The sequence below is a fragment of the Aeromonas sp. sif2433 genome, assembly GCF_019218705.1.
GTDB classification, from domain to species: Bacteria; Pseudomonadota; Gammaproteobacteria; order Enterobacterales; family Aeromonadaceae; genus Aeromonas; species Aeromonas encheleia.
Genome location: NZ_JAHUXD010000005.1, coordinates 1 through 115343 on the forward strand (window position 1 = coordinate 1; position 115343 = coordinate 115343).

Consider the following 115343-nt stretch of genomic DNA (forward strand, 5'->3'; position numbering starts at 1 on the left):
GAATACAAATAGTTGGTTGCGGGGGCCAGATTTGAACTGACGACCTTCGGGTTATGAGCCCGACGAGCTACCGAGCTGCTCCACCCCGCGTCCGAATTGTTTGTCCGTTACCGGACCTATCCCGCAGAGTACCGAGCAGGGGTACCTTGCGTCTTCGTCTCACCGCAGCGACCGAAGCCGTGCCATGAGGACAAATAGTTGGTTGCGGGGGCCAGATTTGAACTGACGACCTTCGGGTTATGAGCCCGACGAGCTACCGAGCTGCTCCACCCCGCGTCCGTATTTCTTCAAACAGGCCGAGCAGTAGCCAATTTGCTTTCTTCAGTAAAACGCCTTCATCTACAACCACTTAACTCGTGCTTTCGATGTCGACTCTCAGATGGTTGCGGGGGCCAGATTTGAACTGACGACCTTCGGGTTATGAGCCCGACGAGCTACCGAGCTGCTCCACCCCGCGTCTGAGGTCGCCAATAATAGGCGCCAGCGCTGAGATTGCAAGTAATTATCCTAAAAAAAGTGCATTAGGGGATGAAACCGCCATATGTTGTGTTCTTTTGCAACAAACCGTAGTTTTTTCAGTCAGCTAGCTGATGCCCTGCCCCGCAGGAAGCTCTGCCCCCTCTCTATATCTGACAGCCGATCCACGCCGGCGGTGCGCCTTTCCCATGAAAAAGCCCGCGCCTATGGGACGGCGCGGGCTTCTCTATTCTTCATGACGCGTTGCGGTAGGCTCAGACCAGCTGATGCAACACGCTGGTCGCCGCCAGCTGGGCGATGATCAGGCCACAGAGGGTGGTCGAGACCACCACAGGCGCCGTCTCCTGCTGTCGATAGAGCGGGCTGAACCAGAGCAGCAGGGCGGCGATCAGCAGCCCGGCCTGGGTCAGCACCCCGGGGATCAGGGCATCGAGGCTAGCGCCATGACCCTGCCACCCCACCAGCACCGCCAGCCAGATCAGGCTCAGGATGGCGGCGACAAGCCCCGCCATGGGCAGCAGGGTATTGAACGCCTGCAGCCTGTGACGGGCACGCAGCAGCATCAGGTGGGCGAAGGCCGATCCCAGCAGCATCATCTGCAACGCCCCGCTCAGCCAGCCCTGGATCTGCAGCAGGCCCAGCCCGTACAGGGCGAGCGGCATGGCCGGCAGCCACAGCAGGCTGGACGGGATGGCGCGCTTGCCCTCCAGGCGGGACTGGGCCAGGGAGAGGACTATCCCCAGGATCATGGCGGCACCCCCGCACCAGATCAGCCAGCCTTTCATCCCGGCCTCCATCGCCAGCATCAGGGAAAGCCCGGTGATCACCCAGATGGAGAAGAGCTGCGTCGTGATCCGCGAGCGCTGGCCCGGGCAGAGATCGCCGCGCCACAGCACCAGCCCGAGTGCGATCAGGGCACCCAGCGCCATCAGGCCGGTCAGGGGAAAGAGCCAAAAAGGAAGTTGGACGAACATAGGGTCTCCGGCAGCAAACGGATGACGGGGCCAAAGGGGCGCCCGGCAGTAAAAAAGAGAGGGGCGAGTATACCCAAACCCGCCCCCATCCCCAACGGCGATATCCGGATCTAGCCCTGGCCGCGCGCCAGGGCCACCACCCTGGCGAACATCTGCCGGATCATCGGCGGGATGCGCTCGCCGCCGAGCCGCTCCGCCTCCTCCACCACCGCCAGCGCCAGGCCGGGCTTGCTGCGATGATGGATAGCCTTGGCGATGATGCGCCCGGGGTTGAGGGTCGAGCGACCGCCGACGCCGGCCTCGCGCCGAAACACCCCCTCGAACCCGTTCTGATAGAGATAGTGCTCGATGTCGGCCGCCGGCAGCTGGGTCAGTCGATCCCGCTCCCGCTCGCCCTTGAGCAGGGAGCGGGCCGAGCTGGCGTACTTGATCCCGGCCTCGTCGCCGTCGGTAAGCAGGTGCCACTCGATGCCAAAGTCCCGCGCCACCTTGATGAGCGGCGCCTGGCCGCACTGGGCGAATTCGATGATGCGCACCCCTTCCGCCCGCAGACTGTAGCCGCAGATCTGGGCCAGCTCGGAGAGCAGCCAGATCTCGGTCTCCCCTTCCACCAGCAGCCAGCAGCGGGCGAACATCGACATGGGTCTGTTGATCCGCACATGGAAGGCGATTTTGCGCAAGTCGTCGCTGCTGTAGCGTTCGCCCCCCAGCTGATGGCAGACGATGTCCTGCTGACGGCGCACCAGCCGGCGCACCTGGTTGAGCGGCAGGGAGGAGAGCAGATCCCCCGAGTTGGTGGTGAGCAGCTTCTGGCCGGGCAGTTGCTCGAGCAGGCCCCAGGCCAGCGCCAGCATGGTGGGGTGCAGGCGGCTCTCAGGATCTTCCAGGATCATGATGGGCCTGGCCCCCTCCTCCAGCTCGCGGTTGCCGCGGGCGTTGAGCAGCATGGCCGCCATGCCCGCCATCGCCAGCTGCAAGGCCCGGTTGTCGGCGTTGCGCAGCAGCATCTGCAGGTTGCCGGGGTTGCGCAACGTCATGGGGCGATTGACGATCTCCCGCTGGCTGCGCGGCTTGTGCTTGATGGGGGCCAGGGCGCTGAAGTAGTGCTCCATCAACTGGCGCACCGCCAGCAACGCCTCCTTCAGTTCGGGCTCACCGATGCGCTGGGGCTCATCCGTCAGCTTGCCGGACAGCTCGCCGAGGCGCTGCTCGGACAGATCCCCCCAGGGCAGCGCCTCGACCCCATCGCGGATCGTGCGCGCATCGCGCAGGCGGAACACCGGGTTCATGGTGATGAGCAACTGCACCAGCTCATCGTTGTCGTCGATGGCCAGGGTCTTGCCGATACCGTCGAGAAAGTCATGGGTGGTCAGCACGCTGCCGTCATCCTGCAGCTCGGCGCTGGCGCGATAATGGACGCGGTGAAACTTGTCCCGGTGCGGGATCCAGGCCTCGCCGAGGCGCGCAAGCCGGCGTGAGTGCTGGCACATCTGGGGCCGGTACTCGCTGAAGGTGAGCACCAGTTGCAGGTTGCGCGACGACGCCAGCTCCGGGTCTTCCGGTTGGTGGAAATCATCGCGGGTGAACTGATAGGGGCCGGCATCCCCCAGCAGGCACCAGAGGGCGCGCAGCAGGCTGGACTTGCCCCAGGCGTTTTCGCCGATGAGCACCGTGGTGTGATCCAGCCCGAGCGAGAGTCGATTTATCCCGCGAAAACCTTTGACTTCAATACGTTCCAGAAACATGAGGCCATACCCAAGTCCATGCTGATGGCGTCATAGTGGCAAAGTTGCCAGGAAAATCCTATCGGGTCGTGGCGACTTTCAGCGGGAACTGTGAGGAATGAGAGGTTCGGGGGCGGGAGGGACACAGAGCCGAGTCTTGGGGCCATTCCAATGGCTGAACCAGAGATGGCGGGTACGGATCTGACGCTTGCGATGCTTCAATGGACACTCCTTGGTGATAGAGGGCAGCCAGGCTGCCGTTACCCAACGAGTCTGCCGCCTATCCGTGACAATGGGATGACAACTGGCTGCGCCACTGCCCGGGACTGAGGCCGAAGGCCTCCCGGAAGCGGTTGCCGAGATGGGCCTGGGAGGAGAAGCCGCACTGGGCGGCGATGCTGGCCAGGGGATCGGGTCCTGCCAGCAGTTGCTTGGCCCGCTTCAGCCGCAATCCCTGCAGGTAGCGATGGGGCGGGCAACCCAGGCTCTGGCCGAACATGCGGGCGAAGTGATATTCGCTGAGGCCCGCCTCCTGGGCCAGCTCGCTCAGGGTGACGGGCTCGGCCAGGTGCGCCAGCAGATACTCCTGCACCCGCCGGATCACCACGGGGGCAAGGCCGCCGCGCACCTCGGGCAGGCTGGGCGCCTCCCGGGTGTGGTGGCGATAGGCGTGCAACATCAGCATCCAGGCGCCGTGGGAGAGCGCCATGCGATCGACCCCGTGCTGCCAGTCCAGCTTCATCAGCTGGGCCTGCACCAGCGCCGCGGCCTGGGGATCATCGATGAAGGTCTTGTCTTCCAGCACCAGATGACGGCCCTCCTTGTCACAGGCCTGCTCGGCGATGCGAGCGAGGTGATCGGGGCTGAAATAGAGGTGGAAGAAGCGAAACTCCTCGCGCACCAGCCACTCGGATCTGTGGTGATCCGGCATGATGCACACCTTGCCGGTGCCACCGTGGCCGCCGGGCCCGTCCAGCCGCTCGGTCTGCTCGCCCCCCTGCAGGTAGACGCTGACAGTATGATGGCCAGGTTTGTGGTAGCGGGTCTGATCGTAACAGTTGCGCCAGCTGGCGACCCCGAGCCCGGGCTCCAGCCAGCAGGAATCCTCCAGCCTTGCCCCCGTGCTGACCAGTGCATCGAATACTCCCGCCTGTCTCATCTGCTGCAACCCGCCTGTGCCTTGCGCCTCATCCTGCCCCATCTTACCCCTCCCCCTTGCCGCGCACAGCGGTCACGCCAAAAAAACCGCAAGATGCTGTAAGCCAGCGCACGCCGTCCGGCCCATGCTGATCCCCATGTCGTTTCCCTTTTCTGACCGGATCCCCTATGAACCTACTGCTGTATATTTCCACCGTCCTCATCTGGGGCAGCACCTGGATCGCCATCGCCTGGCAGTTGGGGCCCATCCCCATCGAGGTCTCGGTGCTCTATCGCTTCGCGCTGGCGGCCCTGGCGCTGTTTGCCCTGCTCACCCTCAGTGGCAAGTTCCCGCGCCTGCCCTGGCAGGGCCAGCGTTACGCCGCCCTGCTCGGCGCCCTGCTGTTCTCCACCAATTTCCTCTGCTTCTACCATGCCACCCTCTACATTCCGAGCGGCCTGTCGGCGGTGATCTTCGCCAGCGCCAGCATCTTCAACGGCCTCAACCTCTGGCTGTTCGAGGGTAAAAAGCCGAGTCTGCGCTGGCTGCAGGGCTCCCTGCTGGGGCTACTCGGCACCCTGTTGCTGTTCTGGCCTGTGCTGGCGGATGCGCAACTGGGTGCAAACGGCTGGAAGGGACTGCTGTTCGCCTCTGCGGGGACGCTCTGCTTCTCCCTGGGCAATCTGGTCTCGGCCCGCGGTCAGCGCCAGGGCTACCAGGTGCTGCAGATGGTACCCTGGGGCATGGTGTACGGGGTGGCACTGCTGCTGGGCTGGGTCCTGCTGCTCGGACAGTCGCTGACCCTGCCGACCGAGCCCCGCTACCTCGCGGCCATGGTCTATCTGGCCATCTTCGGCTCCGTCATCGCCTTCACCGCCTACCTCACCCTGGTGGGGCGCATCGGCGCCAGCAAGGCCGCCTACGCCACAGTGCTGTTCCCCCTGGTGGCGCTCAGCCTCTCCACCCTGTATGAGGGCTTCGTCTGGCAGACGGTGTCCGTGGTGGGGGTGGTGATCAGCCTGCTCGGCAACCTGGTGATCTTCGCCCCGCCCCTGAAGTCCTGGCGCTGGCCGCATCCCAAGGCGGCAGACGGCACTTGCCCCTGAGTCCACCAGCCCCTAAGGTAACCCCTTCCAACAGGTAGGATGGGAGGGGATATGTTACTGGAAGGGCTGGAGACACTCAGCTTGCTGGCGAGCGAGGGCACCATGGCCAAGGTGGCCAGCCGCCTCTACATCAGCCAGTCGGCGGTGAGCAAGCGCATCAATCAGCTGGAGTCGCGCCTCGGCAAGAAGCTGATCGAGCCGGATGGCCGCCAGATCCGGCTCACCCCCCAGGCCCTGGAGCTGCTCGCCCGGCTGGCTCCCAGCCTGGCGGAGATGAAGGGGGTACTGGCGGACAGCCAGACCCTCACCGACAGTACTCCCCTGCCCGTCGCCTGCTCCGAGACCCTGCTGGCGGGCTACCTCGCCCGCTTTATGCACGACTACCTCAGCCAGGATCCCTGCCTCGCCCTCTCCACCCACCACACCCCGGTCATACTGGCGCGGGTGCGCGGGGGCGATGCCCTGCTCGGCATCTGTGCCGGTCGGCTGCCCCCCGGTCACGGCCTGTGCGCCGAGCTGCTGCTGGAGGAGCCCTTCTATCTGGTGGGGGACGCGGATCAAGGGGCGCGGCTATCTCATGATCAGGGGCGCCCCATCCTGACCATGGATCTGGATAATCCCTCCAACCGCTACCTGCGCGAGCCGCTGGCCGCACTCGGGCTGGTGCCCAGCATGGAGCTGGACTCCTATCTCGCGCTGATCGAGCTGGCCAAGGCGGGCATAGGACCGGTGCTGCTGCCGGCAGGCCTGCTGGCCCTGGTGGGTGAGCAGGGGGAGCGGGCGCGTCCCCTGCCGGGGCTGGGGCGGCCGCTGCACCTGGTCTATCGCCAGAGCAGCCTGAAGCGGGCCCGCATCGGCCGGCTGGTCGAGGGGATCAGGGCCCACTTCGCCCGGCCAAGTTGAGCCCGAGGGTAACTGAAATGACAAGGCCGCGATCACGCGGCCTTGTCATCTGCAACGAAAGAGGTCTTTTAGCTGATCCAGCTAAACAGCTCGGGGTACTGGCTCCACACCAGCTTGGCCGACATCAGCAGGGAGACGGTGACCAGCAGCGGCTTGATGAGCTTCACCCCCTTCTTCAATACCAGCTTGGAGCCGAAGCGGGCGCCGATGAACTGGCCGAGGGCCATGCAGAAACCGACGCTCCACACCACCTTGCCGCCGAGGGCGAAGAACAGCAGGGAGGCGATGTTGGAGGTGAAGTTGAGCAGCTTGGTGTGGGCCGTGGCCCGCGCCATGCCAAAGCCCGCCAGCGCCACGAAGCCGATGGCGAAGAAGGACCCGGTGCCCGGCCCGAAGAAGCCGTCATAGAAGCCGACCCCGCCACCCACCAGCAGGGCGAACAGCATGGGAGTGAGACGGCGAGCGCTCTCGGCATCGCTCACCCTGGGGGAGAAGAAGAAGTAGCAGGCAAAGGCCATCAGCAGGAAGGGCAGCAGCCGCTCCAGGATGGCGGCGTCTATGGTCTGCACCGCCAGGGTGCCGATGGCCGCGCCGATGAAGGTGCAGATCACCGCGGGCCAGATCATGGCCCACTCCAGCAGCCCCTTGCGGGCATAGAACCAGGTGGCGGAGAAGGAGCCGAAGCTGCTCTGCAGCTTGTTGGTGCCGAGCACCAGCGCCGGCGGCATGCCGGTCGCCAGCAGGGCTGGCACCGTCAACAGGCCGCCGCCCCCGGCGATGGCGTCGATAAAGCCGGCGATAAGGGCGACCCCGAACAGGGCGACCAGGGTGAGCAGTTCCAATTCCATCCATAGACCTCGTGTGATTGTGGTGCCCCGCGGCGACGCCAGGCGGGCACAGATGAGTAACGCTGGTCGCTATCCTAGCGGGCGCAGGCTCATGAGGCTAACGAAACAATGGCAGTCAATTGATTCCTGGTTTTCATCAATAGACGATCCCAGGCACAGACTCGTACAGCGAGCGAAACAGGGGCAGACGGTGGATCCGCTCCCCTATGTTCGTTGATCACCTGCGCAGCGGTTCAGGCGATCAGCCTGGCCGGCGCTGTCTCTCCCCTGCCCTTTATCGCGGGCCATTCTTGCCCCGAAGACTTCATCTTCGCCATGCAACAGCTGAGCTGACGGTTACACCAGAGTGGCAACGCTTGTCTCGCCCGTCTCCACGGCAGGCTCGGCGACTCCCCCATTGATCTCGTCAAGGGCCTGCAACAGCGGTGACTCGTCCTCGCCGGGAGCCCGGCTCACTCTGCCGGCCATATAGCGGCTGCTGAACAGATTAAACCAGAGCTGCAAGGCCTGACCCGCCGCCAGCTCGCCGGCCACCTCCAGCACGCAGGCCGCCACCTCGGCGGTGCAGAGGTGTTCGTCACAATTGGCCACCCGCATGCCATAGGTGGAGAGCGCATCCGGCCGCACCGACAGCACGGGGAAGCCATCCAGATAGGGGCTCATGTTGAACATCTTGCGCGCCTCGGGCCAGGTGCCGTCCAGCAGGATGAAGAGCGGCTTCTTGCCAGGGGCCAGGGCCACCCGCTCGGTCACCCGCGCCGGGTTCTTCTCGCAGGCGGGGAACACCACATAGGGCTGCCAGACGGGATCCGCCAGCAGGGCCAGCAAGTCGGGGTGGGGCTCGGTGCGCTTCCAGAGGAAGGCCCAGGTCGTGTCCGGCAAGACGTCGGCGATGAGGCGGCCGGTGTTGGAGGGCTTCATCGGCTCGCTGTCGTACATCAGCAGGCAGAAACCGGCCTCGGCCTTGAGCTCGGGCCGCCATTCGCAGGCACACCAGGCATGGCGCAGCTGGCAGGCTTCACAGCGGGGCACGCTGCCGCCGCGGGCGAGAAAGGGTCGGGTCGAGATGCTCTTGCGCCAGATGCGCAGGCGGTTGACGGCGTGATCGGGGATTGGCTTCATGGCGGGCTCGGCGGCACAGTCTGGGGTGCGGTTTGCAGTACAAAAGGGGGGCAGATTGTAGCGAGCGGGTCTGCGGGCCGCAAGCTGCGCGGCCCTCCCCGGTCAGACTCGCGAGCCCAATGAGTCGCTCTATACTTGGTCGTCACCCCATCATCCCACACCCGGGAAGGTAGATGGGACACAGGAGGAGAAGATGGCAGAACAAGACATGGCCAGGGAGCACGCCCTGGCCGAAGGCAAGACCTTCACCTGGCACGAGCTCTATGTGCCCGATGGCGAGGCCGGGGTCCGCTTCTACACCGAGGTGCTCGGCTGGCAGACTGAGCTCATGGAGATGGAGGGCGGCAACTACCCCATGCTGGTCGCCAATGGCCGACCGGTGGCCGGGGTGCAGGCCACCCGCGACAATCCGCAGATGGCCGGCGTGCCGCCCCACTGGGCGACCTACATAGCGGTGGATGACGTCGATGCCAGGCTGGCCAAGGTGACGGCCCATGGCGGCAGCGTGGTGGTGCCCGCCATGGACATCCCCACCGTCGGGCGCATGGCCCTGATCGCCGATCCCCAGGGCGCCCACATCTGGCTGTTCACCTCGGCACCTATGTGAGTTGTCGCGCCGCATATGACAGAGGGGCCGACAGGCCCCTCTTCATTTCACCACTGACGCCTCTCAGGCGGGCTTGCGCAGGATCTGCTCGAGGAAGTGAGCGAAGCTGTGACCGTGATGCTCCAGCAGTTTCGGGAACATGGAGATGGAGGTCATGCCGGGGAAGGTGTTGATCTCGTTGAGCAGTATCTCCCCCTCCTCGGTCAGGAAGAAGTCGATACGCGACAGATGGGTCAACTTCAGCTGACGGAATGCCTTGAGGGCATAGGCCTGGATGGCATCAGACTGAGCCAGGGTCAAACCTTCCGCATGCAGGGCGGTCTCGGTGTGGCTGGCGCTGCTGTATTTCTCTTCGTAGGTGTAGAACTTGTCGGTCGGCACGCAGATCTCGCCCGGATAGGTCGCCACCAGCTCGTCACCGTATTGGTAGACCGCCACTTCCAGCTCGCGCGGCTTGACAGCCTTCTCGATCAGCACCTGCTCGGAGTAACCGAAGGCGTCCTTGATGCCCTGCACCAGCTCGGCTTCGTTGCTGGCGGAGTAGCAGCCAACGGAGGAGCCCTGAGAGGCGGCCTTGATGAACACCTTGCCCCACTTGGCGAGGGCGGCTTTCGCCTCGGCGATCCCCGCCTCATCCTGCTCGGTCAGGAACAGATAGGGGGTGTTGGGGATACCGAGGGCGGAGAACCACAGCTTGGTGCTGATCTTGTTGAAGCAGATCTTGCTCGCCTCGGCGTCGCAACCCAGATAAGGCAGGCCCGCCAGCTCGAGGAAGGATTGCAGATCGCCGGTCTCGCCAGGATAGCCGTGGATGCAGGGCACCACGTAATCCACCGGGCGGGCCACGCTGTCGAAGGAGAGCAGCTTGTCCAGCCCCAGCTTGCACTCGCGGCCGTCGGCACTGAGCCAGCGATCGGCAAACATCTCGACCCGGGTCACTTCGACATTGGGCAGGAGGGCGAGTTGTTGCTCGAGGAAATTGGCACTACGCAGAGAGACTTCGTGTTCGGCGCCACCGCCGCCGCACAGCAGCAAAACATGCATGTTCTTCATTAGATATGATCCCTTGGGAGAAGCGGCTTCGTCATGATCCGTGATGAACCACCGCACGAAAAAAAACCGGACGAAGCCAGATACGAACATTGAGTGCGGCCAGTGTAGCAAGGGAGGCAAAGCCTTGTCAGCCGATGGAAGCCCTCTTCCCCCGCTTGGGGCCACAAAGGCCTCGATTGTGGCAACCCCTGTGTCAGAAAAGGTCTCGCGGTTTCAATCAGCGAGACGGATCGACCCGGCCGACGCCGTTGCCGTTGACCCTGAACCAGCCGGCGATGCTGTAACGCTCCTGGCTCGCTGGCAACACCTCGTGGGGAAACTCCTCGGACAGGAACAGCACCAACCGTCCCCCCTTGGGTGAGACATCCATCAGAAACTGCTCGTCGTTGTCGTAGACGCGCAGCACTCCGCCCGCCTCCGGTTGCCAGCCGTTGTTGAGGTAGAACACCGAGGTGAGGCGGCGATTGGAGCGACCGGCGAAGGCGTCCCTGTGGGTGGCATAGAAGTCACCGCTGCGATAACGGGCGAAGTGCGCCTCGTAGTCGAACAGCCCCAGCATCAGGCTGCGATTGGCGGCCAGGCGCAGGGACTCCATGCGCGCAAGGTAATCCACCACAGGCGCACCGAGATCAGCCTCGAGCCAGTGGATCTGATCACGGCGGATATCGGGGTTGCCCTGATGCAGCGCTTCCCGCCCGATCCCTGCCGGTTGCCAGTCCCCCGGCAGGCAGGCACGCAGCGCCTCCACCTCGGCGGCGGTTAAAAAATCATCCACTATCACCCATCCTCGGGTGTAAATGGCATCCATGGCGGCTTGATAGTCCAAGATGGGCTCGCAACGAGTGGAGAGAGTGCGCTTTGTAGCGACTTAGTCCCCCTGGCACAAACCGGATTGCTTCTCCTGAGAAGTCCCACCATCAATACGCACAAGGGCGCAGGCGCCCGCCCCCGATTTCCCCTTGCCCCACCGCCCCTAGCCAGCTAACGTGCCCATAGAGCCCGATAGTGGCCTCAACCTTTGACCCTGTTCACCCCTTCAGGAGCCCGCCATGTCCCTTCCCTCCCTCACTCTGCAACGGCTCGATGGCAGCGACTTTCCCCTGGACGCCCTGCAGGGCCAGGTCATTCTGGTGGTCAACGTGGCCAGTCGCTGCGGTTTCACCCCCCAATACCAGGGGCTGGAGGCGCTCCATCGCCAATTTGGCCCGACCGGGCTGGTGATCCTGGGCTTCCCCTGCGATCAGTTCGGCCATCAGGAACCCGGCGATGCCGAGGAGATAGCCCGCTTCTGCTCGGTGGATTACCCGGTCAGCTTCCCGCTCATGGCCAAGTGCGAGGTCAACGGCGAGCAGGCCCACCCCTTCTACCGCTGGCTCAAGCAGCAGAAGCCGGGTCTGCTCGGGAGCGAGGCCATCAAGTGGAACTTCACCAAGTTCCTGATCGACCGCGAGGGCCGGGTGGTGGACAGAGCCGCCCCCCAGACCAAGCCCGAGGAGCTGACCGACAAGATCCGGGCGCTGCTGCCAGCCTGAAGAGGCTGCGCCGCAGCCTTCCCCAGGCCGGGATCGCCCTCTCCCCTTGGCGAGCGCGGCAGGATGAGGAGCTTGCGGCGCGAGGCCCGGCCCCGTAAAGCACTCGTTGCCCACAGGATTACTGCGTGCTCGCCGCAGTTCTGCTATATTACGCGCCCATAATCTTTTCCATGTCGTGACGGGCCCTCTGGCTGCCGTCACCCGTTGAGCCCAAGGCTCGGAGTTTCTCTCGAACATGTCATTCAATGAACTGGGTCTGTCACCGCACATACTGCGGGCCGTCAAGGAGTTGGGTTACGAACAGCCAACCCCCATCCAGCAGCAAGCCATCCCGGCCATTCTGGCAGGACAGGACGTGCTGGGCGGCGCCCAGACAGGCACAGGCAAGACGGCCGGTTTCACCCTGCCCATGTTGCATCGTCTGATGGCCAACCACGGCCGCGGCGGCCGTCGCCAGGTCCGCGCCCTGGTGCTGACCCCGACTCGCGAGCTGGCCGCCCAGGTGGGTGAAAGCATCATCAAATACGCCCACCACCTGCCGTTCCGCACCCTGATCGCCTACGGCGGCGTCAGCATCAAGCCGAACCTGGACGCCATCAAACTCGGGGTCGACATCCTGGTCGCCACCCCGGGCCGCCTGCTGGATCTGCTGACCCAGCGCGCCCTCACCCTGACCGAGCTGGAAGTGCTGGTGCTGGATGAAGCGGATCGCATGCTCGACATGGGCTTCATCACCGACATTCGCCGCATCATGAAGGCGCTGCCGGAAGAGCGGCAGACCCTGCTGTTCTCCGCCACCTTCTCGGACGAGATCAAGGCACTGGCCGACGATCTGCTGAAAAATCCGGCCCTCATCGAGGTGAGCCCGAGCAACAGCACCGCCGAGCAGGTCAACCAGCGCATCATCAAGGTCGATCGCGAGCGCAAGCGCGAGCTGCTCTCCCACATGATCGGCCGCCAGAACTGGCAGCGGGTGCTGGTGTTCGTGCGCACCAAGCAGATCGCCGACCGCCTCGCTCACCAGATGGTGAAAGATGGCCTGGATACCGTCGCCATTCACGGCGACAAGACCCAGGGGGCCCGCAACCGGGCGCTGGCCGACTTCCGGGAAGGCAAGGTCCGGGTGCTGGTCGCCACCGACATCGCCGCCCGCGGTCTGGACATCGATCATCTGCCACACGTGATCAACTTCGAGCTGCCCCAGGTGGCCGAGGATTATATCCACCGTATCGGCCGTACCGGCCGGGCCGGCCGTGGCGGTGAGGCCATCTCCCTGGTCAGCCTGGATGAACAGGATCAGCTCAAGGCCATCGAAGCGCTGATCGGTCTGAGCATTCCGAGCGAGATCATGGAAGGCTACGAGCCGAGCGGCAAGCCGACCCGTCAGACCCTGCCGGGCAGCAAGCCGGTGCAGAACCCGCCGCGCGACCGTGGTCACGCCAACGCCAAGCACAATGCCAAGTCCGCCAGCGACAAGGCCGGCGCCAAGGGCAAAGGCAAGCCAGTGGCCAGGGGCGATGCCGCCAGGAAGCCAGCCCCGGCGCGCAAGCGCGAGGTCGTGGGTGAAGACATCGGCTTCACCCCCATGCGCCGTCTGCCCAAGACCCAGCGTGACAGCTATCAGGACGACTCCGCCGAGGAGTAAGACGCCGTGCCTGAAGCCAGGTGCCCGCAATGAAAAAACCGCCCTCGGGCGGTTTTTTGTTTTTCGATGGCCTCAACCGGCGGCGAGCACCATGTGCAGCAACGGATAGGGCTTGCCCTGGCCATCCAGCGGCGAGCGCCCCGTCACTACAAAGCCCATGCGCCGATAGAAGCCGAGCGCCTGCTCGTTCTGTTCGTTGACGTCCACCCGGGTCGCACCCTGCCGGCTGATGGCATCGGCCACCAGCAGGCTGCCGACCCCGCGCCCTCGCGCCCTGGGGTCGACGAACAGCATCTCGATGTTGCCATCATGCACCCCGCAAAAGCCGGCGATCCCCTGCTCGTCCCGAGCATGGGTCAGCGTCACGGCGGCAAAGTAGTGCTCCAGAATGAGCGGCCTGAGGACAACAATCTCTTCCTCCGGCAAGAAGTGATGAGTGGCGCGCACCGACGCCTCCCAGATGGCGATCAGGGTCTGATAATCCCCGGGTTGCGCTTGTTCAATTTTCATTCTTTGTTGACTCTGTCTATTGATTGGCGGGCTTAATGCCCTTCAGGGTCGGGCCTGCCAGCACCTCGGCATCGACCCGCCTGATGACAACCAAGCCGATGCCCGACCATCCGTACAATCGGCGGGTGGCCTTGTGCCCTCCCCGGTGTCTGGCCCTAGGCCTGACGCGGCGCAAACATGATGATGGCCATGCCAAGCAGGGCTACCCCGGCACCGACCAGATCCCAGAGCGTGGGCCTGATGCCATCCACGGCCCAGAGCCAGAGAATGGCCACGAAGATATAGACGCCGCCATAGGCGGCATAGACCCGGCCAGCCGCGGTGGGGTGCAGCGACAACAGCCAGGCAAACAGCATGAGGCTTAAGGCCGCGGGCAGCAGCAACCAGGCGCTCTTGCCCTGGGTCAGCCACAGATAGGGCAGATAGCAGCCCAGGATCTCGGCGACCGCCGTCACCAGAAACAGGGCCATGGTTTTGAGTTCAATCATGTGAGGTGCAGTGATCCTTGCCGATGAGGGCGCTTCTTTTGGCAAATCATACTGTTATATCGGCGCGCTTCAATCCGCTTCTCATGCTGTTCATGGGAAGGTGGCAGGATCACGGCAGCCCCTTGAGGAGGCGCAAGCAATGCGGGGATGGCTGCGAGGCACAAATAACAGGCCCTCCCCCAGGAATGGGGAGGGCCGAGGGGATCAGCGGGTCTTGACCGCCTGCAGCAAAGCCGAGACGTCCGGGCCGAAGGTGCGACGACGAATGGCGTCCTGGATGTCGAGCTCGCCGTAGCGGCTGGCCGGGTAGACCACCACGCAGGAGGTGTCGCCGGGTCTGAGGAAGTGAGTCTCGCCGAAGGGGGTGTAGCGGGTGGCGCCTATGCTGATCAGCGCATGGGCCGGGCGGCCCGCCTGGGCCAGCAGCCCCTGGATATGCTCGGCCGGGCCCTCGTCCTGCTGATGGTTGAACTTGTCGATGGCCCAGGCCAGCAACTGCTGATGGAAATAGCTGTAATCCACCGCCGCGCTGTCGACCCCGTAGCCATGCAGCTCGCCATCGCGCTCCAGGTAGCAGGCGATGCGATAGTCATCGAGCTCGCAACCGGCGGAAAACCCGCTGAGCGGCAACAGGTTCTCGGCCAAGCCCTTGCTCTCGGGGCCCCAGTTCTTCTTCTCGCTGATCTTCCTGGCGTTGGGGCGACGGATGGAGCAGTCGTTGTAGGCGCCGAAGGCGCGGGGATGGATGGCCACCACCTGCTCCCCCGCGTACTCCAGCTCGCACCAGAGCGCCACCTCAGGCTCGATCTGCACCTTCTCATCGCCGCTCACCGCCGCCTCTGGCAGGAAGATGGCATCGCCGCTGAGCGGGAAGACACCGAGCTGGCCCGGATGGGACGGCACATAGAAGGGGAACAGCGCCTTGGGGGCGACCTTGTCCGTGACCTTGACGGCGACAAAATCGGCCGCCTCACCCGCCTGCTCCAGGTGGCCCGCGAAGTTGCCCGCCACCCCCAATCCGATAAAGTTGCTCAATTGCGTGATCTGCATCTATGGCTCCACTCGCGTCGGCCCATTCACCGCCGCTGTCGTTGTTCATGGGCGGCACCCTACCGCCAAAGAGGGAGCTTATTAGAGCACAGCCCCGCCACGGCGCCCAGTCACCCTGCCACGGGCTGTGCGCCAGCCCGACTTTTCAGGTGCTGACTGCGCACAAAGACGGCGATCGATCCCAAGCTGTGATCCAGGCGCTTGGGCAAGCCCCGCACTTTTGCTAGTCTGCACTATTCATTTGCCGTTTGAGCGCCAAGTGCACCTCATGAGTACACATTTTCAGGGTCGTTTCGAGGTGGAATTCAAATACCGCCTGACGGATCGCGCCGCCTTCCTCACCGCCCTCAAAGCCCTCAATCCCGAGGTGATGGTGGAGGATAATCATGAGCGGGACTGCTACTTCGACACGCCGCAGCGGCTCCTGGCCGAGCAGGGCAAGAGCCTGGTGATCCGCACCATGCAGCCCTCCGGCATCCGGCTCTGGATCGTCAAGGGACCGGGAGCCGATCGCTGCGAGGCCGTAAACATCACCGATGCCGACAAGGCCATCAGCATGCTGCACAACCTGGGTTATCAGCAGGTGCTGACCCTCACCAAGCGGCGCAGCATCTATTTCGTCGGCCCCTTTCACCTGACCCTGGATCATCTGGACGGGCTCGGCGACTTTGCCGAGCTGGCCATCATGACCGACGAGGAGGCCAAGCTGCCCGGCTATCGCCAGCAGTTGCAGGGGCTGGCGGCGCAACTCGCGCTCTCGGCCGACCGGCTGGAGACCCGCTCCTATCGCACCCTGTGCGAGCAGCAGAGCGCATTTTGACAAGAGGAACTTGCCCCATGATCGATAAACTCGCCTGGCTGAGCTTCAAGGATGGGCAACTGCTGTGTGCCCGCTCCCACGGCAAGGCCATCTACTACATTCCCGGCGGCAAGCGCGAGCCGGGTGAGAGCGACGAGGCCGCGCTGCGGCGGGAGATTGAGGAGGAGCTGGCCGTCGCCCTGCTGCCTGAGACGCTGCGCTTTGCCTGCGAATTCAGCGCCCAGGCCGATGGCAAGCCACAAGGGGTACTGGTCAACTTGCGCTGCTACACCGGCGAGGCCAGCGGCACCCCCGTGGCCTCGGCGGAGATCGCCGAGCTGCGCTGGCTGGACAGCCGCCATCTGGACCAGGTGTCCCCGGTCTCCCGCCTGCTGTTTCACTGGTTGGCCGAGCAAGAGCTGATCCGTTAATACCCGATGTGAGTAGCAAGAGAGATGAGTCATAGACGATGAGGAGTTTCAATGGAGATCATTGAGGTCGATAGCACCAGAGGCATCAAACCGGCGCTGATCACCCTGTTGCAGGACTGCGTGGCCAGTGGCGCCTCGGTGGGCTTCCTGCCACCACTGCCAGAAGAGCTGGGGCTGGAATACTGGCAGGGTATAGAAGCGGATCTGGCCGACGGGGTACGCAGGCTCTGGGTGGCCTTCGATCAGCACCACCTGGTCGGGGCGCTGCAACTGGCGCTCTGCACCAAGGCGAACGGCGGTCATAGAGCCGAGGTGGAGAAGCTGATGGTACACAGCGAGGCCCGCGGCAAGGGGGTCGGTCGCGCCCTGATGAACGCCATGGAGCAAGGCGCCCGCGACGCCAAACGCACCCTGCTGGTGCTGGACTCCCGGGTCGGCGACGTGGCCTCCACCCTCTATCGCCAGCTGGGTTATCAGGAGGCGGGCCAGATCCCGGACTTCGCTCGCAATGGCGACGGCTCCCTGGCGGCGACCCAGTTCTTCTACAAGCAGCTCTAAGCAGCTCTGAATCAGAGGCGGCGTGCGGCCAGGCGCCTGACGCTTGCAACGACAAGGCCAGCCTCGCGGCTGGCCTTGTTTATTGGCTCATTCATTGCTGAAATGGCCCCTCCATGGAGACAGGCAAGGAGCCAGCATGATATTGGAAGTCGCCCCACTGCAGATCATCCCGGGTCAGAGCGCCGCCTTCGAGCTGGCCTTCGCCCAGGCCCAGCACATCATCAGCGCCATGCCCGGCTATGGCGGCCACCAGCTGCAGCGTTCATTGACCGATCCCCATCGCTACCTGCTGCTGGTCAACTGGCGGCGACTCGAGGATCACACCCGGGGTTTTCGGGGCTCCCCCCAGTACCAGCAGTGGAAGGCGCTGCTGCATCACTTCTACGACCCCTTCCCCACCGTCGAGCATTTTCAGGCCGTCACCGCGGGCGGAGCGGCGGTCAGCTGATCAACCGCCGACAAGGCTAGCTGATCACGCCATCCCTTCAGGCCAGCCGCTCTGCGCGGTGTTCAACCCGCGGCTCGGCGAAGTCGGCCTGCGCCGCGATCAGCTGCAACTCGTAGGCATCCGCCTGCCAGGTGCGTAGCAGCACCGCATCCACCGCCGCATTGGTGCGCTCGAAGGCCGCCACGGCATCAAAGCCGGCCTGCAGGTTCGCCAGCATCAGGGCGCTGATGAGATCCCCCACCCCGACCGGTTGGCGGGCAAATTCGTAGAGCGGCCGGGCGATCAGGTAATCCCCCTCGGCCGTGGCCAGCAGCATCTCGAAACGGCCAGGCTGGCTGGCGGCGCGGCCCAGGTGCTTGACCAGCACCATCTTGACGCCCTTGGCCAACAGCCGATGAGCGGCGGCGCGGGTCTGACTCAGATCGGCCAGGTGGGTGTCGCACAGGGTCTCCAGCTCCAGCAGGTTAGGCGCCATGATGTCGGCCACCGGCAGCGCCTGTTCGGTCAGGAAGCGGGTCACGCCGGGGGCGACGATGCAGCCCTTCTCCGGGTGACCCATCACCGGATCGCAGAAATAGATGGCCTCGGGGTTGGCCGCCTTGACAGCCGCGACCACCGCCAGGATCTCGTCCCCCTGCTCGGCCGAGCCCAGATAGCCGCTCAGCACCGCATCGCACTGCCCCAGCACCTCGATCTCCATCAGCCCCTTGCAGAGGGCGCCGATGTGACCGGCCGGCATCGCCATCCCCTGCCATCCCGCCTCGTACTGGGTATGGTTGGAGAACTGCACCGTGTTGATGGGCCACACTTCCATGCCGAGACGGCGCATGGGGAACACGGCGGCGCTGTTACCGGCACAACCAAAAACCACGTGGGACTGGATAGAGAGAATGCGTTTCATCGAAACCACCACAGAAGAAGCATGAGGAAAGCAGGCAATATATCGGATGAAGAGCGGGCTCTTCCAGCGATTCGCGGCACTTGTCGCCATTTGAGCCGAAAAACTGCGGCCCCATGTTGGATTTTCCGCCCTGCTTCCCGCGCAGCTGACCCCTCTGCCTTGCCTCTTGGCCGAGCGCACCTCGTCTGCTGGGGGTCTTATGGTGTCTCAATTGTCTTGTTTGATGGCATATGAGAACGATATTTCAACACCCAGGCCGGATTGGGCATTGATGCAAGGAGGAACAGACGAGGAGAAAAGACAGGGGCTGCCAGCGAGGGAATGCGGCAGCCCGTGTTGAAGGCTTAGTTCGAAGGCTCAATCCCGGGCGAAGTGATAGACCCAGCCTTCGTCCAGCGGGAAATCGGCGGGAGCCGAGACCAGCGGCGGCAGAGCCGCGATGCCTCCCCTGGCGGCATACTGCAGCGCCATCAGGGCGCAGAGGGCGGCATCATAGCGATCCGTCCCCGCCATGACATCCGGTGGCAGGCTAGAAGCAATCTCCGTCCTGGCCAGGGAGGCTCTGCCACCGACCTTGGCCAGCGCCGGATAGACCTCCAGCACGGCGCGATTGGCCAGTGGCACCTGCCTTGGCACCGGTTGCAGGTCCGCTAGGCGCGGCAGCATGGCGATCGCCAGGGTGGCGTTGTTGCCCAACCTGTCGAAGGTGGCCGAAAGCGGCTTCTTGCCATATTGCCGGTGTAGCCAGCGCTCGCAGTCGCGGTAGGCGTAAGGGTTGTCTATCTCCCGCTGCGGCACGGCGCACTCGCCTCCCCTGCCTGCCAGCAGCTCGGCGAACGCCCGCGGGAAGGCGAGCGGCGCATCTATCCCCAGGGCCAACTGCGGACAGGCCAGCACCTGCATCAGGCTCATCTCGTCTTGCAACGCCGGGCGCAGCAATGCGTCAAGATCCGGGGCAACCCGGGAGCTCAGTCGAAACAGGGGGGAGACGCCAAACCAGTGCAGCCGCTGTTCGCGGGCCTGCCAGCCCACCACGGCCACCGCCTGGGCGTTGCCCTGCCAGCCTCTCACATCCCAGCCGATGCCGATGGCATCCATATGCTCAGTTGTCATCTCAAGATCACTTCTCTGCACAGTCGATGCTGCACAGGGTAATGGTTGCCTTCGCTAATGCAAGGCTGGGCCGCGCCTTAGAAGGATTTCTTGAAGTTGATGAGTGGCAAGATGGGGAAGATGCCGTTCTCGGCGTAGTTCGCCAGGCCGATCTGCAAGCCATCCAGATGCCTGGTGGCATTGACGAAGCCAATCTGGAAAGTGGTACGTTCGGCATAGTTGACGAAGCCGACGTTGGCCAGGGCGTTGCCCTGGGCGATGTTGACCGCGCCCCAGTTCAGCCCCCGCACGTTGTTGGTCAGGTTGACGAAGCCCAGGTTGAGCCCGGTGTCCTGCCCGCCATGCCAGTTGACGGCGTTGATGGCGACCCCGCCAAACTGGTGACGCACCCGAGCCGCACCGAAGAAGATGCCGAGCTGCAAGCCGGTGAACTGATCCACGTCGGAGAGGGCGAAGACGGGCAAGTCGATTCCCTTCACCTGCCCGGTCCGGCCGTACAGGAAGGAGGCGCGCGCCCCCTCGACCTGATGGGACGCCGGCAGGTTGATACCGGGCAGCGAGATCTGGACCGGAGTACTGGCCTGGGCGGCGCCACAGAGGGCCAGCGTGCCGCTGCCAAGCAGCAGGGTAAGGGATTTCATCGGGGATTCCTTGAGGATCTGAGCATCGGGGCAGCCTACCAGTGCCCGACCCGGGGTTCGAGGCCGCACCGGCGGCGCTGCGTCACAGCTCGTCTGAATCCACTCTCACCAAAGACAGCCAATAAATACAGATGAAATTAAAATTCAAACTGAAATTAACATTTCTGTTATTTACATCAAACCACATCTTGTAACAATATAGTTAAACGTGTGTTTGAACAGAGCAAGCAACACGTGACCATGGATGATAAGTTGTACCCACTCAGGGCCAGTTGGCTCATAACAATACAGTTCTGCCGAAATGGAGACGCATGATGAATATGGACATACTCAAGAGCTTTACCGAGCAGATGCAAGGCTTTGCCTCCCCCCTCACCCGCTACAACCAGTTGCTGGCCAGCAATATTGAACAGCTGACCCGACTGCAACTGGCGTCCGCCAACGCCTATGCCGAGCTGGGCCTGAACCAGTTGCAGGCGGCGGGCAAGGTGCAGGATGCCCAGAGCCTGGCCGCCCTCGGCACTGTGCAGCTGGAAACCGCCAGCCAACTCTCCCGCCAGATGCTGGATGACATCCAGAAGCTCAACGCGCTCGGTCAGCAGTTCAAGGAAGAACTGGACGTGCTGACCGCTGATGGCATCAAGAAGACCACGGGCAAGGCCTGATAACCCTGGCTGCCCGTTCGGGCAGCCACATCTCCCCATGACTCGATATGACGGGCTAGTCCCGCCACGAGCGTGGGTGAAGGAGAGAACATGAGCCAATCATCGTACGGCCCGCTGTTCGAGGCCCTGTCCCACTATAACGACAAGCTGCTGACCATGGCCAAGGCCCAGACCGAGCGCACGGCACAGGCCTTGCTGCAGACCAATCTGGACGATCTGGGCAAGGTGCTTGAGCAGACCAGCCAGCAGCCAGGGCAGCTGATCCATGCCCAGATGAACTGGTGGCAGGATCAGCTCAAACTGGTGCAGCACACCCTGCTCAAGAGTGCGGGTCAGGAGAGCGAACCGGTGATCCAGCCGGAACAAGGGGATCGCCGCTTCAAGGCCGAGGCCTGGAGCGAGCAGCCCATCTACGACTATCTCAAACAATCCTATCTGCTGACGGCCAAACACCTGCTGGCGTCGGTCGATGCGCTGGAAGGCGTGCCCCAGAAGAGCCGGGAGCGGCTGCGTTTCTTCACCCGCCAATATCTCAATGCCATGGCCCCCAGTAACTTCCTGGCGACCAACCCTGAGCTGCTCAAGCTGACCCTGGAGTCCGACGGCCAGAACCTGGTGCGCGGGCTGGCGCTCTTGGCCGAGGATCTGGAGCGCAGCGCCGATCAGCTCAACATTCGACTGACCGATGAGGCGGCCTTCGAGCTGGGGCGGGATCTGGCCCTGACGCCGGGTCGGGTGGTGCAGCGCACCGAGCTCTACGAGCTGATCCAGTACAGCCCGAGCACTGAGACCGTGGCCAAGACCCCGGTGCTGATCGTGCCCCCCTTCATCAACAAGTACTACATCATGGACATGCGTCCCCAGAACTCGCTGGTCGCCTGGCTGGTCGCCCAGGGGCAGACGGTGTTCATGATCTCCTGGCGCAACCCGGGTCCGGCCCAGGCCAACATCGATCTCGACGACTATGTGGTCGACGGCGTGCTGGCCGCCATGGATGGGGTGGAGGCGGCGACCGGTGAACGGGAGGTGCACGGCATCGGCTACTGCATCGGTGGCACCGCCCTGTCGCTGGCCATGGGCTGGCTGGCGGCGCGCCGTCAGAAGCAACGGGTGCGCACCGCCACCCTGTTCACCACCCTGCTGGACTTCTCGCAGCCGGGCGAGCTCGGCATCTTCATCCACGAGCCCATCATAGCGGCGCTGGAGGCCCAAAATGAGGCCAAGGGCATCATGGATGGGCGGCAACTGGCGGTCTCGTTCAGCCTGCTGCGCGAGAACAACCTCTACTGGAACTACTACATCGACAGCTACCTCAAGGGCAAGAGCCCGGTCGCCTTCGATCTGCTGCACTGGAACGGCGACAGCACCAACGTGGCGGGCAAGACCCACAACAGCCTGCTGCGCCGTCTCTACCTCGAGAATCAGCTGGTGAAGGGGGAACTCAAGATCCGCCAGACCCGGATCGATCTCTCCAAGGTGAAGACACCGGTGCTGCTGGTGTCGGCCATCGACGACCACATCGCGCTCTGGCAAGGCACCTGGCAGGGCATGAGGCTGTTCGGTGGCGAGCAGCGCTTCATCCTGGCCGAGTCGGGCCACATCGCCGGTATCATCAACCCACCGGCCGCCAACAAGTACGGCTTCTGGCAAAACGATGCCCCTTGCGAGAGCCCGGAGGCCTGGCACGCAGGTGCGACCCATCAAGGCGGCTCCTGGTGGCCCGAGATGACCGCCTTCATCAAGGCGCGGGACGAAGCGTCAGAGCCCATCCCCGCGCGCGAGCCCGGCGAAGGCCTGGCGGCGGCCCCCGGCAGCTACGTCAAGGAGCGCCTCAACCCCATCTTTACCAAGGCAGCAGAAGAGGTAACAACATGAGTGCAGCAACAACCCCCCTGTTCGTCGGCCAGAAGGCCAGCCTGAGCAAGCGGTTCGGGCCGGCAGAGGTCGGTGCCTTCGCCGGCTTGTCGGAGGATTTCAATCCGCTGCACCTGGACCCGGTGTTTGCCGCCAGCACCCCGTTCGAGCGCCCCATAGTGCACGGTATGTTGCTGGCCAGCCTGTTCTCCGGGCTGTTGGGCCAGCAGTTACCGGGGAAAGGGAGCGTCTACCTGGGGCAGACCCTCTCCTTCAAGCAGCCGGTATTTGTCGGGGAGGAGGTGCTGGCGGAGGTCGAAGTGATCGCCATTCGCGATGACAAACCCATCGTCACCCTGGCCACCCGCATCTTCACCCAGAGCGGCGCCCTCGCCGTGACGGGAGAAGCCGTGGTTAAGTTCGGCTGAGATAGGCTCGACATCACGTAATAATTCAGCCCGGCCCTCGCCGGGCTGAATTTTTTGCCTTGCGCCGAATGTTCCCTTTTTCTGCCCAATCCAGACCTAACCCTTTCCCTGCCGGCCCTAACTGCCTAAAATGGCCGCCCTGCCACGTCAGGCATTCATTTAAGCAAGAGGATTTTCCATGGAGACGTTTCTGCTCGAAGGCCACCCCTTCGTTGCCTTGTGTGACCTGATCAAGCATCAGGGTTGGGCCGATTGCGGCGGCGCGGCCAAGGCACTGGTCGCCGAGGGACTGGTGGAAGTGGATGGTCAGATCGAGACCCGCAAGCGCTGCAAAATCGTCGCCGAGCAGGTGGTCAACTTCAACGGCATGAAGGTCGTGGTAAAGGAAGGAATAAGCCCGGAGATCCTCTGAGCCCTGCTTGAATAAGGGCGCCGACGCGCCCGTTAGCATTCAGCTGGCCTTGATCGACAGGGTCAGCACGAAGCGCGCCATCGCCTCATCCCCGTTGAGCGACGGACAGGTGGCCACCACCTGGATGGGGCGGTTGATGCGCTGCCCCGTCGCCAGCGATTCGTCGATCATGGCATCGATCGCTTCCCCCGCGGCGCAGTCAAACTGCACATCCGCCTCGGGTCGCTTCAGAAACTCCCCCTGCACATCCTTGAAGGCGAAGTGCACCTTCTTGCGCCTCGTCCGCCCCTTCTCCATCACCAGCAGGCCCCCCACCAGATCGGCGCCGGTCGCCAACGCGCCGAAATACATGCTGCCGAGGTGGTTGCGGGTACGCCAGCCGAGCGGAATGCGAATGCGCAGCGCCTTGGCATCCATGCTCTCGATGACGGGGGAACAGAATCCGATGACGGGAATATAGCGCCAGGCAAACAGGCGCAGCGCCAGATTGGCTTTGAAGCGTTGCAAGTCCATATGCAAACTGATCCGATGAGTGAGTGTGACGGAAATGTTGCCAGCATCACACCCCATAGGCAAGCACCCTTTTCACACCCTGCGCCTCCCGTCAGGTGGTTTTCGAGCCAGAGGGGCGCCCGTTACCCCGCCCTGGACATCATCAATGAGCAAAAGGCAGCCCCGATATCTGCGTACTCGCGCACCCAGCCACCATGGGCAAGCAGCACTGTTCCATTCTCGCCAAGGTACTTTTTCCCAGATGAAGGAGGGATCTCATCTATGTGGAAAATCGTAAAACGGGGCGCCATGGCCCCGATGGCGAGCATGGTCAGCCCCTCTCTTCCCTTATTTTTAAAGCTTGGCGCCACTGTGTCAGCCAGATGACAACCCTAGCCGAATGAAAGCTAAGGACTAATCCTGCCCTCGCCGGCGCTAGTCGGCGCCCCCCAGGTCGCCACTGACATAAGTCACAGTAACTATCCGTCTCATCCCTCACTAGGCTGTTCTGGCCCGCGAATGGCCGTACGGCAACGGGCCACCTTTTCACACAGCACAAGGATAAAGAGATGGGTAACAATCAACAGTTGTTCAACGGCGGCGAAAGTGCCGGCACCTTCCAGCTCAATTTCAACAACAACCGCGCTTATGAGCTGTTTGGCCGGGAGTACCTCAAGTGCTACGCCAACCTGGCGGTCAAGGGCAAGATGAGCAAGCCGCTGCCCTCAGGCCAGCTCAGCTACGCCGTCGACTTCGCCATGGATTGCGGTTGCAGCTCGGTGCTGATCGATTTCAATCTCGCCTACAAGAAGACCTTCGGCAACCAGACACAGGCCCCTCTGTGGCGCGAGTCCGATTACGAGGCCGAGATAGTGCTCTGCCACCTGGTGCGCGAAGCCCCCGCCAGCCGTCTGAACAACCGGGATCAGTTCGCCGAAGCCGAGGCCTTCTTCAACGACGTCAACCTGCCCACCACCGCCAGGAATGTGGCAAACGATCCCTATGCCGACAAGGATGGCCTGGTGGAGTTCATCGTGGCCAACGAGCTGCTCGATGATCCCGCCGTGATGGCCAGACTGGCCGAGCAGAAAGCCTATCTCATCGCCATCACCTCCGTGGTCACCGCCTATATCAACCGCTATGCCGAAGCCTATGGCGAGCAGTACAAGACGGATGCGGATCTCTGGGCCAGGGCCCTCGCCAAGATCCCCCTGATGGGGCCGAGCAAGATCGATCAGCAGAGCTACAGCCGCCACATCAAGGGGCTCAGCATCGCCACCGACTTCATCAACTTCATCATGGACGTGGTGGTGAGCCAGGGCACCACGGCGCTGGCCAGCTTCAACAAGTTCCTGCAAAAGCAGGGGGATGCCATTCGCTTCGGGGTGGAGAACAACAAGGACTTCTACAAGACCATCACGGTGGGTATCACGGTCGAGGTGTTCAAGGTGGGCAGCGAGCTGGTCTATGTGCCCAAGATCAAGCAGTACCGCATCAACTTCGACCGCCAGAACAGCAAGTTCACCTCCGCCTGCGCCAGCGCCGAATTTGTCGACATCTACTTCAACTACCTCTATGCCGCCAACGTGTTCGACTACGAGGCGTTGAAGGATCCGGAGATCAAGCGCGACTTCGACAACTTCATCCAGAAGCAGCGCAAGGCGCAGATTGACGAGGCGGACACCTTCTTCAACGACGACTTCCCGCCCCTGCAACCCAAGCAGATCGCACGGGGCAAGGCCACGGTCTGATCCTCCCACACAACAGAGACAACACAGCCGGCATCTGCCGGCTGTTTTTTTATGGGGAGCGGGCTCAGGCCCGCTTCTCCTCCAGCCAGGCGCCCTGGCTCTGCATCTCGAACAGCTGGGCGTAGTGGCCCCCCAGCGCCATGAGCTCGGCGTGGGTGCCGCGCTCGTTCACCTGACCGCGGGAGAGCAGCAGGATCTCGTCGGCATCGACTATGGTCGAGAGCCGGTGGGCGATGGCGATGGTGGTGCGGCCACGGCGGGCCGCCGAGAGCGCCTGGGAGAGCGCGAACTCGGTCTGGGAGTCCACGCTGGCGGTGGCCTCATCCAGGATGAGGATGCGCGGATCCCCGACCAGCGCCCGGGCAAACGAGAGCAGCTGGCGCTGACCGGCGGAGAGGTTCTTGCCCCCCTCCTCCATCAGGGTGTCCAGCCCGTCCGGCAGGCTCTGCACGAACTCGGCCAGCTGCACCTCGGTCAGTGCCTGCCACAGCTGCGCCTCGTCGATGCCGGCGCGGCCGAGGCGCAAGTTCTCGGCCAGGGTGCCGACGAAGATGAAGGGATCCTGCTGCACCAGGCCGATGCTGCGCCGCACCGCCGCCAGGGAGAGTTCCCCCAGGGGGTGATCGTCGAAGCGGATCTGCCCGCTCGCCAGCGGATAGAAGCCCATCAGCAGGCTGATGATGGTGGACTTGCCGCTGCCGGTGTGGCCCACCAGCGCCAGCATCTGGCCGGGACGGGCGTTGAAGCTCACCTCCCGCAGCACGGGTTGCTGACCATCGTAGGAGAAGCTCACCCGATCGAAGCTGACCCGCCCCTGCAATGCGGGGCTCTCCCCCCCGGTGCTCTCGCGGGTCTCGTCGAGCAGGGCAAACACCCGCTCCCCCGCCACCATGGCCTGTTGCAGCTGGTTGAGCTGGTTGGTCATCTCGATGAGCGGCTCTATCATCCGTCCCAGATAGCTGATGAAGGCGTAGAGCACCCCCACCTGGATGGCGCCATTGGCGCTCAGCCCTTCCTGGGCAAAGAGCGCAAGCAGGCCGATGAGCACCATCATGTAGAACAGATCGATGAGCGGACGCAGCAGTATGCCGTTGATCTTGAGGCTCTTGAGCCGCGCCGACCAGTGCTGCTGGTTGATGTCGGCGAAAGCGTTGGCGAAATGGCGCTCCTGCACCATGGCCTGGATCACCGGCATGCCCTGCAGCGACTCGTTGAGCCGGCTGTTGATATCAGACAGCAGGCTGCGGGTCGTCCGCACCACAGGCACGCTCAGGCGCTGGTAGAGCCACATCACGGCGCCCACCGCCGGCAACAGGGTCGCGCACACCAGCATCAGCCGCAGATCCAGCAGCGCCATGGAGATGAGGATGCCGCACAAGAGCACCACCTTCTGCACCAGCAGCCCTATCACCTGCACATAGAGGTTCATGATCGCCTCGGTGTCGTTGGTGATGCGGGAGATGAGGGAGCCCGAGCGATGCTTGTCGAAATAGCGGGCCGGCAGCCGGATGGCGGTGGCAAACACCTGCTCGCGCAGGGTCTGCACCACCGCCTGGGCGATGCGGTTGAAGCGCAGGGACTGCAGGTAGAAACCGGCGGCCGACAGCAGTTGCAGACCGAGATAACCCGCCCCGAGCGCCGCGATGGCCGGCCACACCAGCTGGCGCGGTGCCAGGTAGTCATCGATGAACAGCTTGATCAGCAGCGGTCCCGCTACCTCGGCGCCGGTGGCCAGCAGCAGACAGATGCCCGCCTGGATCAGCCAGTGGGGGTAGCGAGCGCAATAGGCCAGCAGGCGTTTGATGGTTGGATTCACAGACTCGCCTCCAGCACAGCGTTCCCAAGGAATTGACTCTCTTTGCTCCCTTCTCCCCTCGCGGGAGAAGGGTTGGGGATGAGGGGGGCCACTCGTCTTATCATCAAACTCACAGGCTCTCCTCCACGTCTTGCTCCAGGCGCTGATAGCGAACCATGTCGGCGTACCAGCCGTTGTGGGCCATCAGGGCGCCGTGGCGACCCCGCTCACTGACGCGGCCCTGCTCCAGCACCAGGATCTCGTCCGCCTGCTCCACCGCCGTCATGCGGTGGCTGATCAGGATCAGGGTGCGTCTATGGGCCTTGAGCGCCTGCAGGATCTGTTGCTCGGTATGGGCATCCACCGCCGACAGGGCATCGTCCAGCACCAGGATAGGGGCCGGCAGCAGCAGGGCCCGGGCGATGGCGAGGCGCTGTTTCTGGCCGCCGGAGAGGGTCACCCCCTTCTCGCCCACCTCGGTGGCATAGCCCATGGGGAAGCGGCTGATGTCATCGTGCACGCAGGCGATGCGAGCCACCCGCTCGATCTCCTCCTGGCTGGCCTCGGGCCGGCCGAGGGCGATGTTGGCGGCTATGGTGGTGGAGAACAGGAACGGCTCCTGGGGCACATAGGCAAACTGGCTGCGCAGATCGGCCAGCGCCAGCTGCTGGATGGGCACGCCGCCCATGGTGATCTGGCCGGCGCTGGGGTTGGCCAGCCGCATCAGCAGCTTGAGCAGCGAGCTCTTGCCCGCCCCCGTGCGCCCCACCACCCCGAGCATGCCGCCTTGCTGCAGGCTGAAATCTATCCCCTGCAGCAGGCTGCGTTGCTCCAACCGGTAATCCACCCCCTTCATGCAGAGGGGGAAGCTGGCCGTGAGGGGCTGCGGTGCCTCGGGATCCTGAATGTCGCTACGCTCGGCCAGCAGACTCTCGATGCGGGAATAGGCGGCGCTGCCGCGCTCTATGATGTTGAACAGCCAGGCGATGGCGAACATGGGCCAGATGAGCTGCCCCAGGTACATGGTGAAGCTGGTGAGCTCCCCCAGGGTCAGCTTGTCTTGCAGCACCAGGGCGCTGCCGCCCGCCACCGCCAGGAAATAGGAGCAACCTATGCAGAGGTAGATCACGGGATCGAACTTGGCATCGATGCGGGCCACCGCCATGTTGCACTCCCCCGCCTGCCGGGTCAGTTCGGCAAAGCCCTGATCCTCGAGGGATTCGACCGCATAGGACTTGAGCACCCGCACCCCGGAGAGGGCCTCCTGGGTCTTGTTGTTGAGCCTGGAGAAGGCTCCCTGCGCCGCCTTGAACTCCTTGTAGATCTGGGTCCCGAAGCGGTTCATGAAGAACGCCATCACCGGCAACGGCAACAGAGAGAGCAGGGTCAGCTGCCAGGAGTACTGGCTGCACATGATGGAGAGCACCAGGATCCCGACGATGAAGGAGTCCACCAGGGTCAACACCCCCTCGCCGGCCGTCATCTCCACCGCCTGGATGTCGTTGGTGGCGTGGGCCATCAGATCGCCGGTACGATGACGCTGGTAAAAGTCGGGGCTCATGCGGGTGAAGTGGTGGAACAGCCGGTTGCGCAGCACATAGGCGAGCCGATAGGAGGCGCCAAACAGCATGACCCGCCACACGTAACGCAGCAGGTAGATGAGCAGGCCAAGGCCAAACAGCCCCGCCAGATAGCCCATCAGGGTGCCATGATCGAGCTCGCCCTTGGCGACCCCGTCCACCACCCAGCCCACCACCTTGGGCGGGATCACGGTCAGCAGCGCCACCATCATCAGCAAGGCGATGGCGGTCAGATAACGCCGCCACTGCTCCTTGAAAAACCAGCCAAGCCGTAGAAATACGCTCACATCAACATCCTTTCTCGCGGCGCCCAGGGGGCCGCCGTTGGTCATAAGAGAAGCTCAATACAATCGCCCCCGAGGCGGGGGCGATGCAAATGGGGCCATCATAGCCTGAAAGCGGCCAGCTTGAGAACGATGGCTATCCGCCCCGCGTCACAGCCGCTCATCCCGCGGCTCGAACAGTATGCCGGCAGACTCCTGCTGCTCGCCGGTCAGCAGGAAATGGGACACCTGCTCCCGGGTCTGATTGAAGACTTGCTGCAACTGGATAAGCTCGCTCTCGCCCAGCTCCTCTTTCAGCCGCAACCGCCATTCCAGCTCACCGGCCAGCAGTTGCAGGCGGGAGGCGGAGATGTTGGCCGACACCCCCTTCAGGGTGTGCAGCAGGCGGCAAGCCACCTCGGGTTGCTGACGGCGCAGGGCGGAGCGGATCTCCCAGAGATCGTCCTTGTGCTCGGACAGGAACAGTTTGAACAGGATCTGCAACGCCTCCCTGTCCTGCTCCAGCCGGCGCAGCGCATCCTCCAGATCCAGCACTCCCATCAGAGCCGGCGGCTTCACTTCGAGCGGTGCCCGTCGCTCGCCGTTGGCGTTCTTCACCCACTGCAGCAGGTTGTTGTAGAGATCCAGCTTGCTGACCGGCTTGGTGACATAGCCGTTCATGCCGACGCCGAGGCAGCGCTCCTTGTCCCCCGGCATGGCGCTGGCGGTCAGCGCTATGATGGGCACATCGTGTTTGTCCACCATCTTGCGGATCTGGCGCGTTGCATCCAGGCCATCGAGCACCGGCATCTGCAGGTCCATCAAAATAACATCGAAGGGCTGCTCCGCCACCTGCTCCACCGCCTCGCGGCCATTGTCGACCACGGTGACCACCGCCTCCACCCGGCGCAGGTACTCCATGATGAGCTGCTGGTTGACCCTGTTGTCTTCCGCCAGCAGTACCCGGGTGCCGTGCAGCAGATCGCGAAAGTGCTGCTGATCGCCCTGCGCCTCGGCCTGACGCACGTTGCGATCGTGGGAGCTGCCGTTGAGCAACTCATCCACCTTGGCCAGCAGCGCATTCTCGGTCATCGGCTTGGCCAGGAAGTGGGTCAGCCCCATGCTCTCCATGCGCCCGTGCAGCCCCTCCCTGGCCCAGGCGCTGGTCATCAGGACCGGCAGCCGCCGCCACTGGCTGTGCTGGTACATCTCGAGGGCGAGATCCAGGCCATCCTCCTGACCCATGCGCCAGTCGAGGATCGCCAGCCGGATATGGTGGCCCTCCTCCCGCAGCACCTGGCGGGCGCGGGAGATGCTGTTCACCGTCATCACGGTGGCGCCGGCCCGGCTCAGGATGTCCTTGGCCAGCTCCAGCACCAGCTCGTTATCGTCCATCATCAGGATCAGGGGCTGCTGCTCGAAGAAGACCCGCCGCCCGGAGACCCCATAGACGGCCTGGGACAGGGGGATCTCGAACTGGAAGGTCGAGCCCACCCCGGGTTTGCTCTGCACGCCGATCTCGCCCCCCATCAAGCCCACCAGCCGCTGTGAGATGTTGAGGCCGAGGCCGGAGCCGCCGTATTTGCGGGTGTTGCCCGCCTCCAGCTGGGTGAACGGCTGGAACAACTGCGCCTGCTTCTCTGGCGCTATGCCGATGCCGGTGTCGCGCACGCTGAAGCGCACCCGCATCGGATGTTGGTTGACCAGGGTGATGGCCACCTCCACCTCCCCCCGCTCGGTGAACTTGATGGCGTTGTTGACCAGGTTGACCAGCACCTGGCCGAGCCGGAGCGGATCGCCGCGCAGGAAGTCGGGCACTGCCGGTGACTTGTTGATGATCACCTCGATCTGCTTGCGCTCGGCCAGATCGGCGAACATGGCCGCCAGCGAGTCGAGCTGCTCACTCAGGTCGAAGTCGATCTCCTCCAGGGTCAGCTTGCCGGACTCCACCTTGGTCAAGTCCAGGATGTCGTTGATGAGCAGCAGCAGGGTGTCCGACGAGGATTTGATCTTGTTGAGATAGTCCCGCTGCTGCTGACTGAGATCCGTCTGCAGCGCCAGGGCGCTGAAGCCGATGATCGCATTCATGGGGGTGCGGATCTCGTGGCTCATGTTGGCCAGAAAGTCGCTCTTGGCCTGGGCCAGCAGCCCGGTATGACGGGACAGCTCGCTCAGCTTCTGGTTGCGGCGCCACAGGGTGATGGCCACCAGCGAGAAGCTGAGCAGGGCGCCACCCAGCACCATCAGGTAGAACCGGCTCTTGAGGGAGGAGGCCAGATCCAGCTTGCTCTGCTTCCACAGCGGCAGCGAGTTCAACTCTTTCATCTCGATGATCTGGTTGCGCAGGCGGTGATACTCCATCACCTGGCGATTGAGCTCCTGGCTGAGCTGATTGATCGCCATGACCTGGGGCTGCTGCCCATAGCTCTCCTTGATGCGCTGCTGCAGTTGTTGCAGCTGACGCTGATCACTCATGTCCCAGCTGCGTCTGAGATAGTGGCTGAGCCTGACCAGATCGGTGAGATCGTTGTGCAGCGCCGTCTCCCGCGGCAGGGCCGCCGTCAACGACTTGAGCTGACTCTGGAAGCGGGGCTCCAGGTATTCGATGGTCATCTCCATGGTATAGAGCTTGGCCAGATCCAGCAGATAGCCATCGATGTCACGCTGCAACGCCTGGGACTTGGGATCATCGGCCGAGTCCGGATCCTCGCGCACCCGGCTCACGAAGTTGTCGAGGCTGCTGGACAGCTGGCTGAGCCGCAGCTGCACGCTGCCATCGCTGGCCTTCTCGCGGCCCAGCAGATAGACGGTGTCGGTGTTGATGCGGTTCAAGACCAGCTCCGCGGCCACACTCAGCTCGGAGGCGCGTTGTTGCTGGCTGAGCAGTTGCCAGCAATAGGTCGAAAACGCCAGCAGCGATATGATGATAAGGCTCAGGACAACGCGATTGACGCGTGCAACACTCTTCATCCCGTCTCGATTCTCATGTCATGGCCGGCCACCCGGTGACGGATGCCACCGCAGAAAGCCAACTGTGAAAAATAACTGACGGCTATGTTACCGTTAGTCAGTTCTATATATGCAATAAAGATGTTGCCGGGCCTTATGGAGGAATCAATTATGTCACTTATCACCACCTATTGTAGCCACTGCTTTACCCGCAACCGCCTGCCCAGCGATAAATTGGATTCAAATGCTAACTGTGGTCGCTGCCGCGCCGCGCTGTTCGGCATCACCCCCCTGGTGGGGCGCACGGCGCAGTTCGACATCCTGATCGGCTCCGACATCCCGGTCGTGGTCGATTTCTGGGCCAGCTGGTGCGGCCCCTGCCTGCAGTTTTCCCCTGTCTTTCAACAAGTTGCCAAGGAGCTCGAGCCGCGTATCCGCTTCGTGAAGGTCGACACCGAACAGGAGACGGCCATCGCCAGCCGCTATGCCATTCGCAGCATTCCCACCCTGATGGTCTTCAAGCGAGGCGAGATCCTGGCCCAGCGCAGCGGCTCCCTGCCCCCCAACCTGTTGCGGGAGTGGCTGCTCTCCCTGACCAATAGGGACGAATGATAAATAATTGTTTAATTTATGTTTACGACTAGATCCATTTTCACTTGACTCTGTGAGTCGCGACATGGTTTGACGACTTCCCCCTGTTTCAAACGGGGGGATAAATGTAACCTCGGCAACACAACAACAACCATAAATTAACCGAGAGAACAACATGCATACCTCTGCAGTCCCTTCCGCCCCCTCACGCTGGCTGGACATCAAGGCCGGGATCGTCATTCTCGACGTCCTGCTGCTCTGTGCCATGCTCGCCTGGCTCCCCTTTGACCCCATGGTCAACAAGGGGCTCGGCATCCTGATCTTCATCGCCATCCTCTGGCTGACCGAGGCGGTGAACATCACCATCACCGCCCTCGCCATCCCGGTACTCGCCACCCTGCTCGGGGTGTTCGACATGAGCAAGTCGCTGACCGACTTCGCCAACCCTGTCCTGTTCCTCTTCTTCGGCGGCTTCGCACTGGCCGCCGCCCTATCCAAGCAGGGGCTCGATACCCAGATCGCCGCCAAGGTGATGCAGCTCGCCAAGGGCCACCTCGGCTGGGGCGCCATCGTGCTCTTCACCATCACGGCCGCGCTCTCCATGTGGATCAGCAACACCGCCACCGCGGCCATGATGATGCCGCTCGCCCTCGGCATGCTCAAGGGTCTCGATATCCACAAGGAGCGCCGCACCCTGGTCTTCGTCCTGTTGGGTGTGGCCTACAGCGCCAGCATAGGCGGGATTGGCACCCTGGTCGGCAGCCCCCCCAATGCCATCGCCGCCGCCCAGATGGGTCTCGGCTTCACCGACTGGCTGAAGTTCGGCATCCCGGTGGTGCTGATCTTCATGCCGGTGGGCATAGGTCTGCTCTATTGGGTGACGCGCCCCAACCTCTCCCACCGCGTCAGCACCGAGCAGGTCACCATCCAGTGGACCGGCCAGCGCAAGGTGACCCTGCTCATCTTCCTGGCAACCGTGCTGCTGTGGATTGGCTCCCAACCCATCGCCGCGGCGCTGGGCGGCATTCCCCAGTTTGATACCCTGATCGCCATGGCCGCCATCCTGGCCATCGCCGTCAGCCGGGTGGCCAACTGGGACGACATCAACCAGAACACCGACTGGGGTGTGCTGTTGCTGTTCGGGGGTGGCCTGACCCTGAGCTCCATCCTCAAGCAGACCGGTGCCAATGCCTTCCTGGCGGAACACCTGTCCAGTGCCCTCTCCACCATGCCGATCTTCATCATCCTGTTGTGCCTCGCCGCCTTCGTGGTGTTCCTGACCGAGCTGGTGTCCAACACCGCCACCGCCGCCCTGCTGGTGCCCCTGTTTGCCGGTGTGGCCGAGGCGCTGGGGGTCTCTCCCATAGTGGTGTCGGTGCTGATCGCCGTCGGCGCCTCCTGTGCCTTCATGCTGCCGGTGGCCACGCCGCCGAATGCCATCGTCTTCGCCAGCGGCCACATCCAGCAGCGCGAGATGATGCGGGCCGGCCTGGTGCTGAACCTGGTGTTCACCGTCATCCTGACCCTGCTGGCCTATTTCTTCGGCGATATCCTGCACTGAGAGGAGAAAATACCCTCCCGCTCGACAAGGCCCCTGACGGGGCCTTTTTTATCTCTGCTATTTCCTGCCTGCCCCCCTCTGCCCCATAGACCGCCTTCCACTCAAGCCCGCCTTCACTCGCCATGGGGGGAGCTGGTGCGCTCGGTCGCGTCAACGCAACCTGTGTTACCGGTCTGGCCTCTCCTGCCCATGACCCTGCCTCCGCTTGCCGCCTTCGACTCAAAACCGCCGCCAGCGGCCATGGCGGGGAGCACACTAGTTTGCGTTCGGTGCGCAACGGGCACAAAAAAACCCCGCGATGCGGGGTTCTTTCATATCGGGGATTTATCAGCCCACGTTGCAGCTCTGCAGGCTCCAGATCTTGTCCACGTAATCCTGGATGGAGCGGTCGGAGTTGAACTTGCCCATGGTGGCCGAGTTGATGATCGCCTTCCTGGCCCAGAGCGCCGGATCCCGGTACCAGGTATCGATCAGCTTGTGCGCGTCCGAGTAGGCGGCAAAATCGGCCAGGGTCAGGTAGGGATCCCCCCCTTCCAGCAAGGAGCGCTTGATGGCGGAGAGCTCGCCCGGACGACCCGGCGTGAAGTAATCGGTATCGAACCAGTCCAGCACGGCCTTGAGCTCGGAGTTGGCATAGTAGAAGTCGTACGGGTTATAACCGCGCGCCTTCAACGCCTTCACCTCGTCCACGTTCAGGCCGAAGATGGCGCAGTTCTCGACCCCCGCCTCCTCCGCGATCTCGATGTTGGCCCCGTCCAGGGTGCCTATGGTGATGGCGCCGTTCAGTGCCATCTTCATGTTGCCGGTACCGGATGCCTCGTAACCGGCTGTGGAGATCTGCTCTGAGACATCGGCGGCCGGGATCAGCTTCTCGGCCAGGCTGACGCGGTAGTTCGGCATGAACACCACCTTCAGCTTGCCCTGGATGCGGGCGTCGTTGTTGACCCGCTCGGCCAGCTTGTTGATGGCGTAGATGATGTCCTTGGCCAGCTTGTAACCGGGCGCCGCCTTGGAGCCGAAGATGAACACCCGCGGGTGCATGTCATAGTCGGGGTTCGCCAGCAGGCGACGGTAAAGCGCCATGATGTGGATGAGGTTCAGCTGCTGGCGCTTGTACTCGTGCAGGCGCTTGATCTGCACGTCAAAGATCGCCTCTGCGCTGACATCGATGCCGGTCTCGGCCTTGATGACCTTGACCAGCTTCTCCTTGTTGTGGCGCTTGATGCGCATGAACTGCTGCTGGAATGCCTGATCGTCGGCAAACTTGGTGACGGCACGCAGCTTGTCCAGCTGCAACGGCCACTCCTTGCCCACCACTTCGTTGTACAACTCTGCCAACTCGGGGTTGCAGGCCAGCAGCCAGCGCCGGGGGGTCACGCCGTTGGTGACGTTGCACATCTTCTGGGGCCACAGCTCGGCATACTCGGGGAAGAGATCCTCCTTCACCAGCTTGGAGTGGATCTCGGCCACGCCGTTGACCTTGGAGGAGCCGATCACACACAGGTTGCCCATGCGCACCTTGCGCACGTCCCCTTCCTCGATGATGGAGAGCTTGGCCTTGATGGCATCGTTGCCCGGCCACTTGGGCTCGACCAGCTCATCCAGGAAGCGGGCGTTGATCTCGTAGATGATCTCGAGATGACGGGGCAACACCTTCTCGAACAGGCTGACGCTCCACTTCTCCAGCGCCTCCGGCAGCAGGGTGTGGTTGGTATAGGAGAAGACCTGGTAGCAGATGCCCCAGGCGGTATCCCAGTTCAGGTCTTCTTCGTCCACCAGCACCCGCATCAGCTCGGGGATCGCCACGGTCGGATGGGTGTCGTTGAGCTGAATGGCGATCTGGGCGGCAAAGTTGTCGAAGTTGCTGCCATGGGCCCGCTTGTAGCGGCGCATGATGTCCTTGATGGAGCAAGCGCAGAAGAAGTACTGCTGGATCAGACGCAGCTCCTTGCCCGCATCTGTCTCGTCATTCGGATAGAGCACCTTGGAGATGGTCTCGGCCTGGGCCTTCTCCGCCTGGGAGTCGATATAGCCGCCGGCGTTGAACACATCCCAATCGAAGAACTCGGAGGCGCGGGACTCCCACAGGCGTAGTATGTTGACGGTGTGACCACCAAAGCCCACCACCGGGATATCCCAGGGCACCCCTTTGATCTTGCGCCCGGCGTGCCACACCTTCTTCAGGCCGCCGTTGTCACCAAACACCGTCTCGACGTAGCCGTACAGCGGGATCTCCTGCACGGATTCCGGGCGGCAGATCTCCCAGGGGTTGCCATATTCGCGCCAGGAGTCCGGGCGCTCGATCTGGCGGCCATCCTGGATCTCCTGGCGGAACAGGCCGTGTTCGTAATGAATGCCATAGCCCACCGCCGGGTAGTTCAGGGTGGCCAGGGAATCGATGAAGCAGGCGGCCAGGCGACCCAGGCCACCGTTGCCGAGCGCCATGTCGGGCTCTTGTTCACACAGGTCGGTCAGTTCCAGACCGAGTTCACCAAGGGCCTCTTCGCAAATTTTGTACAGGGAGAGGTTATGCAGGTTGTTGGAGGTCAGGCGCCCCATCAGGAATTCAGCAGAGAGATAGTGAATGGCACGAGTATCTTTCTTGAAGTGAGTCTGCTGAGTACGGGTCAGGCGCTCGTACACCTGTTCGTTGACGGCGGCCGCGGTCGCTTTCCACCACGCTTCTGGCGAGGCTTTCTGTTCGCTTGTCCCCAAGGTAGAACGCAAGTGACGCACGATACTCGCCTTGAGCTGATCTTTATCCAGTTGGAGATCCTGGTCTGTCTTCTTCTTGGTAGCCATAAACCATTTTCCTTCGTTACAAATAAAAAAATGTTATCCCATTCGGGACCGGCGCTGTTGTTATCTCAGAATATGTTCCGGCGTGGGCATACTAGCTAAAGCCGATGGTTCAAACGTTAACATGAGTCACACTTTAACGCATGAAAATGACAGTTCAAGCATGAAAACCCTTTCCTTAAACCTACCTGAATGAAATAAAAATAACGATAAAAATCATCAAGTTGCTTATTAATGAAAAATATACATCCATGAATAGGTTTTCAATGATTGCCAGTGGCTGAAAATACGTGAAAATAACCCCAAGGACGGCGCTCGTTGAAACCGGTTTCAATAATCGACGGGGCCATGCATCAATTAAGAGAAGGTGCCCCGGTTGGGACACCCTCCGTGACCGAATTAGCCATGAGCCTTGAACTGATTGCTCATGGGATCATAGTGATAGCCAATCTGCTGCAGGCGCGTGGCCAACTGATCCTCTGTCATGTCGTAGTAGGCCAACAACTCTTCCAGACCATCGCACTCCAGCCGCAGCTTCTCGTTGATGATCCCGAGCAGAATATTGGCGTCCAGCCGTTGCAAGGTGCTGACATCCATCTTGGTCTCTCCTCTTCCCATACATACTGTATAACCATGGGCGCCTGCCCTGGCTTTGTCCATAGCGCAAAAAACACCCAATTCGGTTTGAATGTAAATTTCCTTTTTATTCAATTAACTAGCTCATCGCGTTGTTAATCCGCTCACATTTTTGACCATAAATGACTTGTCACTGGCACGAGTTACAACTACTGTATGCACATACAGCATGGTTATTCATACAGGACAAACATATGAGCCAGCCCCTGAGTCACCGCCCCCTCGTTTCTACCGTCGGCCTGATCACCCCCTGGCCCACCCGCCATCAGGGCAAGGGAGAGCACGATCACCGGCTGGCGACCCATGCTCATGAAACCCAGCTGCTCGACGAACTGGGGCGACTGAGTCAGGACAAGGGTGGCTGGATCCTGCTCATAGCCCCGCCGGGCTTACCCGCCGCCGAGCAGTTGCAGGCACAGGGGATCGATCCCGCCCGGGTGCTGGTGGTGCACGGCGCCAAGATTAAGAACTGGCAACGCATGCTGGAGCAGAGCCTGGGCAACGGCCACTGCGCCGCCGTGCTGACCTGGTTGCCCGAGCAGATCGCCCTGGATCGCGCCAGATTGAACAAACTGGGGCAACGCTTCGGGGTGCTGACCCGCTTCTTCGAACCCAGGGGTGCCCTGCCCGCCCAGAGCGGCCCCCTCTGCTACGGCGGGCAGGATATCTACCTCAACCATTGAGCGTCGACAGAGCGCGATGGGCGACGTCTAGGGACTGGTTATCCCGCCCTTCCTCACATTCTGCGGACACGAAAAAGGCGACCCTGGGGTCGCCTCTTGTCACATCGGTTTTTATCACAGCGGGGCTTGCCACGAGGCGTGCACCCGCACAGGGTCATCACCGAGCGGACGACCCTCGCCATGCCGGATCAGGAGAGCTTGACATCCAGCTCGGCGATCCTGGCCGACCAGTAGGCCGGGCCGGTTTCATGGATGTTGTTGCCCTGGGAGTCGACGGCCACTGTCACCGGCATGTCCTCCACCTCGAACTCGTAGATGGCCTCCATGCCCAGATCGGCGAAGGCCACGACCCGTGCCTTCTTGATAGCTTTCGCCACCAGGTAAGCGGCGCCACCGACGGCCATCAGGTAGACGGCCTGGTGCTCCTTGATGCTCTGCACCGTCTTGGGGCCCCGCTCGGACTTGCCGATCATGCCGATGAGGCCGGTCTCGCCCAGCATCATGTCGGTGAACTTGTCCATTCGGGTCGAGGTGGTGGGGCCTGCCGGGCCGACCACCTCGTCACGCACCGCATCGACCGGGCCCACGTAATAGATGAAGCGGTTGGTGAAGTCGACCCCTTCTGGCAGCCCCTCACCCTTCTTGAGCATGTCGGCGATGCGTTTGTGGGCCGCGTCGCGACCGGTCAGGATCTTGCCGGAGAGCAGCACTGTATCGCCGCTCTTCCAGCTGGCGAGCTCGGCCTTGGTGATGCCATCGACGTTGACCCGGCGCACATTGCCACCCGCTTCGCGGGTGATCTCCGGCCAATCGCTCAGCTTCGGCGGCGTCAGCTCGGCCGGGCCAGAACCATCCAGCTCGAAGTGGACGTGGCGGGTGGCGGCGCAGTTGGGGATCATCACCACCGGCTTGGAGGCGGCGTGGGTCGGGGCAGACTTGACCTTCACGTCCAGCACTGTGGTGAGGCCTCCCAGCCCCTGGGCACCGATCCCCAGCTTGTTGACCTTGTCGTAGAGCTCGACCCGCAGCTTCTCTTCGGTGGTCTCGGGACCACGGGCGATCAGCTCCTGAATGTCGATGTGCTCCATCAGGGCTTCCTTGGCGAGCACCGCGGCCTTCTCGGCGGTACCGCCGATGCCGATGCCCAGCATGCCGGGCGGGCACCAGCCGGCCCCCATGGTCGGCACCGTCTTCAGCACCCACTCGACCACGTCATCGGAGGGGTTGAGCATCACCATCTTGGATTTGTTCTCGGAGCCGCCGCCCTTGGCCGCGATGCTCACCTCCACCTTGTTGCCTTGGATCATGTCGATGTGCACCACGGCCGGGGCGTTGTCCTTGGTGTTCTTACGGCTGCCGGCCGGATCGGCAAGCACGCTGGCACGCAGGGGGTTGTCCGGATTGGTGTAGGCGCGGCGCGTTCCCTCATCCACCATCTCCTGCACCGTCATGTCACTGTCCCACTGCACCTGCATGCCGATCTTGACGAAGCAGGTGACGATGCCGGTGTCCTGACACAGGGGACGGTGCCCTTCGGCTGACATGCGGGAGTTGATCAGGATCTGGGCCAGGGCATCCTTGGCGGCCGGGTTGATCTCGCGGTCATAGGCGGCCTTGGCGGCCTGGACGAAGTCGAGGGGGTGGTAGAAGGAGATGTACTGCAGGGCGTCGGCAATGGAATCGATAAAGTCCTGTTTTCTAATGATGCTCATATCATCCTCACTGGTCCTTGTCTTCGCAAACGCGAGCAAGGGCTTCCATATGAGCCGGGCTCTCGGCCTGCGAAAAGCGTCGCGGGGCCGAGAGACAACGGCGTGTTTTTTCTAAAAATTCCGGCGGCTATGATACGCTTGAGCTCCCGTACCGGCTAGGGAGCTGGGTGCAAACTGTTGCCTGTGTAACAAAAAATGAAACCAAGACTGCATATCCACCATTTCGACCCGCAAAGATCGCTCCACGAGCTGTTTGGCCGGTTGCAACCGCAACCCTGGGCCATCTTGCTGGAGTCAGCCGGTGCCCAGGGCGCCGACAACCGCTTCGACATCCTCAGCGCCGATCCCCTCGCCACCCTGGAAACCCGCGGTGCCAGCACCTGTCTGCGCCGTGGCAACACCGTCGAGCATCATGATGGCGATCCCCTCAGCCTGCTCGCCAGCACCCAGCGCGCCTTGCTGGGGGAGCTGACGCAGGAGGCCTGTACACTGCCCTTTATCGGCGGTGCCCTCGGGCTCTTTGGCTATGATCTGGGGCGGCGGTTCGAACGTCTGCCAACGCTGGCCCACGCCGACATCCGAGTGCCGGACATGGCGGTGGGGATCTACGACTGGGCACTGCTGCGGGAGGTGGCGACCGGCGCCTGGCAGCTGGTGCATTGGGGGGACGAGGCGGGGCTCGCCAGCCGGCTGCAATGGCTAGAGGCGCAGCTGGCGCAAACGGTCCCTTCCTGTACCTCGCAAGAGGCCTTCTCCTTGCAGGGGTCCTGGCAGAGCAACATGAGCCGGGCCGAATACGGTGAGAAATTCGCCCGCATCCAGGCCTACCTGGCGGCGGGGGATTGCTATCAGATCAACCTCACCCAGCGCTTCAGCGCCCCCTATCGAGGGGATGAGTGGTCCGCCTATCTCAGCCTCAGCGCGGCCAATAGGGCCCCCTTCTCGGCCTTCATCCGGCTGCCAGAGAGTGCCATATTGAGCCTGTCGCCGGAGCGCTTCCTGCTGCTCGACGGCCGCCATATCGAGACCAAGCCCATCAAGGGGACCCGCCCACGACTTGCCGATCCGCAGCAAGATCAGGCCAGCGCCCTCGAGCTGGCCAGCGCCGACAAGGACAGATCGGAGAACCTGATGATCGTGGATCTGCTGCGCAACGACATCGGCAGAGTGAGCCGCCCCGGCAGCGTCAGCGTGCCGCACCTGTTTGCGGTAGAGTCCTTCCCCGCCGTGCATCACCTGGTCTCCACCATTCATGGCGAACTGGATGCCCGCTGGCAGGGGGTGGATCTGCTGCGCGCCTGCTTCCCCGGCGGCTCCATCACGGGGGCGCCCAAGATCCGGGCGATGGAGATCATCGAGGAGCTGGAGCCCCAGCGGCGCAATGCCTATTGCGGCAGCATCGGCTACCTGAGCCAGCACGGCCGGATGGACACCAGCATCTGCATCCGCACCCTGATCGCCGAGGCCGGACGGCTCCATTGCTGGGCGGGGGGTGGCATCATCGCCGACTCGGATGCGGACAGCGAGTATCAGGAGACCTACGACAAGGTCGCCCGCATCTTGCCGCTGCTGGCTGCCCTGCGCCAGTGACGGCCCCTTGCACCGCCCACAGGGAGGGAAACACCAAGATGGACAGTGCCGAACTGCTGACCCGGTTTCTGCTGCAGCGCCCTGCCCCTGCACATCGGCTGATGCTGACCGGGCTCAAGCCGGCGGCCGTGCTGCTCCCCCTGGTGGAGCGCCCCACCGGGCTGCAGTTGCTGCTAACCCGTCGCAGCGCGCAGCTGCGCCACCACCCGGGGCAAATCAGCTTCCCCGGTGGGCGCCAGGATCCGGAGGACGAGAGCCTGATCCACACAGCCCTGCGAGAAACCCGGGAGGAGCTGGGGATCCCCTCATCCAAGATCCACGTCATCGGCAGCCTCACCCCGCTCAACACCATCTCCCTCTACGACGTGTTGCCGGTGCTGGCCATGGTCGACGCCGATTACCAGCTCACGCTGAGCCCCGATGAGGTGGAGCAGGCTTTCGAGGTGCCGCTCAACCATGTGCTGGATCTGGCGCACCACATCGCCCTGACCATCCCCAGGGCCGGCAAGCACCACACCATCTACTGGATCCCCTGGCAGCAATCTTTCATCTGGGGGGCGACCGCCAGCATGATCCGCCAGCTCTCCGCGCACCTGTCAAAATAACATTCCGATAACCTCGCCGGATGAAAAATTATCCAATTAACACTCAACTAACATTGAATATGATAAAGAGATTTTGATTTTTTATTCTTTTGATCACATTTTTATAAGAAAGTACGGGGTTGCGCCTCATAAAGGTGAATCTGATCAACATTTTTGATTAAAAAAAAAGTATTCTTGCGCCGACTCAATCAAAACTACACATTCGGGGTAAGACACATGTCTAATACTGTCACCGGCGCACAAGACGTCGCGGCCACACAGGAGCAAGGTACCCGCTCCCTGCAATCTCGCAGTTGGAACAAGCAGGACACCACTTGGGTGATCAGCCTGTTCGGTACCGCCGTCGGGGCCGGTATCCTGTTCCTGCCCATCAACGCCGGCATGGGTGGCTTCTGGCCACTGGTGGTGATGGCCCTGCTGGTGGGTCCCATGACCTACCTCGCCCACCGTGGGCTGGCCCGCTTCGTGCTCTCCTCCAAGAACCCCAATGCCGACATCACCCAAGTGGTGGAAGAGCATTTCGGCGTTGGTGCTGGTAAATTAATCACCCTGCTCTACTTCTTCGCCATCTACCCGATCGTGCTGATCTACGGGGTGGGCATCACCAACACGGTGGAAAGCTTCTTGGTCAACCAGCTGCAGATGACGGCGCCTCCGCGCTGGATCCTCTCCATCGTGCTGATCATGGGGATGATGTCGGTCATGCTGGCCGGTGAGAAACTGATGCTGAAGGTCACCGAGATGCTGGTGTACCCGCTCATCGCCATCCTGGCGGGCATCTCCCTCTACCTGATCCCGGACTGGACCGGCGCCGCCCTGGCCCAGGTGCCTTCCACCAAGGACTTCGCGACCACCCTGTGGCTGACCATCCCGGTGCTGGTGTTCTCCTTCAACCACAGCCCGGCCATCTCCAGCTTCGCCCTGGCCCAGCGCCGCGACTACGGTGACAATGCCGTCGCCAAGTCCGATGCCATCCTCAAGCGTACCGCGGCCATCCTGCTGGGCTTCGTGATGTTCTTCGTCTTCTCCTGCGTGATGAGCCTGACCCCGGCCCAGCTGGCGGAAGCCAAGTCCCAGAACATCGCCGTGCTCTCCTACCTGGCTAACCAGCACTCGAGCCCGATCATCTCCTACTTCGGTCCGCTGGTCGCCTTCGTTGCCATCGTCTCCTCCTTCTTCGGCCACTATCTGGGTGCCCGTGAAGGTCTGCGCGGCATGATCAACCAGCAGATGCGCAGCGCCGGCAAGACGGGTACAACCTCCAAGAAGGTTGAGCTGTTCATCATCGCCTTCTTCATCCTGACCCTGTGGGGCGTGGCCGTGATCAACCCCTCCATCCTCGGCATGATCGAGTCACTGGGCGGCCCCATCATCGCCACCATCCTGTTCCTCATGCCGATGTACGCCATCAAGCGTGTGCCGGCCATGGCGAAGTATCAGGGTCATATCAGCAACCTGTTCGTCACCATCATGGGGCTGATTGCCATCTCCGCCATCCTGTATCAGCTGTTCGGCTAATCCTCTCGGCCTAGCCAACAAGCAAATGCCCGCCAGTGATGGCGGGCATTTTTTATTGCCTGTCTTAGCACCATGGCCTGCGTGCTCTGGATTGGCGATCGTTCCCTGATCGCGACACTCCTACGCCCCCCGCTCTGCTATTGGGATCCTGGCAGCCCCTCTTTAAGCGCCAGTCGCCGAACCCTGGCCCCATACCCTAAAGCACCCGACATCCGAGAGGGACAAGGGAAGTCATCAAGGACATGGAAAGGGCGGGGCGCTTGGCACCATAAGTGACAGAAGAGCCATATCCTCTCCCCCACAGCCAGCGCCCCTAAGACCTGTCGTATCCCATCTCCATGCGCAGTGCTGGTGCGAGTCCCCGGCTCGAAACCCATAGAGCCCCAGTCGAGATGGGATGTCAGCGGGGCACTCGTGCCACTGAGCCGCTTGCGGTTAGCTGCCCCCAAGACCCCAGCTGGTGGCATCTAGGCCCACCTAAGTGACGGGTTCAAGGCAAGGCGAACAACGAACAACGAACAACCACCGGCTAGCCTGCAAGGGCAAATCCCCCATCCCCTCGCCCTCTTTTGCGGCCATAAAAAAACGCCCTCCGGAGAGGGCGTTTCTGGCGGTTTGACGCGCGGTTATCAGGCTTCGCGACGAGAGAGAGGCGCTGCATCCAGCAGGGTCTCATCCTCGGCCATACAGGCGGCTGCGGTGAACAGCACGTCGGTGGAGCTGTTGAGCGCAGTCTCGGCAGAATCCTGCAGCACCCCGATGATGAAGCCGACGGCCACGACCTGCATGGCGATGTCATTGCTGATGCCAAACAGGCTGCACGCCAGCGGGATCAGCAGCAGGGAGCCACCGGCCACGCCGGAGGCACCGCAGGCACTGATGGTCGCGACCACTGAGAGCAGCACGGCGGTTGCCAGATCCACTTCCATCCCCAGGGTGTGCACCGCCGCCATGGAGAGCACAGTGATGGTGATGGCGGCACCGGCCATGTTGATGGTCGCCCCCAGCGGAATGGAGACCGCATAGGTATCTTCCGGCAGACGCAGTTTTTCACACAGCGCCATGTTGACCGGAATGTTGGCGGCAGAGCTGCGGGTGAAGAAGGCGGTCACACCGCTCTCTTTCAGGCAGGTTAGCACCAGCGGATAGGGGTTGCGCTTGATCTTCCAGAACACGATGAGCGGGTTGACCACCAAGGCGATGAACAGCATGCAGCCAATCAGCACCACCAGCAGCTGGGCATAGCCGAGCAGGGCACCGAAACCGGTCTCGGCCAGGGTGGATGCCACCAGACCCAGGATACCGAGCGGCGCGCAGCGGATCACCGCCCTGACGATGGTGGAGACCCCGTGGGACAGATCGGAGATCAGTGCCTTGGTGCTCTCGTTGGCGTGACGCATGGCGATGCCCAGGCCGATGGCCCAGGCCAGGATGCCGATGTAGTTGGCGTCCATCAGCGCCTTCACCGGGTTGGTGACCACGTTGAACAGCAGGGTCTGCAGCACTTCGGTGATGCCACCCGGCGGGGTGATATCGGCGCTGTTGGCGACCAGATGCAGGTTGGAGGGGAACAGGAAGCTGGCAACCACGGCCACCACGGCGGCGGCGAAGGTGCCAAACAGATAGAGGGCGAGCAGCGGGCGAATACTGGTCTTCTGACCCTGTTTGTGGCCGAGGATCGCCGCCATCACCAGCACGAAGACCAGCAGCGGGGCGACCGCCTTCAGGGCACCGACGAACAGGCTGCCAAGCAGACCCGCCGCCTTGGCCCATTCCGGCATGAACATAGCAAGTAGGATACCGAGTACCAGACCGACCAGGATCTGGCTAACCAGACTGGTGCTGTTGACCAGTCGTATGAGGGGGTGTTGTTGTGTCATCAAATAGTCCCTGTGCACTCAAGGTGCGTGAATCAATAGTCCTGTTGGCAACCTGCCACACGCCGGGATGCCGGCACACTGACGGCGATCCCTCTTGGCAGATCTTCTTCTGGATCCGTCCAAATACGCGCGGGGCTGCGGACAAGGAATATCCCATCTGCCACCGTTTTTTTCCACATAATCACTGAAAAATATCAGGGTCACCTCACAAAAAATCTACAACAAGGTGATAACACAATATCAACCACGGTCAAATAATAGCCATCCCAGTCCGTTCATCGGCCGAGCCGACGCCAACGTGCTATCATGCCGCTCTTTGTGCTGGAGCCCTGCCATGATCCCCACCCTGTTGACCCGACACTTCGGCTTCGATCAATTGCGACCCGGCCAGGAAGAGGTGATCAGCCGCCTGCTGGCCGGCAAGAGTGCGGCGGCCATCTTCCCCACCGGCTCCGGCAAGTCCCTCTGCTATCAGCTGCCGGCACTGGCATTGCCTCATCTGACCCTGGTCATCTCCCCGCTGATCGCACTGATGCATGATCAGCTCGCCTTCTTGCGCGGCAAGGGCATTGCCGCCGCGACCCTGGACTCCAGCCAGACCGTGGAGGAGAGCCGCCGCGTGATGCAGCAGGCCAGTGACGGTCAGCTCAAGATCCTGATGATCTCGGTGGAGCGGCTCAAGAACGAGCGCTTTCGCCGCTTCATCGCCCAGGTGCCACTCTCCTTGCTGGTGGTGGACGAGGCGCACTGTATCTCCGAGTGGGGCCACAATTTTCGCCCCGACTACCTGAAGCTGCCGGATCATCGCCGCGAGCTGAATATTCCTCAGGTGTTGCTGCTCACCGCCACCGCCACCCCGGCGGTCATGGCAGACATGCAGGCCAAGTTCGCCATCGAGGAAGAGGATCTGGTGGTGACAGGTTTCTATCGCGCCAACCTGGATCTCGCCGTCATCCCCCTGGCTGGCCCGGCGCGCGATGGCTGGTTGCGCGACGAACTGCAACGAGACCCCAAGTCCCCCACCATCGTCTACGTCACCCTGCAACACAGCGCGCAGCAGTGTGCCGAGCAGCTGCAGGCCATCGGCATCCGCGCCAGCGCCTATCACGCCGGGCTGGATCCTGCCATTCGCAGCCAGATCCAGCATGACTTCATGGCGGGTCGACTGGATTGCATCGTCGCCACCATCGCCTTTGGCATGGGCATCGACAAGGCCGATATCCGCCGGGTCATCCACTACGACTTGCCCAAGTCCATCGAGAACTACAGCCAGGAGATCGGCCGTGCCGGACGGGATGGTCACCCCTCCCGCTGCACCGTGCTGGCCAGCCGTGCCCAGTTGCCGGTGCTGGAGAACTTCGTCTACGGGGATACCCCGGACAGGACCGCCATCCTGGCCTTGCTCGAGATCCTGCGCGAGAGCGGCAGCGAGTGGGAATTTGGCCTGCTGCGCCTCTCCAACGAGACCAATATCCGCCAGTTGCCGCTCAAGACCCTGCTGGTCTACCTGGAGATGGCGGGGATCATTGCCCCGGCCTACAGCTATTTCGCCGAGTATCGCTTCAAGTTCGTGCTGGAAAAACAGGAAATCCTGGCCCGCTTCAACCCGGATCGACGCCATTTCCTGGAGCAGCTGTTTGCCTGCGCCCCCCAGGCGCGCAGCTGGTGCACCATGGATTTCGATGCGCTCTGGCAGGGTTATCAGGGGGAGCGGCAGCGCGGTGCCGCCGCGCTGGATTATTTGCAGCAGCAGGGCTGGATCGAGCTGGAGAGCAAGCAGATGACGGATGTCTATCGGGTATTGCGCCAGGAGCTGGACATAGCGCCGCTGGCCGATCAGCTGCATGCCCTGTTCGAGCAGAAGGAGCGAAGTGAGCTGGCGAGGCTGCAGGCCCTGCTGGCCTTCTTTACCTCGACCCGTTGCCTGAGCCATGAACTGGCCCACTACTTTGCCGATGAGCAGGCGCCGAGCCACTGCGGCCACTGCTCCGTTTGCCGGGGCGAGATTGCCATCCTGCCCCAGCTGCCGACCCTGGGCTTGCCCAACGAGTCCGGCTTGCGCGCCTGGTGCGATCCCCTGGTGGCCCTGTGCCAAACCCGAGATCCCCGGGTCCTGACCCGCTTCCTGTGCGGCATCGCTACCCCGCTGACCACCAAGGCCAAGGCAAAAAGTCTGGCCGGTTTCGGCCGGTTGGCCGCGCATCCCTTCGCCGAGGTGCTGACGGCGGTCTCCCGCCTGTACCCCGCCGTGCCTTGATGGCGCAAGTTTGCCGGACGCCGAAAAAATAAGACCCTCGCGGATGCGAGGGTCAAGCCAACGGAAACGTGCTTAAACAGAGCTTAGTATCTGCACAGCCACCCACTCTCTTGCTAAAGCGATGACTGCTCGACACAGGGCCAATCTAGTGCAGCCAGAATGTAGCGTCAATGTAAAAATTAGAGCTTGAACACAAAACAACACGCATTACGTTAACGTAAACGTAAATAAAATATCTCTGCTTCCCCCGCTAGCCTTGTCCCGCCTGACATTCCGTAAATTAAGAAGCGAACGCCACCGCTTTCCCTGCCTGCCACACAAACATTTATTTTTTATGTCTTTGACATTTACATCACTGTCGTGGCAAAAATAATTTAACAGTCAGTAACATAGGTATGTCATTGACTGCACCTTCCCGCACAAGGATCGGGAAGCCCCGTGCAAACTTAAACCAATGATGGCGATGGATTACTGGGGGCTGTTGACTAGGCTTAAGAGGAAAACAGAACAAAAGTAGTGATCCACTCTTTTTCAGGGTAAGCGACTATAACGAGGGCTAAGTTATGGGCATCTTCGAGCACTATCAACAGCGGTATGAGAAAGCCAGAGAGGAGGAGTACAGCATCCAGGAGTTCCTGGACATGTGCAAACAGGATAAATCCTGCTACGCCTCCGCCGCCGAGCGTCTGCTGGTTGCCATCGGCGAACCGGAAATGGTCGATACCTCGGTCAATCCGCGCCTCAGCCGCCTTTTCTCCAACCGCGTCGTCGCACGCTATCCCGCTTTCAAAGACTTCTATGGCATGGAGGAGGCCATCGAGCAGATCGTCTCCTACCTCAAACACTCCGCCCAGGGGCTGGAAGAGAAGAAACAGATCCTCTACCTGCTGGGGCCCGTCGGCGGCGGCAAGTCATCGCTGGCCGAAAAACTCAAATCCCTGATGCAGAAGGTGCCTATCTATCGCATCAAGGGTTCACCGGTCAACGATCACCCCTTCTGCCTGTTCGACATCGAGGAAGATGGCGAGATCCTGGAGAAAGAGTACGGCATCCCGCACCGCTACCTGCGCCCCATCATGTCGCCCTGGGCCGCCAAGCGGCTGCACGAATTCGGCGGTGACATTTCCAAGTTCAAGGTGGAGAAGGTCAACCCCTCCATCCTGGATCAGATCGCCATCGCCAAGACCGAACCCGGCGATGACAACAACCAGGACATCTCCTCTCTGGTTGGCAAGGTCGATATCCGCATGCTGGAGCACTATGCCCAGGATGACGCCGATGCTTATTCCTACTCAGGCGCGTTGTGCAAGGCGAACCAGGGGATGATGGAGTTCGTGGAGATGTTCAAGGCCCCCATCAAGGTGCTGCACCCCTTGCTGACCGCGACTCAGGAGGGGAACTACAACGGCACCGAGGGGCTCTCCGCCCTGCCCTTCGACGGCATCCTGCTGGCTCACTCCAACGAGTCTGAATGGCAGCAGTTCCGCAACAACAAGAACAACGAGGCCTTCCTCGACCGGGTGTACATCGTCAAGGTGCCCTACTGCCTGCGCGTCTCGGAAGAGGTGAAGATCTACGAAAAACTGCTGATCAACAGCGAACTGACCGATGCCAAGTGTGCCCCTGGCACCCTGGAGCTGCTGGGTCAGTTCTCCGTGCTCTCCCGCCTGAAGGAGCCGGAAAACTCCAGCCTCTACTCCAAGATGCGGGTCTATGACGGCGAGAGCCTGAAAGACACGGATCCCAAGGCCAAGAGCTATCAGGAGTATCGCGACTATGCCGGCGTGGATGAGGGCATGAACGGCCTGTCGACCCGCTTCGCGTTCAAGATCCTCTCCCGGGTATTCAACTTCGATCACGCGGAAGTGGCCGCCAACCCGGTGCACCTCTTCTACGTACTGGAGCAGCAGATCGAGCGGGAACAGTTCGCGCAAGAGCTGCACGATCGCTACCTGGAGTTCATCAAGGGCTACCTGACCCCGCGCTACGTGGAGTTCATCGGCAAGGAGATCCAGACCGCATACCTCGAGTCCTATTCGGAGTACGGTCAGAACATCTTCGATCGTTACGTCACCTATGCCGATTTCTGGATCCAGGATCAGGAATACCGCGACCCGGAGACCGGCCAGCTGTTTGATCGGTCGTCGCTGAACAGCGAGCTGGAGAAGATCGAAAAACCGGCGGGGATCAGCAATCCGAAAGATTTCCGCAACGAAATCGTCAACTTCGTGCTGCGTGCACGGGCCAACAATGCAGGTCGTAACCCCAACTGGACCAGTTACGAGAAGCTGCGCACCGTGATCGAGAAGAAGATGTTCTCCAACACGGAAGAGCTGCTGCCGGTTATCTCCTTCAACAGCAAAACCTCGGCCGAGGAGCAGAAGAAGCACGATAACTTTGTCGAACGGATGATGGAGAAGGGCTACACCCGCAAACAGGTGCGCCTGCTCTCCGAATGGTATCTCAGGGTACGCAAGTCATCCTGACCCTGATCGGTTCAAGGGGGAGTTATGGCGCATTTTATCGACCGCAGGCTCAACGGCAAAAACAAAAGCGCTGTCAATCGGCAGCGCTTCATCCGCCGTTACAAGAAGCAGATCAAACAAGCGGTCTCGGATGCTGTCTCCAAACGCAGCATTCAGGACGTGGACAAGGGCGAGAGCATCAGCATCCCGACCAAGGACATCGGTGAGCCCCATTTCCATCAGGGGCAAGGCGGTAAGCGGGAGATGGTGCATCCCGGCAACGACCAGTTCGTCTCCGGCGACAAGATTGACCGGCCCAAGGGAGGGGGCAGTGGTCAGGGTGGCGGAGAAGGCCAGGCCTCGGATCAGGGCGAAGGGGCGGATGACTTCGTGTTCCAGATCTCCAAGGACGAGTATCTGGATCTGCTGTTTGAAGACCTGGAGCTGCCCCGCCTGCAGAAAACCCAGCTCAACCAGCTGATGGAGATGAAAACCTATCGGGCGGGCTACACCTCCAACGGGGTGCCGGCCAACATCAACGTGGTGCGCTCCCTGCAAAACTCACTGGCGCGGCGCATGGCGCTGCAGGCGGGCAAGAAACGCCAACTGCGCGAACTGGAGGAGAGACTCGCACAGCTCACCAGCGCCCCCAACGATCACTTTGCCGAAATTACCCAGCTCGAGAAGGAGATCCGGGAGCTGAAACGGCGGATCGAGGCCGTGCCCTTCATCGATACCTTCGACCTCAAGTTCAACAACTTCGTCAAACGCCCGGTGCCGTCCAGCCAGGCGGTAATGTTCTGTCTGATGGACGTCTCGGGCTCCATGGATCAGGCGACCAAGGAGATGGCCAAGCGCTTCTACATCCTGCTCTACCTGTTCCTTAGCCGGACTTACAAGAATGTGGAGGTGGTCTACATCCGCCACCACACCCAGGCCAAGGAGGTGGACGAGCACGAGTTCTTCTACTCCCAGGAGACCGGCGGCACCATAGTCTCCAGCGCCCTCAAGATGATGAACGACATCATCAACGAGCGTTATCCCGCCAATCAGTGGAACATCTATGCGGCGCAGGCATCGGATGGGGACAACTGGGCGGATGACTCGCCCCAGTGCCGGGAGATCCTGATGCGCGACATCATGCCGCGGGTGCGTTATTACTCCTACATCGAGATCACCACCCGTGCCCACCAGACCCTGTGGCACGAATACGAATCTGTGGCTGGCCAATTCCCCCACTTCGCGATGGAGCACATCCGCAAGGTGGAGGACATCTATCCGGTCTTCCGTGAGCTGTTCAAGAAGCAAGCGGCTTGAGGGACGTCATATGGTAGAAACCGCGAGAAAAATAGCGCCGCTGGACGATGGTCCTGACTGGAACTTTGATTTGCTGGAGATCTATCACCAGGAGATTGCCCGGGTCGCCAGGTTTTATCGGCTGGATACTTATCCCAACCAGATCGAGGTGATCACCGCCGAACAGATGATGGATGCCTACTCCAGTGTGGGCATGCCCATCGGCTACCAGCACTGGTCGTTTGGCAAGCGCTTCATTCACACCGAGCGCAACTACAAGCGCGGCCAGATGGGGCTGGCGTATGAGATCGTCATCAACTCGGATCCCTGCATCGCCTACCTGATGGAGGAGAACACCATGCCGATGCAGGCACTGGTGATGGCCCATGCCTGCTATGGCCACAACTCTTTCTTCAAGAACAATTACCTGTTCAAGGCCTGGAGCGATGCCTCCTCCATCATCGATTACCTGCTGTTTGCCAAGAACTACATCACCGAGTGCGAGGAGAAGCACGGCATCGATGCCGTCGAGCGCTTGCTCGACTCCTGCCATGCCCTGATGAACTTCGGGGTGGATCGCTACAAGCGCCCCCAGAAGATCTCTCTGGCCGAAGAGAAGCGGCGCCAGAAGGCGCGGGAAGATTACCTGCAGACCCAGGTCAACGAGCTCTGGCGTACCCTGCCCAAGCAGCACAAGGCCTCCGGCGTCGAGGACAGGCGCTACCCGCCCGAGCCGCAGGAGAACATCCTCTATTTCATCGAGAAGAATGCCCCCCTGCTGGAACCCTGGCAGCGCGAGATAGTGCGGATAGTGCGCAAGATCAGCCAGTACTTCTATCCGCAGAAACAGACCCAGGTGATGAACGAGGGCTGGGCCACCTTCTGGCACTACAGCATCCTCAACCATCTGTATGACGAGAGGAAGATCAGCGATCGCTTCATGATAGAGGTGCTGCACAGCCACACCAACGTGGTCTATCAGCCCCCCTACAACAGCCGTTACTATTCCGGCATCAACCCCTATGCCCTGGGCTTTGCCATGTTCACCGATCTGCGCCGCATCTGTGAACACCCCACCGAGGAGGACAGATACTGGTTCCCCGACTACGCCGGCACCGACTGGGTCGAGACCCTGCACTTCGCCATGCAGAACTTCAAGGACGAGAGCTTCATCAGCCAGTTCCTGAGCCCCAAGGTGATGCGCGACATGAAGTTGTTCGCCATCGACGATGACGATCTGAAGAACTACCTCAAGGTGTCCGCCATCCACAACGAGGAGGGCTATCGCCTGGTGCGTAATACCCTGTCAGCCCAATACAACCTGAGCAACCTGGAGCCCAACATTCAGGTCTACAACGTGGCGGTGAAGGGCGATCGCTCGCTCACCCTGCGCTATGTGCCCCACAACCGGATCCCCCTCGGCGAGTCGCGCCACGAGGTGCTCAGGCATCTGCATCAGCTGTGGGGGTTTGATGTGGTGCTGGAGCAAGATAACGGGGAACTGCCCGCCGACATCATAGGACGTTGCCCGGAACGCAAGGGCGTCACCTGACATCTAGGCAAGAAAAAACGCGCCAATTGGCGCGTTTTTTCTTGCTGGATACGGATCAGTTATCGCACAGGTTGCTCGGCATATCCTGGCGAAGACGAGTCCACAGCTTGCCGGACTCGATGCCGTACTGGCGCACCGTCATGAACACGGCCTCGTGATTCTTGGTCTCGGCCAACCCCAGCAGGGTCTTGTAATAGGCGTCCGCCGTCTCACGCGCCTGCTTGTCGGAGAAGTAATAACGCCCGACGCGGCTGTACAACCCTTTGAAGCCATTGAGGATCAAGGCGTAGATAGGGTTGCCGGAAGCAAATGAGAGCTGATGGTGCATACGGTAGTCAAACTCGGCATACGCCTCAGGGGAGTTGTCAACCCCATCGGCGCCACGCAAGATCTCGGCCGCCTGCTCGGGATTATTCCGGATGGCGCCACGAATGAAGATGGTGCAGATGTTGGTGCGGGCCGACAGCAACTGGGCCACCAGGTCCGGTACCTTGTCCTGATCCAGCCGAGCCAGAGTCTCCAGGATGTTCAGACCTGAGGTCTCCCAGAAGTTGTTGACCTTGGTGGGTTTACCATGCTGGATGGTGAGCCAGCCATCACGGGCAAGACGCTGCAGCACTTCACGCAAGGTTGTGCGAGTCACACCTATCAATTCGGACAGCTCGCGCTCCGCCGGCAGAATGGATCCTGGAGGAAAGCGATTGTTCCAGATGGACTCGATGATGTATTCCTCGGCAAACCCTGCGGGGCTCTGCGCTTTTATGACCATGTAGTGACTCTTGTAGTGCGTAAAAAGGCTCACGAATAATAGCAAAGCCGGACATGCTGGCAAGCAGAAGGTCGGTCCTCTGCTCACATTAACCCGATCTTTTTGTTAAAAAGATGTATGTGGAATCCGGATGGGTGCCAGTCAACACCAAAGGGGGGCGATAAACCGGCAACGCGTCTGGGCAAGCGCCACCCCGTTATTTATAGTTAGCGCTCCTTTGATTAAAATCATGTGCAATTAATTTGATAAAGGTGAATATCCGGAAGCTCGACTGCATTGACGCAGATACCAATCAACAGAACAGAGAACCATCATTATGCCAATCAGCCTAGGGCGCGCGTTTGCAAAGAATTTTTTGGGCAATGCCCCCCGGTGGTACAAACTTGCCATCGTCTCATTCCTGCTGATCAATCCTATCGTCTTCCACTATGATCCCTTCCTGGCAGGCTGGTTGCTGGTCGTCGAGTTCATCTTCACCCTGGCCATGGCGCTCAAGTGCTACCCGCTGCAGCCAGGCGGCCTGCTGGCCATAGAGGCGGTGCTGATCGGCATGACCTCGGCCAACCAGGTCAAGCACGAGCTGGTTGCCAATATCGAGGTGCTGCTGCTGCTGGTGTTCATGGTAGCCGGCATCTACTTCATGAAGCAGCTGCTGCTCTATGTCTTCACCAAGATGCTGATCCGCATCCACTCCAAGACGCTCCTCTCCCTCGCGTTCTGCCTGGTATCGGCCTTCCTGTCCGCCTTCCTCGATGCCCTGACCGTGATCGCCGTGGTGATCAGCGTCGCCACCGGTTTCTACGCCATCTACCACAAGGTGTCATCGAGTGATGAGTCTGGCAACTTGCACAATGACGAGGGGATCGACGAGCTGACCCGCCAGCATCTGAATGAGTTTCGCGGCTTCCTGCGCAGCCTGATGATGCATGCCGCCATCGGGACGGCTCTCGGGGGTGTCTGCACCCTGGTGGGCGAGCCACAGAACCTCATCATAGGGGAACAGGCGGGCTGGCATTTTGGCGAGTTCGCCATTCGCATGGCCCCGGTGACCATCCCGGTCTTCCTCTGTGGCCTGCTCACCTGCATCCTGGTGGAGAAGTGCCGCTGGTTTGGCTATGGCACCAAGCTGCCCGAACCCGTGCGCCGCATCATGGAAGCCTACGGGCGTGACGAAGATGCCCAGCGCTCCCCGCAAGAGAAGGCCAAGCTGGTCGTCCAGGCCCTGATCGCGCTCTGGCTGATCACCGGGCTGGCCCTGCACCTGGCCGCCGTCGGCCTGATCGGCCTGACCGTCATCGTCCTGGCCACCTCCTTCACCGGCGTCACCGAGGAACATGCCCTCGGCAAGGCCTTCCATGAGGCACTGCCCTTCACCGCCCTGCTCACCGTCTTCTTCAGCGTGGTGGCGGTGATCATCGATCAGCAGCTGTTCAAGCCGGTGATCCAGTGGGTGCTGGCCGCCAAGCCGGAGGATCAGCTGGCCCTCTTCTATCTGGCTAACGGCCTTCTCTCCATGGTGAGTGACAACGTCTTCGTCGGCACCGTCTATATCAACGAGGTGAAGACGGCGTTGCTCAATGGCGCCATCAGCCGCGAACATTTCGATCTGCTGGCGGTCGCCATCAACACCGGCACCAACCTGCCTTCCGTCGCCACCCCCAACGGCCAGGCCGCCTTCCTGTTCATGCTGACCTCGGCCATTGCCCCCTTGCTGCGACTCTCTTACGGTCGCATGGTCTGGATGGCGCTGCCCTACACCATTGTGCTGGGGCTGGTGGGGTTCTTCGCGGTGGAGCAGCTGCTCGCACCGGCCACCGAATGGTTCTACCAGGCCGGCTGGCTGACGCAGGGCGCCGCCATGCCGGCCCTGGCACCGGCGTCACATTGATGATGGAAGGGCCCATGGGGGCCCTTTCCTTTTAGGGCCTGCTCTGCTCTAATTCAGCCACTATTTTTATCAGTGAGATCAATCAGATGATCGAATTTCTGCGTCGTATTGCCAGCCATCGTCTGGCCTGGGGGTTGCTGGCCGCCTCCGCCCTCAGCTTCGAGCTGTGCGCCCTCTTCTTCCAGCATGTGCTGGGTCTGCACCCTTGCGTCATGTGTATCTATGAGCGGATCGCCATTCTCGGGGTGTTCGCGGCCGGCCTGCTCGGCATGGTGGCGCCAGAGAAGTGGTATCTGCGCTGGAGCGCCCTCTTGTTGTGGGGCTATAGCGCCTTCTGGGGCCTGAAACTGGCACTCAAGCATGTGGATTACCAGATAAACCCCTCCCCCTTCAATGTATGCGAAGGCTTTGTTGACTTTCCAAGCTGGGCCCCGCTCGATCAGTGGATTCCCTGGCTGTTCTTCCCGGATGGCGACTGCAGCGAGATCACCTGGCAGTTCCTCAGCTTCTCCATGCCTCAGTGGCTGGTCGTCATCTTCGCCGCCTACCTGCTGGTGTTCGTGGTGGTGGCGGTCGGCAATCTGGTCAAGGGCCGCTGCTGCAGCTGAATCCTACACCGCCATACAAGAAAGGGAGCCACTGGCTCCCTTTTTACATTTCACATGATGGTCGACAGCGATCTCAGCCCTTAGCAGACGCAAGAGCCAGCCTCTCCATGCCGCTCCTCATCGGGCTGGTTGCCATCCTCACCGCCCATCTGCGGGTGTTCCTGATGGTGGCGGTTGGCAACCTGGTCAAGGGCCGCTGCTGCGGCTGAGTCACACGCCGCAATATAAAAAGGGGAGCCAGTGGCTCCCCTTTTTCATGCTTGATGATCGGCTCAGGAGGCGGTCTTGCCCCTGCTGCGCCTCGCCTTCACCATGCCGACGATCATCGGCAGCAGCGAGACGGCTATGATGCCGAAGATGAGCAGGGTGAAGTTATGGCGCACCACCGGCAGGTTGCCGAAGAAGTGGCCCGCATAGACGAAGGAGAGGACCCACAGCAGGCCGCCCACCAGGTTGAATGCCAGGAAGCGCGGGTAGGTCATGGCCCCCATCCCGGCCACGAAGGGCGCGAAGGTGCGCACTATGGGCAGGAAGCGGGTGATGATGATGGTCTTGCCACCATGCTTGGCATAGAAGGCGTGGGTCTTGTCCAGATAGTCACGGCGGAAGATCTTCGAGTCCGGATTGCGAAACAGCTGCTCCCCGAAGAAGTGGCCTATGGTGTAGTTCACCACGTTGCCGAGCACCGCGGCCACGATCAGCACGGCCGCCAGGGTGTGCACATCCAGCACGCTGCCGACGGTGAGTGCACCAGCGGCAAACAGCAGAGAGTCCCCGGGCAGGAAGGGAGTCACCACCAGGCCGGTCTCACAGAAGATGATGAGGAACAGGATGGCGTAAACCCAGACGCCATAGTGCTCAAAAAGCTCTTTCAGATGCACGTCGACGTGCAGAATAAAATCAATCGCAAACAGGATCAGATCCATTTTTTCCATACCCATGAAGTGAACGGCGTGGAGTCTACGCCAATGGCTTGCGCGCCACAATCAGCGGCGCCGGTCGCCCTAGGGGAAAGCCCATTTCCCGGTAATGGTGACGTCATTTCCCGCCATCGGCAGAGGCATCCGGGTGACAAGGCGCGCCTATTCCAGGGCATCCAGCCCCTGCCTGACCGCCGCCGGCAGGCAGGACTCCCAGCCCCAGAGCAGCAACAGCAGCAGACTGATGTCATCGAACCAGCCAAAGATCGGCACCAGGTCCGGGATGAGATCCACCGGACTGATGCCATAGAGCAGGATCAGGATCACCAGCCCCTTGGCCCACCAGGGGGTCGCGGGGTGGCGAAAACCGAAGTAGAGGCGGCGCAGACGCCGCCAGAGGAGCCAGCGCTTGCCGCTCGGCTTTTTGCCAAACCCGGCACTCAACTCTCGATCAACTCACTGCGCAGCCGCTGGATCTGATCCCGCATGGCGGCCGCCTGCTCGAACTCCAGATCCCGCGCATGCTGGAACATCTGCTCCTCCATCCGCTTGATCTCTTTGGCGATCTCGCTGGCGGAGCGGGCATGGTACTCCCCTTGCGGCTCGGCCGCCTTGCGACCGCCCCTGCCCGCCTTGCCGGCCGTGCGGCTGCCGCCCATGTCCATCGCATCCCCCACCGACTTGTTGAGGCCCCTGGGGGTGATGCCGTGTGCAAGGTTGTGGGCATGCTGCAGGGCGCGGCGTCGATCCGTCTCTTCGATGGCGACCCTCATGGAGTTGGTGATGGTATCGCCGTACAGGATCACCCTGCCGTTGAGGTTGCGGGCGGCGCGGCCTATGGTCTGGATGAGGGAGCGGGTGGAGCGCAGGAAGCCCTCCTTGTCCGCATCCAGGATGGCCACCAGGGAGACCTCCGGCATGTCGAGCCCTTCCCGCAGCAGGTTGATGCCCACCAGCACATCGAACTTGCCGAGCCGCAGATCGCGGATGATCTCCACCCGCTCCACGGTGTCGATGTCCGAGTGCAGGTAGCGCACCCGCACGTCGTGATCCGCCAGATATTCGGTCAAGTCTTCCGCCATCCGCTTGGTGAGGGTGGTGACCAGCACCCGCTCCTCCACCGCGACCCGCAACCGGATCTCGGACAGCAGATCGTCCACCTGAGTGGTGACCGGGCGCACCTCGATCTGTGGATCGAGCAGGCCGGTGGGGCGCACCACCTGCTGCACCACATCCTCACCGGACTTCTCCAGCTCGTAGGGGCCTGGGGTAGCCGAGACGAACACTGTCTGCGGCATCAGCGCCTCGAATTCGTCGAACTTCAGCGGTCTGTTGTCCAGCGCCGAGGGCAGACGGAAGCCGTACTCCACCAGCGTCTCCTTGCGGGATCTGTCCCCTTTGAACATGGCGCCGATCTGCGGCACGGTGACGTGGGACTCGTCGATGATGAGCAGGCCATCCCCCGGCAGGTAGTCGAACAGGGTGGGCGGCGGCTCGCCGGGAGCGCGCCCCGACAGATAGCGGCTGTAGTTTTCGATGCCCGAGCAGTAACCCAGCTCCTGCATCATCTCGATGTCGAACTGGGTGCGCTGGCTGATCCTTTGCTCCTCCACCAGCTTGCCCAGGATCAGCAGCTGCTCACGGCGCCCCTTGAGCTCCTCCTTGATGTGGTCGATGGCACCCAGGATGGTTTCGCGCGGCGTGGCGTAGTGGGTCTTGGGATAGATGGTGTAGCGCACCACCGTCTGCTCTATGGCCCCGGTCAGGGGATCGAACTGGGAGAGTCGCTCCACCTCCTCGTCGAACAGCTCCACCCGCAGCGCCAGCTTGTCCGATTCGGCGGGGTAGATGTCGATCACCTCCCCGCGCACCCGGAAGGTGCCGCGGCCAAACGCCACGTCGTTGCGGGTGTATTGCAGCTCGGCGAGGCGGCGCAGTATGTCCCGCTGGTTGATGATGTCCCCCACCTTGAGGTGCAGCATCATGCTGAGGTAGGCCTGGGGATCCCCCAGACCATAGATGGCGGAGACGGAGGCGACGATCACCACGTCGCGCCGCTCCAGCAGCGCCTTGGTGGCCGACAGCCGCATCTGCTCTATGTGATCGTTGATGGAGGCATCCTTCTCGATGAAGGTGTCCGTGGTCGGCACATAGGCTTCCGGCTGGTAATAGTCGTAGTAGGAGACGAAATACTCCACCGAGTTCTCGGGGAAGAACTCCTTCATCTCGCCATAGAGCTGGGCCGCCAGGGTCTTGTTCGGCGCCAATATCATGGTGGGCCTGTTGAGGGTGGCGATCACGTTGGCCATGGTGAAGGTCTTGCCCGAGCCGGTCACCCCGAGCAGGGTCTGGTGGGCAAGCCCGGACTCGATGCCATCGAGCAGCCGGGCGATCGCCTCTGGCTGATCCCCCGCGGGTTGAAACTGGCTGGCCAGCTTGAAAGGCTTATTCATGGCGACTCCGGACAAAAAACAGCAAGAGAGAAGTGTACTCCGACTTGGGGTGGCCTGGGTATCCACTCTATATGGCCAAGCGGCTATTGACCCCGAAAAGCGAGCTCTGTATAGTGCGTCTCCTTGCCTGATGTTCCCCCGTAGTTCAGTCGGTAGAACGGCGGACTGTTAATCCGTATGTCACTGGTTCAAGTCCAGTCGGGGGAGCCAATTCCTCACCATCTCGGTGCAAGTTATCCACTTTAGTGCTTTCCTCTGCCGATTTTAATGCACAAGCCGCCCCTCGCGGTGACACTCCCATTTGATCCCCTCCCCCCGACCAGCAGCGTTTTGTTCTGCTGCGTATAACTATATGATTTTTATAGAAACATTTTTCTTCCGGTATTTTTTGAACAGTGCTTGCATCCCAGTATTGGCGCGGCCTGCAGGCTGATCGCCAAGTTTCATGAACAGGGTTATCCACAGTTTCTGTGGGTAAGTCGACCAAAGCCAGTCGCGGCCTAGGTTGGCAGCCAGTCCCGCCGACCGGGCACCGGTTGCGCCCCTCGTCCCCATTTTCTGCTGTTTTTGCCACCCCCCCTAAATGGGTCGAATGCTGACATTCCGGCCTATTGGTCCTGTGCTTTTTTCGCCATGCCTCATGGCATGGGTCACCATCCGGGTCATGGCAGGGAACGGTGTCGGACAGCCCCCGGCTCCCCTCAGTCAAATATGCTGAAAAGCGTGCTCAGATGTGCCACTTGCAGCAGGTAATAAATTGTCCACAGGGGCCAAGCTCTCTCCCCCGCCGATAGCAGAAATCACTAATTGACAACGGGATCGGCAGTGCGAAAGAGAGGGTTTTCGCCCCTGCCGCCTCCCGCTCCGCTCCCCTGGCGGGTAGGGGGCCACTTAACTGTCTATTAATCCGCTTTGGCGCTTCTTTCTTGGTGAGGGATACGGCACAATATCGGCCCCACTTTTTTTCCTCGGTTTTTCCGGGCATGACCATAGATTTCGTGACTCTGCTACACCAAAGCGACTCCCTGCTGCTGTTCGTGGTACTGGCCTTCGGCCTGCTGCTGGGCAAGGTACGTCTCGGCAACTTCCAGATTGGCAACACCATAGGCGTATTGTTCACCGCCCTGCTGTTTGGCCAGATGGGGTTCCAGTTCTCCACCTCGACCGAGAACGTCGGCTTCATGCTGTTCATCTTCTGCGTCGGCATAGAGGCTGGTCCCCACTTCTTCAGCGTCTTCCTGCGCGACGGCATCCACTACATCACCCTCACCCTGGTGATCCTGCTGACGGCCCTGCTGCTGACGGTGGGGCTGGCCAAGTTCTTCAACCTGGGGCCCGGCATGGCGGCCGGGATCCTGGCAGGCTCGCTCACCTCGACCCCGGCGCTGGTCGGGGCCCAGGATGCCCTGCGCAGCGGCCTGCTCAACCTGCCCCATCAGACCGACATGCAGTCCGTGCTCGACAACATGGGGATCGGCTATGCGCTGACCTACCTGGTGGGTCTGGTGGGGCTGATGCTGGTGGTGCGCTACCTGCCGTCCCTGGCCCGGCTGGATCTGAACACCGAGGCCCAGAAGATCGCCCGCGAGCGGGGGCTGTCCGACAACGAGAGCCGCAAGACCTATCTGCCCATCATCCGCGCCTATAGAGTCGGCCCCGAGCTCGCGGCCTGGATCGGCGGTCGCACCCTGCGAGAGACCGGCATCTATCCCCACACCGGCTGCTATGTGGAGCGGATCCGCCGCAACGGCATACTGGCGAGCCCGGATGGCGACGCCGTCATTCAGGAGGGGGACGAGATCGCCCTGGTCGGCTATCCGGAGAGCCACGAGAAGCTGGACGTCAACTACCGCAACGGCAAGGAGGTGTTCGACCGCAACCTGCTGGATCTGCAGATCGTCACCGAGGAGATAGTGGTGAAGAACGATGCGGTGGTGGGTCGCCATCTGGTGGAGCTCAACCTCACCGAGAAGGGCTGCTTCCTCAACCGGGTGGTGCGCTCCCAGATCGAGATGCCGTTCGATCGCAACATCATGCTGCAGAAGGGTGACGTGCTGCAGATCAGCGGTGAGAAGCAGCGGGTCAAGCTGCTGGCCAACAAGATAGGCTTCATCAGCATCCACAGCCAGACCACGGATCTGGTGGCCTTCACCACCTTCTTCGTGCTGGGCCTGCTGATCGGCTCCGTCTCCCTGGTGTTCGGCCAGATCGAGTTCGGCCTCGGCAACGCCGTCGGCCTGCTGCTGGCGGGGATACTGATGGGCTACCTGCGGGCCAACCACCCCACCGTCGGCTATGTGCCGCCCGGCGCCCTGCGCCTGGCCAAGGATCTGGGTCTGGCGGTGTTCATGGTGAGCACCGGCCTCAAGGCCGGTGGCGGCATCCTGGATCATCTCAGCGAGGTGGGGGTGGTGGTGCTGTTCTCCGGCATGCTGGTCACCACCCTGCCGGTGCTGGTGGGCTACCTGTTCGGGGTCTGGGTGCTGAAGATGAACCCGGCGCTGCTGCTGGGGGCCATCACGGGGGCCCGGACCTGCGCCCCGGCCATGGACGTGGTGAACGAGGCAGCCAACAGCTCCATCCCGGCGCTCGGCTATGCGGGTACCTATGCGGTGGCCAACGTCATGCTGACCCTGGCGGGCTCCTTCATCATCGGCTTCTGGTTCTAACCCGGAATATACATCTCCATATCAAACAGAGGGAGCCTGCGGGCTCCCTCTTCATTCTTGTGGCTGCACTTCGCCCCTCTCCTCCTGTCAGCCGACCCACTTCTCTTGGATAGTGAGAATCGTGCTATCGGCTTCTCGCGATCAAACCCAATGAGCTAAAGCGCCCTTGGCCCGCCGCTTACACTCAATGAAATGAGTGAGGTGATCGTCATGAAATACTTATGGATTGTCATGATCTGGGTACTGGGTTCCCTGACGCCGGCCTGGAGTGCCGACGCCGACAAGACAACGACCAAGGAGAATGAGGAAGAAGATCGCAGCGCCCTGATCTTCGCCAGCGAGGATCTGGCCAAACCCATGCTGGGGGATCTCGATGCCATGCTGGAACGACGCACCATCAGGGTGCTGACCACCTACAACAAGACCGGCTACTTCATCCACAAGGGGGTGCAACGGGGGATCACCTACGACGCCTTCATGCAGGTGGAGAAACGCTTCAACGAGCAGTTGCGCAAGGACAAGGCCATCAAGCGCCACCTCAAGCTGAACTTCGTCTTCATCCCGGTCGCCCGCGAGGCCCTGCTCCAGGCTCTCATAGAGGGCAAGGGTGACATCGCCGCCGCCAACCTCACCATCACGGACAAACGCAGGCAACAGGGGGTGGAATTCACCGCCCCCCTGCTGGAGAACGTGCGCGAGCTGCTGATCTCGGGGCCGGACTCCCCCAAGGTGGAGAGCGCCGCCGATCTCGGGGGCAAGAGCGTCTATGTCAGGCCCTCCTCCAGCTACTTCGAGAGCCTGGTCGCCTATAACCAGGCGCGCAAGGAGGCGGGCGAACCGCTCATCGACATCCAGCCGGCCTCGGAGGTGCTGGAGGATGAAGATCTGGTGGAGATGGTCAACGCGGGCTTGCTGCCCTTCATCGTCATGGATGAACACAAGGCCCGCTTCTGGCAGAAGATCTTCCCGGCTATCCAGATCCACGAAGAACCGGTGTTCCGCGACGGCGGCATCATCGCCTGGGCGGTGCGCAAGGAGAGCCCCCAGCTGCTCGCCATGCTCAACGAGCAGATAGCCGCGCTGCGGGGCAAGTCGACGGGAGAAGCCCTCCTGGCCCGCTATCTCAAACAGAACAAGTTCATCAAGAGCGCCGCCGCCGAGGCCGAGCGCAAGAAATTCCTGCAGGTGGTGGAGCTGTTTCGCCAGTATGGGGAGCGCTTCGACGTGGACTGGCTGCTGATCGCGGCCCAGGGCTATCAGGAGTCGGCGCTCAACCAGAAGGCCCGCAGCCGGGTCGGCGCCATCGGCATCATGCAGATCATGCCCGCCACCGGGAAGGGGCTGAAGGTGGGTGACATCCGCCAGCTCGAGCCGAATATCCACGGCGGCGTCAAATACATGCGCTGGATGATCGATCACTACTATGCGGACGAGCCCATGACCGCCCTCGACAAGGCCTTGTTCTCGTTTGCCTCTTACAACGCCGGCCCCGCCCGGGTGGCACGGCTGCGCGCCGAGGCCAAGAAGCGGGGGCTGGATCCCAACGTCTGGTTCCATAACGTCGAGTACGTGGCGGCGGAGAAGATAGGCCCCGAGACCGTGACCTATGTGGGCAACATCTACAAGTACTACATCGCCTACAAACTGGTGATGGAGCAGGTCACCCTCAAGCAGAAAGCCACCGACGCCATCAAGCAGCAGGAAGCGGCGGGCAAGCCGGTCTCAGGGGCGGAGAAATCCTAGCCAGGACCCAGTGACGCCAGGCCGGGCTCTCCCCTGTTCAAGAGGAGAGCCCGGCTCCGTTAAGGATGGACAGCGGCTCGCGCCGAGCCGGTCAATGGCAGCAAGCAAACCAGTGCAGGCAGGAAGCGTCCTTGCAACCCGAGCCTCATGCCTCCTTGTCACCTCGCAGCAGGTCCAGCAGCAGGCTGCCGTCGCGCAGGGCCTTGTGCACCTGCACCGAGGTGGGCTTGGTGGGGTCTTCGTAGAAGTGGGTGGACTCGATCTGCAGGCGCACCAGGTACTCGGCCGGCAGCTGGCTGGCGAGCGACTGATGCAACATGGGGAACAGCAGCCGATCGGCGCGGGTGATCTCCCCCCCCAGCAGCAGCTTGCCCGGGTTGAGCAGGCAGATGAGGTTGGAGAGTACCCGGGAGAGGCGGCCGGCGGCCTGATGCAAGATGTCCTGGCACAGGCTGTTGCCCGCCAGCGCCAGCTCGCACAGCTCGCGGATATTGACGCTCGCCGGCAGATCGTGCTCCTGCATGCGCTCGCGCAGATCCCGGTATTGCGCCTCCAGTGCCTGATTGGTCACCAGGGTGCAGGCACAGCCGAAGCCGCCGCAATAGCAGCGCTGGCCGTAGGGTTCGAGCTGCAGATGGCTGAGATCGCCGAGCAGGGCCGACTCGCTCTCGATGAGCTGGCCGTTGACCACCATGCCGACCCCGATGTCGTTGTGCACAAACACCAGCACCGCATCGGCGCAGTTCTTGGCGGCGCCCCATTCGCGCTCGGCCTGGATCCAGGTGCGCACGTCGCCGCTCACCAGCACCGGCACCTCGAATGCCTGCTGCAGGGTGGGGCCCAGGGGCCAGTTGCGCAGATCGTAGAAGGGGAAGTGCTTCACCATGCCGGAGTGGCGCTCCACCTGCCCCGGCAGGCAGAGGGCGATGCAGGCCAGCCGCAGGGACTTCTTCGGCAGGAAACCGTCGATGGCCCGCACCAGGCTGGCCAGCAGCTCGGCGCGCTCCGCCTCGCTGAACAGGTGGCGATGGCGCGCCAGGGAGCGGCCAGCCAGATCGAACAGGGCCATGTCCACATAGCCACGGCCGAGGCGCATGGAGAGAAACTGGAAGCGGCGCTCATTTATGCGCAGCAGGGTCTGGCGCCGGCCACGGCCCACCGAGCTCTCGCCACAGGTCACCACCAGGCCGCCATCGAGCAGCTCACGGGTGATCTTGGTGATACTGGCCGGCGAGAGGCCAGTCAAACGGGACAGATCGGTACGGGACAGCTCCTTGTGCTCCTCCAGGCTGGCATAGACCAGGCCATAGTTGAGCTGACGGATCAAATCGATACTGCCTTTCACGATCTCATTCATAGGGTATGGGTTAACGAAAAGAGCGGATGCCCAGATTTTCCCACATTCTGCGCCGATCCCCAAATTTGCCGGCGGGAAATCCCCACCAGACGACAAAAACGTGACGGCTAACAAGAGGGGGAGCCAGGCCGGCGCAATTTATCGCCCATGCCGGCCAAGTCGCCCCGTGGCCGGGCGGTCAGGCCGGCAGACCGGCGCTGAGCGCTGGCCGAGCGGGGGCCCCTTTCGCTACAATCCCGTCCTCCTCACCATTGACCCTACGAGCTGACTCATGAGCACCTGTCCCTGCGGTTCTTCCCTCTCACTCGAGCTGTGCTGCGGCCCACTCCATGACGGTCAGCCGGCCGCCAGCGCCGAGCAGCTGATGCGCTCGCGCTACAGCGCCTTCGTGCTGGGGCTCGGCGACTATCTGGTACACAGCTGGCACCCTGATCACCTCGGTGGTCTGACGGCGGATCAGCTCTCCCACACCGACACCCGATGGGATGGGCTGGAGATCCTCGCCGCCCGGGGTGGCCCCGCGGACGACACCGGCATGGTGGAGTTCAGGGCCTGGTTCAAGGAGGAGGATGAGCGTCACTGCCTGCATGAGCGCTCCCGCTTCGTACGCCATCAGGGGCGCTGGGTCTACGCCGATGGAGAGCAGGATCCGGCGCCGCTCAAGACCGGCCGCAACGACCCCTGCCCCTGTGGCAGCGGCAAGAAGCACAAGAAGTGCTGCGGCTAAGCCACGCACCATGTGACGAGGGGCCCCAGGGCCCCTCTCTTGTTGGGCTGTCAGGTGTTGGCCTGTTAGGCTGATGTGACAAAAGTCACAATTTGCTCATTCACCCGCCTTCTGTGAGCGTTTGCGAACATTAACTTGGCCCATATCAAACATTTTTACCAAAGGAGGCGCCACACTGGCCCCATCTGGACGAGATGAGACGGGCAAGAATGAAAAGAATAACCACAGAGGTCGTCATCATAGGCGGCGGCGCCACCGGCGCCGGCATCATGCGCGACTGTGCGCTGCGCGGCATCGACTGCATCCTGCTGGAGCGGGATGACATCGCCGCCGGCACCACCGGCCGCAACCACGGTCTGCTCCACTCGGGTGCCCGCTACGCGGTGACGGATCCGGAATCCGCCCGCGAGTGCATTGCGGAGAACCGCATCCTCAAGCGGATCGCCAGCCACTGCGTCGAGGACACCGGCGGCCTCTTCGTCACCCTGCCGGAAGATGACATCCACTTTCAAACCACCTTCATGGCCGCCTGCGCCCAGGCGGGCATCGACACCCGCCAGCTGGATCCCCGCGAGGCGCTGCGCCTCGAGCCGAATGTGAACCCGGCCCTGATCGGTGCCATTCAGGTGCCGGACGGTACCGTCGATCCCTTCCGCCTCGCCGCCGCCAACGTGCTGGATGCGAAGGAGCACGGCGCCCGCATCTTCACCCACAGCAAGGTGCTGGGGCTGTTGCGCCAGCAGGACAGGGTCAATGGGGTCAGGGCCATCAACACCCGCACCGGCGAGGCGTTCGAGGTGGAGTGTCAGGAGGTGATCAACGCCGCCGGCATCTGGGGCCAGCAGATCTGCGAGTACGCGGATCTCGGCATCCGCATGTTCCCGGCCAAGGGCTCCCTGCTCATCATGGATTACCGCATCAACCAGCTGGTGCTCAACCGCGCCCGCAAGCCGGCGGATGCGGACATCCTGGTGCCGGGCGATACCATCTCCCTCATCGGCACCACCTCGAGCCGCATCGACTACCACAAGATCGACCAGCTCAGCGTGGATCCGCAGGAGGTGGAGGTACTGCTGCGCGAGGGGATCAAGCTCGCTCCCATCATGGCCCGCACCCGCTTGCTGCGCGCCTACGCCGGGGTGCGCCCGCTGGTGGCGGTGGACGGTGACGAGACCGGCCGCAACATCAGCCGCGGCATAGTGCTGCTCGATCACGGCGAGCGCGACGGCCTGCGGGGCTTCAACACCATCACCGGCGGCAAGCTGATGACCTACCGGCTGATGGCGGAGATGGCCACCGACCTCATCGCCAACAAGATCGGCAACAAGGCACCGTGCCTCACCGCCGAGCTCAGCCTGCCCGGCTCGCGGGAGCCGGAGAAGGTCTCGGCCCCCGGCCTGTCGGCCCCGGTCGAGGGCTCGGCCCAGTATCGCCACGGCGAGCGGGTCATCGCCTTCTTCCGCGACAACCCCAAGGCCAACGCCCTCATCTGCGAGTGCGAGATGGTGACCGCCGGCGAGATCGAATACGCCCTGCGCGAGCTGGACGTGGACAACCTGGTGGATCTGCGTCGCCGCACCCGCCTCGGCATGGGCCCCTGCCAGGGTGAGCTGTGCGCCTATCGCGCCGCCGGCCTGATGCAGGAGTACGGCAAGGCCGATGGCCGCCAGGCCTGCGTCATGCTGCGCCAGTTCCTGGAGGAGCGCTACAAGGGCACCCGCCCCGTGCTCTGGGGGGACGCCCTGCGGGAGGCGGAATTTACCTACTGGATCTACGAAGGGCTGTTTGGCCTGGGAGAGTGGACGGCGCCCCATCTGGTGGCCGAGCCCCCCTTCCCGCTCGACACGGCGGCCAAGAGTGCCAAAGAGGACGCTAGCCAGGCCTTATCGACTCAAGGAGAGCCATCATGAAATTCGACAGTATCGTTATCGGCGGCGGCATGGCGGGCCTGTCGGCGGCGCTGCGCCTGGCCGAAGCGGGTCAGAAGACGCTGCTGATGGCCTCCGGCCAGAGCGCCCTGCACTTCTCCTCCGGCTCCATCGATCTGCTGGAGAGCGACGGGGATCCCCGCGCCGCCCTGCCCGCCTTCCTGGCCGCGCACCCCGAGCACCCCTACGGCAAGGTCGGGCTCGCCAACATAGAGGCGAGCCTCGCGGATCTGCAGCGCCACTGCGCGGAAGAGGGCCTGCCGCTGTTTCGCCAGGAGCGCAACCACCAGCGGCTGACTCCCATCGGCACCCTCAAGTCCACCTGGATCTCGCCCGCGACCTGCGCCTGCCTGACCGATGCCCCGGCCCCCGCGGCCATCCTGCTGGCCACCATGGCCGGCTTTCGCGACTTCCACCCGGCGCTGGCGGCGGCCAATCTCGCGGCCCAGCCGCGTTTCGCCCATTGCCGCATCCTGACCGGGGAAATTCACTTGCCCCAGCTCGCCACCTTCAGCCGCAATCCCCACGAGTTTCGCTCCGCCGACATAGCGCGGCTGTTCGATAAACAGCAGCACGACCAGCAGGATCTGCTGGCGGATCTGGCCCGCGAGATCGGGCGCCTCCTGGATGAGCAAGTGCTCGAATGCGGCGAACCGGGCTGCCGTCATATCGTGCTGCCCGCCTGCCTCTCCCTCGGACTGGTCGGCCCGCGCCTGGCGGAGCTGGAGCAGCGCACCGGCTGCACCATCAAGGAGGTGGCCACCATGCCGCCCTCCCTCATCGGCATGCGGATGCAGGAGGCACTCAAGCGCCGCTTCCAGAGCTTGGGCGGCACCTTCCTCACCAGCGAGCGGGTGCTGGGTGCCCGCGTCGACGACGACAGGGTGATCGGGGTTCATAGCCAGAACGGCGACGATCAGCTGTTCGAGGCGGACCACTTCGTGCTCGCCTCCGGCAGTTTCTTCAGCCGCGGCCTGGAGTCCCGCCTCGGCGGCATTCGCGAGCCCATCTTCGACGCCGACGTGCTGAGCCTCCCCGAGCGCGACGCCTGGGCCGGCCGCCGCCTGTTCGACCATCACCCCTTCATGGGCTTCGGGGTCAAGACGGACGCGCAACTGCGGGTGCTGCGCGGCGGCAAGCCCCTCGTCAACCTCTATGGCGCCGGCAGCGTGCTGGCCCATTACGACCCCGTGCGAGAGGGGTCAGGATCCGGGGTCGCCGTCGCCACCGGCTGGCAGGCCGCCGGCCATATTCTGGCAGGGGTGTGAGATGCCCACCCTGCATTTCCTGACTGCGGGCAGCCCGCTGCCTGCTCGACAATCCCATTGCCGCGTCCCTTGCGCTTTCAATCCGGCCCGGGAGGAGTAAATCATGCTACTGGATCACGCCAATCAAACCTTCGATCAGTGCATCAAATGCACCGTCTGCACCGCCTACTGCCCGGTGGCCAAGGCCAATCCCGCTTACCCGGGCCCGAAACAGGCCGGTCCCGACGGGGAGCGACTGCGCATCAAGAGCCCTGAGCTGTTCGACAGCGCCCTCAAGCACTGCACCAACTGCAAACGCTGTGAGGTGGCCTGCCCGAGCGGGGTGCGCATCGGCGACATCATCGCCAAGGCCAAGGACAAGTACAGCGGCTTCAAGCCGGGGATCCGCGAGTTCGTGCTCTCCCACACCGATCTGATGGGCGGCATGTCCACCCTGATGGCGCCGGTGGTCAACTTCACCACCGGCCTCAAGCCCATGAAGCTGGTGCTGGACAAGGCGCTCGGCGTCTCCTCCCACCGCGATCTGCCCAAGTACTCCCAGGGCACCTTCCGTGGCTGGTACAAGAAGCAGAAGGCTACCCAGGCCAGCTACAGGCGCCAGATAGCCTACTTCCACGGCTGCTACGTCAACTACAACCACCCGCAGCTCGGCAAGGAGCTGGTGCAGGTGCTCAACGCCATGAACATAGGCGTGCAACTTCTGGATCGGGAGAAGTGCTGCGGCGTGCCGCTGATTGCCAACGGTTTCATGGACAAGGCCAAGCGCCAGGCCGCCTTCAACATCCAGCAGCTGGAGAACACCCTGCTCGGCAACGAGATGCCGCTGTTGGCCACCTCCTCCACCTGCGGCTTCACCCTGCGGGACGAATACCCCCACCTGCTGGAGCAGGACAACCACAAGGTGCGGGATCGCATCTCCCTGGTGACCCGCTTCCTGTGGAACGAGTTTTACCAGGGCAACAAGCCGGCCATGAAGCCGCTCAATCTGCACATCGCTTACCACACCCCCTGCCACATGGAGAAGATGGGCGGCGTCATCTACACCCTCGAGCTGCTGCGGGCCATCCCTGGGGTCAAGGTGACGGTACTGGAGTCCCAGTGCTGCGGCATCGCCGGCACCTACGGCTTCAAGTCGGAGAACTACCAGACCAGCCAGGCCATAGGCGAAGGGCTCTTCGATCAGATAAACCGCCTCAAGCCTGATCTCGTCATCACCGACTGCGAGACCTGCAAGTGGCAGATCGAAATGAGCACACCGTTCCCCTGTGAACACCCAATCCACCTGCTGGCCCAGGCGTTGGCCTGACCGACCCGGGTGCCCGACTGATAACAAGAAACAATCCACGCAGAGATCCGGTTACGCGGTGATCAACCCGCAGTAACAAACAAGCTGTGATAAAAAAAGAGCCGGCAAGTGCCGGCTCTTTTCATACTCGCTGACGCATCAGGGATGCTGGATGATCAGGCTGTGGTTATCCAGCATGGACTGCAGGATGTCGTGGGAGGAGGAACCGCTCAGGTTCCAGCTGTTGAGATCCACATCCTTCAGGGTGATCTGCTGGGTCACCTGGCCATCCCCCGCCGGCGAGACCGACAGGCTCACGTCGCTCAGCCCGCCACTGCCGGTGGCCACGCTGGCGGAGAGGTGATTGAGCAAGCCATCCACGCTGTTGTCGGTCACCCCCTGCAGCAGATCCGCCAGGTCGATCTTGTCCCCCTCTTCCGGGTGGAAGTCGGTGATGGTGTCGATGGCCGGTTGCCCCGTCGTCCCCTCATCACCACTGCCCCACACGAAGAGATCGCTGCCGGCGCCGCCGGTCAGGATATCGTTGCCATGGCCGCCCCTGAGCACGTCATCCCCCAGGCCGCCCAGAATCCGATCGTCGCCGCTGGAGCCAAACAGCCAGTCATTCTGATCCGAGCCCAGCAGATCGTGACCGCTCTGGCTGTGGACCGTGACCGTATCCGGCGTCGAGCTGAGGGTCGAGCCACCCGCGATCGACTCGGCACTCAGGGTCAGGGCGTGATCCCCCATCGGCAGATCCTTGAGATAGATAGGCACGGACTGATCCATCGGCAGCAACCAGTCACCGTTGCTGTCGGCATGACCCACGCTCTGGCCATGCTCGTCCACCACCTGGGCACCGCCCAGATTCTGGATCCGCACCGAGAGCTCGCCCGGCGCCGGGTTGACCACGCTGGCGCTCAGGTTGAGCGGCACCCAGGCCCCCTGCAGGGCGTGGATATCGTGGGTACCCAGGCTAAGGTGCGGAGCGTCCGCCTCGGCGGTCACTGTGATGCCGACCTGGGTGCTGTCGGTCAGCGCCCCACCCGACCCACTGTTGCCCTGATCCGAGGTGGTGATGGTCAGGTTGTCCTGTCCCCAGAAGTCCTTGGCCGGCTCGTAATGCAGGCTGCCGTTGATCAAGCTGTTCAGGTCGGTCAGTGAGCCCACCAGGGTGATCTCGCCGGTGCCCGCCCCCTGCACCGAGACGGCGCCCGCCGCCCCCAGCAGGGTCAGCACGCCGTGCTCGACCCGCAGCACCATGGAGAGCGGTGCACTGCCCGCGTCCACGTCCTTCACGCTGATGCCGGACAGGGACAGCGAACCATCCTCCTTCACCGACATGGCCGCCGGTACCTGGTTGATCGGCGCATCGTTGACCGGTTGCACCTCGATGGGCAGCACGTCGCTGTCGCCGAGGGCGCCACCGCTGCCGGTGTTGCCCAGATCGTCGGTGACCATGGTGAGCGCGTCCTGGCCATTGAAGTCCTGCTCACCCTGATAGGTCACGCCACCCGCCAGCAGGGCGTTGATCTCCGCCTGGGAGCCGCTCAACACCAGGGTGTCGCTGCCGCTACCCGTCACCGTCACCCCGCTACCCGCCGGCAGCTCCAGGATACCGTGCATGACCGACAGGGTCACCTTGATGGGGCTGCCGCCCGCATCCACGTCGTTCACCTGCAGTCCCTGGATGCGGAAAGGCGTGTCCTCCTGCGCTATCTGGGGTTCGGTGGGCAACAGGTTGACCGGGGCGTCGTTGACCGGTTGCACCTCGATGGGCAGCACGTCGCTGTCGCTCAGGGCGCCGCCGCTACCGGTGTTGCCCAGATCGTTGGTGGTCATGGTCAGGGCATCGTCGCCATGGAAGTTGGCGCTGCCCTTATAGTCGATGCCGCCATTGAGCAGGGCATTGATCTGGGCCAGGGTGCCGTTGAGCACCAGGGAACCGCTGCCGTCGCCGCTCACCGCCACCCCGGCGGCATTGAGCACGGTCAGGGTGCCATGATTCACCGAGAGGCGTACCTCTATGTTGCCGCTGCCCGCATCCACGTCCTTGACCTGCAGACCCTGGATGGTGAAGGGCTTGTCCTCCTGCGCCACCTGGGGATCGCTGGGCAGCAGGTTGATGGGCGCATCGTTGACCGCGCTCACCTCCACCTGGATGTGGCCATTGACCTCGGGGCCGAGGGCGCCGTTGTCCAGGCTCTGGGCCGTCACCTTGAGGTCCAGCACCCCGTTGGCATCCTTGGTCACCAGTTCGATGGCGTCCAGCTTGCCGCCATCCGTGGTGATCTGCCAGCGGCCGCCGCCGAGATCCACGACGCTGCCGTCCACCCCGCTGGGCAGACGGATCTCGGCGCCGTCGGGTACCCCTTCCAGGGTGACTCGCACCTGTTCGGGGCCATTCTCATGGACATTGCCGGCACTGCCGCCGGTGGCCTGGGTATCCCGGGTCTCCAGCCCAAGGTTCAGGGTGATCACATCCCCCTCGGTGCCGCTCGCCTTGTCCTGCATGTCGGCGATGATGGCATCCCCCACCGGATTGACGGTGACGGTGAAGTCCCCGCTGGTCTCGAGGGGCACGGTGAGCCCCTTGTCCAGGGTGAAGACGCTCAGGCCGAGATCCAGGCTGCCACTGAAGTTCGCCGGCGGGATCAGGCTCAGCTTGGCGAAGTCGGTGCCGACAGGCACCTGCCATACGCCGCCGCCGTTGTTGACCGCGGGAGCCGACAGGGTGAAGCCATCCGGCACCCCCTTGATCTGCAACGCCACTATCTGCTCGGAGCCGTCGTTGTCGATCAGGCTGGCGCCGAAGCCGGCCAGGCTGACGCGGCCATCTTCGTTGCCGTTCACGTCGTGCACGCTGATATTGGCCGGATCATTGACCGGCTTGACCTCGAAGCCCACCTGGCCGCTCCAGCTGCCTCGATCCTCGCCTGTGGTGGCGGTGTCGAGGATATCGACCTTGATATCGAGGGGCACCTGGCCGCTGAAGTGCTCCCTGGGCACGAACACCAGATCCTTGAGCTCCGCCGGATCCTTCACCACCAGGCTGTTGGTCGGCTGGCCGTTGCCATCGAGGAAATGGCCGTACTTGGCATCGACGGTCAGGGTGACCGACTCCACCGTTTCCAGACCACCGTCGGCCACCGTGGGGCTGATGTCCGCCAGCTTGACCGAGAGATCGAGGTGGATCTCGGTGTCTTCCAGGTTGTCGGGCTGGCCGTCGTGAACCATATCCTTGATCTGCAGTTGCAGCTCGGGCAGGCCATCGGCACCGCCGTTGATGTCGACCTCGGGGGTGATGGAGAGGGAAACCTCCTTCTCCACCACCTTGGTGTCCCCGCTCACCGTGTCGGTGTTGACCAGCCGCACGTTGAAGTCCAGGTCGTTGCCGGCATAGTCCTCTGGCAGGGAGAGGGTCAGCTTGTCGAGGTCGTTCAGTCCACCTGGCAGCTTGATGAGGTACTCGCCGTTGGCGAAGTCAAAGGTCAGCCCCTGCACGCTCACGCCCTGCGGCAGGCCGGTGATGACGATGCTGAGTTCGTCATCGCCGCCGTCTGCCGAGCCCAGGGTCACCATGCTCTTGAGCTGGCTGCCGAAGTTGACGCCGTGATCCTCCACCCCTGTGATGGGGGCGCTGTTGTCGAAATCGATATCGGCGGCCTTCTGATCCGGAGTGGTCACGGGACCGAAATCGGCACTGGCATTGAGATCCTTGCGCACCGAGGCGCTGACGTCGCCGTCATCGCTGAGATCATGCACCAGGGCACTCACCTTGAACTCGACCTTTCCGGTAAAGCCATTGGGAGCATGCAGGGCATAGCTGCCCAGGGCACCATTGGGCACGGTCCAGTTGCCCTTGCCGTCGCTGATCCCCCCCACCACCACGAAACCGGGCGGCAGATCGCTGATGACCAGATAGTCGATGGTCTCGACGCTGCTCGGATCCAGATCCTGGAATTCAAACACCCCGCCCAGCGGGATATCGTGACCATCCGGGCTCTCCAGCGTTCCGCCGGTCTGCACCAGGTTGCCATCCGGCTCGACCACCGCCTGGATATCCACATGCAGCTGGCCGTCGATCACTTTATCGACCACCACGCTGGAATCCACGTCGTGCTGGGTCACGGTCACGTGACTCTGGATATTGGTGTCCTTGTCGCTGTCTTGTGGCGCCTTCACCAACAGCTTTCCGCCGTTAAGCAGGCTCTGCAGATCCGCATCGCTCAGATCGACGGCACCACCGTTCAGGTTGAGCTGATGGGTACCCTTGGCATCAGTTACCCAGATCTCATAGCCGGGTTCGATGCCGGAGAGACTGAGGTGGGTCACCTGCTCGGCGCCGTCGGTCAGATCTGGATGCCAGTCGAGCACGACAAACTGATCCTCCAGACCATGGCTGCTCTTGTCATAGTTGCCGGCATCGATCTCGGGCTCCACCTTGATGGTGAGCGGCACGTCGAAGCCCTTGCTGTCGCCGTCGTTCTCGGTCACCACCACGTGGGCGATGAGGTGGATATCGGCGGTGCTGTTGGCCGGCGGCTGGATCTGCAGGTTGCCCAGATCCGACACATCGACCTGGTAGGTCGGCTTGCCTTGGGCGTCGAGCCCGGCGAAGGTCAGGGTGAGCTCGTTGCCGTTGCCATCGAACACCTTGGCCCCCTCCGGCAAGCCTTCCAGCACCAGGTTGAGGCTCTCGGAGTTATCCAGCGGAGTATCTGTTTTCTCCCCCGATTCGAGCCTGAAGTCGAGCGGCGCCCGGCCATCCTCCTGGATGGTGGTCGTGTAACCATTGCCCTCGGCCGTCCAGCCGGTAGTGCCGAGATCGAAGTGAGGCTGATCCACCACCCCGATGAGATCCACATGCAGGCTCTGGGAGCCGGTCTCCTTCTCGTTGACGACGGTGTGGGTCTGGCCATTGGCACCGGTCAGGGTCGCCGAGTCTTTCACCACCCCCTTGATGGTGAGATCGAAGTCGACGTTGCTGTTCTTTGGCGGCTGCAGTTTGAGCTCGCCGATGCGATCGTAGGGCACCTCGTAGTAACCCTTGGCATCCTGACTCACCACCACGCCGCCGAGCAGCAAGGTGGCGCCGGCGGGCAGGCCTTCGATACGCACGAAGAGTTTCTCGGAGCCATCGCTCAGATCCCCGAGGTGGGCGAGCGAGATCTTGCTGCCCAGATCGAGTTGGCTGTCTTCCTTGCCCTGGATGTCGCGGATGCTGAGCTTGGCGTCATCCGCCTGCGGATTGACGTTGATCACCAGCTCGATGGGATCGCCGAGCGCCTTTTCCTGGCCGCTGACAACCGGCGTCTTTTCGGTACTGACCGGCGTCACCGTGAGCTTGATGTCACCGCTGTAATCCTTGTCGGGCACCACTGTGATCTTGTTGATGTCGCCCGCCTTGACGGTGTAGAGCCCATTGCTGCCGGGTTGGAGCACCTGACCGTTCAGGGTCAGGCTGCCATGACCGGACTCCCAGTGGATCTGGTAACCCAGGGTCTCGGATCCATCGATGTCAGTCAGCTCGGCCTTCACATTGAGCGCTATGCCGTTGCCGTCTTCGTTGATGCTGTAATGCTGATCGGTACTGCCAGAGACCCAGACCGGCTTGTCGGCGATGCCCTGCACCGTGATGGCGAGATCGCCGTTCACGGCGGGCGGCGGCGTCCCTTCGGTCACCCCGACCTGCATCTGCACCTGGAAGTGCAGCGGTTGCTTGTTGTTGCTCCAGCTTGACCAGTCATCCGCCGGCACGAAGCTGAGACCCGAGGTGCTGTAGTTGACCTTGTCCGTGGTCACCATGGCTTCGGGCGGCACGATAAACCACTTGCCATCGGCCGTGGTGGTGAGCGCCATCCCGTTGTAGTAGAAGGTGCCGTGAGCGTTGGCCGGGGCCTGGATCAGCAGCTGATCCACGTGCTCGCCTCGGTCGAAGTCGCCGATATCCAGGTTCATGTGGATGGCAATGCCCTGACTCGGATCCTGCGCTCCCTGATCTTCCTGGCCCGTCGCCCCGTTCACGGTGAAGCGCACCGCCTCATCCTGCAGGTTGAGGGTCAGGGTGCTCTTGGCGGTGTCGCCATCGCCATCGACGATCTGGGCGGTGATGCGCTGGCTGAGGCTGGCATCATCGTGATCAAATCCTGGCCTTGGCGTGAAGCTGTAGTTGCCATCCTGGCCTATGGTCAGCGACCCCATCACCTGCTTGCCATCCGGGCTCATCACCTCCAGGGTCAGGCTGCCGTTGATGTCATGAACCTGACCGTTGACGGTGACCGAGGCCACCCTGGCACCATCCGCCCCCTCATTGGCCGGCGGCAACAGATCGCCGCTCACGACGCTGCCGGCCTCGCTCAGGTTGTGAGCCAGCTCGGTGCCGATGGGCATGTCATCCTGTACCGTCACCTCGACCGTCACATTGGGGCTGCGATCCCCATCAAAGTCGGTCACGAACAACGGCAACTCGATGCCAAGCTCGTCCTTGCCCTGGGCGTCATGATCGAGCTGACCCACCAGATGGAAGCTGTAGCTGCCGTTGACGTCGAGATGGACCCAGAACACCGGCTTGCCACCTTCGGCACTGGCCAGATACCAGCCCGGGCTATGGGCCGCCAGGGTGACCTCCTTGCCCCCCGAGGTGAGGTGGTTGGCCTGATTGAAGGCAGCCACGTCCAGCTCGAGGGTAGCCACCCTGTCCGAGCCGGCGCCGATGGTCACCTTGCCACCGGCAGCCTCCCCATTCTCGGCCGGCGTGGTGCCCGGATGCTGGGAACCGATCGCATCCAGATCCGCTTCTTCGACCCGAACGGATTCGATGGCCGAGATCAGCGGATCGGCCGCATCGGTGATCACCACTGTGGTGTCGCCGTTGATCAGGGTGCCGTCGCTGTCGGTCACCTGCAGCGGCAGGGTCAGCTCAAGGTTGTCGCTCGCGCCGTGATCCAGGTTGGTGTGGACTGTGACCTCGTAGTCTAGGGTCGCCGAGTTGTGGGCTTCGATGCGACCCGGCACGCTCGGCAGGGTCACCGTCAGCACCAGGGTGCCGCTGGCGGTGACTCCCTGGAAGCTGTGACCGTTGCTGCCCGGCACTTCCTGCCAGGTCAGGGTCTGGCCGTTGTGGGTGATGGGCTGGCCGCTGGCATCGACCACCTGACCGCTCAGGGTCAGCCGCACATCCACCACGGGATCCGAGTCGGCGGTGATGGTCAGCTTGCCGGTAGCGTGCTGATCATCGCCGGTCGCACCGCTGGCGGCGCCGTCGAAACGGCCTTCATTGAGGGTCACCCCGGTCAGAGAGATGACGGGCTTGTTCCCCTCGCCGATGCTGACGTTGAGGGTGCCTGTGGTGCTGTCGTTGTTGCCAGCGCCCTTGTCGCTGTCGATGATATTGAGCTTGAACGGCAGCTCTGTGCTGCTGCCGTTGGCCTGGTGCACCCCTTCAAACAGGGTCACCTTGTAATCGAAGTCGTTGCTGGCGGCGCCCTTGAGGTCGCCGCTGATCTCGACCTCCAGCACCTCGATGCGCTGGCCGTTGACCTCGACGTAGCCTTTGAGGATCTGGTTACCTGGGATACTGGGGTCGCCATCGACCAGCTCGTACTTGACCTGCTGCCCCAGCGCGGTCAGCGCCGGTTGCTCCGCGACATCGGCGAACGACACCTCGCTCACCCGATCCGAGCCGGCGTTGACGCTGAAGTGGCCGGTGCCGGTCAGGGCATTGCTGCCATCGAGGTTGCCCTCATCCAGGCTCACCCCGCTGCCCGCCACGAAGCCGGGCGCATTGCCATCCTTGATGACCAGCGGCAAGGTGGTGGACGCGCTGTCCCCGTCCTTGTCGGTCAGGGTCACGTTGAGCGGCAGATCGAGGGACTCGTTGCCCTGATGATCCAGCTCGCCACTCAGGGTCACCTTGGCCGTGACGCTCCAGTTACCGTTGTTATCCACCAGGCTCAGCTCGGCGCGCAGCACCTCGCGGCCGTCGGCGCTGGTGCCCACCAGGGAGCCATCGGCATCCAGGCTGAAGGTGATCGGGCTGCCGTGGCTGCTGAACTTGCCATCCAGGCTCTGCTGGATGGCGCCGAGGTCGAACTTGAGGCTGTCGGGCGCCAGGGTATCGGAGCCGTGGCTCACGGTAAAGCTCATGTTGCCCACCACGGCGCCATCACCCTGATCCGCCTCGGTCAGGCTGGTGCCGGTCACGGCGCTGATCACCGGGTTGGCGCCATCGCCGACAGACACGCTCAGGGAAGAGGAGACCTTGTCACCATCCGAATCGGTGAGGGTGAAGCCTGCCAAAAGCCGACTGTCGGCACTGCCCTGATCCAGCGGCTGGTTGAGGGTGAAGACGTAGTGGCCTTGTTGATCCAGGCTCAGGGTAAAGACGTTCTGGCCGTTGACAGTGCCGCTGATGCTGTTGCCGCTGACGCTGATCTGAACCGGCTGGCCGCCGCTGGTGAGCCCCTGCAGGCCCGGCTGGCTGGCGTCGAAGCTGATATTGGCGAGCGGGTCGGTGCCGGCTGTGATGTTGAGATCGCCGGAGAGGGTCTGGCCCGCGCTCCAGTCGCCGTCTTCCACCAGATTCCGGGAGACGGCATCCACGCCCGGCAGGGCGCCGTCGGTGATGGCGATATTCAGGGTGCCGAGGTTGCTCTGATCACCGTCGAAGTCGGTGCCCTGCACCTGCAGCCCCAGATTGACGCTGTCGGTATTGACCGGTTGATCCAGCACGCCATTAAGCTGCACATGGTACTTGCCATCCAGATCCAGGGTGACGGTCAAGATGGTCTTGCCGCCGGCATCCAGCAGGGTGATCTGGTTACCGTTCACCTGATAAGTGGTCGGGTTGCCGCCGCTGGTCAGATCGTCCAGACCAGGCTGATTGGCCTCAAAGTTCAGAGAGACCAGACGATCGCTGCCGACATGGACCGGCAGCTGACCGTCCAGGCTTTGGCTAGGGCCGCCTTCCTGCAGGCTGATGCCGCTGTCGATGCCGAGGCTGGGATCGGCGGCATCGGTGATCACGGCGATGGTATCGCCGCTGATCAGGGTGCCGTCGCTGTCGGTCACCTGCAGTGGCAAGGTCAGGTTGAGGTTGTCGCTCGCGCCATGATCCAGGTTGGTGTGGACTGTGACCTCGTAGTCGAGGGTCGCCGAGCTGTGGGCTTCGATGCGACCCGGCACGCTCGGCAGGGTCACCGTCAGCACCAGGGTGCCGCTGGCGGTGACTCCCTGGAAGCTGTGACCGTTGCTGCCCGGCACTTCCTGCCAGGTCAGGGTCTCACCGTTGTGGGTGATGGGCTGGCCGCCGGCATCCAGCACCTGACCACTCAGGGTCAGCCGCACGTCCACCACGGGGTCCGAGTCGGCGGTGATGGTCAGGGTGCCGGTGGCGTGCTGATCATCCGCAGTCACGCCGCTGGCGGCGCCGTCGAAACGGCCTTCATTCAAGGTCACCCCGGTCAGGGTGATGACGGGCTTGTTCCCCTCGCCGATGCTGACGTTGAGGGTGCCTGTGGTGCTGTCGTTGTTGCCAGCGCCCTTGTCGCTGTCGACGATATTGAGCTTGAACGGCAGTTCTGTCGTGCTGCTGCCGTTGGCCTGGTGCACCCCTTCAAACAGGGTCACCTTGTAATCGAAATCGTTGCTGGCGGCGCCCTTGAGATCGCCGCTGATCTCGACCTGCAGCACTTCAATGCGCTGGCCGTTAACCTCGACGTAGCCTTTGAGGATCTGGTTACCTGGGATACTGGCGTCGCCATCGACCAGCTCGTACTTGACCTGCTGGCCCAGCGCGGTCAGCGCCGGTTGCTCCGCGGCATCGGCGAACGACACCTCGCTCACCCGATCCGAGCCGGCGTTGACGCTGAAGTGACCGGTGCCGGTCAGGGCATTGCTGCCATCGAGGTTGCCCTCATCCAGGCTCACCCCGCTGCCCGCCACGAAGCCGGGCGCATTGCCATCCTTGATGACCAGCGGCAAGGTGGTGGACGCGCTGTCCCCGTCCCTGTCGGTCAGGGTCACATTGAGCGGCAGATCGAGGGATTCGTTGCCCTGATGATCCAGCTCGCCGCTCAGGGTCACCTTGGCCGTGACGCTCCAGTTGCCGTTGTTGTCCACCAGGCTCAGCTCGGCGCGCAGCACCTCGCGGCCATCGACGCTGGTGCCCACCAGGGAGCCATCGGCATCCAGGCTGAAGGTGATCGGGCTGCCGTGGCTGCTGAACTTGCCATCCAGGCTCTGCTGGATGGCGCCGAGGTCGAACTTGAGGCTGTCGGGCGCCAGGGCATCGGAGCCGTGGCTCACGGTAAAGCTCATGTTGCCCACCACGGCGCCATCGCCCTGATCCGCCTCGGTCAGGCTGGTGCCGGTCACGGCGCTGATCACCGGGTTGGCGCCATCGCCGACAGACACGCTCAGGGAAGAGGAGACCTTGTCACCATCCGAATCGGTGAGGGTGAAGCCCGCCAAAAGCCGACTGTCGGCACTGCCCTGATCCAGCGGCTGGTTGAGGGTGAAGACGTAGTGGCCTTGTTGATCCAGGCTCAGGGTAAAGACGTTCTGGCCGTTGACAGTGCCGCTGATGCTGTTGCCGCTGACGCTGATCTGAACCGGCTGGCCGCCGCTGGTGAGCCCCTGCAGGCCCGGCTGGCTGGCGTCGAAGCTGATATTGGCGAGCGGGTCGGTGCCGGCTGTGATGTTGAGATCGCCGGAGAGGGTCTGGCCCGCGCTCCAGTCGCCGTCTTCCACCAGATTCCGGGAGACGGCATCCACGCCCGGCAGGGCGCCGTCGGTGATGGCGATATTCAGGGTGCCGAGGTTGCTCTGATCACCGTCGAAGTCGGTGCCCTGCACCTGCAGCCCCAGGTTGACGCTGTCGGTATTGACCGGCTGATCCAGCACCCCGTCGAGGGTGAGATGGTATTTGCCATCCAGATCCAGGGTGACGGTCAAGATGGTCTTGCCGCCGGCATCCAGCAGGGTGATCTGATTGCCGTTGACCTGATAAGTGGTCGGTTTGCCGCCGCTGGTCAGATCGTCCAGACCGGGCTGGCTCGCCTCAAAGTTCAGGGAGACCAGGCGATCGCTGCCGACATGGACCGGCAGTTGGCCATCCAGGCTCTGGCTAGGGCCGCCTTCTTGCAGGCTGATGCCGGCGTCGAGGCCGAGGCTGGGGTCTATGCCGTCATCTATGGTCACAACGAGATCGGCGCGGGTCTCGTCGCCGTCAATCTCCTTGGCACAGACGGAGAGCCCCAGAGAGAGCTGGTCGCTGCCCTGATGATCGAGCGGGCCTGTCAGGGAGACGGTGACCTTCCCCTCGATGTCGCTGCCCGACTGGCTGGCGCTCAGCTCGGCCTTCAGCACCTCCACCCGGTTGCCGTTGTCATCCAGGTAATAACCGGTCAGCAGGCGATCGCCGCTGAATTCGAAGCTGAGCGCATGACCGTCGCTACGCAGATCACTGCCATTGAGGCGCGCCAGGGTGCCCGCCTGATCGGCGAAGGCGACGGAGTCCGCCAGCAGGGGATCGGCCTGATGGCCGACCAGGAACTGGCTCTGCCCGACCACGGCCCCCTGATCGGTGAAGGCATCCTCGGTCAGGGTGATGGGCGCCAGCGTGAAGTCGGGCGGGGTGCTGTCCACCAACTTGATATCGAGGTTGGCATTGACCAGGTCCCCGTCGCTGTCGCGATACTCCAGCGAGAACGGCAGGCTCAGGCTGTCCTGGCCGTGATCCAGACTCTGGTTCCAGACGATGCGGTAGCTGCCGTCATTGGCCAGGGTCAGGGTGAATACGGTCGCGCCGCCGGCGGTGGCGGTGAGGGTCTGGCCGCTTAGCTGATAGCTCAGGGCCGAGCCCTGGCTGGTGAGGCCCAGATCCTGGAGCGCGCCTTGATCCGCGGCGAAGCCCACCTGCAGATTGCCATCCATGCCGGCGCCGGTATGCAGGGAGCCGGTGGCGCTGACGGGGCCGTCGGCCAGGTCGGCCTCGGACAGGGTCAGGGTGTCGCTCTGACCGATCAGCGGGGCACCGTCGATCACCCGGTTGCCCGCGAGATCGGTCACCTCGGCCCGCACCTCATAGGGGCCTGAGAGGCTGGAGAGATCCAGCCCGTTCAGCTGCCAGCGACCGTCGCTGCCCACCAGGGCAGCGCCGCTGTAGAGCGTCTGGCCGTTCTGGCCGATCAGGGTGATGGTGACGCTCTGGCCCGCCTCCACCAGGGTGGTGCTGCCACTCAGGGTGACGTTGTCGTGGCCCAGGATGTTCTGGGTGTCGAGATCGTCGATGTCGATACCGGCCCGGGTATCGACGGTCACGGTCAGGAGGTCGCTGGCCCGGTTGCCCGCGATGTCGACCGAGTCGACGCGAAAATCATAGGCACCGTCGGCCATGTCACTGGGGATCTGATATTGCCAGTTGCCGTTGCCATCAACGGTGAGCACGGTCAGAACCTTGCCCCCCAGGCTCAGGGTGACGGTGGCGCCGGGCTCCCCCTTGCCTTGCAGCAGCGGGGTGGTGTCGCGGGTCAGGTCGTCCACCTGGCTGGCGCCGGTGTCGCTCTCGTCGCTCAGGTCGAGGGTGATGGTGGTGATGGTGTCGAGCAGGGTCTGGCCGAGATCGCTGGCCCGGTTGCCTGCCGCATCCTGGGTATCGGCCTGGATGCTGAGGGGGCCGTCCACCAGCTTGCCGGTGACGTCACCGAAATCGGCCTCCCAGACGAAGCCGAGCAGCACCACAGTGGTGGTGGTGAGGCGATTGCCATCCTGATCGATCAGGGTGACGGTGACGGTCTGGCCCACCTCGACGTCTTCGACGGTGCCGCGGATGATGACCCCGGTGGCCTCGTCGGCATTGATGATGTTGTCGAGGGTCTGGGGCTCAGTGATGGTGATCTCGGCGACCTGATCCTGATCTTCCACGTAAGGATCGTCATTGCCCTGAGGCAGGCGCTGGTGGTCGGTATCAAACCCGGCCTCGGCCAGGGTGGCATCGTTGGCTCTGTCCACCACCACGAAGCCGCCGGCACTGGAGCCGACGACACCGCCACCGGTGGCAGCGGCCGCGTTGCCGGCCGCGGTCTCTTCAAACACGGCGGTCGGGTCGGCCCCCTGGCTGATAGCCTCCTGCAGGCTGGCCAGCTCGGGATCCACAGCGGCGGTCTGCGCCCCCGGTACCGGGTCGGGTTGAGCAAGTTCATGAGTCTCGCCGGCGGGATCGGCCAGCTCGAATCGCCCATCGGATTCGGCGAGCAGACGCTCGCCAGGCTGCAACTGCATCCCCAGGGTGGCACGGCGCGTGGAGCCATCGGTATCCATGACAAGCACGGTGCCCTCCAGTTGCGTGATAAGGGTCGGTTTCTCGATTCGCAGCTCAGCCATATATCCTCCAACTCATGAACACGGCGTCCTTCGTCTTGATACGAAGGAAGACGTGGTAAATAGACGGCTATTTTACCGTCTCGAGCCGCAGAGATCCCTTCGACATTTTCGAAAATATCGAAAGAAAACCCCCTCTAACGTCCTATTAAATTCAATAAAACGTTCGCGTCAGCGCAAAATAACCCTGGAGTGATCAATTTAGCCGCTATTGGCACCGAACATGGCTCTCTTGGCACCCATTTATACGACAACTACTGACATCGAGCCCATTCGGAGATGGTTCTTCGTTATTTCAACAGCCTGACTGGAGCCCCTGCCAAGCGGCATGGAAAGTGAATTTAAATTCAAACAGGCCTGACGATTCAGAGAGGCGAACACAGCCTGCACGCCCCTGGCCCCCATCGGCAGCGCCTGCGTCCCTCCTCCACCTGCGCTCCTCTCATGACGGCGCGACGATCGGCACTAAGATCGCAATTCAGCTAAAGAATTAAACCTGGATCTCATTTCTGGCATTTGCCTGCATCGGCAATTGATCTAGCGCAAAGGCGCCGGTGATTAATCATCATCCATATTACCCATTTGGTATCATCCCCCTCGAGCAATCGTATAAAAAGCATTGTTTATGCATCAATAACAATTAATCGACCTGCCATGCCCATCGCCGATGAGCACAGATGTCCACGCAACAAGATGGAACGGTCAGGTCCGGCAATGATATTTATCTGGGAGTGATGACCGTGGGTTCACACAACAAGCTATTCAGGCCGGGCCTCGCCGCCCTGCTACTGACCACCCTGCTGAGCACCGGCAGTTGGGCACAGGCCGATGAGGCCAAGGGCAAGATCGAGGCGCGCAGCGAGCTGTTTGCCAAGGATCACGCCGATCAGTTCAACAGCTGGGAGTCGACCAGCGAGAGCCGGGAGCGCACCGACGCCCTGGCCGAAGATCCCCAGATGGTGGTGCTTTGGGCCGGCTACCCCTTCTCCAAGGATTACAACAAGCCGCGCGGTCACTTCTACGCCCTGACCGACGTGCGGGAGAGCCTGCGCACCGGTGCCCCCAAGACCGCCGAGGATGGCCCCCTGCCCATGGCGTGCTGGAGCTGCAAGGGACCGGACGTCGCCCGCGTCATCGATGAGAAGGGCGAGGATGGCTACTTCAAGGGGATGTGGGCCAAGGGTGGCCCCGAGATCGTCAACACCATCGGCTGCGCCGACTGCCATGACACCGCCTCGAAGGAGTTCAAGGAGGGCAAACCCGCCCTGCACCTCTCCCGTCCCTATGCCGACCGCGCCATGACCGCCATCGACAAGCCGTTCAAGCAGCAGGGTCGCTTCGATCAGCAGTCCCAGGTGTGCGGCCAGTGCCACGTGGAGTACTACTTCAACGGCCCCACCAAGGCGGTGAAATTCCCCTGGGACAAGGGCACCACGGTCGAGCAGATGGAAGAGTACTACGACGAGATCGGTTTCTCCGACTGGGTCCATGCCCTCTCCAAGACCCCCATGCTCAAGGCACAGCACCCCGAATACGAGACCTGGCGCGCCGGGATCCACGGCCAGAACAACGTCGCCTGCGTCGACTGCCACATGCCCAAGGTGCAGAACGAGCAGGGCAAGGTCTACACGGATCACAAGGTGGGTAACCCCTTCGATCGCTTCGAGCAGACCTGCCGCAACTGCCACACCCAGAGCAAGGAGATGCTGCAAGGGGTCGTCAAGCAGCGCAAGGATGCGGTGACCGAGATCAAGCTCAAGGTCGAGAAGCAGCTGGTGCACGCCCACTTCGAGGCCAAAGCGGCCTGGGATGCCGGTGCCACCGAGGCCGAGATGAAGGACATCCTGCAGGACATCCGTCACGCCCAATGGCGCTGGGACTTCTCCATCGCCTCCCACGGGGTGCAGATGCACGCCCCGGAAGTGGCGCTGCGCATGCTGGGCACCGCCCTGGACAAGGCCGCCGATGCCCGCACCAAGCTGGCTCGCCTGCTGGCCGCCAAGGGGATCAGCCACGAGATCGCCATTCCTGACATCTCCAGCAAGGAGAAGGCCCAGGCCGCCCTCGGCATGGACATGAAGCAGATGAATGCCGACAAGGCCCAGTTCCTCAAGACCACAGTCCCTGCCTGGGAAGCCGAGGCCAAGGCGGCCGGACGGCTCGCACAGTAACGAGGCCTGCGGGCCCGCAAGCCGGGCCCGCAGCTGGATGGAGGCTTCCTATGGGTGATTTAACGATGGATTTCTTACGATTGATGCTGATGGCAGCCATGCTGCTCACCAGCCTGCAGGGCCAGGCCGCGGACAGCGCCGCCGCCCCGGCCGCACTGCCCCAGACACATGAAGTGGAGTTCTTGCGCAACCCCGACAAGGCCTGCACCGACTGCCACAAGGAGCAGCAGGAGGGCATGCACGGCAAGCATGGCCAGGCGACCAACCCCAACAACCTGGCGCCTGTGACCTGCACCAACTGTCACGGCAACCCCTCCCCCCAGCACCGGGAAGGAGTCAAGGACGTGATGCGTTTCAGCGACAGCTTCAACGACAAACAGAGCACCGAGACCTATCCCATCGCGGAGCAGAACGGGGTCTGCATGAGCTGCCACGAGCCCAAACCACTGCGCGAGGCGCTCTGGGCCCACGATGTGCACGCCAGCAAGCTCAGCTGCACCAGCTGTCACGCGCTGCACCCGGCCAAAGAGCCCATGGTGGGCATCCCGGAAAAATCCCGCATCAAGCTCTGCGTCGACTGCCACAGCAAGCAACATGAAGCCAAGGCGGCCGGCCTGCAGGTCAATGCGGGCAAGGAGGCACCATGAGCTGCTCTCGCCGTCAGTTTATGGCTGGCATGGGAGCGGGTGCGCTGATCATGATGACGGGCCCTGCTCGCGCCAAGACCGGCACCCTCGCCCACAGCCAGACCATAGACGGGGTGCGTTACGGCATGCTGCACGACGAGACGGCCTGCATCGGCTGCACCGCCTGCATGGATGCCTGCCGGGAGGTGAACCAGGTGCCACAGGGGGTCTCGCGCCTCGAGATCCTCCGCACCGGCCCGGTCGGCGAGTTTCCCGACGCCGACTACCACTTCTTTCGCAAGTCCTGCCAGCACTGCGACAACGCCCCCTGCGTACACGTCTGCCCGACCGGCGCCTCCCACATTCGGGTGGAGGACGGCATCGTCGACGTGAACCCGGATCTGTGCGTCGGCTGCATGTATTGCCTGGCGGCCTGCCCCTATCAGGTGCGCTTCATCAACCCGGTGACCCGGGTCGCCGACAAGTGCGACTTTTGCCGCAAGACCAACCTGGCCCAGGGCAAGGAGCCCGCCTGCGTGGCCTCCTGCCCCACCAGGGCGCTGGTGTTCGGCAATCTGGATGATCCGGACAGCCCGATTGCAAAACGGCTGGTGAAGGAGACCACCTATCGCTACAAGCAGGCGCTCGGCACCTCGCCCAAGATGTACCGCGTGCCCAAAGGGGAGATCAAGTCATGACGATGCAAGCCGCATTTCACTTCCCTTCACTAGTCTGGGACTGGCCAATCGCCATCTACCTGTTCCTGCTCGGCATCTCCGCCGGGGCCACCAGCCTCTCGGTGCTGCTGCGCAGGAAAGGGGCCGGCAGCGAGAGCGGCATCATCAAGGCGACCGCCCTGTTGGCGCCGCTGTGCGTGATGCTGGGGCTGTTGATCCTCATCTTCCACCTGGCCCGCCCCTGGACCTTCTGGAAGCTGATGTTCCACTACCAGTTCGACTCCGTGATGTCGATGGGGGTCATGCTGTTCCAGCTCTACATGGCGGTGCTGTTCGCCTGGCTAGGGGTGGTGTTCAGGGCCGAGATCGAGGCGCTGCGCAGCCGCTTGTTCAAGCAGAAGTTTGCCTTCGTGGACGGTCTGATAGGCCTGCTGGCCCGGGTCGAGCGGTTGCTGGCGCCGCTGCTGTTGCTGCTGGCGGTGCTGCTCGGTGCCTATACCGGCTTCCTGCTGTCGGCGCTGAAGACCTATCCGCTGCTGAACAACCCTGTGTTGCCGGTGCTGTTCTTGGTGTCCGGCATCGGCTCGGGGATAGCCGCCACCATCCTGCTGGCGGTGACCCTGTTCAAGGAGAACCACCACAGTGTGGGGGTGCACTTCGTGCATCGCTTCGAGCGTCCGCTGCTGGCGGTGGAGATACTGCTGCTGATCTGCTTCTTCACCGGCCTCTATTTTGGCGGCGGTCAGAAGGAGGTGGCCATGTGGGCCGCCATCGGTAGCGGTTTCTGGTCCCAGGTGTTCTGGGTCGGGGTGGTCGGCATCGGCATGCTGTTGCCCCAGTTGCTCGGCCTGCTCACCCCGGCCCCATTGCGGGAGAGGCGCGGCCACCTGGTGCTGGTCTGCAGCCTGACCCTGCTCGGCGTCTTGCTGTTGCGTTACTTCGTGCTCTATGCCGGCCAGATGACGGTGGTATAAGGAAAAACCACAAGCGCCAGTCGCCCCGGGCGGCTGGCGCTTGTCCGTTGTTGAAGCCCCGCGGTTTCTGGTCATGCCACAGCCTCTGTCACCTCAGACGGCGGATGCGGCATGACCTGATTGGATTCTGAATATTGGAGGTTGTGTGCTGGCCGAGCTGGGCTATCTCTCACTGTTGTTGGCGACGGCGCTGTCTCTGGTGCAAGGCACCCTGCCCTGGCTGGGGCTGAGACTCGCCTCGCGCCCGCTGCTCGGCTGCGCCAAACCGCTGGCGCTGCTCAATGCCGCCCTGCTCGGGGCGGCGCTGGGGCTGCTCGCCATCGGCTTTGGTCAAAACGACTTCACCCTGGTGTATGTGGCCCAGCACGCCAACAGCGCCCTGCCCATGGGCTTCAAGCTCGCGGCCGTGTGGGGCGGCCACGAGGGCTCCATGCTGTTCTTCGTGTTTGCGCTGGCGCTTTGGGGCGCCCTGGTGGCGCTCTGCTCGACGCGGGTCGATCCGCTGATCAGCGTGCGGGTGCTGGCCATCATGGGGCTGATCGTCGGGCTGTTCGGCCTCTACACCCTCGCCTTCTCCAGCCCGTTCGACCGGCAGTTCCCGGGGCCGCTGGAGGGACGCGATCTCAATCCCATGCTGCAGGACATCGGCCTCATCATCCATCCGCCCCTGCTCTACCTCGGGTACGTGGGTTTCGCGGTCAACTTCGCCTTCGCCATGGCGGCGCTGCACTCGGGCCGGCTGGATGGCGCCGTCGCCCACTGGAGCCGCCCCTGGGCGCTCGGCTCCTGGGTGTTTCTCACCGCCGGCATCGTGCTTGGCTCCTGGTGGGCCTATTACGAGCTCGGCTGGGGCGGCTGGTGGTTCTGGGATCCGGTGGAGAATGCCTCCCTGCTGCCCTGGCTGCTGGGCACCGCCCTGCTGCACGCCCTCGTCGTCTGCGAGAAGCGCGGCGCCTACGGCCACGGTGTGCTGCTGCTCTCCATCTTCACCTTCTCCCTGAGCCTGCTCGGCACCTTCGTGGTGCGCTCCGGGGTGCTCACCTCAGTGCATGCCTTCGCGGTGGATCCCAACCGCGGCCTGACCCTGCTGTTGCTGCTCGGCCTGCTGCTCACCACGGCGCTCACCCTGTTTGCGCTGCGGGCCGATACCCGCGCCCCCTACGCCCGCTTCGGTTTCTGGTCAAAGGAGGGGCTGCTCGGCGCCGCCGTCCTGTTGCTCTGCGTGGCCTGTGCCAGCGTGCTGCTCGGCACCTTCTACCCCATGGTGTTCAAGTCGCTGCACCTGGGCTCGCTCTCGGTGGGCGCCCCCTATTTCAATGCCATCTTCGTGCCGCTGGCGCTGGTGCTGATGGCGCTGATGACCCAGATCCCGCGCCTGCGCTGGCAGGGACTGAAGGCCAGCACCCCCATCAAGACCTTGTTGCCACTGCTGCTGGGCATGCTGGGGGGCGGCCTGCTCAGCCTCGGTTATCGCGAGCAGGGAGCGCTCAGCTGGACTAGCCTCGCAGCCAATGTGGTCAGCCTCTGGCTGCTGGCGAGCCTGCTGCTCAACTTCCCTTTCAAGTCGGGCGCCCTGAGTGCCGTCAGACTGGGGAGCCTGCTGGCCCACCTCGGGGTGGCGGTGTGCGCCCTCGGCATCAATCAGGTGAGCCACCACAGCCAGGAGGGGGGCACAGTGCTCAAGCCGGGCAACCCTTACTCGCTCGGTGCCTATGAGTTTCGTTATGAGGGGAGCGAGCCGCTGCTCGGCCCCAACTACACCGCCGAGCGCATCACCCTCAGCGTGCACCAGGAGGGCAAGGAGGTGGCCCGGCTGCAGCCGGAGCGGCGCCACTACAGCGTGCGCACCATGAACATGAACGAGCCCGGCATCGCCTGGGGCCTGTTTGGCGATCTCTACGTGGTGCTGGGGGAGAAGATGGGACCGGACGCTTATGCCATGCGCCTGCACCACAAGCCGCTGGTGCGCTGGATCTGGCTGGGGGGCCTGCTGATGATGGCGGGCGGCGCCCTGCGTTTGCTGGGTCGCCGCCCGTTGCTCGTGGCCCAATGTCCCTCCGCCAGCCAGGCATGCAATATCTCGCCGGGCCAAACCCGCCAACCCGAGGAGGCACAATGAGCCGGCTACGCCTCTTTATCCCTCTGCTACTGACCCTGGGCCTCGGCACCCTGCTCTGGCTCGGGCTGGGCAACGATCCCTACGGCCAGGACGAGGCGACCCTGGGCCGCCGCCTGCCCGACTGGCAGAGCGCGGATCTGTTTGGCGGTGATCCCATCCACACCCAGGCCCTCAAGGGGGAACCCTTCGTGCTCAACGTCTGGGCCAGCTGGTGCCCCAACTGCCGCGCCGAACACCCGCTGCTGGCCGAGCTGGTGGGCACAGTGCCGCTCTATGGCCTCAACTACAGAGACAAGGGGGACGCGGCCCGTACCTGGCTGAAGGCGGCAGGCAACCCCTATAACGCCGTGCTGGCGGATCCGGACGGCAAGTTGGCGCTGGAGCTCGGCGTCTACGGTACGCCTGAGACCTATCTATTCGATGCGGACGGCACCCTGCTCAGCCGTCACACCGGCGAGCTGACCTGGGAGATCTGGCAGCGCCAGTTTGTACCCCTGTTGGCTCAAGCCCAGGCCAAGGCCCGCACCGGGGCTCAACGCCGGACCAACCCAGCGGAGGCTACCCCATGAGACGCGGCGCCATCCCCCGCTTCCTCGGCGCCTGGCTGGGCCCCCTCTCTCTGACTGCCCTGCTCCTTGGCATCAGCCTGACGGCCCTGGCCAGCGGGGTCGATACCTATCAATTCCGCCACCCCGAATTGCAGAGCCGCGCCCAGGAGCTGGCCCGCGCCCTGCGCTGCCCCCAGTGCCAGAACCAGAACCTGGTGGAGTCCAACTCCCCCATCGCCCGGGATCTGCGGCTCGAGGTCTACCGCTGGGTGGACGAGGGGCAGAGCGACGAGCAGGTGATCGCCCGCATGACGGCCCGCTTCGGCGACTTCGTGCGCTACGATCCCCCCCTCAAGGCCGGCACGGCGCTGCTCTGGGCCGGCCCGCTGCTGCTGTTGCTGCTGGCGCTGCTGCTCCTGCGCCGTAGCCTGCGGCGCAGGCACCAGGCGCGGGCACCCTTGCTCGGCTATCAGCCGCAGGGGGCTCCCGCCCAGGATCCCAGGGCCGAGCTCAATCGGCTGATCATGGTGGAGCAGCAGGCCGGACTGGCCCCGCACTCGCGCCTCCATCGGGAGCTGGAGCAGGCGCGGCTCGCCAATGCCACCCCAGCTGCCGAGCAAACCTTGCGGGCCAGACTCGCAGACTCGGGCCCCCTCAGGCCCCTGCCCTGGCTGCTGCTGGGCGCCCTGCTGCTGGCGCTGGTCATCGGTTTCTATGCCAGCACAGGCCGCTATCAGGCCTGGCAGGCCTATCAGTCGCGCCCCGATCCCCTGGCGGGGCTGAGCCCCCGGGATCTGCAGGACAAGGAGCTCGGCGCCCTGCACCGGCGGCTGCAAGACAACCCCCGGGATCTCGATAGCTGGGCCGAGCTAGGTCAGCTCTATCTCTATCGGGACGAATACGAGGACGCCTGGCTCGCCTATCAGCGCCTCGCCCTGCTGGAAGAGGGGGCCAGCGCCGCCACCCTGGCCGCCCAGGCCACGGTGCGCTACTACCAGGCGGGCCAGCGGCTCACCCCGGAGGCCAGCCGCCTGCTCGATGCCTCGCTCGCCCTCGACAGCGGCGAAGTGAGCGCCCTGATGCTGCTCGCCTCCGATCACTTCCTGCACGGCCGCTACGGCGACGCCATCGCCCTGTGGCAGCGGCTGCTCGATGGCGAGCGCCCCCGCATCAACCGCGCCGCCCTGATCCAGGCCATCCAGACCGCCCGCATCATGGGGGGATAATCGAATTGGGAGATGCGAATGCAGAAGATGGCGCAAGCGCATCGATCAAATCCATAATGCACACCCTGATTGAACAACCCCAAGGTGCCCACATGATCCCCATTCGCTGTCACGCCGTTGCCGGTGTGGCGCTATCTGAAATCGATGGCCAGACCAAGATGCTGCTGATGAACAGGGTCAAGGGCGGCTTCTGGTGCCATGTGGCGGGTACGGTCGAGGCGGGGGAAACCGGCTGGCAGACCATAGTGCGCGAATTTGGCGAGGAGACCGGCATCGCGGTCTCCGAGCTGTATAACGGCCAATATCTGGAGCAGTTTTACGAGGCTGCCTCGAATACTGTGATGGTGGTGCCGGTCTTCGTGGTCTATTGCCCACCCGACCAGCAGGTGCGGCTCAACGACGAGCACACCGAGTATCGCTGGTGCAGCCTGGCCGAGGCCAAGACGCTGGTAAGCTTTCCCGGCCAGAAGGCGCTCTACGACCACGTCTGGCACTGCTTCGTGGCCAGCCGCCCCTCGGCGCTGATGAAGGTCAACATAGACCCATAACCCCGAGTGCCGGCGGTCATGTCTGTCCTGTGCGGCATCTCTAGCCCCATATCATAGAAGGAAGGAGATGCCTCCATCCTAGGACAGTTGGCATGTCCTCTGGTCATGGTTTTTCAATCCCGGATGACATTCAGGGACCTGGCTGGGGATGAGGCGACAAGGGGCGTAAAAAGAGTGGTAACGGATGGCCATAACAGGCATATAGTGCACCGCCATGGCGGTGAAAACCCGGGGTCATCAGACCCATCCATGGCCCTGTATTGCCGAATGGGATGGCGCCGTAGTCGCCAGGCGGCTTATTTCAAGACGCGCCACCCCATAAAAATGAAAAAAGGGAACTTTTGGCATTGTGAAGCGTCAGTTCCCGTCATATAACTTAGCCAAATATCCCTGTGAGTCGTAGTAGAGCCCAATCATGAACCTTCGCCCTTTTCTTCCTGTGCTGCTCGGTGCCTTCCTACTTCCCGTCAGCATGGAAAGCGCCCATGCCAATCCATTTTCTGCGACCTCCTCCTCCACCAACAGCCTGATCCAGACACGCAACAACCTCTCATTGAGTTCGGATGCGTTCGTGGTTGCCAACTCCCGCACCGGCGAGATCCTGGCCGAGCGCAACGCCGACCGGGTGATGCCGATCGCCTCCATCACCAAGCTGATGACGGCGCTGGTGGTGCTGGATGGCAATCAACGCCTCGCCGACCCCATCACGGTCACCATGGACGATGTGGACAGGATCAAGGGCACCGGTTCACGCCTGGCCATCGGCTCGCGCCTGAGCCGTGCCGACATGCTGCACATCGCCCTGATGTCGTCGGAGAACCGCGCGGCCTCGGCCCTGGCGAGGCACTACCCGGGTGGTCGCCGCGCCTTTGTCGAGGCGATGAACGCCAAGGCCCGCATGCTCGGCATGTGGGACACCCACTTCGCCGACAGCACGGGGCTCAATCCGCGCAACGTCTCCAGCGCCCACGATCTCGCCAAGCTGGCGGCCACCGCCTCCAGCTACCCGCTGATCCGCCAGTACACCTCCACCGAACACAGGCTGGTGCGCAACGGCAAACGCCAGATGCAATACCACAACTCCAACCGGCTGGTGCGGGAGGGCAACTGGCCCATTCTGGTCTCCAAGACCGGCTATATCCGCGAGGCGGGCCGTTGCCTGGTGATGGGCACCACCGTCAGCAACGAACCCGTGATCATGGTGCTGCTGCACGCAGATACCACAGCCGAGCGGGTCGCCGATGCCAAGCGGATCAAGACCTGGCTGGAGACTTCTGGCCGCATGACCCTGACCGCCCAATCCACGCCGCAGACCAAGCTCTTCTCGGCACCCTAAGCCCTCAGACTCCCCGCCAACACCGCAGGCCATCCGCCTGCGGTGTTTTGTTATCTGTTCGCCAGGCGGTCGCCCCTCAGCCGGCGCCCTGCGGGGTCGCCTGCATTGGCCGATCTCGGCCTGCCTCTCCCCCGTTTTTCCTCAGCATCAAACATCAACGAAACATGAACGGCCATGATGAAACACTGGCGTTGAATGTTAAGGTGGTGATAAATCACATTTTCAAGCCATCGGATTTGCCGATCCCGCTACCGATGATAACGTGATGGGCAATCGGCGATCTCGACTCGCAGTCGGCGAGGTTGCAGCAGGATTCAACATGCACAAAGGATGATGTGATGAAGATTGTCGTATTGGGTGGCGGGGTGATTGGGGTGACCAGCGCCTGGTATCTGGCCAGGGCGGGTCATCAGGTGACCCTGCTGGAGCGACAAAGCGGTGTCGCGCTCGAAACCAGCCATGCCAATGCTGGCCAGATCTCCCCCGGCTACGCCTCCCCCTGGGCGGCGCCCGGCATCCCGCTCAAGGCGGCGAAATGGATGCTGCAGAAGCATGCCCCCTTCACGGTCAGGCCCACCTCGGATCCCTTCCAGCTCAGCTGGATGCTGAAGATGTTCGCCAACTGCACCCCGGCGGCCTATGCCACCAACAAGGGGCGCATGGTGCGCCTCGCCGAGTACAGCCGTGACTGCATGAAGCAACTGCGCGATGAGCTGGCGCTGGACTATGAGGGGCGCCAACTCGGCACCCTGCAGCTGTTTCGCAGCGCGGCGCAGCTGGAGGCCAGCAAGCGGGACATCGCCGTGCTGGAAGAGTACGGCGTCCCCTATCAGGCGCTCGATGCCGACGGCTGCGAAGGGGCCGAGCCGGCCCTGGCCCGGGTGCGCGGCAAGATAGTCGGCGGTCTGCGGCTGCCCGGCGATGAGACCGGCGACTGCTTCCGCTTCACCCAGGCACTGGCGGCCGAGGCGCAACGGTTGGGTGTGGAGTTTGTCTTCAACTGCGCCATCGACGAGGTCGAGCTGGCGGCGGGCCGGGCCGTGGCGGTGCGGGCCGGCGAGCGGCGCTGGCAGGCCGATGCCATCGTCTGCGCCCTCGGCAGCTACGGCACCGGCTTGCTGCGCCCGCTCGGGATCGCGCTGCCCGTCTACCCGGTCAAGGGCTATTCCCTCACCCTGCCGATGATCGATGCCGAGGCGGCGCCGCGCAGCACAGTGCTGGACGAAACCTACAAGGTCGCCATCACCCGCTTCGATGAGCGGATCCGGGTCGGCGGCATGGCCGAGCTCAGCGGCTTCAACCTGGCGCTCAATCCCAAGCGTCACGACACCCTGGCCATGGTGGTCAGGGATCTCTTCCCGGGCGGCGGAGATCTCGCCCGGGCCGAATTCTGGACCGGGCTGCGCCCCATGACGCCGGACGGCACCCCTCTGGTGGGCCCCAGCCCTATCCCTGGGCTCTGGCTCAACACCGGCCACGGCACCCTGGGCTGGACCATGGCGGCGGGCTCGGGTCAGCTGCTGGCGGATCTCATCGGGGGCAAGGTGCCCGCCATCAGTGACGAGGGGCTGACCCTGGCACGCTATGGCTGAGCTCCTGGCGGCCCCCCACAGAGGCCATGACGCCTTATGCAAGAGGGAGTGCCTGGCACTCCCTCTTGTCATCCCGCCCATTCAGCTCCTTCAAGTTCCCCTCGCCGTCAGCCCGGGCAGCGACTGCCAGACCCGTTCGGGGTCTGGCTCCTCGATGGCCGCCGCCACCAGCCGCTCACTCCAGCCACGATGCAGCAGCCAGACCCGCTGCCCCAGCGCCCCCTGCTCCTTGGCGTACTGCTTCACCACGTCCGCCGTCCGGTAGAAGTAGCGCACCAGTACCTCCAGTTCGGGATCGGGCCAGCGGCAACCGAAATGACGCAGCCGCTCGGACCAGAACGCAATCTGACCCCGCTCGTGCTCCTGCTCAACCTCGTGCAGAGCCGGGATCAGATCCATCGCCTGCCAGAGCGCGCCATAACCGACGAAGCGGCTGTCCAGCGCGTCCAGCGCCTGATCCAGCAGTTGCAGGGTCTGCGGCCAGCTATGGGCCTGCTGCCGGATCTCCTCCTGCGCCTGACACACCGCCGCCAGCCAGTCCATGGCGAGCCGGCAGATGATGGCCTCCTTGTTCGGGAACAGGTGATAGAGCGACTTGATGCCCACCCCGGCGCGGGCGGCGATGGCATTGGTGTTGAGGGCCGCAAACCCCTGCTCCTGCAAGAGTGCCAGGGTGGCCTGCTCGATGCGAGTCACGACCTCCTGGCTACGTTGCTGCCTAGGTTGGCGCCGCATGCAAAGCGCGCTCGGCAATGAATGATCCGGCATTGGCTTCCCTACTCCATGGCGACTGGTTGTCATAACTACATGATGAGACAAGCTAAACACAAGTCAAAAAAAGTGCAGTAATTACTGGCATTTTTCAGAATAGCTGCAATAAACATAAGTGCTCATATATGCAGTAAAAACTGCAATTCACTCAAGGAGAGCATGCAATGGATAGCAAACAGACCAGATTCAGGCTGAGTGTCGCCGCCCTGTTGGTGGGCGGCCTGCTCGGCTGCCAGCAGGACAGCAGTGAGCCCCCGCAGGAAAATACGCTCTATCTCAACGGCAAGATCCACACCCAGGACGGGCAGCGCAGCCAGGCCGAGGCCATGGTGGTCAGCGAGGGCAAGTTTACTTACGTGGGCTCCCGCGAGGGGGCCGAGGCCCTCAAGACCAGCGCCACCAAGGTGGTGGATCTGAACGGCAAGATGGTGCTGCCTGGCCTGCACGACAACCACATCCACCTGCTCGGCACCGTAGCACTGGACATGTGCGATCTCGACGGCCAGAGCATCGATCTGGACCAGCTGGCCGCCAAGGTCAAGGAGTGCCTGCCCCGTTATGCGCCGAAACCCGGTGACTGGCTGGTGATCAATCAGTGGTCCCCCTACGATGGCAACACCCCGACCCCGAGCTATGCCACCCTGCTGGCGACCCTGGATGCCATGGCGCCGGACAATCCGGTGATGCTGGCCGGGGTCGACGGCCACGCCGGTGCCTACAACTCCCGGGCGCTGGCGCTGGCCCAGGACAAGGATGGCAATGTTGTCGGCCTCAACACCACCACCCTGGCGCCGGGCGGCGTGTTCGCTGAGTTCATTCCCTATGTGGACCTGACCAGCGGGGTGATCCGGGACGCGGCCCGCAGCGCCATTCCGGTGCCCGACAGCGGTGTGCTGAGCGCCAGCGGCGATCAGGCCGCCGCCCAATACGACAAGATCTTGCCCGCCATCTCCGAGCTGATGGCCTCTCGCGGCATCACCGGGGTACAGGATGCCTGCTCCTCCGATTTCATCCGCCAGCGACTGCTCAACATGGAGGCGCAGGATCTGCTGCACATGCGCGTCACCGCCGCCACCTGCTTCAACCAGGACGACTACAGCGGCAAGCTCGATCTCGCGGGCCACCTGGCCAAAGCCAAAGAAGTCAGAGAGAGCTTCGCCGAGGATCCGCTGATCAAGGCCGACGCGGTCAAGATCTTCCTCGACGGCGTGATCGAAGGGGATCCCTTCACGGACCCTGTCTTCCTGCCCAATGCCGGCATGCTGGAGAACTACCACCGCCCCCATCTGGCCATGGATCCCGACAGTGCCGAGGTCACCATCACCGCCGACAGCGAGGACGCCGGCAGCAACGGCATCGTCAACTACCGGGATGCGGATCTGAAGCGCTACGTCGGCGCCCTCGACGAGGCGGGCTTCAGCATCCACATGCACAGCATCGGCGATCGCAGCACCCGGATGGCACTGGATGCGCTCGAGGCGGCCCGCGCCAGCAACGGCGATCACGGCATTCCCCACACCCTGGCTCACTTGCAGGTGGTTCATCCCGATGATCAGAAGCGCCTTGGCGATCTCGGGCTCTATCTCACCTTCACCTACGCCTGGACCACGCCCCAGCTCGCCTACGACATGCTGGTCAGCCCCTTCATCCAGCCGACCAAGGTGGGACAAAGCTTGAGCGAGGCGATCTACGATCCCCTTGGCTACCTGCATGAGGCCCTCTACCCGGTCGAGAGCACCCGCAAGGCCGGCGCCGTGCTGGTGGCGGGCAGCGATGCGCCGGTGGACAGCCGGGATCCCCGCCCCTTCGAGAACATGGCCGCCGGCATCATGAAGGCGGCGGATGGCAAGGATGACTATCGTGCCAACCAGCGCATCTCCCTCTCCGAGATGCTGGCCGCCTACACCATCAACGGTGCCAAGGCGGTTCGCCAGGGCGACATCACCGGCTCCATCGAGGTGGGCAAGTCGGCAGACTTCATCGTGCTCGATCGGGATCTGTTCGCCCTGGTCAACGCCGGGACGCCGGAGCAGATTGCAGAAACTCAAGTCGAGCGGACAGTGTTCCAGGGGGAGACGGTCTACGGCACCCAGTGACCCAAAACGAAACGGGCCCCGCGAGGGGCCCGTTGCTTATGTGCCTGAGGATGCGGGTTCATCGACCAAGCCGGGCTGCAGGGCCAGGGTAAAGAGGGCGGCCACCATGTCCGACTGGGTCAGGATCCCCACCAAGCGTTCCCCATCCATCACCGGCATGTGGTGCAGCCCGCCATCGGAGAAGGCCGCCACCAGATCGTAGAGCGGCTGATAGCGCCGGGCCGTGCGCACCTCCCGGGTCATCAGATCCCCCACCCTATGTTGCTCGAAGCAGGCGGCCTCCCTCGGCAGCTGCCGCTCCCGGTCGATCATGAGATCGTGCAGGGTGAGGATGCCGACCAGCCGCTGCGCCTCATCGACCACCGGCAGCGCCTTGACCCTGTGCCGGGAAAGCAGCTCCCATGCCGCCATGGCCGACGCCTCCGGCGAGGTGACGATGAGATCCCGCGACATCACATCCTGACAGCGTACCGTGCCCACCCGCTCGCGCAGGGCGTGCAACTGCGCCTCCTGTAGCAGCTCCTGCAGATCCTGGCGGCTGATGTCGAGCAGCTCGCCGTGCTTCTCCAGGGCGAAGTCGATGTCCGTGGCCTGGGTCGCCAGCCGGGCGCTCGGCTCGGGATCCGCCGTCTGGTGGCGGTTGGGGGCCGCCTTGCCGCCATTGGGGTAACGGCGCCCCAGCAGGCGGTTGTAGAGCAGCCCCAGGCCCAGCAGCAGCACCGAGTTGATCAGCACAGGCAACAGCACATAGCCCAGCCCGAGCTGGCGGATCCCCTCACCACCGATGACGGCGGTCAGCGCCACGGCCCCGCCGGGGGGATGCAGGCTGCGGGTGAGGAACATGGCCGCGATGGCCAGCATCACCGCCAGCGCCGCGGCGAGCGCCGGCTCCGGGATCAGGCTGGCACTCACCACCCCCATCAACGCCGAGACCCCGTTGCCCACGACGATGGACCAGGGCTGGGCCAGCGGGCTGGCCGGGGCGGCGAACAGCAACACGGCGGAGGCGCCCATGGGGGCGATCAGCCAGTGGGCATCTATCCCCAGCGCCCACTGACATAGCCAGCCGGTGCCGAGCAACCCGAGGAAGGCGCCAAGGGCGCCGTAACCACACTCTTTGAGACCGGTATTGGTCGATACCGGAAAAAAATCCCTGAACTGCATCCTGCTCCCGCCGACGATAACATCTATTTAAAATGCGCAATTTTAGCGAGAAGCCGTGGCAAAAGGCCAGCCCGTCGTGCGCGGCATTGCATGAAGGCTGCAAAGCCCGCCCTGCCCCACATGCTGGCCTCCTCGTCTCGGCCCCTCGCCTCCGCGCCTTCGGATCAAAAAAGAGGGAAGGCCTTGGCCTTCCCTCCCTCGTTTATCCCATCGGCTCTGGTGTTGGCGCCTATACGCCCCGGCGCCTCTCGACTCAGGCCAGCTCGGCGCGCAGCGCCCTGGTGGCATCGACCATGACTTTCAGCGCCGCCTCCGTCTCTTCCCAGCCGCGGGTCTTGAGGCCACAGTCCGGGTTGACCCAGAGCCGGTCGGCCGGGATCTGTCTGGCCGCCTTGCGGATCAAGTCTTCGATCCAGCCCTGGCTCGGCACGTTCGGTGAGTGGATGTCGTAGACACCCGGCCCGATCTCGTTGGGGTAGTTGAAGCGCTCGAACGCCTCGAGCAGCTGCATCTGGCTGCGGCTGGTCTCTATGGTGATCACGTCCGCATCCAGCGCCGCCACCGCCTCTATGATGAGGTTGAAGTCGCTGTAACACATGTGGGTGTGGATCTGGGTGCTGTCCACCACCGGGCTGGCGCTCAGGCGGAAGGCGCGCACCGCCCAGTCGAGATAAGCCTGATGATCCTGCTTGCGCAGGGGCAGCCCCTCGCGGATCGCCGGCTCGTCGATCTGGATGATCTTGATGCCGGCGGCTTCGAGATCCGCCACCTCGTCGCGAATGGCCAGCCCAATCTGCAGGGCGGACTGCTCGCGGCTCACGTCTTCCCGCGGGAAGGACCAGCAGAGGATGGTCACTGGCCCGGTCAGCATGCCCTTGACCGGTTTGTCGGTCAGGCTCTGGGCGTACTGGGTCCATGCCAGCGTCATGGGGGTCGGGCGGTCGATGTCACGGGTGATCACCGGCGGCTTGACGCAGCGCGAGCCATAGCTCTGCACCCAGCCGAAGCGGGTGATGGCAAAGCCGTCCAGCAGCTCGCCGAAATACTCCACCATGTCGTTGCGCTCGGCCTCGCCGTGCACCAGCACGTCCAACCCTATGGCTTCCTGGCGCAGGATGGCATCCTTGATCTGGGCCTGGATGCCCGCCTCGTAGGCCTGGTCGTCGATGCGACCGGCCCGCCAATCCTGGCGCAGCACCCGGATCTCCGAGGTCTGCGGGAAGGAGCCTATGGTGGTGGTGGGCAGCAGCGGCAGCTTGAGATCCGCTCGCTGAGCCTCGGCCCGCTGCGGATAGGCGCTCAGGCGGTCGAAGTCGCTGTTGGTGAGGCTGGCCAGGCGCGACCGCACCGCCTTCTTGTGCACCCTGTTGTCGGACTCCCGATCGACGATGGGTTGGCTGTAGGCATTGATCTTGTCCAGATCTCCCCCCTCGAGGAACTCCGCCAGCAGGCCCAGCTCGTAGCACTTCTGCAGGGCGAAGGCGAACCAGCTGCGGGTCTGGGCGTCCAGCTCATGCTCCAGGGTCAAGTCCACCGGGCTGTGCAGCAGGGAGCAGGAAGAGGCGACCCAGAGCCGCTCGCCGAGCTTGGCTTTCAATGCTTTGAGCGTCGGCGCCAGCTTGGCCAGGTTGGCACGCCAGACGTTGCGGCCGTTGATCACCCCGGCGGAGAGGACCCACTGGGCCGGCAGATGAGGAACCAGCGTCTCCAACTGCTCGGGGGCGGCCACCAGATCCAGGTGCAGGCCATCCACCTTCAGGCTGGTGATGATGTCGCGCTGATGGGCCACGGAGCCAAAGTAGGTGGTGAGCAGCAGCTTGCAGGGGCCGGCGAGGCGCTCATAGGCGTTGATATAGGCCAGACGCCACTCGTCCGGCAGATCCAGCGCCAGCGCCGGCTCGTCGATCTGCACCCACTCCACCCCCTGTGCGGCGAGCTTGGCCAGGATCTCCTGGTAGACGATGAGCAGGCGGTCGAGCAATTCCAGACGGGAGAAGCCACTCTCCTTCTCCTTGCCGAGCCACAGATAGGAGACAGGCCCCAGCAGCACGGCCTTGACCGGCAGCCCCAGCGCCTTGGCCTCGATCACCTCGTCAAACAGCTGGCTCCAGCCCAGCTTGAAGCGCTGATCCCGGCTGAACTCTGGCACCAGATAGTGATAGTTGGTGTTGAACCACTTGGTCATCTCGGCGGCGGCGGCGGTGGGGCCTGTGGGGGCGCGGCCACGGGCCACCCGGAACAGGGTATCGAGGTCGGTGTCGCCATGGCGATGACGCTCGGGGATGGCGTCCACCAGCAGGCTGGTGCCGAGCACCTGATCGTACCAGGCGAAATCCCCCACCGGCAGCAGGTTGACCCCGGCTTGCTGCTGTGCCTGCCAGTGGCGCTCACGCAGGCTCTTGCCGGTGGCGATGAGTTCCGCCTGGCTGGTTTCGCCACGCCAGTAGGATTCGAGGGCAAATTTCAGCTCGCGCTTGGCGCCGACACGGGGGAAGCCCAGGGTGTGTGCTCGGGTCATAGGTCCAATTCCTTATGCTCATTCATCTGATGGGAAACTGGATGATTTAGCCATCCAGATGTTTACACATCTAGAATGGCGAGATAAGGTGGCCCTGGCTATTGAATCCTCTTCAACTGGCCCTCAAGAAATCCTCAACTGACGCTCAAGCCCATCTTAGCCCGATAGAGAAGGGAACCTGCGACGGAGCTGAGAGAGGATCTGCAACCGCTGCAACAAGGAGTCATGCATGGCAGTGCCCGGTAATTCGACTATCGATATCAAACACTTGAAGACGATCACCGCGCTGGCCGAGCAGGGATCCCTGGCGGGCGCGGCGCTCAATCTCAACCTCACCCAGTCCGCTCTCTCCCACCAGCTGAAAGAGCTGGAGACCCGCCTCAACCTGGAGCTGTTCCTGCGCAAGAGCCGGCCGCTGGTGCTGACGGCGGCGGGCCAGCAGCTGCTGGGCCTGGCCCGTCAGGTACTGCCCGCCCTGGCGCAGACCGAGCGCCAGCTGCAGGCCCTGCACAGCGGCGATGCGGGCCGGCTGCACCTGGCGCTCGATTGCCACAGCTGCATCCAGTGGCTGCTGCCGCTGCTGCCCGATTTTCGCCGCCAGTGGCCCGGCGTGGCGCTGGAGGTGGAGTCGGTGCCCGGTTTCGATGCGATCAATGCCCTGCTCGGCGGCCAGCTCGACTTGCTGCTCACCTCGGACGTGCAGGCGCGCGGGGATCTGCACTTCGAGCCGCTGTTCGCCTTCGATCTCACCCTGGTGATGGCCCCCGATCACCCCCTCTGCCATCAGACGCAGATAGTGCCGACCGATCTGCGGCAGGAGGTGCTGTTGGTCTACCCGGTGGAGCGCAGCCGCATGGACGTGTTCAGCCGCTTCCTGCAGCCGGCCGGGGTGGAGCCCGCCCGCTGCAAGCCGGTGGACAACACCTCCGTCATGCTGCAGATGGCGGCCGCCGGGCTGGGGGTCGCCGCCCTGCCGCGCTGGGCCAGCGAGGAGTTCGTGCGTCAGGGGCTGCTGGAGGCCCGCCCGCTGGGCCAGGGGGTACGCCGCCACATGTATGGGGCCGTGCGCGCCGCCGACAAGGATCAGGCCTGCCTGCAGAGCCTGTTCGAGCGCATTCGCAGCAAGATGGGCGCCTGACTCAGGACATAAAGCAAAGGCCGCCCAAGGGCGGCCCTACCAACCGTTCAATCCTTTATTCCTGTGCGTGCGCCACCCCATCGCCACAGCGGGCCTGAGGATCCTGCTGCCTTGGGCAGTTGTCGCACAGGCTGCCGTCGCTGCGCTTGTGGTGCAGGCAGCAGCGCTGGCGCACATAGCCGGGAGCGGCGCTCGCCCCACCGGCCGGATCCGCCGCCAGGCGCCAACCCGCCAGATACTCGGCCGGCAGACCGCAGGCGGCCAGCCAGAGCGGCGCATGAGCCGCGACCTGTTCGCGGCTCACCTCGTCGAAGAAATCCGGCACCCGCACCAGGGCCGCCAGCAGATCGTCCGCCAAGAGCGGGCGCACGAAGCCGGGCCTCAGCCGCTGCCCGCTGGCCATCGCCTCGAACAGCGCCTGCCAATGACGGCGCAGCCGCCTGCCCGCCGCCTCGATCAGCACCTCCCGCTCGCCCCTGATCATGGGCAGGGCCGGCAGGCTGAAACCGGACACCAGCCCTGCGTTATAGCCCTGCCCCATCCGATCCAGGGCGGGCACGGCGCCGACCCGATAGACGGCGACCATGGCCAGATAGATGGACTGCCAGCAGAGCATGCCCCAGCTGCGGGTCAGCCAGTAGGCAGGGCCCGCCTCCGGGTGTGCCAGCCGCCAGTGATCGTGCAGCGCCAGCGTCACCGCGCCGGGGGCCATGTCGGCACCAGCCATCGCCAACAGCGGCATCTCCCCGGCCACCAGCCGCCCCTTGAGGGAGGGAATGAGCTGCTCGGCGGCGGCGAACAGGGCATCGTGCTCCGCCTGGTGACGGGCCTGCCGATGGGCGGTCAGACCACCGAACCCCGGCGGCGTGCTGCCAGAGGAGCCGCCACGCGCCGGCATCCCGTGATGAGAGGGCCCCGGCGTCTGGCCGGGGCGAAGGCTTAGAATACGTATTTGAGTCGAGCCTCCAGGTTACGCTCGGCGCCGAACCAGCAGTTGTTCTGGTCGTAGCAGGAGTAGTAGGTCTTGTTGAACAGGTTGCTGGCGCTGAGGGAGGCCCCTACCCCCTTCAGGCTCGCGTTGAGGGCGGCGAGATCATAGGAGGCGGACATGTCCATCAGCACATAATCCGGCACTGTGTCGGTGTTGGCGGCATCGAGCTGGGCCTCCCCCACGTAGCGCAGGCCGGCGCCGATGCGCATCCCCTGCAGGCTACCGCCCGCCTGGTAGTTGCTCCAGAGCGACGCCATCTGCTTGGGTACCCAGACCGGGGTCTTGCCCTGCAAGTCTGTGGTGTCGCGGGTGATCTCCATGTCCTGGCGGGTATAGCTCAGCGCCAGATCCAGGTTATTGGTGAGATCGGCCCGCCCCTCCAGCTCGATCCCCTTGGAGACGATCTCGCCGGTCTGCAGCTTGGGCCCGTAGATGTTGTCCGGATCCGTCACCAGGGCGTTCTCCTTGGTGATGTGGAAGGCGGCGACGGTGAAGGTCTTGCTCATGTCCTCGGAGAGGAACTTGAGCCCCCCCTCCCACTGCTGGCCGGTGGAGGGATCGAAGGCCTTGCCGCTCTTGTCCGCTCCCGGCACCGGCTCGAAGCTCTCGGCATAGCTGACGTAGGGCGAGAAGCCGTAATCGAGCTCGTAGAGGGCGCCGAGGCGGAAGGAGAGATTGTCCTGATCGATCCGGGCGAGGGACTGGCTGGCGGCGCCCTGGTAGAGGGTGTCGCTGTCGGTGTCCATCCGGTAGCTGTCATAGCGGGCGCCGCCGATGGCCACCAGCCGGTCCAGACGCACCTGATCCTGCAGATAGACGCCGGTCTGGGACTGGCGAATAGTCTTTTTATCCTGATAAGGGAAGCTCAGGGAGTCCGGCACTATCTGGTCGTGGTTCGGGTTGAAGATATCGATGGGGGGCGCCGAGTAGTCGAGCGTGTCCTGGTAGAGGATGTGCGCATCCAGATACTGGTAGTCGAGCCCGAGCAACAGGTTGTGCTGGGCCGCGCCGGTCTGCAGCTTGCCCGCCAGCTGGTTGTCGATGACGAAGCCCCTCGAGTCTTCATCCGTCAGGTAGGCGTTGCGGGCCAGGGTGCGGTTGTCCGCCGCCAGCGGCGCGTTGTAGGTGTTGCGCTGATAGGCGGAGGCGTCCATGTAGCGGGCGTTTTGCAGCACCTGCCAGTTGTCGCTGAAGTCGTGGCTCAGCTTGTAGCCGAGCAGGGTCACGTCCCGGTTGTACTCATTCCAGTTCTCGTCGCCGAGGAAGGTATCGCTGCCCAACTGCCCCAGGGGGTTGCTCTTGACCGAGCCGCTGGCCGGCACCGTGGTGTAGATGCCCGCCTCCGGGTCTTTCTGGTAGTAGAGGTTCAGGTTGAGCAGGGTACGCTCGCCGAGCTGCCAGTCCAGGGAGGGCGCAAACACGTAGCGCTCCTCTTCCGAGGTCACCGCCTGCCCCTCCTTCTGGCGGGCCAGCCCCACCACGCGGTAGGCCAGCTGCTCATTGATGGCACCGGTGCTGTCGAGGGTCAGCTCCTTGAGGGTGCCGGTCCCCGTGGCCAGGCTGACGCTGTGTTTGGCTTCCCGCTGCGGGCGCTTGGCGATCAGGTTGACCATGCCGCCGGGCGGCATGCTGCCGTACAGCACCGAGGTCGGCCCCTTGAACACCTCCAGCTGCTCTATGGCCACCGGATCTATCTGGGGTTGCAGGTTCCACTCGTTGTACTGCAGCAGCAGGCCGTCATAGAAGTTCTGGTAGTTGTCAAAGCCGCGGATGTTGAACAGATCCAGCCGGTTGACCGCCCCGCCGCGCAGCTCGGTGTTGACCCCCGGCACGTAGCGCAGCGCCTCGCTCACCGAGCTGACGCCCCGCTGCTCCAGGGTCTCGCTGTCCACCACCGAGATCGCCTGGGGCGTCTCGATGGGATCGAGCTGGGTCTTGGTCGCGGTGTTGCGATAGGTCTGACCCAGCACGATCAGGGTCTCGTCGACCGCACCCTCCTGGGACTCCAGGGGGGCGGCGGCCAGTGCTGAGCCTGCCAACAGGGCGGAAATGGTCGCGGCGACCACGGTCAATGGGGGGTGAACAAGTTGCATCTGATCCTCGACTGCCTACTGCATGTGAATAGTAACAAATCTCATTTGCATTTTATTGTTCTATTTTGCCCCTGAATTAACAATTTGGGGCATGTTGGCAGGCCAAGAGGGGAAAAATGGGCGAGAACAGCCTCAGTCGACAACATGTTGCGTCGACGAGAAAGGGCTATGAATTCAAATGGCTATCTTTTCTGAGGGCGGGCGTTTATTGGGTTTGTTATCAACATCTAGGCGGCTTCGTGCCTGTGCCCCGAGGGGATGGAGCTAATGGGGGTGCCAGGACTCAGCCCTGGCAGGGGGCGATGGGCAGCCAGTACTCCATGCGGGCATCGGCCTGCTGGCCATCGAAATGGGGGTCGTAGCGCTCCAGCTCGAAGCCATCCAGCCCCCGGTAACAGGAGGCGGGCAGCCAGTGCAGGATGAACCAGTTGAGGGTCTCCGCCAGCCGCGCTATGGGGCCCACGTGGCTGAGCACCGCATACTCCTGCGGCGGCACCGTCAGACGGGCCAGCCCCGCCGGCAGGGTCGTCCCCTCCTCGACCGCCACCCCCGCCCAGTAAGGCAGCGACGCCCCCGCCCCCGACACATCCACCACCCCGAGCCAGTCGCTGGCGGCGGGCAGACCGCCGGCCTCCCGCACGGCACGCCAGATGGCGGGCACCGTCTGCTGAAAATCGGGCTCGTCGGCGAACAGGCCGCGGATCTGCCCCTTGATCCCCTGCAGGGTGAAGCCAGGCCGGCTCTCGACCCGCACCTGTACCAGTCTGGGCATGCTCGCGAGCGGCATGGGTGCCCGCACCAGGGGAGTGCGCAGCCCCAGCCGCACGCCGCGCTTGCGGTAGGCCAGCGGCGAGCAGCCAAACTGCTGCTTGAAGGCGCGGCTGAAGCTCACCTCGGAGCCGAAGCCGTAGATCAGCGCCAGATCCAGCACCCGCTGCCGGCTCGAGAGCAGGGCCTCCGCCGCCAGGCTCAGCTTGAGCTCGCGCACATAGTGGGCCACCGTCAGCCCAGTCTCGTGCAGGAACACCCGCTGCAGCTGCCAGCGAGACCAGCAGCTCTGCTCGGCCAGCTGCTCCAGCGACAGCGGCTCATCCAGATGGGTGTGGATGTAGTCGAGCACCCGCTCGATGCGGGTGAAGTGGGAGCGGGCCAGGGGCACAGGGCCCGGCAAAACGGGGGGAGCGGATGTCATGATGGGCTCGGATCTCTGCCGGCACGGGCAGTGGCTGTCCAGGTGGGCCCATTAAACATGGCCGTGGTGCCGGCGGCAAGCCTTCTGCCGACACGGCCAGCCATGAAGGGGCTCTGCCGCCCCCCACGGACTTGGTCGTTCAGGGCGATAGCCATGTGCCCCGGCTGCACTGCTCTTGGCCATCCAGCGGACTCATAGCGGGCGGGATGAGGCGGTGCCCTGCCCCTCGGCGAAGTGGCTGCGCAGGGCATCGATCACCCGCCGCACCTTCTCCGGGATCTCCCGCTGGGGGGTGATGGCGTGGATCTCCATCGGCGCCACCCGGTAGCCGGGCAGCAGCTCCAGCAGGCGGCCAAGGGCCAGATCCTCGGCGATCTCCCCCTCCGGTTGCAGCGACACCCCCTGCCCCGCCAGGGTGAACTGGCGCAGCGGCAAGACGTTGTTGCACAGCACCCGTGGCTTGGGCTTGACCCTGTGCCCCTGCCCCTTCTCGTCGAACAGGGTCAGCCCCCCGCTCTGCATCTCCGCCGCCAGCCAGTCGTGCGCCAACAGATCGGCCGGGCTGCGCGGGCTGCCCTTGCGCGCCAGATAGGCGGGCGAGGCGCACAGCAGCATGCGGGTCTGCCCCAGTCTGCGCGCCACCAGGCTGGAGTCGGACAGGCTGCCGACCCGCAGCGCCACGTCGATGCGATCCTTGATGAGATCCCGCTTCTCGTCGTCGGCGATGATCTGGATGCAGAGGCCGGGATGGGCCTGCAACAGCGGCGACAGGGCCCGGGCCAGCGGCTGGCCCGCCATCCCCACCGGCGCAGTGATCCGCACCTCGCCGAGCAGGCTGTCGCGCACCTCCGAGAGCCGCAACTCGGTCTGGTTCAGGGTCTGTTGCAGCGACTGGCATCCCTGCCATACCACCTCCCCCGCCTCGGTCAGGTTGAGCCGGCGGGTGGAGCGGTGCAGCAGGCTGAGGCCGAGCAGGCTCTCCAGCTGGCTGATGTGCTGGCTGACGGCGGAGGGGGTCATGCCGAGGGCCTTGGCGGCCCCCGTCATGCTGCCCGCCTCCACCACGGCGGCGAAGATGGCGTAGCGTCTGAGCTGTTCCATTATTAAATCCAGCTTACAAGTGAATGCATTTTATGATGGATTATTAAATCATATCCGGGGGCGTAGGATGAGCTCATTCAACAGTGAAGGAGAATCCCCCATGAAAATTGCCCTGATCGGTGCCAGCGGTTTCGTCGGTACCGCCATCCTCAACGACGCCATCAACCGTGGCCACAGCGTCACCGCCATCGTCCGCGATCTCAGCAAGATCAAGCCCCACCCGCTGGTCACCGCCGTCGCCGTGGATGCCCAGGACCCGCAGGCACTGGCCGAGGTGCTCAAGGGGCACGACAGGGTGATCAGCGCCTACAACCCGGGCTGGGCCGCACCCGACATCTATGATCAGTACCTCAAGGGAGCCAAGGCCATCATAGCGGCGGCCGTGACCGCCCACAGCTGGCTGCTGGTGGTCGGCGGCGCCGGCAGCCTGGAAGTTGCCCCCGGGGTGCAACTGGTGGATACCCCGGACTTCCCGGCCGAGTGGAAGCAGGGCGCCCTGGCAGCCCGCGACGGTCTCACCGCCCTGCGCCGTGAAACCGCCCTCGACTGGCGTTTCGTCTCTCCGCCGGTGTTCCTCGAGCCCGGCGAGAAGCGCGGTGGCTATCGACTCGGGGACGATCGGGTGCTGTTCAACGGCGACCAGCCTGCCGGGATCACGGTGGGGGATCTGGCGGACGGGATCCTCGTCGAAGTGGAGAAGCCGGCCCACCTGCGCCAGCGCTTTACCCTGGGCTACTGATCCGGCCCATGATCAGGGGGGCCACGCCTCCCTGATCACCTTTATCTCACTTGCAGCTAAGCTACCCTCATCACGCCCCCGCCCGACCTTGCCCGCACACCGTCTTCCCTCCCCAGCACTGGGCATTCGCCAGCTTCGCACGGCAAACCAGAGTAAAATCCGCACAGGATTCGAATTCCATTTCGATTTTTGTATATAACTAATAATATTTTGTTGTTTCCGTCTTATAACCCAGAACCGTAGCATCACCTCAAGCCAATTGGCGCCATGCGGTGCCAGCCAGCCGGATACCGACATTTCGTCAGCGGGGCCAATACCCCGCCACTGGGACAGGAAGAGGTGCACATGGAACATTCATCACTGCCAATCATCGACTATGCCGCGCTCAAAGGCGCCCCCGAGGCTCGTCGCCAGATGCTGGCCAAGCTGGGCCAGGCGGCGCGGGAAGTCGGCTTCTTCTATCTGACCGGCCATGGTCTGAGCGAGGCGCAGCAGAAAGAGACCCTGGCGCTGGCGGCCCGCTTCTTCGCCCTGCCCGAGCAGGAGAAGCGCGCGGTGCAGATGGTGCACAGCCCCCATTTTCGCGGCTACAACCAGGTGGGCGCCGAGTTGACCCGGGCCCGGCCGGATCGGCGCGAGCAGTTCGATATCATGGGAGAGGCAGCGGCGCTCAATCCAGACGACATTAGCCAACCCTGGCAGCGGCTGATCGGCCCCAACCAGTGGCCCGCCGCCCTGCCCGGGATGAAGGACCAGTTGCTGGCCTGGCAGGCACGCTTGACCGACATCACCCTCAACCTGCTCTCGGCCTTCGCCGAGGTGCTGGAACAGCCGCAGGGGGTGTTCGATGCCAGCATAGCCGGCGGCCCCTATCAGCACATGAAGCTCATCCACTATCCGGGGCGCGAGGCCGGCGGCAGCGCCCAGGGGGTCGGTGCCCACAAGGATCCGGGCTACCTGACCCTGGTGATGCAGGACGACCACTCCGGGCTCGAAGTGGAGAGCGCCACGGGCTGGATCCCGGCGCCGCCCCTGCCGGGGGCCCTGGTGGTCAACATCGGCGAACTGCTGGAGCTTGCCTCGAACGGCTACCTCAAGGCGACCCTGCATAGAGTACAGAGCCCGCCGCCCGAGGTATCGCGCCTCTCCTGCGCCTTCTTCATGGCGGCCAGGCTCGATGCCACAGTGCCGCGGCTGAGCCTGTCGCCGGCGCTGGCGGCCCAGGCCGAGGGACCCGAAAGCGATCCCGCCAACCCGCTCTTCTATCAGGTGGGGGAGAACGTGCTCAAGGGGCGGCTGCGCTCCCACCCGGATGTGGCAGCGCGCCACTATGCTTCGGAGCAGACACCGAATACAGTGCGGCGGGAGCCCGAGCCGGCCTGACCCAGGGGAGCCTCCCTGCCATTCCATTCGACGGGGGATGCCACGGCGTCCCCCGGCAAACCTAAAACAAGCAGATCAGCCAGAGCCTGGCAACACGGAGTAAAGCGATGAAATTCAAGACCATGAGCGTGCACAGCGGCCAGCGGATCGATCCCCAGACCGGCGCCCTCACCACCCCGCTCTACCAGAGCAGCACCTTCAGCTACTTCAACGCCCAGGCGGGCAAGGAGCGGTTCGCCGGCCAGGCCCCCGGCTTCATCTACAGCCGCTTCGGCAACCCCACCACCGCCGAGCTGGAGCAAAAACTCGCGGCGCTGGAGGGGGCCGACGAGGCGCTGGTGCTGGCGAGCGGCATGGCGGCGGTGAGCGCCATCCTCTATGCCCTGGCAGACAGCGGCGATGAGGTGGCCTTCATAGGCCCGCTCTACGGCGGCACCGATGCCTTCCTCAAGCAGACCTTCAGCCGCGCCGGCATCAGGGTCACCGCCTACGACAGCGATCAGGATCTCTTGGCCAACATCAGCCCCGCCACCAAGGTGGTGCTGTTCGAAACGCTGACCAACCCCACCCTCAAGGTGGTGGATCCGCGGGTGGTGGTCGAGGCGGCCCGCAAGGTCGGCGCCATCAGCGTCTGTGACAACACCTTCCTCACCCCCTATCTGCTGCGCCCCCTGGAGCTTGGCATCGATGTCGTGATGCACAGCGGCACCAAGTACCTGGGCGGCCACGGCGACATCATCGCCGGGGTGGTAGCCGGCTCACACGCGCTGATGAAATCGATCCGCACCGTGGCGCTCAAGCACATCGGCTCCCCCATAGGACCGCAGGAGGCCTACCTGCTGCAACGGGGGGTCAAGACACTGCCGCTGCGCATGGATGCCCATCTGCACAACGCCCAGAGAGTCGCCGACTTCCTCGCCGCCCACCCGGCGGTGAAGAAGGTGATCTACCCGGGACTCGCCAGCCACCCGGGCCACGACGCCCTCGGCGCCTTCGCCAGCGGCTTCGGCGGCATGGTGAGCATAGAGCTGGAGGGGGGATTCAAACGCTGCGCCATCCTGCTCGACAACCTGCAGCTGTTCGTGCAGGCGGTGAGCCTCGGCGATCTCGAGAGCCTGGCCTGCCACCCGGCCAGCACCACCCACGCCGCCATGGACGAGGCGAGCCGGCTGGCGGCCGGGGTGAATGACAATCTCATCCGCTTCAGCATTGGGGTGGAGGATGCCGACGATCTGATCGCCGATCTGGCGGCGGCCCTGGCCATCAGTTGAGAGCCCCCTGCGAAGGGGATATGGATGATCGGAAACAATAAAGGGAAGGCCAGGCCTTCCCTTTTATCTTGCATCGCCCCTCGCGTGCACGGCGCCGGTGCCGATCAGGCGTCGTGGTAATCCTGACAGGCGCTCAGGGTGTTCTCCATCAGGCTGGCCACCGTCATGGGGCCCACCCCACCGGGTACCGGCGTGATGAAGGCGGCGTGGCTGCGCGCCGTCTCAAACTCCACATCCCCGACCAGGGAGCCGTCGGCCAGGCGGTTGATGCCCACGTCGATCACCAGGGCGCCCGGCTTGATCCACTCACCGGGAATGAAGTTCGGCTTGCCCACCGCCACCACCAGCAGATCGGCGCGGCGAACCTGGGTCTCCAGATCCTGGGTGAAGCGATGGCAGGTGGTGGTGGTGCAGCCCGCCAGCAGCAGCTCCAGGGTCATAGGGCGCCCCACTATATTGGACGCACCGACCACCACCGCATGCAGGCCGTGGGTCTTGACCCCGGTCGCCTCGATCAGGGTCATGATGCCCTTGGGGGTGCAGGGACGCAGCGCCGGGATGCGCTGTGCCAAGCGGCCCACGTTATAGGGGTGGAAGCCATCCACATCCTTGTCGGGACGAATGCGCTCCAGCACCTGAGTCGTGTCGCAATGGGCCGGCAGGGGCAATTGCACCAGGATCCCATCCACTTCTGCGTCCTCATTGAGCCGATCGATCAGGGCCAGCAACTCTGCCTGACTCGCGGTGGCACTCAAGTCATAGGAGCGGGAGACAAAGCCCACCTCTTCACAGGCGCGGCGCTTGCTGCCGACATAGACCTGAGAAGCTGGATCCATCCCGACCAGGATCACCGCCAACCCCGGCGCCCGCTTGCCCAACGCCAACCGCTGTTGGACCTTCGCAGCGACCTGACTGCGAATCGTTTGCGCAACCTGTTTTCCATCAATGATTTTGGCAGACATCGTTCTTCACTCACCATGTGTTCAACTGCCGCGTATTGTCGCATTTTTTTGGCACGGATGTTAGCGGCTCGCGCTGGGCGGGCAATAAGTAGGCATTTGAATTTACTGACGGAAAAAGTCGTTGACGCTGCGTTTGTCGCTTGGGTATGATGCCCGCCCGTTGCCCAGTAGCCTCGCCCTGAGTATGCTGGGACGGATAATTTCTCGGTGATTAGCGCAGCCCGGTAGCGCATCTGGTTTGGGACCAGAGGGTCAAAGGTTCGAATCCTTTATCACCGACCAAGTTCATCGAGGTGTCAGATAGACTTCTCGATACAGAGCGCCCTTAGCTCAGTCGGATAGAGCAACGGCCTTCTAAGCCGTGGGTCGCAGGTTCGAATCCTGCAGGGCGCACCATTAATGTTTACCCTCGTCTGGGGTGTTCATTAACGGACAATTTCAGTGGTGGCTGTAGCTCAGTTGGTAGAGTCCCGGATTGTGATTCCGGTTGTCGTGGGTTCGAGCCCCATCAGCCACCCCATTATTTTCTGTTTGTGCCTTAGCGCCAACAGAGGTCAGTCTGACTGACCGCGTGCACGCCTCGTCGCACGCTCAAGAACCGGCCATGTGCCGGTTTTTTTGTTTTTGGCGCCGGCTACCGCGAAGGCGCCAGCCACCCTCTTCCTCTTTCTCTCTTGCCCGCCGTGCCCTCCCCTGCGCGTATGTCCCTCTGCCTGATCCTGTCGGCACCGCCCTAAGCGCCTCTGGACCCATCCTCTATCCCGGCGAGAGCATCGCCAAAATAACTAATGATTCATGCAGTTAGCCTGAGGTCACAGAAATGAACTGGGCCATACTCCCTGCCTGACCTATCCCTAGGCACCATGACGCAGCGCAAACTTTGCCGCCCGGCACTGTGCTATTGCTGCAGGAACGCATGCATTCTGTTCACATATTGCCAACCGGGAGCGCTCGCCCAGGCAGAGCCATGCCGGGCACAGCGGTGAGGGTGCAAGAGGGTCGTTCAAGAGTTATCGGGGATGCTGCGCCACCTGGGGGTAGCAATCGTGAATATATTGTTAAAATAGATAGGCCTAATCCAATTCTTCGCGCGCCAGGCGCGAAATAAATGAACAACCTAATGATAAATAAGGATTAATGGATAAGGGCCCTGCCAGGTGATGACGACGGCCGTGCAATAACCACAGATAGCAAAGTGGAAATCTTCCCCATAATGAGTTGTTAGCCTTACAAATGACAGCCAAGGAGAGACTGAGATGAGTGAAGAAAGCAAATGCCCCTTCAACCACACCGCCGGCGTCGGCAGAACCAATCGGGACTGGTGGCCGAGCCAGCTGCGGCTGGATCTTCTGCACCAGCATTCCTCCAGCTCCGATCCCATGGACAAAGACTTCGATTACGTCAAGGCGTTCGAGAGCCTTGACTACAAGGCGCTCAAGAAAGATCTGGTCAGGCTGATGACCGACTCCCAGGAGTGGTGGCCGGCGGACTTCGGCCACTACGGACCGCAGTTCATCCGCATGGCCTGGCACGCCGCGGGGACCTATCGCACCACAGATGGTCGCGGCGGCGGCGGCCGCGGCCAGCAACGCTTCGCCCCCCTCAACAGCTGGCCAGACAACGTCAACATCGACAAATCACGGCGCCTGCTCTGGCCCATCAAGCAGAAGTACGGCAGCCAGATCTCCTGGGCCGATCTGCTGATCC

Annotated in this window: 83 protein-coding genes and 7 tRNA genes (1 of these 90 running past the window's edge); 52 read left to right on the forward strand and 38 right to left on the reverse strand. The window is 63.1% G+C overall.

Annotated elements, in window-relative coordinates:
- Positions 1-13 precede the first annotated feature (13 nt).
- The 6 genes from KW825_RS09000 to KW825_RS09025 form a co-directional block, all read right to left on the reverse strand.
- A tRNA-Met gene (locus tag KW825_RS09000) sits at positions 14-90 on the reverse strand.
- Between the two features lie 109 nt (positions 91-199).
- Positions 200-276, reverse strand: a tRNA-Met gene (locus KW825_RS09005).
- A 104-nt stretch (positions 277-380) separates the two neighbouring features.
- Positions 381-457 (reverse strand) — tRNA-Met (locus tag KW825_RS09010).
- Positions 458-731: 274 nt separating this feature from the next.
- Positions 732-1451: a hypothetical protein gene (locus KW825_RS09015; protein ID WP_218328983.1), complete on the reverse strand. Its 720-nt coding sequence runs from the start codon at positions 1449-1451 to the stop codon at positions 732-734.
- A 110-nt stretch (positions 1452-1561) separates the two neighbouring features.
- Complete coding sequence (locus KW825_RS09020) at positions 1562-3196, reverse strand: ATP-dependent endonuclease (RefSeq protein ID WP_042652260.1); 1635 nt, start codon at positions 3194-3196, stop codon at positions 1562-1564.
- Positions 3197-3455: 259 nt separating this feature from the next.
- Positions 3456-4334, reverse strand: a complete 879-nt coding sequence (locus KW825_RS09025) for a helix-turn-helix domain-containing protein (protein ID WP_370302239.1) — start codon at positions 4332-4334, stop codon at positions 3456-3458.
- A 167-nt stretch (positions 4335-4501) separates the two neighbouring features.
- Here KW825_RS09025 and KW825_RS09030 point away from each other — a divergent pair, with 167 nt between their 5' ends.
- On the forward strand, positions 4502-5419 hold the full coding sequence (locus KW825_RS09030; protein ID WP_218328984.1) for a DMT family transporter: 918 nt from the start codon (positions 4502-4504) through the stop codon (positions 5417-5419).
- A gap of 51 nt (positions 5420-5470) precedes the next feature.
- A complete protein-coding gene (locus KW825_RS09035; protein ID WP_218328985.1) occupies positions 5471-6322 on the forward strand; it encodes a LysR family transcriptional regulator in 852 nt (283 codons plus the stop codon).
- Positions 6323-6390: 68 nt separating this feature from the next.
- Here KW825_RS09035 and KW825_RS09040 read toward each other — a convergent pair whose 3' ends face one another.
- Both KW825_RS09040 and KW825_RS09045 read right to left on the reverse strand, forming a co-directional pair.
- Positions 6391-7170, reverse strand: coding sequence for a TSUP family transporter (locus KW825_RS09040; protein WP_042652264.1), 780 nt, complete (start codon positions 7168-7170; stop codon positions 6391-6393).
- 336 nt (positions 7171-7506) lie between these two features.
- On the reverse strand, positions 7507-8292 hold the full coding sequence (locus tag KW825_RS09045) for a tRNA-uridine aminocarboxypropyltransferase (protein ID WP_218328986.1): 786 nt from the start codon (positions 8290-8292) through the stop codon (positions 7507-7509).
- 193 nt (positions 8293-8485) lie between these two features.
- Between KW825_RS09045 and KW825_RS09050 the strand changes: the two genes are divergently transcribed.
- Positions 8486-8899 carry a VOC family protein gene (locus tag KW825_RS09050; protein ID WP_218328987.1) on the forward strand — a complete coding sequence of 138 codons (414 nt, stop codon included), beginning with the start codon at positions 8486-8488 and terminating at the stop codon, positions 8897-8899.
- A 63-nt stretch (positions 8900-8962) separates the two neighbouring features.
- Here KW825_RS09050 and KW825_RS09055 read toward each other — a convergent pair whose 3' ends face one another.
- Together KW825_RS09055 and KW825_RS09060 are read right to left on the reverse strand one after the other, a co-directional pair.
- Positions 8963-9952: a D-alanine--D-alanine ligase gene (locus tag KW825_RS09055; RefSeq protein ID WP_218328988.1), complete on the reverse strand. Its 990-nt coding sequence runs from the start codon at positions 9950-9952 to the stop codon at positions 8963-8965.
- A 217-nt stretch (positions 9953-10169) separates the two neighbouring features.
- Entirely contained in the window at positions 10170-10778 is a 609-nt protein-coding gene (locus KW825_RS09060) for a 2OG-Fe(II) oxygenase (protein WP_218328989.1), read from the reverse strand.
- A gap of 223 nt (positions 10779-11001) precedes the next feature.
- Between KW825_RS09060 and KW825_RS09065 the strand changes: the two genes are divergently transcribed.
- Positions 11002-11484 carry a glutathione peroxidase gene (locus KW825_RS09065; protein ID WP_218291291.1) on the forward strand — a complete coding sequence of 161 codons (483 nt, stop codon included), beginning with the start codon at positions 11002-11004 and terminating at the stop codon, positions 11482-11484.
- A 235-nt stretch (positions 11485-11719) separates the two neighbouring features.
- Positions 11720-13129, forward strand: coding sequence for a DEAD/DEAH box helicase (locus KW825_RS09070; protein WP_218328990.1), 1410 nt, complete (start codon positions 11720-11722; stop codon positions 13127-13129).
- Positions 13130-13201: 72 nt separating this feature from the next.
- On the opposite strand, the gene KW825_RS09075 is transcribed toward KW825_RS09070, so the two are convergent.
- The 3 genes from KW825_RS09075 to KW825_RS09085 all read right to left on the reverse strand — a co-directional run bounded on the left by KW825_RS09075 (position 13202) and on the right by KW825_RS09085 (position 15177).
- Positions 13202-13639, reverse strand: coding sequence for an acetyltransferase (locus tag KW825_RS09075; RefSeq protein WP_218328991.1), 438 nt, complete (start codon positions 13637-13639; stop codon positions 13202-13204).
- Between the two features lie 155 nt (positions 13640-13794).
- Entirely contained in the window at positions 13795-14127 is a 333-nt protein-coding gene (locus KW825_RS09080) for a YnfA family protein (RefSeq protein WP_042652272.1), read from the reverse strand.
- A gap of 204 nt (positions 14128-14331) precedes the next feature.
- Positions 14332-15177 (reverse strand): DUF5718 family protein, encoded by an 846-nt coding sequence (locus KW825_RS09085; RefSeq protein ID WP_218328992.1) that lies wholly within the window; start codon positions 15175-15177, stop codon positions 14332-14334.
- A gap of 268 nt (positions 15178-15445) precedes the next feature.
- Here KW825_RS09085 and cyaB point away from each other — a divergent pair, with 268 nt between their 5' ends.
- The 4 genes from cyaB to KW825_RS09105 all read left to right on the forward strand — a co-directional run bounded on the left by cyaB (position 15446) and on the right by KW825_RS09105 (position 17413).
- A complete protein-coding gene (gene cyaB, locus KW825_RS09090; RefSeq protein ID WP_218328993.1) occupies positions 15446-15997 on the forward strand; it encodes a class IV adenylate cyclase in 552 nt (183 codons plus the stop codon).
- Between the two features lie 17 nt (positions 15998-16014).
- On the forward strand, positions 16015-16407 hold the full coding sequence (locus tag KW825_RS09095; protein WP_218328994.1) for an NUDIX domain-containing protein: 393 nt from the start codon (positions 16015-16017) through the stop codon (positions 16405-16407).
- Between the two features lie 51 nt (positions 16408-16458).
- The gene (locus KW825_RS09100) at positions 16459-16965 is read left to right on the forward strand and encodes an N-acetyltransferase (RefSeq protein WP_218291285.1); all 507 of its coding nucleotides are present in this window, start codon (positions 16459-16461) and stop codon (positions 16963-16965) included.
- Between the two features lie 136 nt (positions 16966-17101).
- Positions 17102-17413 (forward strand): antibiotic biosynthesis monooxygenase, encoded by a 312-nt coding sequence (locus tag KW825_RS09105; protein ID WP_218328995.1) that lies wholly within the window; start codon positions 17102-17104, stop codon positions 17411-17413.
- A gap of 37 nt (positions 17414-17450) precedes the next feature.
- Here KW825_RS09105 and pdxY read toward each other — a convergent pair whose 3' ends face one another.
- The 3 genes from pdxY to KW825_RS09120 form a co-directional block, all read right to left on the reverse strand.
- Positions 17451-18314 carry a pyridoxal kinase PdxY gene (gene pdxY, locus KW825_RS09110; RefSeq protein WP_218328996.1) on the reverse strand — a complete coding sequence of 288 codons (864 nt, stop codon included), beginning with the start codon at positions 18312-18314 and terminating at the stop codon, positions 17451-17453.
- A 357-nt stretch (positions 18315-18671) separates the two neighbouring features.
- Positions 18672-19427: a DUF429 domain-containing protein gene (locus KW825_RS09115; protein ID WP_218328997.1), complete on the reverse strand. Its 756-nt coding sequence runs from the start codon at positions 19425-19427 to the stop codon at positions 18672-18674.
- A gap of 77 nt (positions 19428-19504) precedes the next feature.
- Positions 19505-20068, reverse strand: coding sequence for a VC2662 family protein (locus KW825_RS09120; protein WP_042652280.1), 564 nt, complete (start codon positions 20066-20068; stop codon positions 19505-19507).
- Between the two features lie 314 nt (positions 20069-20382).
- Between KW825_RS09120 and KW825_RS09125 the strand changes: the two genes are divergently transcribed.
- The 4 genes from KW825_RS09125 to ybcJ all read left to right on the forward strand — a co-directional run bounded on the left by KW825_RS09125 (position 20383) and on the right by ybcJ (position 23427).
- The gene (locus KW825_RS09125; RefSeq protein WP_042652281.1) at positions 20383-20733 is read left to right on the forward strand and encodes a phasin family protein; all 351 of its coding nucleotides are present in this window, start codon (positions 20383-20385) and stop codon (positions 20731-20733) included.
- A gap of 90 nt (positions 20734-20823) precedes the next feature.
- On the forward strand, positions 20824-22608 hold the full coding sequence (locus tag KW825_RS09130) for a class I poly(R)-hydroxyalkanoic acid synthase (protein WP_218328998.1): 1785 nt from the start codon (positions 20824-20826) through the stop codon (positions 22606-22608).
- On the forward strand, positions 22605-23015 hold the full coding sequence (locus KW825_RS09135) for a MaoC family dehydratase (protein ID WP_042652283.1): 411 nt from the start codon (positions 22605-22607) through the stop codon (positions 23013-23015). Before KW825_RS09130 ends, KW825_RS09135 begins: the two co-directional genes overlap by 4 nt.
- A 178-nt stretch (positions 23016-23193) precedes the next feature.
- Positions 23194-23427 (forward strand): ribosome-associated protein YbcJ, encoded by a 234-nt coding sequence (ybcJ, locus tag KW825_RS09140; protein WP_218328999.1) that lies wholly within the window; start codon positions 23194-23196, stop codon positions 23425-23427.
- Positions 23428-23466: 39 nt separating this feature from the next.
- Here the strand turns inward: ybcJ and KW825_RS09145 are convergent, their stop codons facing one another.
- Positions 23467-23940, reverse strand: a complete 474-nt coding sequence (locus KW825_RS09145) for a DUF4442 domain-containing protein (RefSeq protein WP_042652285.1) — start codon at positions 23938-23940, stop codon at positions 23467-23469.
- 548 nt (positions 23941-24488) lie between these two features.
- Between KW825_RS09145 and KW825_RS09150 the strand changes: the two genes are divergently transcribed.
- The gene (locus tag KW825_RS09150) at positions 24489-25670 is read left to right on the forward strand and encodes a hypothetical protein (RefSeq protein WP_218329000.1); all 1182 of its coding nucleotides are present in this window, start codon (positions 24489-24491) and stop codon (positions 25668-25670) included.
- A gap of 64 nt (positions 25671-25734) precedes the next feature.
- Here the strand turns inward: KW825_RS09150 and KW825_RS09155 are convergent, their stop codons facing one another.
- From KW825_RS09155 to KW825_RS09165, 3 genes are all read right to left on the reverse strand, one after another.
- A complete protein-coding gene (locus tag KW825_RS09155; protein WP_218329001.1) occupies positions 25735-27486 on the reverse strand; it encodes an ABC transporter transmembrane domain-containing protein in 1752 nt (583 codons plus the stop codon).
- 109 nt (positions 27487-27595) lie between these two features.
- On the reverse strand, positions 27596-29332 hold the full coding sequence (locus tag KW825_RS09160; RefSeq protein ID WP_218329002.1) for an ABC transporter transmembrane domain-containing protein: 1737 nt from the start codon (positions 29330-29332) through the stop codon (positions 27596-27598).
- A gap of 147 nt (positions 29333-29479) precedes the next feature.
- A complete protein-coding gene (locus KW825_RS09165) occupies positions 29480-32278 on the reverse strand; it encodes a response regulator (protein WP_218329003.1) in 2799 nt (932 codons plus the stop codon).
- Positions 32279-32428: 150 nt separating this feature from the next.
- On the opposite strand from KW825_RS09165, the gene trxC reads away from it, so the two are divergent.
- The gene (gene trxC, locus KW825_RS09170; protein WP_218329004.1) at positions 32429-32869 is read left to right on the forward strand and encodes a thioredoxin TrxC; all 441 of its coding nucleotides are present in this window, start codon (positions 32429-32431) and stop codon (positions 32867-32869) included.
- A gap of 154 nt (positions 32870-33023) precedes the next feature.
- Entirely contained in the window at positions 33024-34409 is a 1386-nt protein-coding gene (locus KW825_RS09175) for a DASS family sodium-coupled anion symporter (protein ID WP_042652289.1), read from the forward strand.
- A 327-nt stretch (positions 34410-34736) separates the two neighbouring features.
- Here KW825_RS09175 and KW825_RS09180 read toward each other — a convergent pair whose 3' ends face one another.
- Together KW825_RS09180 and KW825_RS09185 are read right to left on the reverse strand one after the other, a co-directional pair.
- A complete protein-coding gene (locus KW825_RS09180; RefSeq protein ID WP_218329005.1) occupies positions 34737-37211 on the reverse strand; it encodes a glycogen/starch/alpha-glucan phosphorylase in 2475 nt (824 codons plus the stop codon).
- A 396-nt stretch (positions 37212-37607) separates the two neighbouring features.
- Entirely contained in the window at positions 37608-37805 is a 198-nt protein-coding gene (locus tag KW825_RS09185) for a DUF4250 domain-containing protein (protein ID WP_005323525.1), read from the reverse strand.
- A gap of 233 nt (positions 37806-38038) precedes the next feature.
- Here KW825_RS09185 and KW825_RS09190 point away from each other — a divergent pair, with 233 nt between their 5' ends.
- Positions 38039-38527 (forward strand): cell division inhibitor, encoded by a 489-nt coding sequence (locus tag KW825_RS09190; protein ID WP_218329006.1) that lies wholly within the window; start codon positions 38039-38041, stop codon positions 38525-38527.
- A 188-nt stretch (positions 38528-38715) separates the two neighbouring features.
- Here KW825_RS09190 and KW825_RS09195 read toward each other — a convergent pair whose 3' ends face one another.
- Entirely contained in the window at positions 38716-40239 is a 1524-nt protein-coding gene (locus tag KW825_RS09195) for a fumarate hydratase (protein WP_218291270.1), read from the reverse strand.
- A gap of 195 nt (positions 40240-40434) precedes the next feature.
- Between KW825_RS09195 and pabB the strand changes: the two genes are divergently transcribed.
- The 3 genes from pabB to KW825_RS09210 all read left to right on the forward strand — a co-directional run bounded on the left by pabB (position 40435) and on the right by KW825_RS09210 (position 43952).
- Positions 40435-41829 (forward strand): aminodeoxychorismate synthase component I, encoded by a 1395-nt coding sequence (pabB, locus tag KW825_RS09200; protein WP_218329007.1) that lies wholly within the window; start codon positions 40435-40437, stop codon positions 41827-41829.
- Between the two features lie 38 nt (positions 41830-41867).
- Positions 41868-42434 (forward strand): CoA pyrophosphatase, encoded by a 567-nt coding sequence (locus KW825_RS09205; protein WP_218329008.1) that lies wholly within the window; start codon positions 41868-41870, stop codon positions 42432-42434.
- Positions 42435-42650: 216 nt separating this feature from the next.
- Positions 42651-43952, forward strand: coding sequence for a serine/threonine transporter (locus tag KW825_RS09210; RefSeq protein WP_218291267.1), 1302 nt, complete (start codon positions 42651-42653; stop codon positions 43950-43952).
- Positions 43953-44581: 629 nt separating this feature from the next.
- On the opposite strand, the gene sstT is transcribed toward KW825_RS09210, so the two are convergent.
- The gene (gene sstT, locus KW825_RS09215) at positions 44582-45832 is read right to left on the reverse strand and encodes a serine/threonine transporter SstT (RefSeq protein ID WP_042652298.1); all 1251 of its coding nucleotides are present in this window, start codon (positions 45830-45832) and stop codon (positions 44582-44584) included.
- 334 nt (positions 45833-46166) lie between these two features.
- Between sstT and KW825_RS09220 the strand changes: the two genes are divergently transcribed.
- The 4 genes from KW825_RS09220 (at position 46167) to KW825_RS09235 (ending at position 53402) form a co-directional block, all read left to right on the forward strand.
- Positions 46167-48089: an ATP-dependent DNA helicase RecQ gene (locus KW825_RS09220; protein ID WP_218329009.1), complete on the forward strand. Its 1923-nt coding sequence runs from the start codon at positions 46167-46169 to the stop codon at positions 48087-48089.
- Positions 48090-48652: 563 nt separating this feature from the next.
- Positions 48653-50575 carry a PrkA family serine protein kinase gene (locus tag KW825_RS09225; RefSeq protein ID WP_042652300.1) on the forward strand — a complete coding sequence of 641 codons (1923 nt, stop codon included), beginning with the start codon at positions 48653-48655 and terminating at the stop codon, positions 50573-50575.
- A gap of 24 nt (positions 50576-50599) precedes the next feature.
- Positions 50600-51871 carry a YeaH/YhbH family protein gene (locus tag KW825_RS09230; protein ID WP_218329010.1) on the forward strand — a complete coding sequence of 424 codons (1272 nt, stop codon included), beginning with the start codon at positions 50600-50602 and terminating at the stop codon, positions 51869-51871.
- Positions 51872-51881: 10 nt separating this feature from the next.
- Complete coding sequence (locus KW825_RS09235; protein ID WP_218329011.1) at positions 51882-53402, forward strand: SpoVR family protein; 1521 nt, start codon at positions 51882-51884, stop codon at positions 53400-53402.
- Positions 53403-53457: 55 nt separating this feature from the next.
- On the opposite strand, the gene fadR is transcribed toward KW825_RS09235, so the two are convergent.
- Positions 53458-54171 carry a fatty acid metabolism transcriptional regulator FadR gene (gene fadR, locus KW825_RS09240; RefSeq protein WP_042652303.1) on the reverse strand — a complete coding sequence of 238 codons (714 nt, stop codon included), beginning with the start codon at positions 54169-54171 and terminating at the stop codon, positions 53458-53460.
- Between the two features lie 316 nt (positions 54172-54487).
- On the opposite strand from fadR, the gene nhaB reads away from it, so the two are divergent.
- Positions 54488-56059, forward strand: a complete 1572-nt coding sequence (gene nhaB / locus KW825_RS09245) for a sodium/proton antiporter NhaB (protein ID WP_218291264.1) — start codon at positions 54488-54490, stop codon at positions 56057-56059.
- An 86-nt stretch (positions 56060-56145) separates the two neighbouring features.
- Entirely contained in the window at positions 56146-56667 is a 522-nt protein-coding gene (gene dsbB / locus KW825_RS09250) for a disulfide bond formation protein DsbB (RefSeq protein WP_218329012.1), read from the forward strand.
- Between the two features lie 272 nt (positions 56668-56939).
- On the opposite strand, the gene KW825_RS09255 is transcribed toward dsbB, so the two are convergent.
- The 3 genes from KW825_RS09255 to uvrB all read right to left on the reverse strand — a co-directional run bounded on the left by KW825_RS09255 (position 56940) and on the right by uvrB (position 60040).
- Complete coding sequence (locus KW825_RS09255; RefSeq protein ID WP_218291477.1) at positions 56940-57593, reverse strand: DedA family protein; 654 nt, start codon at positions 57591-57593, stop codon at positions 56940-56942.
- A gap of 156 nt (positions 57594-57749) precedes the next feature.
- Positions 57750-58031 carry a YkvA family protein gene (locus KW825_RS09260; RefSeq protein WP_042652307.1) on the reverse strand — a complete coding sequence of 94 codons (282 nt, stop codon included), beginning with the start codon at positions 58029-58031 and terminating at the stop codon, positions 57750-57752.
- The gene (uvrB, locus tag KW825_RS09265) at positions 58028-60040 is read right to left on the reverse strand and encodes an excinuclease ABC subunit UvrB (RefSeq protein WP_218329013.1); all 2013 of its coding nucleotides are present in this window, start codon (positions 60038-60040) and stop codon (positions 58028-58030) included. The genes KW825_RS09260 and uvrB overlap by 4 nt, the downstream gene beginning before the upstream one ends.
- Before the next feature lie 134 nt (positions 60041-60174).
- Here uvrB and KW825_RS09270 point away from each other — a divergent pair.
- The 3 genes from KW825_RS09270 to KW825_RS09280 all read left to right on the forward strand — a co-directional run bounded on the left by KW825_RS09270 (position 60175) and on the right by KW825_RS09280 (position 64452).
- Positions 60175-60250: transfer RNA gene (locus KW825_RS09270), tRNA-Asn, on the forward strand.
- A 773-nt stretch (positions 60251-61023) separates the two neighbouring features.
- The gene (locus KW825_RS09275; protein ID WP_218329014.1) at positions 61024-62709 is read left to right on the forward strand and encodes an aspartate:alanine antiporter; all 1686 of its coding nucleotides are present in this window, start codon (positions 61024-61026) and stop codon (positions 62707-62709) included.
- 357 nt (positions 62710-63066) lie between these two features.
- A complete protein-coding gene (locus KW825_RS09280; protein ID WP_371315800.1) occupies positions 63067-64452 on the forward strand; it encodes a transglycosylase SLT domain-containing protein in 1386 nt (461 codons plus the stop codon).
- A 145-nt stretch (positions 64453-64597) separates the two neighbouring features.
- On the opposite strand, the gene KW825_RS09285 is transcribed toward KW825_RS09280, so the two are convergent.
- On the reverse strand, positions 64598-65809 hold the full coding sequence (locus KW825_RS09285; protein WP_218329016.1) for an ROK family transcriptional regulator: 1212 nt from the start codon (positions 65807-65809) through the stop codon (positions 64598-64600).
- A gap of 271 nt (positions 65810-66080) precedes the next feature.
- On the opposite strand from KW825_RS09285, the gene KW825_RS09290 reads away from it, so the two are divergent.
- The 4 genes from KW825_RS09290 (at position 66081) to glpC (ending at position 71038) form a co-directional block, all read left to right on the forward strand.
- Complete coding sequence (locus KW825_RS09290; protein ID WP_218329017.1) at positions 66081-66536, forward strand: YchJ family protein; 456 nt, start codon at positions 66081-66083, stop codon at positions 66534-66536.
- A gap of 209 nt (positions 66537-66745) precedes the next feature.
- The gene (glpA, locus tag KW825_RS09295; RefSeq protein WP_218329018.1) at positions 66746-68446 is read left to right on the forward strand and encodes an anaerobic glycerol-3-phosphate dehydrogenase subunit A; all 1701 of its coding nucleotides are present in this window, start codon (positions 66746-66748) and stop codon (positions 68444-68446) included.
- On the forward strand, positions 68443-69732 hold the full coding sequence (gene glpB / locus KW825_RS09300) for a glycerol-3-phosphate dehydrogenase subunit GlpB (protein WP_218329019.1): 1290 nt from the start codon (positions 68443-68445) through the stop codon (positions 69730-69732). Before glpA ends, glpB begins: the two co-directional genes overlap by 4 nt.
- Before the next feature lie 103 nt (positions 69733-69835).
- Positions 69836-71038 carry an anaerobic glycerol-3-phosphate dehydrogenase subunit GlpC gene (gene glpC / locus KW825_RS09305; RefSeq protein ID WP_218329020.1) on the forward strand — a complete coding sequence of 401 codons (1203 nt, stop codon included), beginning with the start codon at positions 69836-69838 and terminating at the stop codon, positions 71036-71038.
- A gap of 138 nt (positions 71039-71176) precedes the next feature.
- On the opposite strand, the gene KW825_RS09310 is transcribed toward glpC, so the two are convergent.
- Positions 71177-84403, reverse strand: coding sequence for a retention module-containing protein (locus tag KW825_RS09310; RefSeq protein WP_218329021.1), 13227 nt, complete (start codon positions 84401-84403; stop codon positions 71177-71179).
- 731 nt (positions 84404-85134) lie between these two features.
- On the opposite strand from KW825_RS09310, the gene nrfA reads away from it, so the two are divergent.
- From nrfA to KW825_RS09360, 10 genes are all read left to right on the forward strand, one after another.
- Complete coding sequence (nrfA, locus tag KW825_RS09315; RefSeq protein WP_218329164.1) at positions 85135-86571, forward strand: ammonia-forming nitrite reductase cytochrome c552 subunit; 1437 nt, start codon at positions 85135-85137, stop codon at positions 86569-86571.
- Positions 86572-86621: 50 nt separating this feature from the next.
- On the forward strand, positions 86622-87218 hold the full coding sequence (gene nrfB / locus KW825_RS09320) for a cytochrome c nitrite reductase pentaheme subunit (RefSeq protein ID WP_218329022.1): 597 nt from the start codon (positions 86622-86624) through the stop codon (positions 87216-87218).
- Positions 87215-87895, forward strand: a complete 681-nt coding sequence (locus tag KW825_RS09325; RefSeq protein WP_218329023.1) for a 4Fe-4S dicluster domain-containing protein — start codon at positions 87215-87217, stop codon at positions 87893-87895. Before nrfB ends, KW825_RS09325 begins: the two co-directional genes overlap by 4 nt.
- Positions 87892-88848, forward strand: coding sequence for a cytochrome c nitrite reductase subunit NrfD (gene nrfD, locus KW825_RS09330; protein ID WP_218329024.1), 957 nt, complete (start codon positions 87892-87894; stop codon positions 88846-88848). The genes KW825_RS09325 and nrfD overlap by 4 nt, the downstream gene beginning before the upstream one ends.
- Before the next feature lie 145 nt (positions 88849-88993).
- Positions 88994-90967, forward strand: a complete 1974-nt coding sequence (gene nrfE / locus KW825_RS09335; RefSeq protein WP_218329025.1) for a heme lyase NrfEFG subunit NrfE — start codon at positions 88994-88996, stop codon at positions 90965-90967.
- On the forward strand, positions 90964-91536 hold the full coding sequence (locus KW825_RS09340; protein WP_218329026.1) for a DsbE family thiol:disulfide interchange protein: 573 nt from the start codon (positions 90964-90966) through the stop codon (positions 91534-91536). The genes nrfE and KW825_RS09340 overlap by 4 nt, the downstream gene beginning before the upstream one ends.
- Entirely contained in the window at positions 91533-92741 is a 1209-nt protein-coding gene (gene nrfF / locus KW825_RS09345) for a heme lyase NrfEFG subunit NrfF (RefSeq protein WP_218329027.1), read from the forward strand. Before KW825_RS09340 ends, nrfF begins: the two co-directional genes overlap by 4 nt.
- 92 nt (positions 92742-92833) lie before the next feature.
- Positions 92834-93289, forward strand: coding sequence for an NUDIX pyrophosphatase (locus KW825_RS09350; RefSeq protein WP_218329028.1), 456 nt, complete (start codon positions 92834-92836; stop codon positions 93287-93289).
- 415 nt (positions 93290-93704) lie between these two features.
- Positions 93705-94625 carry a D-alanyl-D-alanine endopeptidase gene (gene pbpG / locus KW825_RS09355; protein ID WP_042652322.1) on the forward strand — a complete coding sequence of 307 codons (921 nt, stop codon included), beginning with the start codon at positions 93705-93707 and terminating at the stop codon, positions 94623-94625.
- A 338-nt stretch (positions 94626-94963) separates the two neighbouring features.
- Entirely contained in the window at positions 94964-96217 is a 1254-nt protein-coding gene (locus KW825_RS09360) for a D-amino acid dehydrogenase (protein WP_218329029.1), read from the forward strand.
- A 90-nt stretch (positions 96218-96307) separates the two neighbouring features.
- Here the strand turns inward: KW825_RS09360 and KW825_RS09365 are convergent, their stop codons facing one another.
- Complete coding sequence (locus KW825_RS09365; protein ID WP_218329030.1) at positions 96308-96985, reverse strand: TetR/AcrR family transcriptional regulator; 678 nt, start codon at positions 96983-96985, stop codon at positions 96308-96310.
- Between the two features lie 167 nt (positions 96986-97152).
- Here KW825_RS09365 and KW825_RS09370 point away from each other — a divergent pair, with 167 nt between their 5' ends.
- Entirely contained in the window at positions 97153-99084 is a 1932-nt protein-coding gene (locus KW825_RS09370) for an amidohydrolase (RefSeq protein ID WP_218329031.1), read from the forward strand.
- Positions 99085-99120: 36 nt separating this feature from the next.
- Here the strand turns inward: KW825_RS09370 and KW825_RS09375 are convergent, their stop codons facing one another.
- Together KW825_RS09375 and metE are read right to left on the reverse strand one after the other, a co-directional pair.
- Positions 99121-100248 (reverse strand): HPP family protein, encoded by a 1128-nt coding sequence (locus KW825_RS09375; RefSeq protein WP_218329032.1) that lies wholly within the window; start codon positions 100246-100248, stop codon positions 99121-99123.
- Between the two features lie 253 nt (positions 100249-100501).
- A complete protein-coding gene (gene metE / locus KW825_RS09380; RefSeq protein ID WP_218329033.1) occupies positions 100502-102766 on the reverse strand; it encodes a 5-methyltetrahydropteroyltriglutamate--homocysteine S-methyltransferase in 2265 nt (754 codons plus the stop codon).
- Between the two features lie 229 nt (positions 102767-102995).
- Here metE and KW825_RS09385 point away from each other — a divergent pair, with 229 nt between their 5' ends.
- Positions 102996-103904 carry a LysR substrate-binding domain-containing protein gene (locus KW825_RS09385; RefSeq protein ID WP_218329034.1) on the forward strand — a complete coding sequence of 303 codons (909 nt, stop codon included), beginning with the start codon at positions 102996-102998 and terminating at the stop codon, positions 103902-103904.
- 55 nt (positions 103905-103959) lie between these two features.
- Here the strand turns inward: KW825_RS09385 and KW825_RS09390 are convergent, their stop codons facing one another.
- The 4 genes from KW825_RS09390 to KW825_RS09405 form a co-directional block, all read right to left on the reverse strand.
- Positions 103960-104802 carry a siderophore ferric iron reductase gene (locus KW825_RS09390; protein ID WP_256353813.1) on the reverse strand — a complete coding sequence of 281 codons (843 nt, stop codon included), beginning with the start codon at positions 104800-104802 and terminating at the stop codon, positions 103960-103962.
- A gap of 41 nt (positions 104803-104843) precedes the next feature.
- A complete protein-coding gene (locus KW825_RS09395; protein WP_218329035.1) occupies positions 104844-106988 on the reverse strand; it encodes a TonB-dependent siderophore receptor in 2145 nt (714 codons plus the stop codon).
- Positions 106989-107271: 283 nt separating this feature from the next.
- The gene (locus tag KW825_RS09400) at positions 107272-108180 is read right to left on the reverse strand and encodes a helix-turn-helix domain-containing protein (RefSeq protein ID WP_218329036.1); all 909 of its coding nucleotides are present in this window, start codon (positions 108178-108180) and stop codon (positions 107272-107274) included.
- Positions 108181-108372: 192 nt separating this feature from the next.
- Positions 108373-109281 (reverse strand): LysR family transcriptional regulator, encoded by a 909-nt coding sequence (locus KW825_RS09405; RefSeq protein WP_218329037.1) that lies wholly within the window; start codon positions 109279-109281, stop codon positions 108373-108375.
- A 100-nt stretch (positions 109282-109381) separates the two neighbouring features.
- Here KW825_RS09405 and KW825_RS09410 point away from each other — a divergent pair, with 100 nt between their 5' ends.
- The 3 genes from KW825_RS09410 to KW825_RS09420 all read left to right on the forward strand — a co-directional run bounded on the left by KW825_RS09410 (position 109382) and on the right by KW825_RS09420 (position 112674).
- Positions 109382-110020, forward strand: a complete 639-nt coding sequence (locus tag KW825_RS09410) for an NAD(P)-dependent oxidoreductase (RefSeq protein ID WP_218329038.1) — start codon at positions 109382-109384, stop codon at positions 110018-110020.
- A 345-nt stretch (positions 110021-110365) separates the two neighbouring features.
- Positions 110366-111403: an isopenicillin N synthase family oxygenase gene (locus KW825_RS09415; RefSeq protein WP_218329039.1), complete on the forward strand. Its 1038-nt coding sequence runs from the start codon at positions 110366-110368 to the stop codon at positions 111401-111403.
- 107 nt (positions 111404-111510) lie between these two features.
- The gene (locus KW825_RS09420; protein ID WP_218329040.1) at positions 111511-112674 is read left to right on the forward strand and encodes a PLP-dependent aspartate aminotransferase family protein; all 1164 of its coding nucleotides are present in this window, start codon (positions 111511-111513) and stop codon (positions 112672-112674) included.
- A gap of 104 nt (positions 112675-112778) precedes the next feature.
- Here the strand turns inward: KW825_RS09420 and folD are convergent, their stop codons facing one another.
- The gene (folD, locus tag KW825_RS09425; protein ID WP_042652335.1) at positions 112779-113636 is read right to left on the reverse strand and encodes a bifunctional methylenetetrahydrofolate dehydrogenase/methenyltetrahydrofolate cyclohydrolase FolD; all 858 of its coding nucleotides are present in this window, start codon (positions 113634-113636) and stop codon (positions 112779-112781) included.
- A 205-nt stretch (positions 113637-113841) separates the two neighbouring features.
- On the opposite strand from folD, the gene KW825_RS09430 reads away from it, so the two are divergent.
- The 4 genes from KW825_RS09430 to katG all read left to right on the forward strand — a co-directional run.
- A tRNA-Pro gene (locus KW825_RS09430) sits at positions 113842-113918 on the forward strand.
- Positions 113919-113955: 37 nt separating this feature from the next.
- A tRNA-Arg gene (locus KW825_RS09435) sits at positions 113956-114032 on the forward strand.
- 48 nt (positions 114033-114080) lie between these two features.
- Positions 114081-114156, forward strand: a tRNA-His gene (locus KW825_RS09440).
- A gap of 736 nt (positions 114157-114892) precedes the next feature.
- A protein-coding gene (gene katG, locus KW825_RS09445; RefSeq protein WP_218329041.1) for a catalase/peroxidase HPI crosses the window boundary here: on the forward strand, positions 114893-115343 show its 5' end (the start). 1721 nt of this gene lie beyond the right edge of the window; only the first 451 of its 2172 coding nucleotides appear in the window; its start codon is at positions 114893-114895; its stop codon lies off the right edge, out of view.

Excerpts from the sequence above, each read along its gene's own strand:
- KW825_RS09255 (WP_218291477.1), bottom strand. The coding sequence starts at position 57,593 with ATGGATCTGATCCTGTTTGCGATTGATTTTATTCTGCACGTCGACGTG.
- KW825_RS09055 (WP_218328988.1), bottom strand. The coding sequence starts at position 9,952 with ATGAAGAACATGCATGTTTTGCTGCTGTGCGGCGGCGGTGGCGCCGAA.
- KW825_RS09130 (WP_218328998.1), top strand. The coding sequence starts at position 20,824 with ATGAGCCAATCATCGTACGGCCCGCTGTTCGAGGCCCTGTCCCACTAT.
- cyaB (WP_218328993.1), top strand. The coding sequence starts at position 15,446 with ATGAGTACACATTTTCAGGGTCGTTTCGAGGTGGAATTCAAATACCGC.
- glpB (WP_218329019.1), top strand. The coding sequence starts at position 68,443 with ATGAAATTCGACAGTATCGTTATCGGCGGCGGCATGGCGGGCCTGTCG.
- KW825_RS09310 (WP_218329021.1), bottom strand. The coding sequence starts at position 84,403 with ATGGCTGAGCTGCGAATCGAGAAACCGACCCTTATCACGCAACTGGAG.
- ybcJ (WP_218328999.1), top strand. The coding sequence starts at position 23,194 with ATGGAGACGTTTCTGCTCGAAGGCCACCCCTTCGTTGCCTTGTGTGAC.
- KW825_RS09095 (WP_218328994.1), top strand. The coding sequence starts at position 16,015 with ATGATCGATAAACTCGCCTGGCTGAGCTTCAAGGATGGGCAACTGCTG.
- KW825_RS09285 (WP_218329016.1), bottom strand. The coding sequence starts at position 65,809 with ATGAATGAGATCGTGAAAGGCAGTATCGATTTGATCCGTCAGCTCAAC.
- KW825_RS09040 (WP_042652264.1), bottom strand. The coding sequence starts at position 7,170 with ATGGAATTGGAACTGCTCACCCTGGTCGCCCTGTTCGGGGTCGCCCTT.
- KW825_RS09365 (WP_218329030.1), bottom strand. The coding sequence starts at position 96,985 with ATGCCGGATCATTCATTGCCGAGCGCGCTTTGCATGCGGCGCCAACCT.
- KW825_RS09210 (WP_218291267.1), top strand. The coding sequence starts at position 42,651 with ATGTCTAATACTGTCACCGGCGCACAAGACGTCGCGGCCACACAGGAG.
- KW825_RS09180 (WP_218329005.1), bottom strand. The coding sequence starts at position 37,211 with ATGGCTACCAAGAAGAAGACAGACCAGGATCTCCAACTGGATAAAGAT.
- KW825_RS09020 (WP_042652260.1), bottom strand. The coding sequence starts at position 3,196 with ATGTTTCTGGAACGTATTGAAGTCAAAGGTTTTCGCGGGATAAATCGA.
- pabB (WP_218329007.1), top strand. The coding sequence starts at position 40,435 with ATGAAACCAAGACTGCATATCCACCATTTCGACCCGCAAAGATCGCTC.
- KW825_RS09015 (WP_218328983.1), bottom strand. The coding sequence starts at position 1,451 with ATGTTCGTCCAACTTCCTTTTTGGCTCTTTCCCCTGACCGGCCTGATG.
- nrfD (WP_218329024.1), top strand. The coding sequence starts at position 87,892 with ATGACGATGCAAGCCGCATTTCACTTCCCTTCACTAGTCTGGGACTGG.
- KW825_RS09080 (WP_042652272.1), bottom strand. The coding sequence starts at position 14,127 with ATGATTGAACTCAAAACCATGGCCCTGTTTCTGGTGACGGCGGTCGCC.
- KW825_RS09045 (WP_218328986.1), bottom strand. The coding sequence starts at position 8,292 with ATGAAGCCAATCCCCGATCACGCCGTCAACCGCCTGCGCATCTGGCGC.
- KW825_RS09145 (WP_042652285.1), bottom strand. The coding sequence starts at position 23,940 with ATGGACTTGCAACGCTTCAAAGCCAATCTGGCGCTGCGCCTGTTTGCC.
- KW825_RS09290 (WP_218329017.1), top strand. The coding sequence starts at position 66,081 with ATGAGCACCTGTCCCTGCGGTTCTTCCCTCTCACTCGAGCTGTGCTGC.
- nrfA (WP_218329164.1), top strand. The coding sequence starts at position 85,135 with ATGACCGTGGGTTCACACAACAAGCTATTCAGGCCGGGCCTCGCCGCC.
- KW825_RS09230 (WP_218329010.1), top strand. The coding sequence starts at position 50,600 with ATGGCGCATTTTATCGACCGCAGGCTCAACGGCAAAAACAAAAGCGCT.
- KW825_RS09065 (WP_218291291.1), top strand. The coding sequence starts at position 11,002 with ATGTCCCTTCCCTCCCTCACTCTGCAACGGCTCGATGGCAGCGACTTT.
- metE (WP_218329033.1), bottom strand. The coding sequence starts at position 102,766 with ATGACCCGAGCACACACCCTGGGCTTCCCCCGTGTCGGCGCCAAGCGC.
- KW825_RS09340 (WP_218329026.1), top strand. The coding sequence starts at position 90,964 with ATGAGCCGGCTACGCCTCTTTATCCCTCTGCTACTGACCCTGGGCCTC.
- KW825_RS09025 (WP_370302239.1), bottom strand. The coding sequence starts at position 4,334 with ATGAGACAGGCGGGAGTATTCGATGCACTGGTCAGCACGGGGGCAAGG.
- KW825_RS09235 (WP_218329011.1), top strand. The coding sequence starts at position 51,882 with ATGGTAGAAACCGCGAGAAAAATAGCGCCGCTGGACGATGGTCCTGAC.
- KW825_RS09035 (WP_218328985.1), top strand. The coding sequence starts at position 5,471 with ATGTTACTGGAAGGGCTGGAGACACTCAGCTTGCTGGCGAGCGAGGGC.
- KW825_RS09420 (WP_218329040.1), top strand. The coding sequence starts at position 111,511 with ATGAAATTCAAGACCATGAGCGTGCACAGCGGCCAGCGGATCGATCCC.
- KW825_RS09070 (WP_218328990.1), top strand. The coding sequence starts at position 11,720 with ATGTCATTCAATGAACTGGGTCTGTCACCGCACATACTGCGGGCCGTC.
- KW825_RS09150 (WP_218329000.1), top strand. The coding sequence starts at position 24,489 with ATGGGTAACAATCAACAGTTGTTCAACGGCGGCGAAAGTGCCGGCACC.
- KW825_RS09360 (WP_218329029.1), top strand. The coding sequence starts at position 94,964 with ATGAAGATTGTCGTATTGGGTGGCGGGGTGATTGGGGTGACCAGCGCC.
- KW825_RS09125 (WP_042652281.1), top strand. The coding sequence starts at position 20,383 with ATGAATATGGACATACTCAAGAGCTTTACCGAGCAGATGCAAGGCTTT.
- KW825_RS09390 (WP_256353813.1), bottom strand. The coding sequence starts at position 104,802 with ATGCCGGCGCGTGGCGGCTCCTCTGGCAGCACGCCGCCGGGGTTCGGT.
- uvrB (WP_218329013.1), bottom strand. The coding sequence starts at position 60,040 with ATGAATAAGCCTTTCAAGCTGGCCAGCCAGTTTCAACCCGCGGGGGAT.
- KW825_RS09205 (WP_218329008.1), top strand. The coding sequence starts at position 41,868 with ATGGACAGTGCCGAACTGCTGACCCGGTTTCTGCTGCAGCGCCCTGCC.
- nrfB (WP_218329022.1), top strand. The coding sequence starts at position 86,622 with ATGGGTGATTTAACGATGGATTTCTTACGATTGATGCTGATGGCAGCC.
- KW825_RS09085 (WP_218328992.1), bottom strand. The coding sequence starts at position 15,177 with ATGCAGATCACGCAATTGAGCAACTTTATCGGATTGGGGGTGGCGGGC.
- glpA (WP_218329018.1), top strand. The coding sequence starts at position 66,746 with ATGAAAAGAATAACCACAGAGGTCGTCATCATAGGCGGCGGCGCCACC.
- KW825_RS09175 (WP_042652289.1), top strand. The coding sequence starts at position 33,024 with ATGCATACCTCTGCAGTCCCTTCCGCCCCCTCACGCTGGCTGGACATC.
- pdxY (WP_218328996.1), bottom strand. The coding sequence starts at position 18,314 with ATGAAACGCATTCTCTCTATCCAGTCCCACGTGGTTTTTGGTTGTGCC.
- KW825_RS09135 (WP_042652283.1), top strand. The coding sequence starts at position 22,605 with ATGAGTGCAGCAACAACCCCCCTGTTCGTCGGCCAGAAGGCCAGCCTG.
- KW825_RS09225 (WP_042652300.1), top strand. The coding sequence starts at position 48,653 with ATGGGCATCTTCGAGCACTATCAACAGCGGTATGAGAAAGCCAGAGAG.
- KW825_RS09410 (WP_218329038.1), top strand. The coding sequence starts at position 109,382 with ATGAAAATTGCCCTGATCGGTGCCAGCGGTTTCGTCGGTACCGCCATC.
- KW825_RS09185 (WP_005323525.1), bottom strand. The coding sequence starts at position 37,805 with ATGGATGTCAGCACCTTGCAACGGCTGGACGCCAATATTCTGCTCGGG.
- glpC (WP_218329020.1), top strand. The coding sequence starts at position 69,836 with ATGCTACTGGATCACGCCAATCAAACCTTCGATCAGTGCATCAAATGC.
- KW825_RS09100 (WP_218291285.1), top strand. The coding sequence starts at position 16,459 with ATGGAGATCATTGAGGTCGATAGCACCAGAGGCATCAAACCGGCGCTG.
- KW825_RS09030 (WP_218328984.1), top strand. The coding sequence starts at position 4,502 with ATGAACCTACTGCTGTATATTTCCACCGTCCTCATCTGGGGCAGCACC.
- pbpG (WP_042652322.1), top strand. The coding sequence starts at position 93,705 with ATGAACCTTCGCCCTTTTCTTCCTGTGCTGCTCGGTGCCTTCCTACTT.
- KW825_RS09190 (WP_218329006.1), top strand. The coding sequence starts at position 38,039 with ATGAGCCAGCCCCTGAGTCACCGCCCCCTCGTTTCTACCGTCGGCCTG.
- KW825_RS09405 (WP_218329037.1), bottom strand. The coding sequence starts at position 109,281 with ATGGAACAGCTCAGACGCTACGCCATCTTCGCCGCCGTGGTGGAGGCG.
- sstT (WP_042652298.1), bottom strand. The coding sequence starts at position 45,832 with ATGACACAACAACACCCCCTCATACGACTGGTCAACAGCACCAGTCTG.
- KW825_RS09195 (WP_218291270.1), bottom strand. The coding sequence starts at position 40,239 with ATGAGCATCATTAGAAAACAGGACTTTATCGATTCCATTGCCGACGCC.
- KW825_RS09120 (WP_042652280.1), bottom strand. The coding sequence starts at position 20,068 with ATGAAATCCCTTACCCTGCTGCTTGGCAGCGGCACGCTGGCCCTCTGT.
- KW825_RS09415 (WP_218329039.1), top strand. The coding sequence starts at position 110,366 with ATGGAACATTCATCACTGCCAATCATCGACTATGCCGCGCTCAAAGGC.
- KW825_RS09395 (WP_218329035.1), bottom strand. The coding sequence starts at position 106,988 with ATGCAACTTGTTCACCCCCCATTGACCGTGGTCGCCGCGACCATTTCC.
- trxC (WP_218329004.1), top strand. The coding sequence starts at position 32,429 with ATGTCACTTATCACCACCTATTGTAGCCACTGCTTTACCCGCAACCGC.
- KW825_RS09115 (WP_218328997.1), bottom strand. The coding sequence starts at position 19,427 with ATGACAACTGAGCATATGGATGCCATCGGCATCGGCTGGGATGTGAGA.
- KW825_RS09375 (WP_218329032.1), bottom strand. The coding sequence starts at position 100,248 with ATGCAGTTCAGGGATTTTTTTCCGGTATCGACCAATACCGGTCTCAAA.
- KW825_RS09050 (WP_218328987.1), top strand. The coding sequence starts at position 8,486 with ATGGCAGAACAAGACATGGCCAGGGAGCACGCCCTGGCCGAAGGCAAG.
- KW825_RS09075 (WP_218328991.1), bottom strand. The coding sequence starts at position 13,639 with ATGAAAATTGAACAAGCGCAACCCGGGGATTATCAGACCCTGATCGCC.
- folD (WP_042652335.1), bottom strand. The coding sequence starts at position 113,636 with ATGTCTGCCAAAATCATTGATGGAAAACAGGTTGCGCAAACGATTCGC.
- dsbB (WP_218329012.1), top strand. The coding sequence starts at position 56,146 with ATGATCGAATTTCTGCGTCGTATTGCCAGCCATCGTCTGGCCTGGGGG.
- fadR (WP_042652303.1), bottom strand. The coding sequence starts at position 54,171 with ATGGTCATAAAAGCGCAGAGCCCCGCAGGGTTTGCCGAGGAATACATC.
- KW825_RS09105 (WP_218328995.1), top strand. The coding sequence starts at position 17,102 with ATGATATTGGAAGTCGCCCCACTGCAGATCATCCCGGGTCAGAGCGCC.
- nrfF (WP_218329027.1), top strand. The coding sequence starts at position 91,533 with ATGAGACGCGGCGCCATCCCCCGCTTCCTCGGCGCCTGGCTGGGCCCC.
- KW825_RS09165 (WP_218329003.1), bottom strand. The coding sequence starts at position 32,278 with ATGAAGAGTGTTGCACGCGTCAATCGCGTTGTCCTGAGCCTTATCATC.
- KW825_RS09350 (WP_218329028.1), top strand. The coding sequence starts at position 92,834 with ATGATCCCCATTCGCTGTCACGCCGTTGCCGGTGTGGCGCTATCTGAA.
- KW825_RS09275 (WP_218329014.1), top strand. The coding sequence starts at position 61,024 with ATGACCATAGATTTCGTGACTCTGCTACACCAAAGCGACTCCCTGCTG.
- KW825_RS09325 (WP_218329023.1), top strand. The coding sequence starts at position 87,215 with ATGAGCTGCTCTCGCCGTCAGTTTATGGCTGGCATGGGAGCGGGTGCG.
- KW825_RS09370 (WP_218329031.1), top strand. The coding sequence starts at position 97,153 with ATGGATAGCAAACAGACCAGATTCAGGCTGAGTGTCGCCGCCCTGTTG.
- nhaB (WP_218291264.1), top strand. The coding sequence starts at position 54,488 with ATGCCAATCAGCCTAGGGCGCGCGTTTGCAAAGAATTTTTTGGGCAAT.
- KW825_RS09400 (WP_218329036.1), bottom strand. The coding sequence starts at position 108,180 with ATGACATCCGCTCCCCCCGTTTTGCCGGGCCCTGTGCCCCTGGCCCGC.
- KW825_RS09385 (WP_218329034.1), top strand. The coding sequence starts at position 102,996 with ATGGCAGTGCCCGGTAATTCGACTATCGATATCAAACACTTGAAGACG.
- KW825_RS09220 (WP_218329009.1), top strand. The coding sequence starts at position 46,167 with ATGATCCCCACCCTGTTGACCCGACACTTCGGCTTCGATCAATTGCGA.
- KW825_RS09280 (WP_371315800.1), top strand. The coding sequence starts at position 63,067 with ATGCTGGGGGATCTCGATGCCATGCTGGAACGACGCACCATCAGGGTG.